This window comes from Aminobacter aganoensis (assembly GCF_014206975.1).
Taxonomy (GTDB): Bacteria; Pseudomonadota; Alphaproteobacteria; order Rhizobiales; family Rhizobiaceae; genus Aminobacter; species Aminobacter aganoensis.
Genome location: NZ_JACHOU010000016.1, coordinates 1 through 111,855 on the forward strand (window position 1 = coordinate 1; position 111,855 = coordinate 111,855).

A 111,855-nucleotide genomic window follows, 5' to 3' on the forward strand; every position below is an offset into this window, starting at 1 on the left:
GACGTGCCGAAGATCGTCGACTGGTACATGGAGGGCAAGATCCAGATCGACCCGATGATCACGCATACGCTCAAGCTCGAAGACATCAACAAGGGCTTCGACCTGATGCATGCCGGCGAGAGCATCAGAAGCGTCGTCGTCTACTAGAAACGGAACCACGCCTGGGCCTTGTTGCGGGACTCCAAAGCCTCCCAGCTTGCCCGCATGTTCCCCAAGCCAGGCGTCGACCGGCGGTGCGTTCGAGGGCTCCAAGACCTCTCGGCCGCGCCGCCGGTATCTTTTTGAGCGTTGCAGGCCCCGTCCGCCGAGGGTATGCGGGGCGGGATTGTTGATGAGAAGGCAGAGCAGATGAAGACCGTTTCCACGTCGAAGTCGCATGGCGGCATCCAGGGTGTCTATTCGCACGCATCGGAAGCGTGTGCCTGCGACATGACCTTTGCGGTGTTCGTGCCGCCGCAGGCCAAGGACGGTCCGGTGCCGGTGCTGTGGTATCTCTCGGGCCTGACCTGCACTCACGCCAACGTCATGGACAAGGGCGAATACCGTCGCCTCGCGGCCGAGCTCGGGCTGATGATCGTCTGCCCCGACACCAGCCCGCGCGGCGAGGGCATTCCCGACGAGAAGGACAACTGGCAGTTCGGTTCGGGCGCCGGCTTCTATGTCGACGCGACGCAGGCGCCGTTCGCGAAGAACTACCGCATGTACTCCTACGTCATCGAAGAGCTGCCGGCACTGATCGCGGCGAACTTCCCGGCCGACATGTCACGCCAGTCGATAACAGGTCATTCGATGGGCGGCCACGGCGCGCTGACCATCGCGCTGAAGAACCCGGAACGCTTCAAGAGCTGCTCGGCCTTCGCGCCGATCGCCCAGCCTTCGACGGCGGGCTGGTCGAAGCCGGCACTGGAAAAATATCTCGGCACCGATGAGGCTGCTTGGCGCGCCTATGACACGACGCTGCTGATCGAGGATGGCAAGCGTTTTCCGGAGTTTCTGGCCGACCAGGGGACCTCGGACGGCTTCCTCCAGGAAGGCCTGCGGCCGTGGCTGCTCGAAGATGCCTGCAAGAAGGCCGGCATCGGGCTGACCCTGCGCATGCAGGACGGCTATGACCATTCCTACAACTTCATCTCCACCTTCATGGACGACCATCTGCGCTGGCACGCCGCCCGGCTGGGCTAGGCGCTCAGGAGATCGAGGCGAGAAGCTTGGCGAAGACATGGCGCTTCGCCTTGCCGACGCTGTTCTCCAGCGTTTCATTTTGCGCCAGATGCGCCGCTATCGCGCTCGCCAGCATGCAGCCGGTGCCACGCATGGCCACCGGAATGCGCGACGCGTCGAACCGGATTGGATCGCGTCCCGGCAGGAGCAGCAGGTCCGTCGACGATTCTCCCGATGCGTGACCGCCCTTGACGAGAATGGCGGGGGCGGTTGCGTCGAACAGCCTGCCGGCCTGCCGGAGGATGTCGCGTTCGCCAATGGCGAGCGGCAGGCCGGACAGCAGCGCCAGTTCGGGCAGGTTGGGGGTGACCAGCGTGCACAGCGGAAACAGCTTGCGCTTGAGCGATGCCATGGCATTTGCGTCGAGCAATGGTCGTCCCGAGGTCGAGGCCAGCACCGGGTCGAGCACCACGGGGATCGGCAGGCTGCTTGCCAGTACCGAAGAGACCGTCTCTATGGTCGGGGCGCTGCCGAGCATGCCGATCTTGGCCGCCTTGACCGGATTGGCTGCCAATGCCGTGCGCATCTGGGCGGCGACGAGGTCGGGCAGCATCTGCTCGATGCGTGCGACCGCCTGATGCGACTGGACCGTTACCGCTGTGACCGCAACGCAGCTGCGCAGGCCGAAGGCCGACACCGTTTCGACATCGCGGATGATGCCGGCGCCGCCGCTCGAATCCGAGCCGGCGACGATGAGCACATGCGGGGTCATCGCCATTGAGCCGTCGCCGCCAGCCATTGGCGGGTGCGGCCCTCCGGGTCGGTATTCAAGGTGATGTCGGTGACGACGGCAGCGCTGTCGGCGCCTTGTGCGAAGACGCCAGGGATGCGCTCGACGTTGAGCCCGCCGATGGCGACCAGCGGCACCGTGCCGACGCGCTGTTTCCAGGTGGCGATGCGGTCGAGCCCCTGCGGTGTCCATTTCATCGCCTTGAGGATGGTCGGATAGACGGGGCCGAGCGCGACATAGTCTGGTGTTGCTGCAAGCGCCGTGTCGAGTTCGGCATCGTCATGGGTGCTGAGGCCGAGTTTCAGGCCGGCGCGGCGGATGGCACTTACATCGGCTTCGGCGAGGTCTTCCTGGCCGAGATGGACGAAGTTGCAGCCCTCGTCGATGGCGAGGCGCCAGTGGTCGTTGACGATGAGCTGGCAGCCATGGCGTTCGCAGACAACCTTCGCGGCTCGGATCTCGGAACGCAGGCCGGCCTCGTCCATGTCCTTGATGCGCAGCTGCACCAGCTTCACGCCCAACGGCACCAGGCGCTCGATCCAGGCGGCGGAATCGACGATGAAGTAGAACGGGTCGAGCTTCATGAGAACGCTGCCATGCCGATGACGGGGGTGGAGGGGACGGCCATGTCGCGCGGTTCGAGCAGGCCGGCACCGAATGCCTGGCGTCCGGCCCTGACGGCCTTGCCGAAGGCAGCCGCCATGGCAACGGGGTCGCCGGCCTTGGCGACGGCGGTGTTGAGCAGCACGGCGTCGTAGCCGAGTTCCATGACGGTGGCCGCATGCGACGGGCGGCCGATGCCGGCGTCGACGATCAAGGGCACATCAGGGAAATGGCCGCGCAGGCTGCGCAGGGCATCAGGGTTTTGCGGACCTCGCGCCGACCCGATCGGCGCGCACCAGGGCATCAGCACCTTGCAGCCGGCATCGACCAGCCGGCCGGCGACAACGAGATCGTCGGTCGTGTAGGGAAAAACCTCGAAGCCTTCTGCGGCTAGGATTTTCGCCGCATCGACCAGCCCGAACACGTCGGGCTGCAGCGTGTCGTGATTGCCGATGACTTCGAGCTTGATCCAGTTGGTGCCGAACACCTCACGCGCCATGCGCGCCGTCGTCACCGCTTCCTTGATCGAATGGCAGCCGGCGGTGTTGGGCAACACACGCACGCCGAGCGACTGGATCAGCGACCAGAACTGCCCGCCGGTCTTGCCGCCGGATGTTTCGCGGCGCAGCGAGACGGTGACGATGTCGGCGCCAGACGCCTTGATCGCCTCGGCCATGATCGCAGGCGAGGGGTAGAGGGCGGTGCCGAGGAGAAGCCTGGAGGAGACCTGTTGTCCGTAGAGTTCGAGCATGAACTCACCCTCCCTTCATCGGTGCGAGGATTTCGATACGGTCGCCCTCGGCCAGCACGCAGCCGTCGCGTTCCCTTGCCGGCACAACCTCGCCGTTCAGCGCCGTGGCGAGCCAGCCGCCCTCGTAGTCGAGTTCTGCAAGCAATGCCGCCAGCGTGCCGGCCGCAACCTCGTGGCTTTCGCCGTTAACGGTGAGCTTCATCGGCGAGCTCCTTCTTCGTCTCGTGGCCTAGGATCAGGCCGGCGGCCTGCCGCGCGATGGCGGGCGCGAGCAGGAAGCCGTGGCGATAGAGGCCGTTGATGCGGATGGTGTTCCCGTCGCGCTCGACGCGCGGCAGGTTGTCGGCGAAGGCGGGGCGGACGCCAACACCCGTCTCGACCAGTTTGGCCTCGCCGAAGGCCGGATGCAGCGCGTAGGCGGCGTTGAGCAGTTCCATCACCGAGCGCGTGGTGATCGGCCGGGTAGCGTCATTCTCGATCATCGTCGCGCCGACCATGAACAGGTTGCCCGACCGCGGGATGACATAAACCGGGATGCGCGGATGCAGCAGCCGCACCGGTCGCGCGAGGGAAACCTCCGTAGTGCGCAGGATCAGCATCTCGCCACGCACGCCGCGCAAGCCTGGCCGCGTGTCGGCCATGCCGGTGCAGTCGACCTCGATACCAGGCGACCCAGGCGCCTGCACGGCGCCAAAGCCGAACTCGAAACGCACGCCCATCTGCACCAGCTTTTCCTTTAGCCCTAGCAGCACCTTCCGCGGATCGAGGTGCGCCTCCTGGGCGAAGAACAATGCACGTCCGAAACGTCCTTCGAGGTCTGGCTCGAGTGCAGTGACGGCCTCGGCATCGATCTGCCGAAAAGCCGATGTGCGCCGGCCGAAGCGGTCGAGTTCGGCCGCATCACGCGCCGGTGCCACGACCAGCGTGCCGTTGCGCATGACATGGCCGGGCAAGGCGGCATTCCACCAGTCGGCGGCGTCTCGCCCGAGCGAGAGCACTGCCTCTTCGGCGCTTTCGCGCTCGCACCACGGCGCCAGCATGCCGCCGGCATGCCACGAGGCATTGCCGGCGATCTGCCTGCGCTTCTCGACCACGGTCACCTCGGCGCCGCGTGTCGCCAGCTCATGTGCGAGCGTCAGCCCGGCGACGCCTGCGCCGCGGATCAGCACCTTCATGGCTGGCTCGCTGTCTCCGCCGGCTCGGCGTTGTCGACCGGCATGTAGAGGTCGCCGCCGTCGCGGTACTTTGCCGCCATCGCTGCCAGCCCTTCCTTCTGCGCCTCGGCGCGGATGTCGTGGGAGATCCGCATCGAGCAGAATTTCGGGCCGCACATGGAGCAGAAATGCGCCACCTTGTGCGCCTCCTTGGGCAAGGTCTGGTCGTGGTAGGCGCGCGCCGTTTCGGGGTCGAGCGACAGGTTGAACTGGTCCTCCCAGCGGAACTCGAATCGCGCCCGCGACAGTGCATCGTCTCTGACCTTGGCCGCCGGGTGGCCCTTGGCGAGGTCGGCGGCGTGTGCTGCGATCTTGTAGGTGATGACGCCGACCTTGACGTCGTCGCGGTCGGGCAGGCCGAGATGTTCCTTGGGCGTGACGTAGCAGAGCATCGCCGTGCCGAACCAGCCGATCATCGCCGCGCCGATGCCCGAGGTGATGTGGTCGTAGCCGGGCGCAATGTCGGTGGTGAGCGGCCCGAGCGTGTAGAAAGGCGCTTCGCCGCAGACCTCCAGTTGCTTGTCCATGTTCTCCTTGATCTTGTGCATCGGCACGTGGCCAGGGCCTTCAATCATCACCTGGCAATCCTTGGCCCAGGCGATCCTGGTCAGCTCGCCCAGGGTCTCCAGTTCGGCGAACTGGGCGGCGTCGTTGGCGTCCGCAATCGAGCCGGGACGCAGGCCGTCGCCGAGCGAAAACGCCACGTCATAGGTGCGGCAGATGTCGCAGATTTCCTCGAAGTGCTCGTAGAGGAAGCTCTCCTTGTGATGGTGCAGGCACCACTTGGCCATGATCGAGCCGCCGCGCGAGACGATGCCGGTGACGCGGTCGACGGTCAGGTGGATGTAGGCCAGGCGCACGCCGGCATGGATGGTGAAATAGTCGACGCCCTGCTCGGCCTGCTCGATGAGCGTGTCGCGGAACACCTCCCAGGTCAGGTCCTCGGCGATACCGCCAACTTTTTCGAGCGCCTGGTAGAGCGGCACCGTGCCGATGGGCACCGGCGAATTGCGGACGATCCAGTCGCGGATGTTGTGGATGTTGCGGCCGGTGGACAGGTCCATCACCGTGTCGGCGCCCCATCGCGTGGCCCACACCATCTTCTCGACCTCCTCGGCCATCGACGAGGTGACGGCGGAATTGCCGATGTTGGCGTTGATCTTGACCAGGAAATTGCGGCCGATGATCATCGGCTCGCTCTCGGGATGGTTGATGTTGGAGGGGATGATGGCGCGGCCGCGCGCCACCTCGTCGCGGACGAATTCGGGCGTGACGAAATCGGGAACGGCTGCGCCGAAGCTTTCGCCGTCGCGCTGGAGCTTTGCCTTGAGCTGCTCGCGGCCAAGGTTTTCGCGGATGGCGACAAATTCCATCTCGGGCGTGACGATGCCGGCGCGGGCATAGGCGAGCTGGGTGACGGCGCGGCCGCCGGTGGCGCGCAGCGGGGCGCTGCGCACCGGGAACGCCGGCGTCAGCCGTTCGGGCGAGACGAAGCCGTTGTCCGCGTCCTTGACCGCGCGGCCGTCATAGCGCTCGACGTCGCCGCGGGCGATGATCCAGTCCTCACGCAGCCGCGGCAGGCCGCGCTCGATGTCGGTCTGCACCGTCGTGTCGGTATAGGGGCCGGACGAATCGTAGACGGAGACGGGCGGCTCGCCGGATGTCGGGTGAACCGATATTTCGCGCATCGGCACCCGGATTTCGGGATGCAGCTTTCCTGCCTTGTGAACCTTCCTCGAAGCGGGAAGTTCGCCGGTCGTGACTGTCGGGGTGTGGGCATTCATGAGTGAGTCTCCGGTGCTATGGAGACCCAGTTCGTGCGATGAGGAGGAGGTGAGGTTTTGCCCGGGGACCTCGGGCGTGAACCCGATTGCCAAAGCCGGATAGCCGGCCTGCAGCGCCTCGCACCGTCCCTACGCCAGTGTGAACTGGATCAGGTTCAACGGGTCACTGCGCTGCGCGAGCCAGCAGTATCTCAGCCCCTTGTCGGGACCCCCCTGGTGAGGCCGGCAACATGGGCGAGGAATGCCGGTGCTGTCAACGGCCTTTCGTTGAAGCCGAGACAATGCCAAAGTCCCTGATGTCGGGACCCCATTGAAGTTTCGATGACGATCGGATAATAGGTCAGTATCACTGACATAAATTGTCTGGCGCTTGCGGTGTTCCGGGGAAGGACGTTCGGCCCGCAGGCAAGACAGGAGGAGCATCCGTGACGGACAATCCCTCGCCACTCAAGTTTCACGTGCCCGAGCCCGAAGTGCGGCCAGGCGGAACGCCAGACTTCTCCAACGTGCCGATCCCCAAGGCCGGTTCGGTCGACCGGCCGCCGGTCGATGTCGACCCCAGGACGATCCGCGATCTCGCCTATTCGATCATCCGCGTGCTCAACCGCGAGGGCGATGCGGTCGGGCCGTGGGCCGGCACACTGACCGACGAGGAACAGCTCGAAGGCCTGCGCCACATGATGACGCTGCGCACCTTCGACGCGCGCATGCAGATGGCCCAGCGCCAGGGCAAGACCTCGTTCTACATGCAGCATATGGGCGAGGAGGCGGTGAGCTGCGCATTCCGCAAGGCGCTCAACAAGGGCGACATGAATTTCCCGACCTATCGCCAGGCCGGCCTGCTGATCGCCGGCGGCTATCCGATGGTCGACATGATGAACCAGATCTATTCCAACGAGAAGGATCCGCTGAAGGGCCGCCAGCTGCCGATCATGTATTCGGCCAAGGAGCACGGTTTCTTCTCCATCTCCGGCAATCTGACGACGCAGTACATCCAGGCGGTGGGCTGGGCGATGGCGTCTGCCATCAAGGGCGATACCAAGATCGCGGTCGGCTGGGTCGGCGACGGTGCCACCGCCGAGAGCGACTTCCACGCGGCCCTGGTCTTCGCCTCGACCTACAGGGCGCCCGTCGTGCTCAACGTCGTCAACAACCAGTGGGCGATCTCGACCTTCCAGGGCATTGCCCGTGGCGGCTCCGGCACCTTTGCGGCGCGCGGCCTCGGCTTCGGCATCCCGGCCCTGCGCGTCGACGGCAACGACTATCTCGCCGTCCACGCGGTGGCGAAATGGGCGGCCGAGCGCGCCCGCAGCAACCTCGGGCCGACACTGGTCGAATACGTCACCTATCGCGTCGGGGCGCACTCGACCTCGGACGATCCCTCTGCCTACCGGCCCAAGACCGAGTCGGACGCCTGGCCGCTCGGGGACCCTGTGATCCGGCTGAAGAACCATCTCATCAGGCGTGGCCTGTGGTCCGACGACCGCCACAAGCAGACCGAGGCCGAGATCCTCGAAACAGTCATCGCAGCGCAGAAGGAAGCCGAGAGCCATGGCACGCTGCATGCCGGCGGCAAGCCGTCAACGCGCGACATGTTCGAGGGTGTCTATGCCGAGATGCCGGCGCATCTCCGTCGCCAGCGCCAGAAGGCGGGAGTGTAGCCCATGCCGCGCATGACAATGATCGAGGCCATCCGCAGCGCCATGGACGTTGCCATGGGCCGCGACGACAACGTCGTCGTGTTCGGCGAGGACGTCGGCTATTTCGGCGGCGTCTTCCGCTGCACGCAAGGGCTTCAACAGAAATACGGCCGGTCGCGCTGTTTCGACGCGCCGATCAGCGAACTGGGCATCGTCGGCGCTGCCGTCGGCATGGCTTCCTATGGCCTCAAGCCCTGCATTGAAATCCAGTTCGCCGACTATGTCTATCCAGCATACGACCAGATCGTTTCGGAAGCGGCACGATTGCGCTACCGCTCCAATGGCGAATTCACCTGCCCGATCGTCATCCGCATGCCGACAGGCGGCGGCATCTTCGGCGGCCAGACCCACAGCCAGAGCCCCGAGGCATTGTTCACCCATGTTTCAGGCCTCAAGGTGGTGGTTCCGTCCAATCCGCTCGACGCCAAGGGACTGCTGATCGCTTCGATCGAGGACCCCGATCCGGTGATCTTTCTGGAGCCGAAACGATTGTACAACGGTCCCTTCGACGGCCATCACGACCGACCCGTCACGGCCTGGTCCAAGCATGATTTGGGCGAGGTGCCGGAAGGCCATTACACGGTGCCGCTCGGCAAGGCCGAGATTCGCCGGCCCGGTTCCGCCGTCACCGTGCTCGCCTATGGCACCATGGTCTATGTCGCCCAGGCGGCAGCCGAGGAGACCGGCATCGACGCCGAGGTGATCGACCTCAGGACGCTGCTGCCGCTCGATCTCGAGACCATCGTCGCCTCGGTCAAGAAGACCCGCCGCTGCGTGGTGGTGCATGAGGCGACGCTGACGTCGGGTTTCGGCGCCGAACTGGTGTCGCTGGTGCAGGAAAACTGCTTCTACCACCTCGAAGCACCCGTCGCCCGCGTCGCCGGCTGGGACACGCCCTATCCGCATGCCCAGGAATGGGACTACTTCCCCGGACCCAAACGGGTCGGCGAAGCTTTGATCGAAACAATGGAGGCCTGAGCATGGGCGAACATGTCATCAAGCTTCCCGACGTCGGTGAGGGCGTGGCCGAGGCCGAACTGGTCGAATGGCACGTCAAGATCGGCGACCTCGTGCGCGAGGACGCCGTACTTGCCGCCGTCATGACCGACAAGGCGACGGTCGAGATCCCGTCGCCCGTCGATGGCGAAATCCTCTGGCTTGGCGCCGAGATCGGCGACACGGTCCCGGTGGGCTCGCCAATCGTCAGGATCAAGGTTGCCGGCGAGGGTGGTGTGGCTGCGACAGAGGCTGAGAAGCCTTCGGGTGTGCAGGGTACCCCTACCCCTGACCCCTCCCCACAAGGGGGAGGGGAACAACCGTCCATTGCCGTCTCGAAATCCGACACTTCGAAGGCCGGCAAAGAAACTGCAAAAGCGCCAACCGGATCCCCCTCCCCCTTGGGGGGAGGGGCTAGGGGTGCCGCCGCGACCATCGGTCTGCCGCGCCCAGAGGGCGAGCGGCCGCTGGCATCGCCCGCGGTCAGGCTGCGGGCCAAGGAAGCTGGCATCGACCTGCGCCAGGTCTCCGGTACCGGTCCGGCCGGCCGCATCACCCATGACGATCTCGACGGCTTTGCGGCGCGGGGTTCGGCGGTTCCCACGGCCGGGCTGCTGGCAAGGACCGAGGTCGAGGAGATCAAGGTCATCGGGCTGCGCCGGCGGATTGCCGAGAAGATGGCGCTGGCCAAGTCACGCATCCCCCACATCACCTATGTCGAGGAGATCGACGTCACTGCGCTGGAGGAACTGCGCGCCAAGCTCAATGCCTCGAAGAAGCCTGACAGGCCGAAGCTGACCTTGCTGCCGTTCCTGATGCGGGCGCTGGTCAAGGCGGTGGCCGAGCAGCCCCAGCTCAACGCGATCTATGACGACGATGCCGGCGTCATCCAGCGCCATGCCGGCGTGCATATCGGCATGGCGGCGCAGACCCCGGGCGGGCTGATGGTGCCTGTCGTCAGGCACGCCGAGGCGCGTGACATCTGGGATTGCGCTGGCGAGGTCAACCGCCTGGCCGAAGCCGCCAAGGCCGGCACCGCGACGCGCGAAGAGCTGACCGGCTCGACCATCACCATCACCTCGCTCGGCGCGATGGGTGGCGTCGCCACGACGCCCGTCATCAACTATCCGGAAGTGGCGATCGTCGGGGTCAACAAGATCATGATCCGGCCGATGTGGGACGGCACCCAGTTCGTGCCGCGCAAGATGATGAACCTGTCGTCCAGCTTCGACCATCGCGTCATCGACGGCTGGGATGCGGCAGTCTTCGTCCAGCGCCTGAAGGCGCTGCTCGAGGCGCCGGCAATGATCTTCGTGGAGGGCTGAGGCTGTGAAGGAAATCTCCTGCAAGCTTCTCGTCATCGGTGCCGGTCCCGGCGGCTATATCTGCGCCATCCGCGCCGGTCAGCTCGGCGTCGACACGGTCATCGTCGAGGCGGTCAAACCTGGCGGTACCTGCCTCAATGTCGGCTGCATCCCGTCCAAGGCGATGATCCACGCGGCCGACGAGTATCTCAAGGTGAGCGAAATGGCCGGGGGCACCAGCCCGCTCGGTATCAGCCTGTCCGCACCTGCGCTCGATCTTGCCAAGACCGTCGCCTGGAAGGACCGCATCGTCGGCCGCCTGACCACCGGCGTCGCAGGCCTGCTCAAGAAGGCCAAGGTCAAGTCGGTGCAGGGCTGGGCGCGTTTCCGCGACGGCAAGACCGTCGAGGTCGAGACCGAAACCGGTCTGCAGGTGATCCGTGCCGAGACCATCGTCATCGCGACGGGATCGGCTCCCGTCGAACTGCCGTTCCTGCCCTTTGGCGGGGCGGTGATTTCTTCGACCGAAGCGCTGGCGCTCAAGCAGGTGCCGCAGGCGCTGGCGGTTGTCGGCGGCGGCTACATCGGGCTCGAGCTCGGAACGGCCTTCGCCAAGCTCGGCGCCAAGGTGACCGTGGTCGAGGCGTTGCCGCGCATCCTGCCGCAATACGATGCGGAGCTTACCCGGCCGGTCGCCAAGCGGCTGGAAGCACTCGGTGTCAAGGTGCTCACGGGCGCCAAGGCCAAGGGCTTGTCCGCCAAGGGCGACGCACTTCTGGTCGAAGCGGCCGACGGCGGCGAGCAGAAGATTGTCGCCGACAAAGTGCTCGTCACCGTCGGCCGCAAGCCGCTGGTCGACGGCTGGGGCCTGGAAGAGATCGACCTCGACCGCGACGGCCGCTTCATCCGCATCGACGAGCAGTGCCGCACCTCGATGCGTGGTATCTATGCCATCGGCGACGTCACCGGCGAGCCGATGCTGGCACACCGCGCGATGGCGCAGGGCGAGATGGTCGCCGAGATCGTCGCCGGCCACAAGCGCAGCTGGGACAAGCGCTCGATCCCCGCCGTCTGCTTCACCGATCCCGAGGTCGTCACTGCGGGTCTGTCGCCAGATGAGGCCAAGGCCCTCGGCATCGAGATCAAGTCGTCGCAGTTCCCGTTCTCGGCCAATGGCCGGGCGATGACCTTGCTCGGGGAGGACGGGTTCGTCCGCATCGTTGCCCGCGCCGACAACCATCTGGTGCTCGGCATCCAGGCGGTGGGCACCGGCGTTTCGGAGCTTTCGGCCGCCTTCGGCCTGGCAATCGAGATGGGCGCACGTCTCGAAGACATAGCCGGTACGATCCACGCCCACCCGACGCAAGGCGAAGCCTTCCTCGAGGCTGCGCTGCGCACGCTCGGCCACGCGCTCCACATCTGACGTGGAGCGCTTTGCGCCGCGTCACCTTGTGTCTTGTCTGCGCTCGCCGGTTAGGCTAACAAGCCCACGCACTGGACGACCAGTGCCTTGCTCATTCGGGGACGGCCCCATCCAAAAGATGGCGCCGATCAATTGTCACCCCGACCGAAATTCATCCTGAAAAATAGCGAAGACGTTGCGGACCGGCGATTGACGGCCCGTGGGCGCACTCGGCCGCCCCGGGCTTCCGGGCCTCGCTCCTTGATGCGCGCTTTTTCATCACCAATCGAACAGACCGGAGAGGCGCTGTGGCGGGACCGATAGAACAGTTTGAAATCAAGCCGATTTTCACCCTCTTCGAGCTTGGGGGCCAGGAAATCGCCTTCACCAATTCGGCTGCCTACATGGTGGGCGTTGCGGTGTTCAGCGGGTTGTTCCTGATGCTTTCCACCAATGCGCGCGCGCTGGTGCCCACCCGCCTGCAGTCGATCACCGAGCTGATCTACGAGTTCGTTTCGAAGACATTGCGCGACAATGCGGGCGAGGGGGGGATGCGCTTCTTCCCGCTGGTGTTCTCGCTGTTCGTCTTCATCCTGATCGCCAACCTGGCCGGCATGTTCCCCTATGCGTTCACGGTCACCAGCCACATCATCGTGACGTTCTCGTTCGCCATGCTGGTGTTCGCGACCGTCACGCTCTACGGCATCTGGAAGAACGGTCTCGGCTTCTTCCGCCTGTTCCTGCCATCCGGCGTGCCACTGGTGCTTTCGCCGATCATCGTGCCGATCGAGATCGTGTCCTACATCTCGCGGCCGATCAGCCATTCGGTGCGACTGTTCGCCGTCATGCTCGCCGGCCACATCACGCTCAAGGTGTTTGCCGGCTTCATCGTCAGCCTCGGCGGCATGGGCACGCTTGGTGTCTTCGCAGCCGTCCTGCCGCTGGCGATGACGGTGGCGCTGACCGCACTGGAACTGCTGATGGCGGTGATCCAGGCCTACATCTTCACCATGCTGACCTGCATGTACCTGAACGACGCCCTGCATCCCGGGCACTGAAGACAGGGCAGCATCCAAACGCGAGGCCCGCCCGTTGCTGCGGGCCTTTTCGTTTCAGGCTCCGGCACAGAAGCGGCAGGCGACCGCCTCAGCTTCAGCCGAATGGAATACGCTGCTTCGTGAAGTCGTCGAGCTTCATGGCCCGCCTAACAAGAGCCCAGGCCTGGCGGAAGGGGCGGACGAATTCATGCCGCAGTTTCCGGATGCTGCGCTTCTGCCTGGGACGCGGCTCCGAAAAGCGGAACAGGTCGATGGTGCTGTGGAATTCGCCGACGGCTTCGGTCTCGACGGTGCTCTTCTGCCTGACTGGCGCAGGGATCATCTGGTAGACGTTCATGTCGTCGATGACGGGTTGCCCGAACACGAACATGTCCAACGGAAGGACAAAGTGCTCGGAGACCTCGATGAGCCTTGCGGCGGCTGCCCGTGAGACGACGTAGCAGGCGCCACCTTCGTGCAGCGAATGCAGCCTGCGGAGCGACCTGGCCGGCCCCAGGAAAATGGGGTCGTTGGCGACCGCCGCCTTGGTTCCCGTCGTTTCGAGCTTGATGATGTCTGCGCCCGCGGGAATCCAGCTTTCAACAGCGAGGAAATGACCTGCAGCGGGAGCCAGCCAGGCGTCATCCTCCACGATCGCCGCGAACGCTTCGCCCGAGTGGAGAAATGCCTGCCAGGCCGACCGATGGCTCAGGAAGCACGCCGTTATGGCCGCTTGCATCTTGTGCACGGTCAAAACATCGTCGCCGAGTATCAGGCCGTCGATCGCCGGGATGCGGATGTAGGACAGGTTCAGGCGCTCGAATTGTTCGGCCATGAACGCCAGCCGGCCGGGCGAGCGGTCAAGATTGATCAGGTAGCACTTCATGGCAGCACGACCTCACGCCAGGCGTGGGGAATTCTAGCAGTTGCCGAGGCAAACGAAATCCCTCGCACATGCAGCAAGGGCTACTGGGCGCGGAAGCGGATTCCGCTCGTTTTCGTTAACCAACGATTAACCAAGCCCTTGCCTGTGGAGCTAATTTAGTGCTCACTAATCTTGCTGAGGGGTCACGTGGTGGCGGGAGAGTAAAATGACGTTCCGCGAGGTTCGGGAGCAGTTGAGAATTGTCGGAATCCTGATGAGCAAGAGGGGCAGCAGCATTCGGGTCAACCATTTCGGTGGCATGCCCGAGACTGCATGTTTCACTTCAAGCTTGGACGAAGCGCTAACGGCCGGCCTATCCATGGCGAGGCCAAAACACCTGCCAAAAAACTGGTGCGCGCATCGTTAACCGTCATGAACGCATGCCCGAAGGAGCCTCGGCGGCCGTGCGGCTGTTGAGAGCGGATGGTCGTGGGTTGGCCAGCCGGGCACGCATTGACGGAAGCATGTTTCGCTGAATTTCCATTGCTGGCCCCGCCGATTCCGGCTGGCGGGGCTGTCTCGTGTCGACTGTACGCATAGGCAGGGTCAGCGGCCCCGCAGCAGTTCGGGCATCCGCACCAGCAGGATTTCCGCGGCGAAGACGGTGACTGCACCCACGACGATCGAATGGGTGAGCATTTCGGCAAGGACCTGCGGCAGGCCTCCCGACAGCGCTCCAGCAAGTGCCGGGATGCCCAGACCCGCCATGAGGCCGAGCGGTGCGACCAGGTTCTTGACCGCCGAGCCGCGATCCTGGCTGGCCATCTGGATGCCGGTCATGACCACAGTCGCTGCTGCCGGCAGGAACAGGCCGCCGACCACGGCGGCCGGCGTCGCGACCAGCACTGCTGCGACCTTGGGCAGGAAGGCCAGCGCGATGAAGATGAAACCGGCGACGCGCACGACATGCCGGCTGGCGACGCCGGTCAGCCGGATCACGCCCAGGTTCTGGGCATAGGCGGTGGTGCCGAAGCCGCCGATGAGTGCCGCAAGCATCGACCCGCCCGCCTCGCCGGCGATACCGGCGTTGACGCGCTTGTCGCTGAGTTCGACGCCGGTCAGCCGGGCGGTGGCCTCATACATGCCCATGGCCTCGACCACCGCCACCACGAAGACGATGCACATGGTGATGGTGATTGCAGGATCGAAGGTGAGGGAGCCATAGGGCAGGAGCCTGGGGAAGGCGACCCAGGGTGCCTGGCCCACGCCCGAGAAGTCGAGTTGGCCCAGGCCGAAGGCCAGGGCGTCGCCGACGACCAGGGCGATCAGGAATCCGAACATGCGAAACGTGCCGCCGAGTGCCGCGCTGATCAGGACGACGGCGGTCGTCACGCAGGCGAGGAAGACGCTTTGGCCGGTGGCAAAATTGGACGTGCCGATGCCGCCAAAGAACTCCATGAATGTGAAGCCGGCAAGGGCTATGCCCACCAAGGTAATGATGGTGCCGGACACTGCCGGAGAAAGCAGCCGCCGCAGCCGGGCGAACTGGCCCAGCACCGACAGGATGAAGACGAACGCCGCCCCGATGATCAGCCCGAGGCTGGCGGCCGAAATGGTGCCGGCCTTGTAGTAGCCGATGGCCAGCGGAGAGAATGCCGAGGACGGGCCCTGCACCACCGGCAAACGCACGAGCTTGGTGCTCTGGATGACCGTGACCACGCCGGCGGCGAGGAATGTAGCCGTCACGAGATTGGTCGCCAGGGCGGCGGAAAAGCCCGCCACCGAGGCTATGAAGATCGGATCGAGCCAGGCATTGGACACAAGCGCCTGCTGCAGCCCCAATGCGATCCGGCGCTGGGCGGGGATGTTCTCCTCCACATCCCCGACCGCGCTTTCGACGACGTCATGCTCGCCCGCATGGGCTTGAACATATTCAGCCATGATACCTCCTCCCAGAAGTATGTGCCGCCTTGGCGGCGTTGAGTGATGCTGTTGGTCAGGCTTCGAGGCACTGCATGCGGCGTGAATGCCGGGCATGCTCGGCAAGCACGTCGCCGAGCCCGGGCATCACCGGGCGACCGTCCTCGACGAGGATCCGGCCGTTGACGACCGTCGTGCCGGCGGTCGCCGGGCCGCAGCGCAGCCAGGCCTCGACCGGGTCGCTGTGGGCGCCGGCGAGGGCCACCTCCGACATGCTCCAGAGGACGAAATCGGCGCAGGCGCCGGGCCTGAGGTGGCCGATCTCGTCTTCCCAGCCAAGGCAGGCCGCGCCGCCGCGGGTCGCGATGTCGAGCGCGTCGCGCGCCGACATCGAGTGCGGCCCGTTGCGGTAGCGTCCAAGCAGCAGCGCGGTGCGCGCCTCCAGCCACATCGAGGCATGGTCGGTGGAGGCCGAGCCGTCGCAGCCGAGCCCGACGCGCATGCCGCGCGCGCGCAGGCCCATGGCGTCGGCCGAGCCGCCGCCGATCAGCATGTTGGAGCACGGACACTGTGTGGCGCAGACGCCGGCATGGGCAAGCCGGCCGATCTCCGCGTCAGTGGGGTAGATGAAATGCGCGACCCAGGAGCGCTTGCTGGCCCAGCCGACGCGCTCGAAATATTCGGTCGGCGTGCAGCCATAGACCTCGGCGCAATACTTGTCCTCCTCGGGGTCCTCGGCGAGGTGGGTGTGCAGCCTGAGGTCGTATTTGTCGGCGAGGCGCGCCGATTCCGACATGATGCGTTCGGTGACGGAAAACAGCGAGCACGGCGCCAGCGCCACGCGCGTCATCGCGCCCGGCCTGGCGTCGTGGTACGCCTCGACCAGACGGATGCTGTCGTCGAGGATGTCGTCCTCGCGCTGGACCACCGAGGCCGGCGGCAGGCCGCCATCCTCGACCGAACGCGTCATAGACCCGCGCGTCGCGTAGAAGCGGAAGCCGATGTCGGTGCTGGCGCGGATCTGGGCGTCGATCAGTTTGGGCTTGGGATGGACATACATGTGGTCCATCGAGGTGGTGCAGCCGCCCATCAGCAGTTCAGTCATCGCGACATAGGTCGAGGCGTAGACGGATTCTTCCGTCAGGCCCGCCCACATCGGGTAGAGCCCGGTCAGCCACTCGAACAATGTGCCGTTGGTCACCGGCGCGTAGGAGCGTGTCAGGTTCTGATACATGTGGTGGTGGGCGTTGATCAGGCCGGGCGTGACCAATCGGCCGCGCGCGGAGATAACCTTCGCAGCGACCGGTTCGTCGCCGGCCTTGCCCACCGAATGGATTCTCTTGTCTTTGACGGCGATCCAGCCGTCGGCGATTTCCCAACCGCGATCGACATACACGTATGCGTCACGGACGAGCAGGTCTACGGACATGCAACTTCTCCAGGTCGGTTCTCATTCACTCCGACGAAGCTGCGTGTCAGCCTCGTCGCGCTATGAGCCCTGTCCCTGGAATTGCGAGTTCCGGATCGTCATCGACTGGTAGGTTGAGCGGGCTTGCTCTGATCATGCTGTCCAGACACCGACTGACGCTGCAGTCGCCATCCTCGCCTGAGCGAAAGCTCGCGCGTTCGCATCATCAGGCAACGGCGATGCAATCGCAGATTTGCCCTTGTGTCAATTTATTTTCATTTGAGGGATTGCGGTGCCACGCAACGCTGCAACGGGGTCAGGCCGCAGCGGGGCCTCCGCCTGTTGCTTCTTGCGTTCGAAAATCAAACGAACGGCCCGCCTGGATGCTCGATCCAAGCGGGCCATTGGCATTGCGTAGGTGGCGGGGGCGGGTGGCCGACGCAACGCTTGAACGATACATTTAAGGCGTCACGTCGGCGTTACCCCACCTGCCCATGATACATCTTACTCCGCCACGGCTGGCAGGCAATTAGCTCAATGGATGGATGTCGGCAGAGGCCATTTACGACCTCAAAAGTATACGATATTGTCAATACATTGTGCATAATGTGACTTGAATTCACCTCTCTGAGGTGATTGCGGGCCGCATGGTGCCGCCGTCAATCTAACATGCCATGGGAGGCTGAAAGGCCCGAGAAGGCAGCCTAAGCAGGCTTCTGCCGGCTGCTGAACACCCCAGGCGCCGTACATCTTATTCTTCGTGAGTACGATGTTGACAATAAATTGTATACATGAAACGAATTGGTGATCGCGCTTTCCAACTCGATCTCGGGAGGAAACTGAGTGCTGCAGGACGCCGATGTCGTTCTTTCGGTCCGTAATCTGAGGACCGCTTTTGTCACCCCTGCCGGCGTCGCCCGGGCGGTTGACGATGTAAGCTTCTCGCTCAGCCAGAATGAAATTCTGGCCATCATCGGCGAGTCCGGCTCCGGCAAGACAGTGACCGCGCTGTCGCTGATGAAACTGGTGCCGACGCCGCCGGGCAAATATCTTGGCGGCGAGATCGAGATCGACGGCAAGAACATCCTCGCCCTCAGCGAGCGCGAACTCGAAGACGTGCGCGGCAAGACCATCGGCATGATCTTCCAGAACCCGCGCGCCTCGCTCGATCCTTCGTTCACCGCCGAGTTCCAACTCGTCGAGACCCTGCTGCGGCACAATCCGCAGCTCGACCGCACCGCCGCCCAGGCCGCCGCCCGTGAGGCCCTGATCGAGGTTGGCTTCGCTGACCCGGACAGGGTACTCGCAAGCTACCCGCACCAGCTCAGCGGCGGCATGTGTCAGCGCGTCGGGCTGGCGATGGCGCTCGCCTGCCAACCCAAATTGCTGATCGCCGACGAGCCGACGACCGCGCTCGACGTCGGGGTGCAGGCGAAGATCCTGCTGCTGCTCAAGAACCGCAGCCGCGACACCGGGCTGCCGATCGTCTTCATTACCCACGACATCGGCGTGGTACGCGCCATCGCGACGCGTGTGCTGGTGATGTATGGCGGGCACGTGCAGGAGGAAGGCGCGGTCGAAGACCTGCTTGCCACGCCGCACCATCCCTACACCCAGGCGCTGATCCGCTCGATTCCCGACCCGGACGAGGATCACGGCAGCATGACCTACATTCGCGGCGAGCCGCCAAATCTGCTGGCGCCGCCGAAGGGCTGCCGCTTCGCTCCGCGCTGCGAACATGCCACCGGCCGCTGCCGCGACGAGGTTCCGGCGTGGCACAATCCCGAGCCGGGACGCTACGTCCGCTGCCACCTGTTCGACCTGGAGGCACGCCAGTGAGCGCCCAGAACCTGATCGAAGTCCGCAACCTCAACAAGGCCTTCACGGTCAGGCGCGGCGCCTTGTTCAGCCGCACGACGGCAAGTACCAAGGCCGTCAACAACGTCAGCCTGGATATCAGGAAGGGCGAGATTCTCGGCTGCGTAGGCGGATCCGGTTCGGGAAAATCGACGCTTGGCCGGATGATCCTGCGGCTGATCGAGCCCGACAGCGGCGAGGTCCGCTACGACGGGCAGAACCTCGGTGCGCTTTCCCAGGAAGAGATGCGGGGCTTCCGCCGACGCATGCAGATCGTCTTCCAGGACCCGCTGCAATCGCTCAATCCACGCCGGACCGTGGCCGAGAATGTCGAGCGGCCGCTGCTCAATTTCGGCACTCCTAAGGCGGTCGCCCGCCGGCGCGTCGAGGACTTGCTGGAGCTTGTCGGCCTCGATCCGACACAGTCCTATCGCTATCCGCACGAGTACAGCGGGGGCCAATGCCAGCGCATCGCCATCGCCCGCGCCCTGGCCCTGGAGCCGGAGTTCCTGTTCCTCGACGAGCCCGTCTCGGCGCTCGACGTCTCGATCCAGGCGCAGATCCTCAACCTGCTCGGAGACCTTCAGAAAAAGCTCAATCTCACTTTCCTGTTCGTCTCGCACGATTTGAAGATCGTCAAGCAGTTCTGCGACCGCACGATCGTCATGTACCGCGGCAATATCCTCGAGACGGGATCGAGCGAAGCCGTCTACCGCGAGCCGAAACATCCGTTCACCCGCGATTTCCTGGGAACCGTCCTGCACGTGCGCGGCGACATGCGCTGGGAGCAGGCGGCCGAACGCGCCGAAGACCTCGAGGGAACGGCCAAGCTCGGGGGTTCGTGCTGCCCCTATGTCGGCAATTGCGCGGACTGCTTCGAGGCATGCCGTCGATCCGCACCGCCGCTGATCGAAATAGAAAACCAGCGCAACGTCGCCTGCTTTCTCTACGACCACCGCTGAGGGGCGGTGGCGCGGAGGAAGAAACATCTGTCCAACTGGGAGGAAAAGCATGATGTTTCGGAAGTCCAACGCCCCAAGACGAATAATGCGCCGAATGCGCAACCACCTCGCTGGTAGCGCGCTTGTGCTGCTGGCCGCGAGCTTCGGCAGCACTGCGGTCGTCGACCTGGCGCACGCCGAGGGCAATACCATCGTGTTCGCCGTCGAGTCCGATTTCAGTCGCCTCGACCCACACGCCTCGCGGACATGGAACACCTTCAAGGTGGTCCGCCATATCTTCGAAACCTTCGTCGAGGAGGACCTCACCAAGGGCGGCTCCGAGACGCCGGCGATCGTGCCTGCGCTCGCCGAAAGCTGGGATGTGTCGGAGGACGGCAAGTCCTACACGTTCCACCTCCGCAAGGGCGTGCAGTTCCATGATGGCACGCCATGGAACGCGGAAGCTGCGAAATTCAACATGGACCGGATGACGGACAAGAATTTCGAGTTCCATCAGCCGGTGTCGCCCGGCCTGATGGGCTGGATGTGGCAGGACCTGGCCAGCTACGAGGTGGTCGACGAAAACACCTTCAAGATCAACCTCAAGCAGCCCAATGCCGAGTTCCTGCGCCGCATGGCGGCCGGCGGCTCCGGCGCGCCGCGGATGATCAGCCCGACCGCGGTCAAGACCTTTGGCAACGACAATGTCGAGCAACATCCCGTCGGGACCGGGCCGTTCAAGTTCGTCGAACGGGTCGTCGGCGAGAAGCTGGTCATCGCCCGCAACGAGGCCTACTGGAACGAGGCGCGCAAGCCGAAAGCGGACCAGATCGTGCTGCGCGGCATTCCTGAGGTTGCCACCCGCGAACTCGCGCTGGTCGGCGGCGAGGTCGACGTGATCGGCACGCCGTCGCCAGATTCGCTCGAGTTCCTCAAGCAGCAGGGCATGCAGATCATCTCTGGCGACAGCCCGATGCTGTATGTCATGTGGATCAATACCAAGGATCCGCATTTCAAGGATCCGAAGGTGCGCAAGGCCATGTGCATGGCCATCAACCGCGAGGACATGGCCAAGTATCAGCGCAAGGGCCTGGCGCGGCCGTCCTACGGCGTCCTCAATTTCGGCGGCCCCGGCTACGACCCGGGCTACAAGGATTGCGAATACGATCCCGAGGGCGCCAAGAAGCTGCTTGCCGAAGCCGGTTATCCCGATGGCTTCACCACCCGCATGGACTGGACCTTCGGGGCCGGCGCCGACGTCAACACCAAGGGCGATGCGGAGTGGCTTCAGCGCGACTTCGAGAAGGTCGGCATCAAGGCGTCGATCGAGATGTTCGACAACAACACCTTCTGGGAAATGATGTCGAAGGGCATGCGCGATGGCACCGGGCTGACCTCGGCGTCGTGGGGAGAGAGCACGTTCGCCTGGCTCGACCAGGTCGTTGCCACCGGTGCGCTGCCGCCGAACTGCTGCAACTCGGGCTACTACAGCAACGCCAAGATCGACGAGTTGCTGTCTGCTGCCCGCGGTGCGGCGTCGAGCGAGGAGATGGACAAGAAGCTGCATGAGGTTCGCGACATCATCGCCGGCGACATGGCCTTCACCTCTTACTACACCGCCATGTCGACGTATGCCGCGCGGCCCGAAGTCAAAGGCTTCGTGCTGGCGCCGCAGCACTGGTTCGACCTGACCGGCATCACCAAGCAGTAGACGTCACACGTCCGACCGGCCCGTAGCGCGGGCCGGTCGGCGATGCAGTTGGGAGGCTGTCCGTGTCGATCATCGCTTTCATCGGAACCAGGATGCTCTATGCCGTGCCAGTGCTGCTCGGCGTGACCGTCATCGTATTCCTGTCGTTGCAGCTCATTCCCGGAGACATCGCGCTCACCTTGCTCGGCCGCATGGCCACCCAGGCACAGCTCGAAGCCCTGCGCCTCGACCTCGGGCTCGACCGGCCGCTGCTCGTCCAGTACGCCGGCTGGCTGCTCGACCTGTTCAGGGGAGACATCGGCAACTCGATCTCGCAACAATTGCCGGTCACCCAGATCCTCGGTCCCAAGATCGTCAATTCGCTGATCCTGATGGCGGGCAGCCTGACGCTCGTGCTGGCCGCCGGCTTCGTGCTCAGCGTGGCGTCGGCACCGCGGTTCCGCACCTTTGCCGATCGCGCGGTCGTCGCGCTCACCCTCGTGCTGGCAAGCCTGCCGGTGTTCTGGCTGGGCATCGTCCTGCTCTATTTCTTCGGCTTCAAATGGAAGCTGTTCCCGATATCGGGCATGTACAACATGGTCGACCCGGGAGGCCTCGGCCAATTGCTGCATCACATGGTGCTGCCGGCCATCACCACCGCGGCCTCGTCCATCGCGGTCGTCACCCGGGTCACCCGCTCGCGCATGATCGACGTGCTGGGCCAGCCCTATGTCCTTGCGGCGCGGGCGAGGGGGCTGAGCCGCAGGCAGATCGTGCTGCGCCACGCGGTGCGCAACACCTTGCCGACCTTCGCCAATATCGGCGGCCTGCAGATCGGCTATCTCTTCGGCAGCGTCATCTTCACCGAGATCATCTTCAACTGGCCGGGGGTCGGGCTGCTGCTGTTCGATGCCATCATGCAGCGCGATGTGCCGGTCATCCAGGGTTGCGTGCTTGTCGTGGCGATCGTCTTCGTGCTCGGCAACATGGTCTCGGACGTCATCGTCCATGCCCTCGATCCCAGAAAGCGGTGAGACAACCATGAGCGTGACCTCCATGGCAACGACCAGTCCTGCTTCCAGCCAGCGCTTCAGCCCGGCGCGTCGCTCCAACCTCTATTTCGTCTGGCGCGGCGTCCTCGGCGATCCGGTGGCCCGCATTGCGGCGGTCATCATCTTCTTGCTGGTGCTCTGCGCGATCTTCGCTCCCTATCTGGCGCCGTTCCCGCCCAATGAGGCCGATCCCGCCCTGCGCCTGCAACCGCCGGGCACGCCGGGTCATCTTCTCGGGCTCGACCACCAGGGCAGGGACATCCTCTCGCGCCTGATCTATGGCGCGCGCCTGACCCTGCTTTCGGGCGTCGTTCCGGTCATCCTGGGCGCGGCCATCTCGATCCCGCTCGGGCTGATCGGCGCTTGGTACCCGCGCCTCGGCGAGGTGGTGATGCGGGTGATGGACGTCTTTTTCGCCTTCCCCATGGCGCTGCTGGCGATCATGCTCGCGGCACTGATGGGGCCGGGCCTCGGCAACATGATGATCGCGCTGGTGGTCACCCTGATCCCCTACAACACGCGCGTGGTCTATGCCGCCGCGAGCCAGGAGCGCGAGCTCGCCTATATCGAGGCGGCCAAGGCGATGGCGACGTCGGATCTCAAGATCCTGTTCGTCGAGATGCTGCCCAACGTGGTGGCCGCTTCAGTGGTCTACAGCTGCACCATCGTCGGTGCCGTCGTCATCACCGCAGCCGGTTTGAGCTTCCTGGGTCTCGGGGTCCAGCCGCCGATCGCGGAATGGGGCATCATGACCAGCGAGGGCAGGAGCTATGTCTTCGTCGCGCCGCATATCGCAGCGCTGCCCGGCCTTGCGATCACCGTGCTGGTGATGGCTTTCAACCTGCTCGGCGACTCGCTGCGGGATTCGCTCGATCCCAAGACCAGGCTGCAACTCGTCAAGCATCGCGCCGCGCCTTCGGATAGCGATGAAGGCAAGGCGTGATGGCGATGCAGACGGTCATTCGAAACGCGCGCATCCTGACGCTCGACGAGCGGGACACCGAATATGCCGAAGCCGACATCGTCATCTCGGGCGGCAAGATAGAAGCCCTGGGGCCGGGTGCCGCGAAGGAAGCGCGTGAAGGCGCCCATGTCATCGACGGCAAGGGGCTTCTGGCGATGCCCGGTCTCGTCAACGGGCACTTTCATTCGCCCGGCAATTTCATGAAGGGTGCGCTCGGCAACTCGCCGCTCGAGCTGTTCATGCTCTACGAGGTGCCGCCGCTGATGGATCAGGTGGCCTCGCCGCGCTTCGCCTATGTGCGGACGATGCTCGGCTGCATCGAAATGCTGAAGCAGGGCGTCACCTCCGTCCACGACGATTGCTTCTTCGTGCCGGTGGTCACCGACGACGAGGTCGATGCCGTCATGCGTGCCTATGCCGATGCCGGCATTCGCGCCACCGTCACGCTCGACCAGCCCAATGTTCCCGAGCACCAGAAATATCCTTTCCTGAAGGACCTTCTTCCCCCGCAGCTGCTCAAGCGCATGAGCGAGGTGCGCCTGATGACGGATGCCGAACTGCTGGGCTGCTACGACCGGTTCATGGCGAACTGGCATGGCGCGGCATCCGGCCGGCTGCGCTGCGCGGTGTCATGCTCGGCGCCGCAGCGCGTGACGCCGGCCTATCTGCAGGCGCTTGGCCGGATCGCCCGCGAACGCGACATTCCCTACAACATGCACATTCTGGAAACCCGCCTGCAGCGGGTGCTTGGCCAGGAGAATTTCGGCAAGTCGCTGATCCGTTATGTCCACGACCTGGGCGTGCTCAACGAACAGGCGATGGTCATCCACTCGATCTGGGTCGATGAGAACGACATCGCGCTGCTTGCCGGCTCGGGGTGCTCGGTTGCGCACAATCCTGTGTCGAACCTCAAGATCGGCAGCGGCGTCATGCCGTTCCGGCGGTTGCAGAAGGCCGGGATCAATGTCTGCATCGGCAATGATGAGGCTTCCACCGACGACGGCATCAATCTCTGGACCGTGGCCAAGGTTGCCGGCCTGGTGCACAATATCGGCGACCCCCAGTATGACGACTGGCCCCGGCCGGTCGAGATACTGACCGCGCTGACGTCGGGTGGCGCACAGGCAATGCGGCTGCCGCAACCGTCTGGGCGTCTCGCGCCCGGTTTCCAGGCCGACATCATCCTGCTCGACCTCAATTCTCTGGCGTTCACGCCGCTGAACGACCTGAGGCGGCAACTCGTCTATTGCGAGAACGGCTCCTCGGTCGTCACCACCATGGTTGGCGGCGAGATCGTCATGGACAACCGCAAGCTCCTGACGGTCGACGAGGAAGCTATCAAGGCCGAGGCACGGTCGCTTGCCGGCGAGTTCTCCGACTACATGGTGCGCTGCAAGTCGGCCGCCGATGAACTCGAGCCGTATTATCGGCAGATGTATCTCAAGGCGCTCGATACGCCGGTCGGCCTGGACAGGTGGGCCGGTCCGATGGTTCCGTAGCCAGCGCGCCGTTCACCACGACAATTTTCAATCATCACAACCGGATAGCTTCCAGCATGACCACGACACGAGTGAAAGCGCGCTACGTCATCGGTTTTGACGGTCAAGGCCACCGGACGATGAAGGACGCGGAGGTCGTCTATCGCGGCGACTCCATCGTCTTTGTCGGGCGGGTCTATGAAGGGCCGGTCGACCGCGAGATCGATGGCGGCAATGCCATCCTCGGGCCTGGCTTCATCGACCTCAATGCATTGGCCGATCTCGACACCACCGTGCTTGCGTTCGACAACCAGCCCGACTGGGCCAAGGGCAGGGTCTGGCCGGAGGACTATATTTCCTCGGGTCCGGTCGAAATGTATTCGGCCGAAGAGCAGACCTTCAAGATGAAGTACGCCTTCGTTCAACTGATCCGCAATGGCATAACCACCGCGCTGCCGATCACCTCGATGTTCTATCGCGAATGGGCCGAGACCTACGACGAGTTCGCCCGCTCCGCCGACAGCGCCGCCGAAGTCGGCATCAGGGCCTATCTGGGACCATGCTACATGACCGGGGTCTCGCTGATCCGTGAGGATGGCAGCTTCGGCGTTCATTGGGACGAGGAGCGCGGGCTCAAGGGACTGGAAACTGCCCGTGACTATGTCCGCAAGTTCGATGGCGGCCATGACGGCCTGGTCCGCGGCATGCTGGCGCCCGACCGGATCGAAAACTGCACGCCCGAACTCATTCGGCGCTCGGCCGCGGTGGCTGAGGAACTCGACTGCCCGATCCGACTGCATTGCTGCCAGGGGCTCGACGAATTCGACAGCATAGTCGCACGCTACGACAAGACCCCGGTCGAATGGCTGTCATCGATGGGTTTCCTGTCGAAACGCTCCCTGCTGCCGCATGGCGTCTACGTCACCGGCCACAGCGCCATCCAACGCAAGGGCAACGATGTCGACATTCTTGCCGCTTCCGGTGCCGCGCTGATCCACTGTCCGCTGGTGCTGTCGCGGTATGGCGGGATGATGGAATCGTTTGCCCGGCTCAAGAAGGCGGGCATCGCGATCGGTCTGGGCACCGACACCTTCCCGCCCGACATGGTCGAAAACATGCGGCTCGGCATCAGCCTGTGCCGTGTCGCCGAGGGCGATGTGACGGCGTGCAGTTCGGCCGATTTCTACAATGCCGCCACGATCGTCGCCGCCGATGCGCTCGGCCGTCCGGATCTTGGGCGGCTCGCCGTGGGCGCCAAGGCCGACATGACACTGTTCGATCTCTCGGCCTTCGAACTGGGTCAGGTCATCGACCCGATCCAGACGATGATGCTGAGCGGTACCGGACGCGATTTCAAGATGTCGATCGTCAACGGTCGGGTGGTCATGAAAGATCGCCAACTGCCAGGCATCGATCTCGAAGCCTATCGTCATCGAGCCCAGGCTCAGTTCGAGGGACTGATCGCCAAGTATCCGGCCCGTACCTGGCGCCATCCTCCCGTCGAGGAGATCTTCTCGCCATCGTTTCCGTCGGCGTAGCTGGCGCATGGCACGCCGGCCAGTCTGACGGCTATCGATTTCCGGACAGGGCTGACGAAAAGGCGGTCGATAGGGGCCGATTGCGGCGGCGACTTACGCCCCGCATCCCGCGCCCGCTCGCGCCCGGCCGGGCGTCAGGAGATAGCGGCCGGCGTTCAGCGGCACTGTCTGCGCGGACCGCCATCGTAAGGCTGGTAGGTGTTGTCTTCGGGTCGATAGGATCGATACCTGCTGAAACAGTAGTCCACATGATCCGCGCCGACATAGGCAGCGTCCTCGCTTGCGTAGGCCAGTTCGGGCTGGGCTTGCGATGGCCGGTATGTGGTTTCCTCGTAGGTGTACTCGTCCGCAGATCCGTCGCCCGCGCCGAGATATGGCGAAAGGCATTCGCGCCGCTCGCCACTGTAGCTGGTGTAGCTGTTGTCGTCGGGTCGATAAGAACGATACCGATCCGAGCACCATTGCAAATGCGCTGTAGTCGTCTCGGCCTGTAGGCCTTGCTGGGGCTGGGTGCTGGCCTCGGGTAAGGGGGGCTCGGTCTTGGCGGTATCGGCAACGACGCTTGTCACTGTGCGTTGGGTTGGGGCCCTGGCGGGCACTTGCTGCGGAACAGGTCTGGCTGCCAGACGGTCGAATTCCTGGGTTGCCGGGTTCACCTTCAGCGGTCGGTCAGTCCAGACGTCGTCTGTGCTCAAGGCAAGCTGCCGTTCCGGCTCGGCCGTGAAGAACGCGGTGGCAGCAATCAACCCGCTCACGAACATGACCAACGCCAAACCAAGGCCGCTCACGGCTATCAGCAAGGGTCTCATACCGCGCTCCTGTCGCTGTCCTCCTGGCACAAATGCGCGACGTCCCTGGTGGTTCCGCCAAAGGTAGGCTCTCGAAACGATGGGGGCGGCCTGAAATGGATGCGGATGGAGGGGTGCGACCAAGAATTTCCCAGATGGGCCGGCGGCGGAGGTCGATCTTTCCGCATCTGGTGTTAAGACCGCTATGCGCAACGATGCGCTAGACGAAATGACCGGTCGTTCTGCTCAGCTTGATGATCTCGGGACCTTCGGGAGTGCTGGCAAGCTTCTCAAACAACAGCGGCTCTCCGGTGCACTTCGCGACATCCAGGACACAGCTCAAGATGTCTTCGAAGGCCACGTTTTCATGCCGGTTCCGGTTCTGGATCTCCTCGGCGATCTCAATGACATTGATGGGGCTGGTCAACCTTGCGGCGGCGACGGCCGCCGATATCTTGTTCCACAGCTCCTGCGACAGCGTGCGCATAAGAAATCTCCTCATTGCGCGATCATCCTCCCTTGCCTGCGACATGGCAAGTGATTTTTTTAATTTTATTAATAAAATCATATAGTTAGTCTAATTACAGAAGTGTGTGGAAAGGTCGAAATGGGGCTTGTCCGCCGAATGAAACTGCTGTGCCTATGATGCTCTTGACTAAATTGCAGCAAAGCACCAAGTCTTAGTCACTTACTCATTCAGCAGTTCATGCCAACGGTGGTGGTATCGATGCCTGAGCTTGAGCGAGGCGAACGCCTCCAGATAATGCTCAATGCGGATGAATTGGCGGCTGTCGAGGACTTCCGCTTCCAACGGAGAATGCCGAGCCGGGCTTCCGCCGTTCGCGAGTTGTTGCGTCGAGGATTGGCCGCAGAGGGCTTTCTGGAAGCGACTGTCGGGACGAAGTCACAGGATTATGGCGTTCTCGATCCCGAGGGACGTGGCGATCCAGAGTCCGCCTGAAAGCGCCCAGTCTTAGCGAACGGGCAGCGTTAGCCGGAACGCGCAGGTCCGACGGGCGCCGCAGACGTCGTTCGCGATCTGAGCCATAACCGCCCTGCGTCGTCCCGCAGGGCATCAGCGTGCTGCGACGCATCGGTTCCATCCGCTTGTCAAACGTCGCGCCGCCAGATTGGCGTCGGCGTGCATTCTGCGGAGGAGGCCGCTTGCGTTGCGGCGCCGCTTGAGCCAAGATCAGGATGAGGATCGCGTCCTCACAATCGAGCAAAGGCGCTCTGCTGCGGTTTCTTCGCAGGGGGCGCTTTTTTTGTTTCGAGGTTCAGGGCGCGCCAGACCGGACAGCTCCCTGACATGCCTGAGGGAGTTGGGATTTTGACGGCACATCTGTCCAAAGAACCGATCCGGGTCGGTGTCCTGTTTTCCCAAACCGGCGTAACCGCGGTCATGGAGCGTAGCATGCTGAATGCCACGCTGTTTTCGATCGACGAAGTGAACAAGGCCGGCGGCATAAACGGACGCGAACTCGTCGCGGTCCATTTCGACCCCGGCGGCGATCCGTTTCTCTACAACAGGCTGGCCAACCGGCTGCTGATCGAGAGCGGGGTCAGGGTCATCTTCGGCTGCTACATGTCGAGTTCACGCAAGGCGGTGCTGCGAGCCGTCGAACGGCGCAACGGATTGCTGTGCTACCCCGCTCAATATGAGGGGTTCGAATACTCCCGCAACGCCATCTACTGCGGTGCTGCACCCAACCAGAACAGCACGCAGCTGGCGGAGTATTTGCTGACCAATGTCGGCCAGCGCTTCCACATGGTCGGTTCCGACTACATCTGGCCGCGCGAGTCGGACCGCATCATGACGGAGATGGTCGTGACGCACGGTGGCGAAGTTGCTGGTCGCGGCTACCTCAAGCTGGATGCGCCGCGCTCCGCCTACAAGAAGCTGGTTGCCGACATCAAGCGCAGCCGGCCCGACGTGATCTTCTGCAACTTCGTCGGCGAAGGCATCGTTCATTTCTACCAGGAGTTCGCCGAGGCGGGGCTCGACCCCAAGATCATGCCCATCGCAAGCCTGACCACGAGCGAATCCGACATCCAGGCCATGGGCAACGACGCCGGGGCAGGGCACATTACCTCGGCGACCTATTTCCAGGCCCAGCCCGGCCTGCAAAACGAGGCCTGCATGAAACGTTACGCCGCAAGGTTCGGCGACGACGTGGTGACGAACATGTGCTGGGAGGCGGCCTATTTCCAGGTGAAGATCGTGGCCGAGGCGATGCGCAAGACCAACACCGACGAGATCGACATCCTGCGGCCGGCGGTTCTGGGCATCGAGTTCGACGCGCCGCAGGGGCGGGTGCGGATAGATCCGGACAACGCCCACACCCATGTGTGGCCCAAGATCGGCCGCGCGCGGACAGACGGCCAGTTCGAAATCCTGTCGGCATCAGAAGCCGCCGTACGGCCCGACCCCTATCTTGCCAACTATGATCCGAACGAATGGGGAGGAGCGACCGACAATACGTTCGAACTAGCCCGGTAGCCAAAGAAACGGGTCCCGCAAACTGCTTGTCGATGTGACGAGCCTGCCCCGGCGCGGAAAGCCCGACGTTGCCACCAAGAGGAACGATGGTATCACGTAGCCCACATTCGCCGAACGAACGATCGGCTCCCATCCTGATCAAGGATCTCAGGCACCTTCGGGTGCTCCTGCTGCAGCCTAAGAGCAGCGAAGGCGAGGAGTTGTGGCAGCACCTGAACAGAATTGGCTGCCAAGTTCAGACCAACTGGCCGCCCCCGGCCGAAATTCCGGCGAACACCGACGTGGTCTTCGTCTTCGTTCGCCCGATCGTCGAGGGCGATATCGTGCTGAACTGGAATGCCGACGATCCGCCCGCCGTCCTGATCGCCATCGTCGACTACGAGAACCCGATCATCGTTGAGAAGGTGCTGCGCCTGCGTGCCCAGGCGGTCATCGGCCTGCCGCTGCGCACTTTCGGCATATTGGCGAATTTGCTGCTCAGCGTGAACAACCACAGGCGCGAACAACGATTGCGGCTGCGCGTCGAGCGCATGGATGCAAAGCTGAAGGCGCATCGTGACATCGACAAGGCAAAAGCCATCCTTATGGCCGCCAACAACGTGTCGGAACAGGTCGCCTACGAGACGCTGCGCGAGCAGGCCATGAACAAGCGCACGACCATCGAGGCGATCGCCATGGCGGTGATCACCGCACGGGACCTGCTGTAGGCGTTGCCGACGGAGTAAATTTAGTTTCTCCTGAATCAATCTATTGACAGTGCCGATATGTCGCAGTACCAATAGATCGTCGCAACGTTGCGAAAGAAATTGAGCAAAGAAGCTCTCGCGGGAAACATGCCTGCGAGAGCTTTTTTGTTTTGCTGTTATAAATGGCATCCGATTTCATCGGTTGCTTGAGCGTGAATTAATAAACGCTAGCAACGAAGCTATCACAAAATCAAACATCAGGACGATGCAGTACGAAACTGCATTTCGTTGATGTTTTCCAAAAATCGAAGAATCCGGCTCTCGGAACTAAAACTCCGTGCCTGAAAAGGTGCGAAGCCTGCCCGATCGTAACTTTATCGTCTGTTGAATGGAGGAAGAGTCTATGACTGCAGAACTAACCGATAGGTCAATGGTGCGTGTTGCCTGCGACGTTGGCGGAACGTTTACGGACGTGTGCGTCCTGAACGAGGCTTCCGGAAAGATACACGTAGCCAAGACGCCGACGACGCCGGACCCCATCGACGGCGTGCTCAGAGGGATCGAAGCAGGCGGCGTCGCGCTGCGCGACATCATCTTGTTCTCGCACGGCACGACGTTGGCGACCAACGCCCTGATCACCCGTCGCTTCCCTCCCGCCATCATGGTGACGACCAAGGGCTTTCGCGACGTCATCGAGATTCGGCGCGGCACCCGCGACGACCTTTGGGACACCTACAAGGAGATGGCTCCTCCCTATCTGCCCCGCCGCGACCGCCTGGTGGTCACGGAGCGCGTCGACTACTCCGGCAAGGTCATTGCGGAGGTCGATGAGGCCGAGGCGCGCGAACTTGCCCGCGTGATCAGGAAGCGCAAGGTCAACAACGTTGCCATCTGCTTCGTGAATTCCTTCGTCAATCCCGAGAACGAACAGCGGATGCGCGACATCCTGCTGGAGGAGCTGCCGGGGGTTTCGATTTCGCTGTCGAGCGACATCATGCCGGAAATCTTCGAGCACGAGCGCTTCAACACGACCGTCGCAAACACGGTGCTTGGCCCGGTCGCGGGACAATACGGCGCCGAGCTCGAGAGCCGCATGCAGGACGGCGGCTATAGCGGCGAGGTGCTGCTCCTCCACTCCGGTGGCGGCGTGATGACCGCCAAGGGCGCTACCAAGTTTGCCGCGCGTCTCGCAGCGTCCGGCATTGCCGCCGGTGCGATCGCAAGCCGCTTCATCTCGGAACTGGCTGGCTACAAGAACTCCATCAGCCTCGACATGGGCGGCACGAGCACCGACATCAGCCTGTGCTCCGATGGCCACCTCCACGTCACCAACGACTGGCACGTGGAATATGGCTATCCGATCCGCTTCCCGAGCATCGAAGTTCTGACCATCGGTGCCGGCGGCGGGTCACTGGCTTGGCGCGACGCGGCCGGCGCCCTGCGCAACGGTCCGCAGTCCGCGGGCTCGACGCCTGGGCCCGTCTGCTACAACCAGGGTGGAACGGAGCCGACCAACTGCGACGCCAACGTGTTCCTCGGGCGCCTCGGCACCAAGCTTGCCGGGGGTAAGGTCGAGCTCGACGTCAAGCTTGCCGAAGGTGCCATCAACCGGGTCATTGCCGAGCCTTTCGGGATGGATTCCGAGCAGGCGGCGCTTTCCATCCTGAAGGTTGCGAACGCCAACATGGCGGACGCCGTGCGCCTCGTCTCGCTGAGGAAGGGTTACGATCCGCGCGATTTCGCACTGGTCGCATTCGGAGGTGCGGGCGCGCTGCATGGCGTGGCACTCGCCAGGGACCTGTACATCCCGGTCGTGCTCATCCCGCCGAACCCTGGCGTCACGTCCGCGCTGGGCTGCCTGCTCGTCGACATCACCCACGACATCACGCAGATGTACACCGACACGGTCAGCGAAATCGACATGACCGACCTCAACAACGCGTTCCGCGTCCTGGAGGAAGATGGTCGCGACCGGCTGTTGAGCGAAGACATCTCGCCCGACCGGATGCTGTTCCAGCGCTACATCGACATGCGCTACCTCGGCCAGTGGCGGTCGATGTCCATTCCGGTGAATGCCGACATCACGAACCTAGATGAGGCGGTCAAGCAGTTCCATGAAGAGCATGGCCGCGAGCACAACTACTCCCGGCCGGACGCCCCGGTCGAGGTGTGCCGGATCCAGGTGAAGGCGACGGGCCTGAACCGCAAGGCGGAACTGGCGAAACACGAGCTGCGCAAGGCCCCGCTGCCGGCACCGATCGGCGAACGGATGGTGCGGTTCGACGAGGCGCCCCAGCGTATCAAGACGCCGGTCTACGACCGCTCGACCCTGCATGCCGGCGCGGTGGTGGAAGGACCTGCCATCATCGACCAGCTCGACTCGACCATTGTCGTCCCGCCCGGGATCAAGGCGGAGGTGGATGAGTATCTGATCATCAAGATGCACGTTCCCCAGCTTTCCTGAACCGCGCCCATCGTTACGCACAATTGTATTGGAGAACAGAAATGGCACTGAAAAAAGATCGCCGTACGCTCGATCCGGTCACGTTCGAAGTTCTGAAGAACGCCTATGTCAACATCGTCGACCAGATGGCCGAGCAAATCCTGCGGACATGCTACTCGTTCGTCATCTACTCCCGGGACTTTTCCTCCGCCCTTTGCGACCCCAAGGGTGACACCATCATGCAGGGCAGCGGCGACATCGCCGCTCACGTCGGCACGCTTCACCTGACCGCCAAGGCGGTGATCAAGAAGTTCGGGAACGACGTCCATCCCGGCGACGTCTTCGTCATCAACGATGTCTACCAGGGTGGCACTCACTTCAACGACACCCGCCTGTTTGCGCCGATGTTCTACAAGGGCGAGCTGCTCGGCTTTGCCCAGGCCAACGGCCACTGGGCGGATGTCGGCGGCGCCGTTCCGGGCTCGTTCAACGTCAATGCCCTGGATCACATGGCCGAAGGCCTGCGCATCACGCCGGTGCGCGTCTACAGCAAGGGCGTCTATCTCTCGGATGTCGCCGAGCTGATCGCCCACAACACGCGTGCGCCGAACGACATCATCGGCGATCTTCAGGCCCAGTCGGAAGCTTGCCGGCTTGCAGAGCGCGAAGTCCAGCGCCTGTGCGACAAGTATGGCGTCGAAACGATCAAGAAGTCGTTCAACGAGGTCCAGGACTACGTCGAGGACATGACGCGTCAGCGCATCTCGGAGCTTCCGGACGGCACCTGGGAAACCATCGACTACATCGACGTGGACCCGGACGAGGGCGAAGGGCTCGTCCCGATCAAGGTCAAGATGACCATCGACGGCGACCGCGTCCACTACGACCTGACCGGGTCGCATCCCAAGTCCGTCGGTTCGTTCCTCAACTGCTGCTACGGCGGCGCATTCGCTGCCGTGGTCGCCGGAACCAAGATGCAGTCGCCCGACATTCCGATGAACTCCGGCTTCTACCGCGTGGTGACGGTCGATGCCGGTCCCTTGGGGTCGGTCGTCAACGCCGAATGGCCGACGCCGGTTGCCGGCTTCGCATCGGGTCCGTTCGAGAAGATCATGAATGCGGTCTTCGAGCTGTGGGCAGAAGTCCTGCCCGAGCGTGCCATGGCCTGCACCTTCAATCTCGACTACCTGCTGATCGGTGGCCGCGACACTCGCCACGAAGGCAAGCCCTACTTCATGTGGTACGACTGGATGGTCGGCGGCTGGGGCGCGCGCAACGGCCGTGACGGCTGGGCTGCAACAGGTCCGGTGTTCGGCGTCCAGCTCGGCACGCAGCCGTTCGAAGGGCAGGAGCGCCTTTCACCCGTCTTGACCACCTGCCACGAACTGATGGTCGATTCCGGCGGTCCAGGCGAGTTCCGTGGTGGTCTCGGCGTCCAGAAAGGTGGCACGCTCTACGCCTGCGAACGCACCGTGGTATCGTATTGCTGCGACCGCGAGCGTTCGATCACCTGGGGCCTGTGGGGCGGCTTGCCGTCCATTCCTCACGGCGTGTGGATCAACCAGGGCCAGGAAGGCGAGCGTTATCTCGGCTCGCTCTTCTCAGGCGTGCCGCTGCAGCAGGGCGACACCGTCCAACGCCCGTCGGCAGGCGGCGGTGGCCTTGGCGATCCTCTCAAGCGCGATATCGAAAGCGTGCTGAACGATGTGATCGAAGGCTACGTCTCCATCGGGCGCGCCAAGAAGGACTACGGCGTCGTCGTCCACGAGGTCGATGCCGATCTCAACGAGTACAAGCTGGACGAACAGGCAACGCTTGCCGAACGCGCCAGGATCGCATCGCACCGCAGGGACTGGCTGAACGAGGACGCAGAGAAGATCGCGGCACGCTATCGGGCAAGTGAACTCGATATGTTCGATCTGATCCGGCAATACGGGGTCATCGTCGACTGGGGCTCGGGTGAGCTTCTTCCCGAGACGACTGCCGAGTTCCGCAACATGCTGAAGCGCCGGACGGTACCTTACTGGAGCGCCGGACAGACCACCAAGGCGACACTCAAGGTCGCATGACTGCAGAAGGCAGCAAGCTCGGTCCCGAGCTTGCTGCCTTCTTAGCTAATGGAGTTGCAATCAAAAGATAATCTGGAGGAGGAACCATGTCTGGAAGTCTCGACGTCGCCGGCGAATTGGACTATTCGCAAAGGCCTGTTCCGCCAAGTGGCCGTATGCCGAAGCTCAATCTTACGATGGCTTTTTGGGCCATCTGCAGCGCAATGTTCTTTCTGATCATCTCGGCAACACTTGCCGAGATATATGGTACGGCCAATACGATCATTGGCCTTGTGCTGACGGTTATCTCGTATTCGGCGATCAATGCCGTGATAACCCGCTACGCGATCCGCTCGGGATTGTCGGTCTCGCTGTTCTCCAGGTTGCTGTTTGGGCGCTACGGATCCGCGATCGCCACGTTCATCTACGCCGTCAGCAGTATCTACTACGCCGTGTTTGAAGGCTCGGTGATCGCCACTGCGGCGACCTATTATTTTGAAGGCCTGACCTTCGCGGTCGCGGCGCTGATCGTCTGCATATATAGCGTGCCGCTGATCCTCGGAAGCGTCCAGCACTGGCTCGACAAATTCAACGGCTACCTTCTGCCGCTGTATCTGCTCGGCCTGATGGGTACGGTGATCTACGCAGTCTCGCATTATGGCTACAGCAATGCCTGGCTCACCATGACGCCGGAAGGCGGCGCCCCGCCCTATGGCTGGATTAACGTCTTCGTCGCCTTCATGGGGGTCTGGTGGATGATGATGTGTACCTTCGACTTTGCCCGCTTCGGCAAGAAGGAGGACGAAAACTACCACGCCATCTTCAATTTCGGGCTGCCGTTCTACACCCTTACCTATTTCGTCAACGGTCTCGTCGGCATCTTCCTCGTGCAGACGATCCCGCTCGAGGGTGCGACGACGGAAGTCTCGGTCGTCAAGGCTCTCATCGTGATGATGGGCGCGCTCGGGCTGCTGTTCGTGTGGATCAGCCAGACCCGGATCAACACGACAAATTTCTATCTGTCGACGGTCAACATGCAGGCCTTCTTCCGGTTGGTATTCAAGCTGGAAATGCCGAAATACGTCTGGGCGGTCATCGTCGGCGTCATCGTCTATTTCGTGATGCTCGCGAACATCTTCCAGTACCTGCTCGTCGCGCTCGCCTATCAGGGAATATTCGTGGTCGCATGGGTCGGCGTCGCGCTTGCCTACATCCTGTGCGGGCATCATGACGGCACGGGCGAAGAGGCCGCGCGGCCGGACGACGATTTCCCCGCCTATTATGCTCCGGGGATGGTCGCCTGGTTCGGGGCGGTTGGCATCGGCATCGTGCTGCTTGCCATTCCGCACATGGAACTGCTCTCGGCGCCGGCGACCGTCACCAGCAGCTTCCTGCTGTTCTGGGCCCTGTCGACGCGAACGATGGTCGCCAAGGCCGCCTATCAGCGCTGACGATCCTTGCCCTCGGATGCCGGGTCTTGCCGGCATCCGATGCAATTGCCGGTGCCGACAGACACGTCATCTGCCTGCAGCACCGCACCACCCCCCGCCCTGACTGCCCATGATCCGGAGAAGCGCGATGAACCTGCACGCCAAGCTCCGCGCCCTCGAAACGCAAGGGCGCAGCATTCGCATCGGCCTGGTCGGCGCCGGCAAGTTCGGTTCGATGTTCGTCTCGCAATGCCTGCGCACCCCCGGTCTTCAGCTCGTCGCGATTGCCGACATCTCGCTGGCGAATGCCGAGGCTGCGATCACCGTCACCGGCCATCCCAAGGAGATGATCTGCCGGCGCGGGATTGAGGACGCCGTTCGCGAAGAACGCGTTGGGGTGACCGAAGATCCCCTTGACCTGATCAGCAGCCCCTTCGTGGACATCGTCGTCGAAGCAACAGGCGACCCGGTCGCCGGCGCGATGCACGCGCTGGAGTGCTTTCGGTTCCGGAAACATGTCCTGATGGTCAATGTCGAGGCCGACGCCCTGGTGGGGCCCGCCTTGGCCAGGGAGGCCGAACGGGCGGGCGTCATCTATTCGCTGGCCTATGGCGATCAGCCCGCCCTGATCTGCGAGATGGTCGACTGGGCGCGCACTGCCGGGCTCAATGTGGTCGCTGCAGGCAAGGGCACCAAGCATCGGCTGCACTATCATGCCTCGACGCCGGAGACGGTTTGGGACCACTACAATCTGACGCCGGAACAAGCCCGGCTCGGCCGCCTCAATCCGAAGATGTTCAACTCGTTCCTGGATGGGACGAAGTCGGCTTTGGAAATGGCGGCCGTGGCGAATGCGACCGGACTGGATGCTCCGGTCGACGGGCTGCGGTTTCCCGCCTGTGGAGTCGAAGATCTGGCGGAACTGCTCAAGCCGATCGCTGGCGAGGGTGGCGGAGCAGGGCGTGTGGAGGTGGTCTCCTCGATGTTTGACGACGGAAGCGAGGTGCCGCGCCATCTGAGATGGGGCGTGTTCACCGTGTTCGAAGCGCCGTCTGCCTACGTCGCGCGCTGCTTCAGCGAGTACGGGCTCACCACCGATGCCAGCGGGCGCTTTGCCTGCATGTACAAGCCCTTCCACCTCATTGGCCTGGAACTCGGCATATCGGTTGCAAGCATGGCGATCCGCCATGAGCCCACGGGTGCACCGACAAGATTCCGCGCGGACGTGGTCGCCGTCGCAAAACGCGACCTGCCCGTTGGAGAAGTCCTCGACGGGGAAGGCGGGTTCTGTGTCTGGGGCAAGCTGACGACATCCGCACACAGCATCGAAATGGGATATCTGCCCGTCGCCCTGGCCAGCAATGTGCGCCTCAAGTCGCCTGTGGCGCAGGGAAGCAAGCTGCGTTGGTCGGATATAGAGGTCCCGATGCGTTCGCCGGTGATCGAACTCCGCCAAAAGATGGAGCGCGCAAGCCGCGCAAATGAAGCGTGCGGCGAACTTCCCGGTGCCGACGTCAAAGCGGTGTCGATCGGAGGCATCAGGTGAAAGGGACAGCCTCCGACCTGTGCGTTCACCTGAGGGAGCGCCGCCGTGTGCCGCCGGCCTTGTGGAGCGACGTGCAAGCTAGGCAAGACTCGGCGGGAAATTATCTCGAGGCGTCGATCGGACGAGAGGTCAGGGCCTACCGCACGAAACTCGGCATGACGCTGGTGGAACTCGCGCGCGCCGCGGGACTGTCGCTCGGCATGATGTCCAAGATCGAGAACGGGATCATATCCGCGTCGCTGTCGACGTTGCAGGCGCTGTCTCAAGCGCTGGGCATTCCACTCACCTCATTGTTGAGGCCCTTCGAGGACTTTCAGCAGAAAGCGCTGTTCGTAAGATCGGGAACGGGTGTGCACATGGAGCATGGCGATACCCGTGTCGGGCATCATCACGACCTGCTCGGCTACATCGAAGACGGTTCCAACGACGTCGTCATGGAGCCTTACCTCGTCACCCTGGCCAGGGCCACTGACAAGGTTCCCCTTTTGCGCCATGCAGGGATGGAATTTCTCTATCTTCTGGACGGAGAAATGACCTTTCGGCACGGCTCGGACCTCTACCACCTGGTTCCGGGGGACAGCCTGTCTTTCGATGCCGAGAATGTTCATGGACCTGATCGCCTGACCAAGCTGCCGATCCGCTTTCTGTCCATCGTCTCCTGCCGGCGAAACGGTCGGTAGGCATTGATGCCGGAGCTGGCAGACGCCTGGCGGGATTCTGGCCTTTGCCGAGATCTCTCTGATCGCTGCTGCCGATGCTCGGCTTCAAGCGCAGTTTGACCAGCCATTTCAATGGATTGAGTGGTGATCCCGACAGGAATCGAACCTGTGACCTACAGATTAGGAATCTGCCGCTCTATCCTACTGAGCTACGGGACCACTCGGCTGCACACATAGCGGCTTCCGGCGGATTCGCCAACGGTTTTTGCCGAACATCGGCGCCAGCAGCAAAATGGCCAATGTGCTTGCCGCTGGCTTGTGACTTTCCTTAGGCGGCGAGCGCCGTTTCGGCCAGCCGCACCCAGTAGCTGACGCCGTGCGGGATGACCTCGTCGTTGAAGTCGTAGGCGGGGTGATGCAGGTTGGCGCTGTCGCCGTTGCCGATGAAGATGAAGGCGCCGGGGCGGGCTTCGAGCATGTAGGAGAAGTCCTCGCCGCCCATCAGCGGCTGGATCGCCCGGTGCACCTGCGGCTCGCCGGCGACCTTTGCGGCGACGTCGCCGGCAAACACCGTCTCCTCGGGATGGTTGACGGTGACGGGGTAGTTGGCGTCGTAGTCGAGCTTGATCTCGGTGCCGGTCGCTTCGGCCACGCCGCGGCAGATCGCGTTCATGCGCTCCTCGGCGAGCTTGGCCACTTCCTTCTTCAGCGTGCGCACGGTGCCGGCGAGCGTGGCGTGCTCGGGAATGACGTTGTAGGCCGAGCCGGCAATGAACTTGGTCACCGAAACGACGATCGCCTCGGCCGGGTCGGTCGCGCGCGAGGCGATCGTCTGCAGCGCCGCGACCAGCTGGCTGCCGGCGACGATGGGGTCGATGGCGCGGTGCGGGATGGCGGCATGGCCGCCCTTGCCGGTGACGGTGATGGTGAATTCGGCGGTGGCCGCCATGATCGCGCCCGGGCGGATGGCGAACTGGCCGACCGGCAGGCTCGGCATGTTGTGCATGCCGAACACCTTCTCGATCGCGAAGCGCTCCATCATGCCGTCCTTGACCATCTCGTTGCCGCCGCCGCCGCCCTCTTCTGCGGGCTGGAAGATGACGGCGACCGAGCCGGCGAAATTGCGCGTCTCGGCGAGGTATTTGGCGGCGCCCAAAAGCATGGCAGTGTGGCCGTCATGGCCGCAGGCATGCATCTTGCCGGGCACGGTCGACGCATAGGGCTTGCCGGTGATCTCCTCGATCGGCAGCGCGTCCATGTCGGCGCGCAGGCCGATCGTGGTGCCATTGCCGAGGCCGCCCTTGATGATGCCGACGACGCCGGTCTTGCCGAGCCCGGTGACGATGTCGTCGCAGCCGAACTCCCTGAGCTTGCCGACGACGAAGTCGGCGGTCTCGAAGACGTCGAAATTCAGCTCCGGCTTCTGGTGCAGGTGGCGGCGCCAGCCGGCGATCTCTTCCTGCATTTCGGCGGCTCGGTTCAGGATCGGCATGTTGGTCTCGACTTCCTGTTTGTCTGTTTGTTGGACCAGAGGTCCGGATTCGCAATTGTGATCGCGCAAGCTCTGCCATCTTGGCGTCACATACGTTATTTAGCAGCTGCGGCGACGCCGTGGCCATGGTCTTTGGTACCGGCCAGCGCGTTGTCATCCCGGTTTACGGAAATCTTATGGACGGCCGGCTATGGTCGGCAAGAGGCGATTTCGGATTTGATGATGAAGATGCAGTTCGTCAAAAGCATGCTCCTCGGTCTTGCGGCCGCAACCGCGCTCCGCGCAGCCCCGGCCGCTGCCAATCCAGCGATGCTCTTCGACGTCAATTCGGGCGCCGTGATCGAGCACCAGGATGCGTTTCTGCGCTGGCATCCGGCGTCGCTGACCAAGCTGATGACCGCCTACACGACGTTCCGCGCCGTGCAGGCGGGCGAGCTGGCGCTTAATTCGCCGATCCGGATCAGCAAGAAGGCGGCGGCCTTCCCGCCGGCCAAGATGGGATACAAGCCCGGCTCGGTGCTGACCCTCGACAACGCGCTGAAGATCATCATGGTCAAGTCGGCCAATGATGTCGCCGCCGCCATCGGCGAGAATGTCGGCGGCACGACCGAGGCCTTTGCCGCGCGCATGAACGCCGAGGCGCAGCGCCTGGGCATGTCGGGCAGCCACTGGGTCAATGCCAACGGCCTGCACGACCCTGACCAGTACACGACGGCGCGCGACCTCGCGATCCTGGTCAGGGCGATCCGCCTCGAATATCCGCAATACGCCTCCTATTTCGACATCGAAGGCATCGTCGCCGGCAAGGCGAAGCTCAAGAATTTCAATCCGCTGGTCGGGCGCTTTCCCGGCACCGACGGCATGAAGACCGGCTTCGTCTGCGAATCCGGGTTCAACCTGATCGCCTCGGCCAACCGCGACGGCAGGACGCTCGCCGCGATCGTCCTGGGCGCGACGTCGCCCGACGACCGCGCCGAGGAAGCCGCCAAGATGCTGCAGGGCGGTTTTGGCCGCACCGGCGTCAGCTCGGTGACAGTCGGCACTCTGGCGCCTTATGGCGACAACCGCGACCTTGCGACCAACATGCGCGAAGAGGTCTGCTCCAAGAAGTCCAAGCACGTCGCTTCCGACGGCCCGGTGCCGACCGAAGCGGGTGCTGCGCCCGAAAAAGTCTCGATCATCCCGGAAATGACGCGCCAACGGAACTGGGTGACCGTCAGCCTGGGCGGCGCCACCGGGCCGAAGCCCAAGGCGCTCGGTGATCGTGACCTTGTCGACTATGCCGACGTGCCGCTGCCGACATGGCGCCCCGACCTGCCTGCGCCGGTGGGTGCCGCACCGCTCGTCTCTGGCGCCGCCCAGGTCCGCTCGTGAACCCGCAGGCCGCGTTTCCGATCCCCGTATCGGTGCTGACCGGCTTTCTCGGCGCCGGCAAGACGACGCTACTCAACCGGCTGCTGAAGGATCCCGAACTTACCGACACCGCCGTCATCATCAACGAGTTCGGCGATGTCGCGATCGATCATCTGCTGGTCGAAAAGGCTTCGGACGGCGTCATCGAGTTATCCGACGGGTGCCTGTGCTGTACCGTGCGCGGCGAACTGGTCGACACGCTTGCCGATCTGGTCGACCGCCTGCAGACCGGACGCATCCAGCGCCTGGCGCGGGTGGTGATCGAGACCACCGGCCTTGCCGATCCGGTGCCGGTGCTGCAGTCGATCATGGGTCATCCGGCGCTGATCCATGCCTTCCGGCTCGACGGCGTCATTTCGGTCGTCGACGCTGTCAACGGCTCGGCGAGCCTCGACGCCCATGTCGAGGCGGTCAAGCAGGTGGCGGTCGCCGACCGCATCGTGCTCACCAAGTCCGACCTCGTCGACGACGCCGACTGGCTCGAAAGCCTCAAGGCCAGGCTCACCCGACTCAATCCGGGGGCTGAATTGCGCGAAGTGGAAGGGGCCGCGGTTGCCCGGCTGCTGCAATGCGGCCTCTACGATCCCGCGACCAAGACCGCCGACGTACGCCGCTGGCTGGGCGAGGCGGCAGCGCACGACCACCACCATCACCACGGTCCCGGCGACCATCACGGCCACGACCATGCCACGCATCATCATGATGCCCGCGTCGGTTCGCTGTCGCTGGTCCATGCCGGCGCCTTGCCGTTCTCGACCGTCGAGATGTTCCTCGATCTGCTGCTCTCGACCCAGGGCGACAAGCTGCTGCGCATCAAGGGCATCGTCGAGCTTGCCGAAGACCCGTCGCGGCCGCTGGTCATCCATGGTGTGCAGAAGATGTTGCATCCGCCGGCTCGCCTGCCGGCATGGCCCGACGCGGTTCGAGGTACCCGCCTGGTGCTGATCGGCATCGACCTGCCGCAGGACTACGTCCAGCGGCTGTTCGCCGCCTTCGTCAACAAGCCGACGATCGACACGCCCGATCGCGAGGCGATGGAGAACAACCCATTGGCCATCGCCGGGCGGTAGCTGCGCCCTGTCGGAGCCTCGAAGGACGCGTAGAATCCAGGCTTCAGCCGGCCCGTTCGATCAGGAAGCGGTGGCCGCCTTCGACGGCTTTGGTCTCGACCAGCCGGTGGCCGGCGTCCTGGCAGAAGGCGGGAATGTCGATGACGGCGAGCGGGTCGGTGGTTTCGACCCACAGTCGGCCGCCGGTCGGCATGTCGGCGAGGCGGCGCTTGGCCTTCAGCACGGGCAGGGGGCAATTCAACCCCCTGAGATCGTAGATATCGGCTGTTTCGCTCACGCCCGCTCAGCTGCCGAACATGCCGAGCAGCCGCTTCTTGAGCTTGGCAGCGCCGCCCTCTTCTGCGGGCGCTGCCTGGGCTGCCTGCGCTGGGGCTTCGGCCACAGGGGCAGGTGCCGGAGCGGCCGCCGCTGCAATGGCCTGCTGCTGCGCGGCAGCCTTGGCGGCCTTTGCGGCAGCAGCGGCGGCAGCCTTTTCCTCGGCGGCCTTCTGTTTGGCAGCCCGCTCGGCGTCGAGCGCCGCCATCCGGCGTCCTTCGGCCGAATCGATGCGGCCCATGCGCGAGGTCGTCTGCACGACGGTGCCGTCCTGCGCCATGGCCGGCGGTTCCATGGTCACGCGCTCGCCGCGGGCGCGGCGCTTGGTCCAATCGGAAACCAGATTGGCTTCCTTGATGCCGGCGATGGTCGGCTTGGGGGCCTCGCCACCGGCAGCGCCGGCAAAGGCGCTGTCGTATTTGGTCTTGTAGGACTGGTAGGCCGTCTGCAGCGCCTGCGGCTGGGTATAGGCAGGGCAGGCTCCCGTCGGATTGAAGGTGGCGGCACCTTCGGGAATGCGGTTGAAGACGTAGCGCTTTTCGCAGACGTCGACCTTCGGCGGCACCTTGGTGATCTCGAAGTGGTCGTAGCCTTCCTTGAGCATCGCCCAGAACTGGTAGTTCGGATCGTTGCGGTATCGCGCCATGTTGGCTGCGGTCATCCGGAACGGGAAGGACTGGACCTGGAACTCGGTCTGGCCGCCCTTGAACGCGTCGCGTGCGAAGGCGTAGATCTCCTCGATCTGAGCATCGGTCATCGAGAAGCAGCCTGACGACGAACAGGCGCCGTGAACCATCAGGTTTGAGCCGGTGCGCCCGTTGGCGCGGTCATAGCTGTTGGGATAGCCGATGTTGAACGCCAGATGGTAGCTGGAGTTCGGGTTCATCTGGCCCGGGCGCACGGTGTAGAAGCCCTCCGGCGACTGGCGATCGCCCTCGGTGAATTTCGGGCCGAGCTTGCCGGACATCTTGCAGATGTCGTAGCTGGCAATCAGGTCGTAGCGGCCGCTGGTCTTCTGCTTCCAGACTTCGAGCTTGCCCTCTTCCTTGAATACGCGCGCCAGCACAGGCGAACTGCGGCTCATGCCCTTGGCCTTCATCTCGGCAAGGATCTTGGGCGACAGCTGGCGGTTGGCGTGCTGGGGAACGAAGTCGGTCACGGAGGATTCCGAACAGCCGGCCACTGCGAGAGCGGCGACAAGCAATCCGGCACGTGCGATATTGGCGATCATCGTTGCTAATGTCGTCTCATTTGCGGCCACGGCGCATTCACGCCTCCGGCCGGCCCGTCCTGATACTGCTTCGACCTTAGGGTCGTTAACCTTGAAAATTCCTTACCGCAAGTTCCTGGCCCGTCCCACGCGCGCAAAATCACGGCAAGTTCATTGAACTCGGCGAGGCGGCAATTTTGTGGCGAAACGGAGATGTGGCCCGCTCCGGGCCACATTGTGCGCAATCAGAGGCTGCGGCCGATGGCCAGGTATTTCTCGCGGCGGTGTTCGCGGAAATCGATGTTCGAGCCGGCAAATTCGCTGAGCGTCTTGGCGATCAGGTCGCCGGTGGCCGCAATCACCGCCTCGGCATTGCGGTGTGCGCCGCCGAGCGGTTCGTCGACGATCTGGTCGATGATCTTGAGGCCGAGCAGGTCCTGAGCCGTGATCTTCATGTTGGTGGCCGCGTCCTTGGAACGCGTCGTGTCGCGCCACAGGATGGAGGCAGCGCCTTCCGGCGAGATCACCGAATAGATCGCGTGTTCGAGCATGAAGACGCGGTTGGCGGTGGCGATGGCAATCGCCCCGCCCGAGCCGCCTTCACCGATGACGACCGCGATCGACGGGACCTTGAGGCCGAGGCAGGCGGAGGTAGAGCGTGCGATGGCTTCGGCCTGGCCGCGCTCTTCGGCGCCGACGCCGGGATAGGCACCCGCGGTGTCGACAAGCATGACGACCGGAATCTTGAAGCGGTCGGCCATTTCCATCAGGCGCACGGCCTTGCGGTAACCCTCGGGGCGGACCGAGCCGAAATTATGCTTGAGGCGGCTCTTGGTGTCGGAACCCTTCTCCTGGCCCAGAACCAGCACCGGTTCGCCGCGGAAGCGGGCGAAGCCGCCGACCATGGCGGCATCCTCGCCGAAATTGCGGTCGCCGGCCAGCGTGGTGAAGTCGGTGAACAGTGCCCTGACGTAGTCGAGGCAATGCGGGCGGTCGGGATGGCGTGCGACCTGGACCTTCTGCCACGGGGTCAGCGCCTTGTAGGCGTCGCGCAGCGCGTCGCGCGAACGCTTCTCCAGCCGCTTGATCTCGTCGCCGACATCGACGGCCTCTCCATTCTCGGCGAGCTTCTTGAGCTCGAGAATCTTGCCTTCGAGATCCTGGACCGGTTTTTCGAAATCGAGGTAATTGTACATTGGCGAGCGGACTACCACGCTGAAAAAAATAGGCACCGGGGCACGAAAACTGCGGCGCCGCGCCAGTGGAACGTGGCACTCACATAGCGATATGGACCTTAATCGGCAAGCGGGTGATGTTCGTTGACCAGTTTCAACAGCCTTTCCTCGAGCACATGCGTGTAGATTTGCGTGGTCGAAATGTCGGAATGGCCGAGCAATTGCTGCACGGCGCGCAGGTCGGCGCCGTTCTGCAGCAGGTGGCTGGCGAAGGCGTGGCGCAGCACATGCGGCGATATTTTTGCCGAGGCGATGCCGGCGCGTGCGGCCAGTCCCTTGAGATCGCGAGCAAAAACCTGGCGGGGGAGGTGGCCGCTGTCGGACGCAGCAGGGAACAGGAACAGGCTTTCGGCCAGTTTGGGATCGCTGTTGCGCTTCACCAGCCAGCGCCGCATCGCCTCGCGTGCCTTGGGCGATAGCGGCACCATGCGGTCCTTGTCGCCCTTGCCGCGGACGACAAAGAAACGTTCGTCGCGCAGCGCCACGGTCAGCGGAAGGCTGACGAGCTCGGACACACGCAGGCCGGTGGCATAGAGCACTTCGACCAGCGCATGCATCCGCGTCGCGCCTGGTATCTCATCGCCGGAGGGAGCTTGCGCTTCTGCTGCCGCGCGGTCGAGCAATCGTCCGGTTTCGCCCTCGCTCATCGTCTTGGGCAGCGGCCGTTCCTTCTTCGGGCTGTCGAGGATGCCGGTGGGGTCGTCGCTGCGCAGCCCCTCGGCATAGAGGAAGCGGAAGAATTGCCTGAGTGCCGACAGCTTGCGTGCCTGCGAGGTGGTGGCGAAGCCGCGGCTGGCGATGTCGTCGAGATAGCCGCGAATGCCGGCGGCATCCGCATCGGCGAGGCGGCCGCCGAGATGTTCGGAGGCGTCTTCGAGGTCGCGGCGATAGCTGGCCAGCGTGTTGTCGGCGGCACCGCGCTCGGCGCTCATCATTTCGAGGAAGGCCTCGATGCGCGCGCCGCTTTTCATTGCTTCGGCGCGAGCTTTTCCGGCGGGATGCGGATGGTGATCTCGGCCTTCTTGGGCTCGACGAACATCACCAGCGCGAACATCGCGCCGTAGCCGATGCCCGCCAGAACGGCGAGCGTGACAAGGAACCGGAAAAGTGTCGGCATCGATGTGTTTGCCCGTCTGTCCTATCCTGTGCCCTTATGGGACGCCGTTCCTTGCAATTCAAGGGTGCGTTTGGTGCCCTGCGCTTGACGCAACGGGGCTTTTCATGTCGATACGCCGGCGAAAGGGACGCCATGACACCCGACGTGCAGACTCCATTTCCCGACGCTTCGACAGCGGCCCTGCTTGAACGGCTCGGCGCGCGCTCGATCGTCTTTGTCGGCCTGATGGGTGCGGGCAAGACCGCCATCGGCCGCAAGGTCTCCCAGGTGCTCGGCCTCCGCTTCATCGACAGCGACCACGAGATCGAAAGCGTGTCGCGGATGACCATCCCCGAGCTGTTCGAACGCTATGGCGAGGCCGAGTTTCGCGCGCTCGAACAGCGCGTCATCGGCCGGGTCCTGGAAAGCGGCCCGCAGGTGCTGTCGACTGGCGGCGGCGCCTTCATGAATGCGCAGACGCGGTCGGCCATTGCGGCGCAGGGCGTCTCGGTCTGGCTCAGGGCCGATCTCGACCTGCTGATGGAGCGCGTCTCCAAGAAGCAGAACCGGCCGCTGCTGCAGAATGCCGATCCGCGCGCCGTGCTCGCCAAGCTGATGGACGAGCGCTACCCCGTCTATGGGCTTGCCGACCTGACGGTTGCGACGCGCGACGACCGCAAGGAAGCGATCGCCAGCGAGGTGATCGAGGCGCTGTGCAGCCATCTCGGCGTGCCCGGCCGCATACACGTATCGGAAGGTTCGGAGGATCACGAATGACAGGCATCGTCACAGTCGAAGTCGGGCTTGGCGACCGCGCCTATGACATCCTGATCGGCCCGGGCCTGATCGCGCGCGGGGCGGAGCTGATCCAGAAACGCCTGCCCAAGGCGCGCGCGGCCATCGTCACCGACGAGAACGTCGCCGCCGCCCATCTCGAAGCGCTGGTCGAAAGCCTTGCCGGTGCTGGCAATCCGCCTGCCGTGATCAAGCTGCCCGCGGGCGAAAAGACCAAAAGCTTCGATTCGCTGGAAACCGTTGTCGATCAAATCATCGCCGCCCGTCTCGAACGCGGCGATGCCGTGATTGCGCTCGGCGGCGGCGTCATCGGCGACCTCACCGGCTTCGCTGCGGGCATCGTCCGCCGTGGCATGAATTTCGTGCAAGTGCCGACTTCGCTGCTGGCACAGGTCGATTCGTCGGTCGGCGGCAAGACCGGCATCAACAGCCCGCGCGGCAAAAACCTGATCGGCGTCTTCCACCAACCGAAGCTGGTGCTGGCAGACACCGCGGCTCTCGACACGCTGCCGCTGCGCGAATTTCGCGCCGGTTATGCCGAAGTTGCCAAGTATGGCCTCATCGACCGGCCGGACTTCTTCGCCTGGCTGGAAAATAATTGGCAGGAGGTCTTTTCCGGCGGTCCGGCTCGCATCGAGGCGATCGCCCAGTCCTGCCGGGCCAAGGCCGATGTCGTCGCCCGCGACGAGTTCGAGACCGGCGACCGGGCGCTGCTCAATCTGGGCCACACCTTCGGTCACGCGCTCGAAGCCGCTACCGCCTATGACGGTGCGCGGCTGGTGCATGGCGAGGGCGTTGCCATCGGCATGGCGCTGGCGCATCGCTTCTCGGCTCGCCTCAACCTGGCAAGCCCCGACGATGCGGCACGTGTCGAGGCGCATTTGCGCGACGTGGGCCTGCCGTGGCGCATGGCCGACATTCCGGGCAGCCTGCCGGATGCGGACGCGCTATTCAACTACATCACCCAGGACAAGAAGGTGTCGCGCGGCGCTCTGACCTTCATCCTGACCCGCGGCATCGGCCAGTCCTTCATTGCCAAGGACGTGCCGGCATCCGAGGTCGTGTCCTTTCTCAAGGAGAATCACCCGGGATGAGCGCTGGCTGGATCGTCGCGGCAATTCTCGGGGGGCTGATGCTTGCCGTCCTGGCATTCCGCGATCGCCTGCTCGCTTCCCTGGGTTATGAGTTGATTGCACTGTCGCCGCAGCGTTCCGCCCATGACGAACTGCGCGGCGCCGTCGATGAATTCCACCGTGAAGGCCATGTGGTGAAGCAGGACCGCGACCAGGTCGGTGGCCTGCTCGACCTGCACGAACTCGAAGTCTCCGACGTCATGGTCCACCGCACGGCCATGCGCTCGGTCAATGCCGACATCGCGTCCGAGGCGCTGGTGCGCGAGATATTGCAGAGCCCGTATACGCGCATGCCGCTGTGGCGCGGGTCGCTCGACAACATCGTCGGTGTCGTCCACGCCAAGGACCTGCTGCGGGCGCTCAACGACGTCGAGGGCGACTACTCCAGGGTCGACGTCCCGAAGGTCGCCTCGAAGCCGTGGTTCGTGCCCGACACGACGACGCTTCAGGAACAGCTCAACGCCTTCCTGCGCCGCAAGGCGCATTTCGCCATCGTCGTCGATGAATACGGCGAGGTCGAAGGGCTTGTGACGCTCGAAGACATCATCGAGGAGATCGTCGGCGAGATCGCCGACGAGCACGACATCGACGTCCAGGGCGTCAAGCAGGAGGCCGACGGTTCGGTGGTGGTCGACGGCACCGTACCGATTCGCGACCTCAACCGTGCGCTTGACTGGCATCTTCCCGACGACGAAGCGACGACGATCGCCGGGCTCGTCATTCACGAGACCCAGTCGATTCCCGAGGAGAAGCAGGCGTTCACCTTCCACGGCAAGCGCTTCATCGTCATGAAGCGCGACAAGAACCGGCTGGCGCGGATCCGGATCAGGCCGGCGGTGGTGGAGCCGCAGACGGCTGCAGCGCGTCCGTCGAAATAGCGCCCGGCCACAAAATCCTTCCTGCGATCAGACCGAGCATGGCCCCTGCCATTTGGGCCGCGATGAAGGCGGAGGTATCGGCGGGCGCGATGCCGGCGAAAGTGTTGGTCAGTGCTCGCGCGACCGTTACGACAGGATTGGCGAAGGACGTCGACGAGGTGAACCAGTAGGCGGCGAAGATGTAGAGGCCGACGGCGGCGGGCGTCGTCTTAGGCGCCTGGGCAGCGCAGGCGAGAATGACCAGCACCAGGCCGAATGTCGCTACGGCTTCGCCGAGCCATTGGCCCGGGCCTGTGCGGATGGTGGTCGAAACCTGCAGCAGCGGCAGGTCGAACATCGCGTGTGCCAGCCAAATACCAAGGATGGCGCCGCCCATTTGCGCAGCGAGGTAGGGCAGGAGCAGCGACCACGCCAGCCGTCGGTCAAGCGCCATCACGAAACTGACCGCCGGGTTGAAATGCGCACCGGAAACTGCGCCAAACATGGTGATCAGCACAACCAGCATCGCACCGGTCGGCAAGGCGTTGCAGAGCAGGGCGAGCGCGATATTTCCTTGCGCAAGCTGTGCCGCCATGATGCCCGAGCCGACGACAGTTGCCAGCAGCAATGCCGTACCCAATGCTTCGGCGAGGAGTCGGCCCGGGAGCGAAGTGCTCATTCGCCCGAATCGCCAGCCTTTGTGCTCGCGCCTTCCATCTTGCCGATGTCATGGAGATGCGCGGTCAGCGCCATGCGGTCGAGGCTGGCGATGGGCAGGGCGATGAACGCCCTGATGCGGTTGCGCATGTATTTGAAGGCGGTGACGAAGGCCGCTTCCTTGTCGAGGTCGGTGCCTTCGACATGGCTCGGATCCTCGATGCCCCAATGCGCATTGGCGGGATGGCCGAGCCAGACCGGGCAGGCTTCGCCCGCAGCGTCGTCGCAGACGGTGAAGATGAAATCCATCTCCGGTGCATCCACAACCGCGAATTCGTCCCAGGTTTTCGAGCGGAAGCCGTCGGTCGGATAACCGTAGCTTTCGAGCACTTTCAGGGCGAAGGGATTGACGCTGCCCTTGGGCTGGCTGCCGGCGGAGAAGGCGTTGAAATGAGGTGCCCCATCCTTGCGCAGGATACCCTCAGCGAGGATCGAGCGGGCGCTATTGCCGGTGCAGAGGAAAAGCACGTTGAAGGGCCGGTGGGTCATGGCATCACTCCGATGGTGCGCAGCAGGGGGACAATTCGGCAATCAATGGCGCGCAGATCTCCGGCCTGCCGTCACAGCAGTCCTGGAGGAGGAACAGCAGCACCTGGCGCAGGGCAGGGAGGTCGGCGCGGTAGATGATCGAGCGGCCTCGACGGTCACTTGTGGCGAGGCCGGCGCGGGCCAGGATGGCGAGGTGCGCCGACATGGTGTTCTGGGGAACCTCGAGCCGGCGCGCGAGGTCGCCGGCGGCGATGCCGTCGGGTTCTGCGGCGGCAAGCTGGCGGAAGGCTTCCAGCCTTGTCGGTTGGGCCAGCGCGGCCAGCGCGTCTATCGTGTCGCTTGCATCCATATATCCAGACTAGTGGATATATGTGACGGCCGGATGACATGGCGTGGGCCGTGCTTCACCCGAGGGGCAGTTTCTACCAGCGCGTCGCTTCGCCAGGTGCCGCCGGCTCGATCGCCAGCGCGTGCAGGCCGGCCTTGAGTTCGGCGGAGAGGGCGTCGTTGACTGCGCGGTGGCGGTCGATGCGGCTCATGCCGGCGAAGCCGGGAGCGACGATGCGGATGCGGAAATGCGTCTCGCCGGAGCCGTCGAACACCGCTTCGTGCCCGCCGTCGACATGGTGGTGGCCGGCGTGCAGGTGGCTTTCATTGAGGACGACGAGCCGTTCAGGAGAAAATGCCTTGTTCAGCTTGTCTTCGATCATCGCCTGTATGGACATCGGTTTCGCCTTTCACCACATGTGTCGCTGCGGCCATCCGCGCCATCGGGCGTAATTGGGCCGCAAATCAGGCGTTAGGGCCAACATCCTCGAAATGTCAATTCTTGTTTCGCCGCGCCAAGAGGCGGTAAATACGATCAGATGAAGCCGTACCCAAAATATTTCGACAAGATCCGCGTCCGGCCCGATCCGGAAGCGGAGGTGAAGTCGCGCGCTGCTGCCTGCCAGTGGGACGGCTGCAAGCAGCCCGGCACGCACAAGGCGCCGGTCGGCCGCATGCGCGAAGGCGAGTATTTCCAGTTCTGCTTCGACCACGTGCGCGAGTACAACAAGGGCTTCAATTATTTCTCCGGCCTTGCCGATGGCGAGATCGCGCGCTTCCAGAAGGAGGCGATGACGGGCCACCGGCCGACCTGGACCATGGGTTCCAACGGGTCGGCGCGTTCGGCGCCCGATTTCGCCCAGCAGCGCTCGGGCCGAGCCGGCTACTACAACCGCATGCGCGATCCGCACAACATGTTCGGCGGTACCGGCGCGCCGCGGCAGCGCAAGGCCAAGCCCCTCGAGGCCAAGGCGCTGGAGACGCTCGGGCTGGATTCGAAGGCCACTGGCGCCGACATCAAGGCGCGCTACAAGGAACTGGTCAAACGCCACCATCCCGACGCCAATGGCGGCGATCGCGGTTCGGAGGACCGCTTCAGGGATGTGCTCCAGGCATATCGCGTGCTCAAGCAAGCGGGATTGTGTTGAGCCAGCCGCGGCCGCGGCCTTTTTCCAACTTTCATCTGGTCGGAAAAGGCTTTAAGACCGCCCCCGAAGAAAATTTCGATTGCCGGCGTAGCTGAGGCTTCGCGCGTGGAGACGCTATGAACAAGGTCGATCGCGACATCACCAACCTGCCGGACACGACAGTGTCGGTGAAAGACACCTTCGGCTTCGATTCTAAGATGGTCGTGCCGGCCTATTCGGCCTCGTCGGAGCATGTCCCCGACATCGATCCGGACTATCTGTTCGACAAGGCCACGACGATGGCGATCCTGGCCGGCTTCGCCTACAACCGCCGCGTCATGGTGTCGGGCTATCACGGCACCGGCAAGTCGACCCACATCGAGCAGGTCGCAGCCCGCCTCAACTGGCCGATGGTCCGTGTCAACCTGGACAGCCACGTCAGCCGTATCGACCTCGTCGGCAAGGACGCGATCGTGGTCAAGGAAGGCATGCAGGTCACCGAATTCAAGGACGGCATCCTGCCCTGGGCCTACCAGCACAATGTCGCGCTGTGCTTCGACGAATACGATGCCGGCCGCCCGGACGTGATGTTCGTCATCCAGCGCGTGCTCGAATCGTCGGGCCGCCTGACCCTGCTCGACCAGAGCCGCGTCATCCGCCCGCACCCGGCCTTCCGCCTGTTCGCCACCGCCAACACGGTCGGCCTCGGCGATACCACCGGCCTCTATCACGGCACCCAGCAGATCAACCAGGCGCAGATGGACCGCTGGTCGATCGTGACCACGCTGAACTACCTGCCGCACGACAACGAAGTGAACATCGTCATTGCCAAGGCCAAGCACTATCGCGACGCCAAGGGCAAGGAGATCGTCAACAAGATGGTCCGCGTCGCCGATATGACGCGTTCGGCCTTCGTCAATGGCGACCTGTCGACGGTGATGAGCCCGCGTACCGTCATCACCTGGGCCGAGAACGCCGAGATTTTCGGTGATGTCGGCATGGCGTTCCGGCTGACCTTCCTCAACAAGTGCGACGAGCTTGAGCGCTCCGTCGTGGCCGAGTTCTACCAGCGCGCCTTTGGCGAGGACCTTCCCGAATCAGCCGCCAACGTCGTGCTGGGATAAGAACAGGCTCAGATGGCGGGGCCGGGCGACAACACGCGCAACAAATCGAAGGCGGGCTCGGAAGTCGACAGCTTCAAGCGCGCCGTGACCGTTTCCATGCGCGCTATTTCGGGCGACAACGAGCTCGAAGTGGCCTTTGCCAAGGAGCGGCCAGCGCTTGCCGGCAATCGCGCACGCCTGCCTGAGCTGCCCAAGAAGGCGTCGGCCAACGACATTGCCGTCACCCGCGGTCTTGGCGATTCCATGGCGCTCAAGCGCGCCTGCCACGACACCCGCATCCACGCCCGCCTTGCGCCTGAGGGCAAGCAGGCTCGTGCCGTCTTCGACGCCGTCGAGCAGGCCCGCGTCGAGGCGATCGGCAGCCGCGCCATGGCCGGCGTCGCCCAGAACATTTCCTCGATGCTCGAGGACAAATACGCCAAGGCCAATCTCGCCGACGTCACCGAACAGTCGGAAGCGCCGCTCGAAGAAGCCCTGGCGCTGATGGTGCGCGAAAAGCTGACCGGCCAACCCGTTCCGAGGAGCGGCGAGCGCATGGTCGAGCTCTGGCGCAACTGGGTCGAGGACAAGGCCGGCGGCGATTTCGAAGGGCTGCTCGGCAGCCTGGAAGACCAGCAGGCCTTCGCCCGCATGGTTCGCCACATGCTCGCTTCGCTGGAGATGGCCGAGGAATACGGCGACGACCAGGAAACAGAGGACAACGAGGACCAAGACGACGAGCAGCCGCAAGGCGAGGAGCAGAGCGAGGAAGGCGGCGAGGACGATTCGGGCGCCGACCAGTCGCAGTCCGACGAAGCCGAATCCTCGGCCGACGAGGAGCCGTCGGGCGAGATGGAAGCATCCGACTCCACGTCCGACGACATGTCCGACGACGACGACACGGATTCGGAGACGCCGGGAGAGGCACGCCGCCAGGACAATCCCTTCGCCAACCTGCCGAGGGAGATCGACTACAAGGTCTTCACCAACAGTTTCGACGAGACGGTGGGCGCCGAAGAGCTGTGCGACGAGGACGAACTCGATCGCCTGCGTGCCTTCCTCGACAAGCAGCTCGCCAATCTGTCGGGTGTCGTCGGCCGACTGGCCAACCGCTTGCAGCGCCGCCTGATGGCGCAGCAGAACCGGTCCTGGGACTTCGACCTCGAAGAGGGCTATCTCGATCCGGCCCGCCTCGTGCGCGTCGTCATCGACCCGATGCAGCCGCTGTCGTTCAAGCAGGAGCGCGACACCAAGTTCCGCGACACGGTGGTGACGCTGGTGCTCGACAATTCCGGCTCGATGCGCGGCCGTCCGATCACCGTTGCCGCTACCTGCGCCGACATCCTGGCGCGCACGCTGGAACGCTGCGGCGTTTCGGTCGAAATCCTCGGCTTCACCACGCGTGCGTGGAAGGGCGGGCAGGCGCGCGAGAAGTGGCTGAAGGACGGCAAGCCGCCAAATCCCGGCCGCCTCAACGACCTCAGGCACATCATCTACAAGAGCGCTGATGCGCCATGGCGGCGTTCGCGCCGCAACCTCGGCCTGATGATGCGCGAGGGCCTGCTCAAGGAAAACATCGACGGCGAGGCGCTGCTGTGGGCGCACCAGCGCCTGATCGCGCGCCCTGAGCAGCGCAAGATTTTGATGATGATCTCGGATGGTGCGCCGGTCGACGATTCGACGCTGTCGGTGAACCCCGGCAACTATCTCGAGCGCCACCTGCGCGCCGTCATCGACCTGATCGAGACGCGCTCGCCGGTCGAGTTGCTGGCCATCGGCATCGGCCACGACGTGACGCGCTACTATCGCCGCGCCGTCACCATCGTCGACGCCGAGGAACTGGCCGGCGCCATGACCGAGCAGCTGGCCTCGCTGTTCGGCGAGGAGAGCGCCCGCGAGAACCGCCGCGGCGGCTTCCGGCGCGCCGGATGATCCTGTCGGCGGCCCGTTTGCGGCACATTGCTTGCGCGGCCCTGGCCGCGCTTGCGCTGTCGACGACGCTCACCGCCTCGTCGCGGGCCGAGCAGCCGGCCATAGAACGCATCGAGATTTCCGCGCGCCCGATCGCGCGGTTCCAGATCGGCCTGGACGAGAAGATGTTCGGCCCGCTGGAATTCGTCGGCGGGCTGGAACTGACATCGTCGTCACGCAATCTCGGCGCGCTGTCGGCGTTCCGCTTCCTCAAGCCGGGGAGCGATTTCATCGGCGTCGCCGACACCGGTTTCTGGTTCTTCGGCCGGATTACCCGCGATGGCACCTCGCGGCCGGCGGGTGTCGAGAATTTCAGCATGGTCCAGATGGTCGACGCCTCGGGCAGCGCCATCGAGAAGAAGTGGATGGCTGATGCCGAAGGGCTCGCTGTCCGGGATGGCATTGCCACCGTCGGCTTCGAGCGCACGCACCGCGTCGCCCAGTTCCGCATCGATCCCGCCAATATGGGGCCGTCGTTTGGCGAACTCGACTTCCTGGTGCCGCGCAACGAGTTGCGTCAGAACAGGGGGTTCGAGACCATCGCCTATTCCGCCGAGAAGGGCGGGCTGGTGGTGGTGTCGGAAAAGAGCCTCGATCCGGCCGGCAACATCTTTGCCGCCATCATCGAAGGGCCGCAGAAGGGTGTCTTCACCGTCAAGCGCGACGGCGAGTTCGACATCACCGACGGTGCTTTCCTGCCCGGCGGGGACCTGTTGCTGCTGGAGCGCAGCTTCTCGATGGCCTCGGGGGTCAAGATGCGGCTCAGGCGCATCGCCTCGGACAGCATCGCCAGGGGTAAGGTTGCCGATGGCCAGGTGCTGCTGGAAGCCAACATGGGCTACCAGATCGACAACATGGAAGGGCTGGATGTCTGGCAGCGTGGTGACGGCGCGCTGATGGTGTCGCTGATCTCCGACGACAACCACTCGATCCTTCAGCGCAATCTGTACCTGGAATTCATTCTGCACGGCGATTGACCGGCGGTTTTCCGCTATGGTCGACACCTGCGATGCGGGAGCCGGCCATGTTGTCCGATGTCACCAGCCTCATCGACCGCTATTGCGCGGTCTGGAACGAGCCCGAGCCGGGACGGCGCAAGGCCCTGCTGAAATCCGTCTGGGCTGACAAGGCAGCCTACACCGACCCGCGTGCCAACACCAACGGCGTCGATGAATTGCTGGCCCACATTGCGACCGTTCGAACCGGCCGTCCCGGCGCGACGATCGTTCGCAGCAGTGCCGTGGACATCCACCACGGCATTGCCCGTTTCGGCTGGCGCGTCGTCGAGGCTGATGGCACGCCGCTGCCCGATGGGGTCGACATCGCCTTCCTGACGCCCGACGGGGCGCGCATCGAGCGCATCATCGGTTTCTTCGGGCCGATGGCTCCGATCTGACAGGCAGGCATGCGCAAAGGCAAAAAAAAGCGAGGGGTCCCCCAACCTCTCGCTGCCCATAATTGGTGGCCTCAGGGGTATGCTCCCCGTGAGGCGCCTGGCGTTCAGGCCGCCAGGTGCGCGGTGCCGGCCTGGGCGTAGTTGTGGCCGAAGCGGTTGGCGAGGAAGGCGTCGAGCGCGATGTCTTCCTGGCGGATGAAGCCCTGCTGCGGCAACGCGCCGGATGCCAGCATGTCGAGCACCGAGCAGATTCCTGACGCAGTGGTGATCTGGATGGCGCTGCGCACCATCTTGCCCATCTGGCGGCTGTAGATCTTGTTGGCATAGCTCTCCTGCAACAGGCGCCCGCCCTTGCGGCCGCTGACTGTGACGAAGATCACCACCACGTCCTGCATGGTCGCCGGAAGCGAGTTCTCCAGGATGTCCTTCAGCACCTCGCGGCGGTGGCGCAGGCCGAGGTCGTTGAGCAGCGCCTTCATGATCGCGGCATGGCCGGGATAGCGGATGGTGCGGTAGTTGAGCGTGCGCACCTTGCCCTTGTAGGTCTCGCACAGCGTGCCGAGGCCGCCCGAGGTGTTGAACGCCTCGTAGGTGATGCCGTCGAGCGAGAACTCCTCGCGCTCCTCGAGCGGCGGCACCTCGACGAGCGAGCCTTCGACGATCGCCTCGCAAGGCTCGCAATACTCGTTGATGACGCCGTCGGTGCTCCAGGTGAGGTTGTAGTTGAGGGCGTTGGACGGATACTGCGGTAGGGCGCCGACGCGCATGCGAACGCTTTCCAGCGTGTCGAAGCGCTTGGCGAGGTCGTTGGCGACAATCGAGATGAAGCCGGGTGCCAGGCCGCACTGCGGGATGAACGCGCTCTTGGCAGTGGCGGCCAGGTCCTTGACGATGCGGGTCGAGGCAACGTCCTCGGTCAGGTCGAGATAATGCACGCCGGCCTTGGCGGCCGCTTCGGCGATGCGCGTGGTGAGGTGGAAGGGGGCCGCGGAAAGCACGGCGAACTTGCCGGCGAGCACGGCGTCGAGCGCGCCGGCCTCCGAGATCTCGACCTTCAGCGTTTCGACAGCGTTGCCGGTTTCGAGCGCATCGAGCTGGGCTTGCGAGCGGTCGACCACGGTCACCTTGTAGTCGCCGGTTTCGGCCAGCATGTCGGCGATGGTCGAGCCGATCTTGCCTGCGCCTACGACAACGATCTGTTTCATGGTCTTGTCCCCTTCGAATGGATTTCGCGCGGATTCTATGCCTGCGCGCTGTCGAAAGGCAGTATCGATATTGCCGAAAAGCCGATATGATTTAAGCAATTCGCCGAAGAGATTTGCTGAAATGACGAACGACGCCGACCGGGCTTTGCTTGCCTTGCTGCGCGAGAATGCACGCGCTTCGACCGCCGAGCTGGCCCGCAAGCTCGGCGTGTCGCGAACGACGGTGCAAAGCCGCATCGAGCGGCTGGAACAGCGAGGGGTGATTGCGGGCTACAGCGTCAAGCTGTCGCCCGACTATGAGAAAAACCTCGTGCGGGCGCACATATTGGTGACTGCGCTGCCCAAGGTGTCCGCTGCGGTCGAGGCCGTGCTGCGGCGCATCCCCGAGGTGCGCACGCTGCATTCGGTCAGCGGCAATTTCGACATGATCGTGGTGGTGGAGGCCCCGTCGGTACAGGACCTCGATACGCTGATCGACCGCATCGGTGCGCTCGAAGGCGTCGAGCGCACGCTGTCGTCGATCATCCTGTCGACGCGAATCGACAGGTAGGGCCGTCTAGTTGGCGGCCAGCGCCGGCTGGCTCCAGCGCGCGGCGATCAGCCGGTAGGGGATCAGCGCGAAAAGCGCGATCAGCAGCTTCACGATCAGGTCGCCCAAGGCCCAGGAAACCCAGCGCGGCGCTTCGGTGGCCATGACGCCGAACAGCGGTGCTGGTTCGATCGCAAACGCGTCCTCGGGGCCGAGGAAGGCGAAAGCTGCGGCGAAGGCGACGCCGAAGAAGATCGCCGTGTCGAACACCGAGCCGACCAGCGTGCCGAAGATCGGCGCGCGCCACCAGCTCTGCCGGCGCAGCCAGTTGAACACGGTGACGTCGAGCAACTGCGCGGTCAGGAAGGCGGCGCCGGAGGCCACCGCGATGCGGGCCAGGCGATCGGCCGCGGTGTCGAACGGAATCAGGCCGTAGCGGAACAGGACCGGCGGAATGACGATCGAGCAGACCACCGCGGTCATGAAACCGATGAAAACGATCCGCCGCGCCAGCTTCGGCCCGTAGCGGCGATTGGCAAGGTCGGTGACCAGGAAGGAGAAGGGATAAGTGAAGGCGCCCCAGGTCAGGATGTCGGCAAGTGCGAGCGATCCGACCTGTCCCTGCATCGGGAACTGGACGAGAATGTTGGAAGCGACGACGACAAGCGCCATGGCCGCCACGAAGGGCAGGTATTTTGAACCGGAGTTCATTTTTTTATCCTGGGTAATGGAACCAGCGTTGCGGGCAAATGCCCGGGCGTATTTGGTCGGAGCCTCTATCGTCCTTGCGGCGCGCAGAGGCTCCAGGCGGTCGTCCCCCGCCTTGATTCGTCGATTAGGCCGCGGCCTGCTCGGCAGTCTTCTTGGCGATCTGCTTCTTGAGCAGACGAGCGCGCTGCGACAGCTCGGCAACGTCGGCCTTGGCCAGGAACGCGTCGAGGCCACCGCGATGCTCGACCGAACGCAGGGCGTTGGCCGAAATGCGCAGGCGCACGTTCTGGTTCAGGGCTTCCGAGATCAGCGTGACGCTGACCAGGTTCGGCAGGAACCGGCGACGGGTCCTGTTGTTGGCGTGGCTCACATTGTTGCCGGTCATGACGGCTTTGCCGGTGAGTTCGCAAGCGCGGGACATGTTACTTACCTTCAGTTCTGGCGGACCAAGCGACGATGACGCACCGATAGTGGCGCGCGGTCTCAGTCAGGCGGCCTCATGGAAAAAGTTGGCGTTCCATAGTTGCATTTCGCCGACGCGTCAAGCGCCCCGGGAGGTTTGCTGCGGTTTGCAGCCGTTGTCCCCAGCTCCACAGAATGGCCGGAATTGCTTTTATAACCAATCGCAAGGGACGCCAACGGCCGAAAGCACATTTCGGCCGACCTAAGGTTTTGGCATGCGCCCCGTACCCATCCTGCTTGCTTTCGCCCTCGCCATGGTTCCCTCGCTCTCGATCGCGGCGGCAAAAACCTTCAGCGGCGATTATTCGCTGTCGTTCCTCGGTATTCCCGTCGCCAAGGCGACATTCGACAGCAGCTACGAAGGCGATTCCTACGAGGTCAAGGGCAAGGTCTCCAGCGCCGGACTTGCCGCATTCTTCGACGATACCCGCGGCACGATCTCGTCGCGCGGCAGTTTCGGGGGCGGCCGCACCCGGCCGCGCGCCTTCCGCGCCGACTATGTCTCGGGCAAGGTCAGTTCGCTCGTCGACGTCCGGTTCTCCGGCGACAATGTCAGCAGCACAGAGGTCGTGCCGCCGCCGAAGAAGCGCGGCAAGACCTGGATTCCACTCGGCGCGGGCGACCTGCGCGCCGTCGCCGACCCGATCGCGGCCACCGTCATCAAGGCATCCAGCCTGGACAAGGTCTGCGGCCGCACCGTGAAGATGTATGACGGCGAACTGCGCGCCGATCTCAGGTTGACCGAGGTGTCGCGCAAGAAGATGGCGATCAAGGGCTTCTCCGGCGAGACGGTGACCTGCCGCATGGGTTTCCAGCCCGTCTCGGGCTACCGCACCGACAAGAAGGCACTGACCTTCCTGCGCGACCGCAGCCGCATCATGGTGACGTTTGCGCCGCTCGGCGAAACCGGGGTATATGCGCCCATCTACGCCACGGTCAGCACGGAGATCGGCACGATCACGGTCAGGGCACGGCGGTTCGAAGCGACCAATTAGGCGCGCCCTGCGCGCCGGGAGGGGTAAGTGGGGCGCGCGACTTTGATCGGATTTACGGCGGTCGCCATGTGGGCGCTGCTGGCGTTGCTGACCGATGCCTCCGGCTCGGTGCCGCCCTTCCTGCTTTCGGCCATCACCTTCGCCATCGGCACCTGTGTCGGCCTCGTCGCCCGGCTGTTCATGGCCATGCCCGCGAAGGCCGAGAGAATCCCGCCGCAGGTATGGGTGATCGGCATCGCCGGCCTGTTCGGCTACCACTTCTTCTATTTCACCGCCCTGCGCAACGCGCCGGCGGTCGAGGCCAGCCTGATCGCCTATCTGTGGCCGCTTTTCATCGTCCTGGGCTCGGCCCTGATGCCGGGCGAACGCCTGCGCTGGAATCACATTGCCGGCGCGCTGCTCGGCCTTGCCGGCACCTTCCTGATCGTCACCAAGGGCGGTGGGCTGGCCTTTGATGCGCAATACAGCTTCGGCTATGCCATGGCCTTCGCCTGCGCCTTCCTGTGGTCGGGTTATTCGCTGCTGTCGCGCCGTTTTCCGTCGGTGCCGACGACAATCGTCACCTGGTTCTGCCTGGCGACATCGGTGCTGTCGCTGGCCTGCCACTTTGCGCTGGAGGAGACTGTGCTGCCGGCCAATGCCGGCCAGTGGCTCGCCGTGCTCGGTCTCGGCCTGATGCCGGTGGGTGCGGCCTTCTACGCCTGGGACATCGGCGTCAAACGCGGCAACATTCAGGTGCTGGGGGCGGCGAGCTATGCCGCGCCGCTGCTGTCGACGTTGGTGCTGATCGCAGCCGGTTTCGCCGAGCCAGGCTTGCGCATCCTCGCTGCCTGCGTGCTCATTACCTCAGGTGCGGTGCTGGCGGCCAAATCGCTGATCTTCGGCGGGCGGAAGGCGGCTGTGGACGGGGCAGGAGCCTAGCCCGGCTCCCAGCCCAGTTCGGCCAGCTCGAACTGGGCGAACTCGAAGCCGGGCGATACCGTGCAGCCGACCAGCGTCCAGTCGCCAAGGCTGCGCGCGGTCTGCCACCAGCCCGGCGGCACCACGCATTGCGGACGTTCGCCGACGGCAAGGTTGATGCCGAGCACGGCTGCGCTGACCTCGCCGCCGGGTGGGTAGATCTTCAGTTCTATCGGTGCGCCGGCATGAAAATGCCAGATCTCGGCGGCGTCCCTGACCCGGTGCCAGTGCGAGACGTCGCCGTGCTCGAGCAGGAAATAGATCGCCGTCTGGTTGCCGCGTGGGCTATGCGGTCCGCCTTCCGGGTTGTCGCGAAAGGTCTCGACATACCAGCCGCCCTCGGGATGCCGGCGCATGCCGAGCATGGCAATGATCTCGGCTGCCAGCATGCTCAGAAACTGTCCTTGCGCTTGCGAATCTCGGCAAACACGTCGGCGTCGGAGGCTTTCTCCATGCCGAGATGCTTGCGGATGCCGGCATCGGCCCAGCGCAGGAACGGGTTGGTGGCCAGTTCCTCGCCGATGGTGGTCGGCAGCGTCGGCTTGCCGTCGGCGCGCAGCGCCTCGATCTTTTCGGCGCGTGCCAGCAACGCGGCATTGTCCGGATCGATGGTCAGCGCGAAACGGGCATTGGACAGCGTGTATTCGTGACCGCAATAGACCACCGTGTCGGTGGGCAGGGCGGCGAGCTTCTTCAGCGATTCGAACATCACCGGTGCCGGGCGCTCGAACAGCCGGCCGCAGCCCAGCGCAAACAGCGTGTCGGCGGTGAAGGCGACCTTCGACTTCGGCAGGTGATAGCAGACATGGCCGGCGGTATGGCCGGGCGTCGCGATGACCTCGATGGTCTCGCTGCCGAAGGGGATCACCGAGCCTTCCTCGACCGTGTCGTCGATGCCGGGGATCTTCTCGCGCTCGGCCTCGGGGCCGATGATGCGCAGCTTGTAGCGCTGCTTGAGCGCCAAATTGGCCTCGACATGGTCGGCGTGATGGTGGGTCGTCAGGATCATCGTCGGCGTCCAGCCGCTATGCTCGATCGCCGCCAGGATCGGCGCCTCCTCGGGCGCGTCGACGATGGCCGTCTCGCCGCTTTCGCGATCGTGCAGCAGCGCACCGAAATTGTCGGTGCGGCACATGAAAAGCTTGATCTCGGCTGGCATCGCAAAACTCCACTTCTGGCAGGACGATAGGGCGCGCGCCCGGCGCTGTCACCCCAATTGGGGCGGGGTCGTTGAAGTCGGCGTTGCGCGCGTCTACGTTCCGCTCATGAATTCCGACATCGTCGACCTTCGTTCGTTCTACTCGACACCGCTCGGCCGCCTGGCCGAGCAGTCGATCACCATGGGGTTGTCGGCCGTGTGGGCAGGCCTGCCCAACGAACGGCTGGTCGGGCTTGGCTACACGCTGCCCTGGCTCGATCGCTTCGGCAGCGATGCGGAGCGGGTGTTTGCCTTCATGCCGGCAACGCAGGGTGCCGTCGTGTGGCCGGCGAACGGGCCGTCGTCGACGGCGCTCGTCTTCGACGAGGAACTGCCGTTGGTCGATTCTTCCATCGACCGGGTTCTGCTCGTCCATTCGCTCGAACACGCCGAAAGCCCGCGCGAGACGCTGAAGGAGATCTGGCGCGTGCTGTCGCCGGCGGGGCGCATCGTCATCGTCGTGCCCAACCGGCGCGGTGTCTGGGCACGCTTCGAGCACACGCCTTTCGGCACCGGCCGGCCATTTTCCTCCGGCCAGCTCAACGAGCTGCTGCGCGAGGCCAATTTCACCGTCTCGGCGTGGTCGGACGCGCTGCATTTCCCGCCGTCTCGGCGCAAATGGATGATGCGCTTCGACCATCTGTTCGAACGCGCCGGCCGCCGCCTGTGGCCGATCTTCTCCGGCGTCATCGTCGTCGAGGCACAGAAGCGCGTCTACCAGGGCATCCCGGTGGCGCAGCGCGCCTCGCGCCGCGTGTTCGTGCCAGTGCTGTCGCCGACGGGCGCGACGCGCGGCTTTCCTGCCCTGCGGCGCGGCGACGAGCGCGGTGGCTGAGCCTCACCTCACGAAGGGGTGAAGCCGGGGTACTTCCATTCCGGCGCCATTGCCGCGACACTCCTCGGCCTGTTGGGGTGTCCGTCGATGCTGGGTGCGCTGGCGATCGTCTTGTGCCTGGGCTGCGAATTGCCCAAGCCCGCGGCTGCGCCCGCGCCAGCCGTCGCGGTCGATGTCGAGCTGGTGCTGGCCGTCGACGTGTCGCGCTCGATGGATCTCGAGGAGTTCACGCTCCAGCGCGCCGGCTATGTCGAGGCGCTGCGTCACCCCGATTTCATCGACGCGGTGATGTCGGGCCAGCATGGCCGCGTCGCCATCACCTATTTCGAATGGGCCGGCACCGTGCGGGAAGAATCGGTCGTGCCCTGGGAGATCGTCAACAGCGCTACGAGCGCCGCCGCTTTCGCGGCCAAGCTTGAGGCGCGGCCGTTCAGCGGCTTTCGCGGGACCTCGATCTCCGGCGCGGTCACCTATGGCGCGGCGCTGTTCGACCGCAACGACGCCGAGGGCTGGCGCCGGGTCATCGACATTTCGGGCGATGGGCCGAACAATTTCGGCTCGCCGGTGGTTCGGGCGCGCGATGCGGCGGTCGCGCAAGGCATCGTCATCAACGGCCTGCCGATCCTGATCCGACCGTCGCGCACCGCCGCCGAACTCGATCGCTATTATGCCGAATGCGTCACCGGCGGGCCGGGCTCGTTCGTCTTGCCGATCCGTGCGGCGTCGGAGTTTGCAATGGCCATCCGGCGCAAGCTGGTGCTCGAGGTCAGCGGCGACACCGATTTGCTACCCGTCGTCAGGATCGATGCGGCCGCTCCGGTCGATTGCATGGCCGGGGAACGCGACCGGCGGATCTACTCCGATCCCTATTTTCCGCAGCTCGACAGATAACAAGCCATGATTGTGGGAAGGGCCCAGGATGTATATCTTGGATAGCTAATGTATTCTGCGGCATTCTGCGCATGAGACCTCTTTTCAAGGAAGGCGATTGTCATGCAGGGGGATTCAACCGGGCGCCTGCTGCGCCATGCCGCCGAGCACGCCATCCGGTACAGGTCGGAACTCGCCTCCAGGCCGCAGCGCCCGCTGCATGGCTACCCGGACGCGCTGGCTGCCTTCGACGGTCCATTGCCGGAAACGGGAGAGTTCTCCGAAACGGTCATTGACGACCTCGCCGTGCGTGCTGAGCCCGGGCTCAATGCCACAACCGGTGCGCGTTTCTTCGGCTGGGTCATTGGCGGTTCGCATGAGGTTGGCGTGGCGGCCGACTGGCTGACGAGCGCGTGGGGGCAGAACGCCGGCAACCACCATGCCATGCCGTCGGCCGCGGCGGCCGAAACGGTCGCTGCGCGATGGCTGCTCGAACTGCTCGATCTGCCACGCGAAAGCTCGGTCGGTTTCGTCACCGGCGCCACCGTCGCGAATTTCGTCTGCCTGGCCGCCGCGCGCGGCGAGGTGTTGCGGCGCGCGGACTGGGATGTCGAAGCGAACGGGCTGTTCGGGGCGCCGCCGATTTCCGTGCTGATCGGCGACGACGCCCACACCACCGTCTTTTCGGCGCTGCAGTTTCTCGGTCTGGGGCATGATCGGCTGATCCGCGTCGCCACAGACGGCCAGGGCCGGATATTGCCCGACGATTTCGCGCGACGCGCGGCGCAGGTGCGCGGACCGGCCATCGCCATCCTTCAGGCCGGGCAGATCAACACTGGCGGTTTCGATCCCTTCACTGACCTCGTGCCGATCGCGCGCCGGATCGGTGCGTGGATCCACGTCGACGGCGCCTTCGGCTGCTGGGCGCGGGCTGCTGCTTCCCTCAGCCATTTTGCCGAAGGGCTCGATACCTGCGATTCCTGGGCCACCGACGGCCACAAGTGGCTGCAGACGCCCTATGACAGCGGTTACGCGATCGTGCGCGACAGCGAGGCGCATCGCCGTGCCATGACGATCGCGGCGAGTTACCTTCCCACCGCAGGCGAAGGCGAGCGCGACCCCAGCCATTTCGTCCCCGAACTGTCGCGGCGGGCGCGGGGCTTCGCCACCTGGGCGATCATCCGCCATCTCGGACGCGAGGGGATCGCCGCGATGGTCGAACGGCATTGCCGCGTGGCGCGCCTGATCGCCGACCAGTTGCGAAGCGAAAATGCGATCGTGGTGCTCAATGACGTCATGTTCAACCAGGTGCTCGTGCGGTTTGGTGCCGACGAGACCGACGAGCGTGGCGACGACCTGACCAGGGCGACCATTGCCCGCATCCAGCGCGACGGCGCCGTCTTTGCCGGCGGCGCAAAGTGGCGTGGCCGCGAGGTGATGCGCATCTCCGTCATTTCCTGGCTGATCGACGAGGCAGCCGGAATGGCTTCCGCCGAAGCCATCATCGCGGGATGGCGGGCCGTTCAGCGAGGCACCTAATCCGGCCGTCAGGGCCGCGTCAGGACTGCTCTCCATCACTTTCGGTTGTCTTGAAGCTTATTGCGGCCTCTGCCTTCAAATCTGCCCGAATGCACCCTAAATGGCGTCGGCAGGGCTCGATCTGTCCGTTCGACAACCACAGGGATTACTCTCCTGACCGACGTCATTCACAAGAAACGCGCCGTGCAGCACTCCAAAGGCAAGCGTGCGATGCTGATCGTCAATCCGCGCGCCCGCCGCGGCGGCGGTTCGATCGATGCCGCCAGGCAGGTGCTTGTCGATGCCGGTCTCGACATCGAAGAGATGGCAACCAGCAAGGATGAGAACGCTTCCGAGTTGATCTCGCGCAACGCCGACCATTTCGACATGGCGATTGTCGGCGGCGGCGACGGCACGTTGAACAATGCGGCGGCGGGCCTCGCCTATTGCGGCCTGACGCTCGGCGTCCTGCCGCTGGGCACGGCCAACGATTTCGCCCGCACCATGGGTATTCCCACAGATCCGGTAAAGGCGGCCGAAGTGATCGCCGCCGGCCACGAGACGACGGTCGACCTCGGCGAGGTCAACGGCCATTTGTTCTTCAACGTCGCCAGCATAGGCTTCAGCGCCGAACTGGCAGGCGAACTCACCGAACATGCCAAGAAGCGCTGGGGCACGCTCGGCTACGGCATCGTCGCGGCGCGGCTGTTGATGCGCTCGCGGCTGTTCACCGCCTATGTCGACCATGACGACACGACCGAAGAGATCCACACCATGCAGGTCTCGGTCGGCAACGGCCGCCATTATGGCGGCGGCATGACGGTCGAGGAGACGGCTACCGCCGACGATGGCTGGCTCGATCTCTACAGCCTCGAGGTCGACCACTGGTGGCGGCTGCTGCGCCTGCTGCCCAGCCTGCGCAAGGGCACGCAAGGGCAGTGGGACGACGTGCGCGCCTTCAAGACCACCGAGGTGACCGTCCGCACCAAGCGGCCGCGGCCGGTCAATACCGATGGCGAGCTCGTCACCTGGACACCGGCGCATTTCCGCATTCGGCCGAAGTCGGTGCGGGTGTTCACGCCGAAGGGTTAAGGCCGGGCGCCATTGCCCGGCCCTCGGGCGTCAGGTTGCCGACGTTTCGGCTTTCGTGACATCAGCCGATTTGCCGGCCCCGAACAGCGCGAAGCTGGTCGCCGCCAGGATCCACACGCCGATGCCGCCATAGAGCATCACCCAGGCGAAGCCGTTGACCAGTGCTGCGTGGACGATTTCGGCCGGAACGTCGAGCGCGCCTTGCGCTCCGTCGATCGCGCCGCCGGCAGCGATACGCTCTGCAAGCGACCTGAGCTGGCCGGCGTCGATGCCTGCGGGCAGGGCGCTTTTCAGCCCGGAAAGAATGCCCTCGACCAGCACGAAGCCCATCACGGCAATGTTGATGGCGAGCGCGATCAGCCTTGCGCTGGTGTCGATGCCCGAGGCCATGCCGGCACGGCTGGCCGGCACCGAGCCTGTGGTCATGTTGGTGGCGGGCGTGGTCGTCAGGCCGAGGCCGATGCCGGCGATCAGCGCGCCGGGCAGCACGGCCAGGCCGCTTGCGGGCTCGATGCCGGTGGCAAGCCACATGGCGATGAAACCAAGGCCGATGGTGAACAGGCCGAGTGGAATGACGATGCGGGCGCTGGTGCGCAAGAGCAGATACTGGGCGACTGGCGGCATGACCAGGAACGGCACCGTATAGGCGAGCACGGCGAGCCCGGTCTCCGTGCTGTCGAAGCCGAGACCGACGGTGAAATAGATCGGCAGGTAGACCATGAACGGCCAGTAGCTGAAGTTCATGCCGATGCATCCGACGATGGCGCCGGAGAAGTCGCGGATCCTGAACACCGAGAAATCGAACATCGGATGCGGATGCAGTCGCTCGACCGTCACGAAAGCGACAAGGCCGACCAGCGTTGCTGCCGCGACGGCGATGGCCGTCGGGCTCAGGAAGCCGATGTCTGCGCCCTGGGTGATGTAGTAGGTCAGGCCGAAGACCGTCGCGCTCAGGATGACGATGCCGGGCAGGTCGAGCTTCTTGGCCTGCGGGTCGCGCGACTCCTGCACGCCGCCGAAGGTCAGACCCAGGCACAGCACCGCCAGAGGCGCATGCACCAGGAAAACCCACTGCCAGGTCGACAGGGCGACGATCACGCCGCCGATGATCGGCCCGAAGCCTAGGCCGATACCGGCGATCACGCCCCAGATGGCAAAGGCATTGCCGCGTGCCCGGGCATCGTCGAACTGGTTGGAAAGGATGGCGATCGAGCAGATGAACATCGCGCCGCCGGCCATGCCCTGCAGGAAGCGGCCGACGATCAGCACTTCGGTGGTGGGGGCAATGCCGCACAAGAGCGAGGTGACGCCGAATGCAACGACGGTAGCGGCGAAAACCAGCCGGCGCCCGTAGCGGTCGGCCAGCGTACCCGTCGCCATCAGCACCGTGGTGCAGGCGATGGTATAGGCGTTCATGATCCACTGCATGTCCTTGAAGTCGGCCTGCAGCACATGTTCGAGCGTCGGCAGGATCACCGGCACGCTGGAGATCTCCAGGCCGAACATCAGCGCGGCCAGACAAACCGCCGCCAGCGCCAGATTGTCTCTGCTTGTCACTTTCATCCCGTGTCTCCGCTGGCGGCGAAGGGGGAAGTCCGTCGCCGCTGGTTGCTTGAAAGCACCTCAGATAGGCGAAGCTTGAACATACATAAATGCTATGTAATCCTATTTCAGAGATAACAATTATGGATGAATGAGATGTTGTGGCTCGATGCCGAGGCCGTGCGTAACTTTGTCATGGTGGCCGACCTGCAGAGTTTCACCCGCGCTGCCGATGCCCTCGGCTCGACGCAGGCTGCGGTCAGCGTCAAGTTGAAGCGGTTGGAGGAGCGCGTCGGCCGCAAGCTGATCGAACGCACGCCGCGCCGTGTCCGGCTGTCGGCCGAAGGAGCGATGTTCATCGATTCGGCCCGGGCATTCCTCGCTGCGCATGACAATGCGGTTGCCGGCTTGTCCTGCGGCACGCGCCGCTTCGCGCTCGGCATTGCCGGTCACGTTGCTGGTCCTGAAGTGACGACGTTGCTGGCGCGCCTCAACCAGCATGACCCGGCGCTGACGATCGAGGTCCAGGTCGACAATTCGAGCAACCTGCTCGACGCCTTCGATCGAGGCAAGCTCGACGCGGCCATCGTCCGGCGCGAGGACGACCGCCGCGACGGCGAGGTCCTGGGCCCTGAGCATTTCGGCTGGTTCGCTACACCGGACTTCCATCATCGCCAGGGCGAGCCGATCCGGCTGGCGACCCTGTCGCGGGCCTGTGGCGTGCGGGACGTGGCCACGCGCACGCTCGACGATGCCGGCATTCCCTGGGTCGAGGTCTTCGTCGGCGGCGGTTCGTCCCTGGTGACCGCAGGCGTTGCGGCCGGGCTCGCGACATCCGTGTTTCCCAGCAGGTTGGCCCCGCCCGGCACCATCGAGATCAGCCGCAAGTTCAGCCTGCCCGGAGTGCCGTCGTCGGAGATCGTGTTGCATTCGACGCTGACCGACCGCCGCTCGCGCGAGGCGCTGCGCATCCTTGCCTGCGCCTTCCGCGAGCACCGGGCTTCGGCGGACTAGGTTCCGCGCACCTGCCGGAAACCGCGCCCGGATGCCGGGCGCGGTTTCCGAGGCTACTTGCCGATGTTTTCCAGATCGTAGGCCGTGGTCTGGTAGACCCGGTTGATCCAGTTGCCGAACAGCAGGTGGGCGTGCGAGCGCCAGCGGTTGAGCGGCCGGCGCTGCGGGTCGTCGTCGGGGTAATATTCGTGCGGCACCGCGATCTCGACGCCGGCGGCCACGTCGCGGTCGTACTCTTCCTTCAGCGAGGTCGAGTCGTATTCAATGTGGTTGAACATGTAGAGCCGGTTGCCGGTTTCTTCGGACAGTAGGCTCGGGCCGGTCTCTTCCGATTCCATCAGCAGTTCCAGGCCGGAGCCCGCGGGAATGTCGGTGGCACGAACCTCGGTCCAGCGCGACACCGGAATGGCGAAGTCGTCCGAGAATCCGGCGAGATAAGGCGACGCCGGCGCGTTGTTGTTGTGCCGGAAGACGCCGAAGGCCTTCTGCTCCAGCGTGTGCTTGGGGACCTTGTGGAAATGCCATGCCGCCGCCATCGCGCCCCAGCAGATGAAGAACGGCGAATGCACGTTGGTCGTCGTCCAGTCCATGATCTGCTTGAGTTCGTCCCAGTAGGTGACGTCCTCGAAGGGCAGCAGCTCGATCGGCGCGCCGGTGATGATGAAGCCGTCGAACTTGCGGTCCTTCACCTCGTCCCAGGTCTGGTAGAAGCTGATCAGGTGGTCTTCGGAGGTGTTCTTGGCCTTGTGGGTGCCGATACGAACCAGGGTCAGCTCCACCTGCAGCGGGCTGGCGCCGATCAGGCGGGCGATCTGGGTTTCCGTCCGCACCTTGTTGGGCATCAGGTTGAGCAGACCGATCTGCAGTGGGCGGATGTCCTGGCGGAGCGCGGTCTGCTCGTCCATGACGGAGACGCCCTCTTTCACCAGCACTTCACGGGCGGGGAGCTGATCCGGGATCTTGATCGGCACTGTGCGAACTCCAAACAACAAAAAACCGGCCTGCAGTCGCACAGCCGGTTTACGGATCGCAAACGGCCCTTTAGCGACTTGTTTAACGTGGCTGCAAGCCGACCGGCCAAATCACCACGGGTTCATGGCCTGCTATTACGCCTGGGCGGGGATTGCGTCAACCGTGACCCAATGGTCCAGCCAGAACCGCCGGTTTTGCCGGTTTTCCTCGACATTGGCGGCCCCTAGGGGTATTCCCGCTGCGGCCTCCATCCGGAGGCGCCAATCCAGGATTTTTCGACATGACCAAGGCACCTGAGCAGATTCGCCCCGAACCCCGCGCCGGCATCATGGACATCGCAGCCTATGTACCCGGCAAGAGCGCAGCTCCCGCAGGCGTGACCAAGGTTCATAAGCTCTCGTCGAACGAAAATCCGCTGGGCGCCTCGCCCCATGCCATCGAGGCGGTGAAGAAGCTCGCCGAAAAGATGGAGTATTATCCCGACGGGTCGGCCTCACGCCTGAAGCAGGCGATCGCGGCGACCCATGGGCTCAACCAGGCCAACATCCTGTGCTCGAACGGTTCCGACGAAGTTCTGGGCCTGCTGGCGCAGAGTTACCTGTCGCCGGGTGACGAGGCCGTCTACACCGAGCACGGCTTCATGGTCTACAAGATCTACATTCAGGCTGCGGGCGCCACGCCCGTCGTTGCCAGGGAAGAGGCCGAGAAGGCCAGCGTCGACCACATCATCGCCGCGCTGTCGCCGAAGACCAGGATCGTCTTCCTCGCCAACCCCAACAACCCGACCGGCACTTACTTGCCGTTCGAGGAGGTGCGTCGCCTGCACGCGGCGCTGCCGAAGAACGTACTCCTGGTGCTCGACGCCGCCTATGCCGAATATGTCCGTCGTAACGACTACGAGGCGGGCGTCGAACTGGTCGCGGCCAACGAGAACGTCGTCATGACGCGCACCTTCTCGAAGATCCACGGCCTTGGCGGCATGCGCGTCGGCTGGGTCTATGCGCCGTCGCACATCATCGAGGTGCTGGAGCGCATGCGCGGCCCGTTCAACGTCAACGCGGCGGCCATCGAGGCCGGCGTGGCGGCGATGGAGGACCGTGCCCATGTCGAGCGCACCATCGCCCACAACGCCCAGTGGGCCGAATGGCTCGTCAACCAGTTCGAGGCACTGGGCTTGCGCGTCACGCCTTCGGTAGGCAACTTCTTGCTGGTCCACTTTCCGGAAGATGCCAAGCATTCGGCTGCGGTCGCCGATGAGTATCTCAGCGCGCGGGGGTATATCCTGCGCAGGGTCGCCGGCTACGGCTTCCCCAATGCGCTGCGCATGACCATCGGCACTGAAGAGGCCAATCGCGGCGTCATTGCCGCACTCACCGAATTCCTGAAAAGTTGAAAAATGTCCGAACCCCTGTTTGACAAGATCGCCCTCGTCGGCATCGGCCTGATCGGCTCGTCGCTGGCCCGCGTCATCCGCCGCGAAGGGATTGCCCGCCACATCGCCATCTCCACCCGCAGTGCGGCGACGCTCGCCCGCGCCGAGGAACTCGGCCTCGGCGACAGCTATTCGACGGACGCCAAGGTGGCGGTGAAGGATGCCGACCTGGTCATCGTCTCGGTGCCTGTCGGCTCGTCCGGTGCCGTGGCCATCGACATGGCGCCGGCGCTGAAGCCGGGCGCCATCCTCACCGACGTCGGCTCGACCAAGGCCTCCGTCATCGCGCAGATGGCCCCGCATGTGCCCGAAGGCGTGCACTTCATCCCCGGCCACCCGCTGGCTGGCACCGAGAAGTCGGGCCCCGACGCCGGCTTCGCCGAACTGTTCGAGAACCGCTGGTGCATCTTCACGCCGCTGCCCGATACCGATCCGGTGGCGCTGGAGAAGCTGTCGGAGTTCTGGCGCCGCTGCGGCTCCAACATCGACACGATGGACCCCGAGCATCACGACATGACGCTCGCCATCGTCTCGCACCTGCCGCACATCATCGCCTACAACATCGTCGGCACGGCAGACGATCTGGAGTCGGTGACCAAGTCGGAAGTCATCAAGTATTCGGCTTCGGGCTTCCGCGATTTCACCCGTCTCGCCGCCTCCGATCCGACGATGTGGCGCGACGTCTGCCTGCACAACAAGGACGCGATCCTGGAAATGCTGGCGCGCTTCTCGGAAGACCTGGCGTCGCTGCAGCGGGCGATCCGTTGGGGCGATGGCGACAAGCTGTTCGAGATGTTCACCCGCACCCGCGCCATCCGGCGCTCGATCATCGACGCCGGCCAGGAAGTCGACGTGCCGAACTTCGGCCGCGAGGCCATCGAGCATCCGGTGAAGAATTAGCGAGTAGGGAATAGGGAATAGGGAATAGGGAATAGGGAATAGGGAATAGGGAATAGGGAATAGTAGTTGCCTCGGCCGCTCGGCTGGCATCGACACTACTCACTACTCACTACTCACTACTCACTACTCACTACTCACTACTCACTACTCACTACTCACTACTCACTACTCACTACTCACTACTCACTACTCAATCACCTCACTCCACCGCCGGCACCATCCCCAGCGGGATGAAGCCCAGCGTCGCCTTGCCCTTGACGATCTTGAGCGGCAGGGTCGGTGCGTTGCCGAGAATTGCGAGGCCGGAGAAAGCCGTCTCGAACTGCTGGCGCTGTTCCGGCACGACTTCTGAAAGTATGCGCGACAGTTCGCGCGGGTTCCGGATCGTCACCTTCAGGTCGGCGTCGACCAGACCGTCTTCGGCGATCGTCCACGGCCCGCTGATCGCAGCACCTGCGGTGCCGCCGGTCGACAGCGTCATCGAACGGATCGTGCCCGTCTGGCCGCGCAGGCTTCTCACCTTGTCCGCAAGCAGCGTTACGCCGTTTTTGAGCGAGGTGTCGGCGCTGCCGTCGAGCGACGGCAGCTTGCGGCCGTGCAGGGCCTGGGGGTCGATCGCCAACCCGGTGAAGGTGCCGGCAATGTCGATATCGGGTCCGTTTGGGCGCATATGCAGCTGCGTGTCCTCGGCGGTGAACAGCGGCATCGGCGCGCCGTCGCTGAAGGATGCCTGGCCGACGAGCTTGCGGGTCTCGACCGACAGCCGTTCGGGCAGCGGCTGGGCGATGCGGGCGCTGGCATGCAGCAGCTCCCAATCGAATTGGAGTTGCGGCAGGTCGGGCGCGGTCAGCCGCAGCGGCCCGTCGATTTCGAGCACCGTGCGCATCGGCTGGTAGACCTGGGCCACGGTGCGCAGGTTGCCGGCGCTGACCGAAATCCGCCGCGTCGCGTCCTCGAATTCCAGCCTGTCGCAGAACAGGCCGATCCGGAAGGGAAAGCCCTTGATCTCGGGCTTGGCGCAGGTGGCGGATACGCCGTCGCGGTTGACCTCTGCAATACGCTGGACGACTTCCTGCTGCGCCCGTCCGGCAAACCAGAACCAGCCGGCGCTGTAACCGCCGAACAGCACGATGATGAACAGCGTCAGCCACAGGAAGCGGCGGCTGGAGTTCGGTTTCCGGTCTTGGCTTGACGTCATGCTAAGGCTCTCGTTACTGCATCGTGCCGGAAGGCGCTCGCACGCATTCAAAGTGTTACCGCGGCCATTCCACATCCGGTAGGCGGCGCGCCGCCGCACGCAGCAAGACCCGCGAACCACCAACAGGCTTGGCGATATGGGCGATTTTTGGGTTTTTGGCTATGGCTCGCTGATGTGGCGTCCAGGTTTCGCCCATGTCGAGACGCGCCGCGCCCGGCTGATGGGCTTTCGACGCGCGCTGTGCATCCGCTCCTGGGTCCATCGTGGCACCGAGCAGCGACCCGGTCTCGTGCTCGGTCTCGATCGTGGCGGCTCCTGCGTCGGCCTCGCCTTCCGCGTCCCTGGAGATCTTCGCGACGAGGTGCTTGCCTATCTGCGCGAACGCGAACTGGTCACCAGCGTCTATCTCGAGCGCCAGCTGGCGATCCGGCTCGACAAGGGCGAAAGGGTGGAGGCGGTCTGCTACATCGCCGACCGCAACCACCACCAGTATGCCGGCAATCTCGATGCGGTGCACGCCGCCGAGATCGTCACCGGCGCGGTCGGCCAGTCCGGCCGCAACGAGGATTATGTCGCGAGCACGGTCGAGCACCTCAAGGCGCTCGGCATCCGCGACCACTGGCTGGAAGAGGTGGCGCGGCTGGTCGGCACATGACTTGTCAGCAGTGAGAATACGCGCCCGATTTTCGGCGGCGTTGGCTGCGGACTCGCGCTAAACATCGGGCATGCTTTTCCAGCGCCCCAGTGACGACACACTCTACGATGCCCTGATCGCACGCGATCCGGGCTATGACGGTTTTGCCTATGTCGGCGTCACCTCTACCGGTATCTTCTGCCGGCTGACTTGCGCCGCGCGAAAACCCAAGCGCGAGAACGTGCGCTTCTTCGACACAACGGCCGAATGCGTGCATGCCGGCTTCCGGCCTTGCCTGCGCTGCCGGCCGATGATGGGGTCTGGCGCGCCTGAACCGCACGTGTCGGCGCTGCTGGAGGCGCTTGAGCGTGAGCCGGAGCGCCGCTGGCTTGAGACCGACATCGTCGCCTTGGGCTTCGATGCCTCCACCGTACGGCGCGCCTTCAAGCGCCGCTTCGGAATGAGCTTCCTCGAAATGGCGCGTTTGCGGCGGCTCGGGCAGGCGGCGGAGCGGCTGGCCTCGGGCGACAGCGTCATCGATGCGCAGGTCGATGCCGGCTTCGATTCGGGCAGCGGCTTTCGAGCGGCGGTGACCCGGCTCTTGGGCGAGGCGCCGGCAAACTGCGCGGCAAGACCATGCTCAAGGCCGACTGGATCGAGACGCCGATCGGCCCGATGATCGCCATTGCCGACCTGCATGCCCTGCACATCCTCGAATTCCTCGAACGCAAGGCGCTGGCAACGGAGGTGCGCAAGTCGCAGGCCGTTACCGGCTCGGCCATCGCCTTCGGCCGGTCGGCACCGATCGACCAGATCGAAGTCGAACTCGGTGCCTATTTCGTCGGGAAATGCGCTGAATTCGCCACCCGGCTCGCGCCCCAGGGCACAGCCTTCGAGCGCCAGGTCTGGGACGGGCTGCGGCGTATTCCTGCGGGGACCTCGACGAGCTATTCCGGCCTCGCCGCCGAGATCGGAAAGCCGGCGGCGGTGCGCGCCGTCGGCCGCGCCAACGGCGCCAATCCGATCGCGATCGTCATCCCTTGCCATCGCGTGGTCGGCGCCAGCGGCGACCTCACCGGCTATGGCGGCGGCCTTTGGCGCAAGCGCTGGCTGCTCGAACACGAGCGGCGGATGGCCGCTGGTTAGTCTCGTGTCACATCCCAAGGATCAGTGATATCAAGGGAGCATCGTGTTCGGGGGACATCGATGCTGCTGCCTGCCGGTACTGACAAGATCACGATTCAGCGCATCCTCAAGGTCAATCACGCCGGGGAGCGTGCCGCAATCAACATCTACGGCGCCCAGATCGCGATCGCGCGGCGGTTCTTTCCAACGATTTCGCCCGAGCTGGAGAGAATGCGCGCCGACGAGATCGTTCACGCCACGATATTCCGCGATGCCATGCCGGCTCGCGACACACGGCCATGCCGCGTCATGAAGTTCTGGAGTCTCGGCGGCTATGTCCTTGGCCTGATAACGTCGGCTCTCGGGCCCCAGATGGTCTGGCTCTGCACCGAGGCGGTCGAAGCCACCGTCCATCGTCATCTCGAAGAGCAGCTCCGTTTCCTGAAGGGGCGCGACGAGGGGCTGCATGCAGCGATCCTTGGCATTCAGGAAGAGGAACTGGCGCATCTGGAGGTCGCGCGAGCACGCCGATCGTCAAAGGGGCTGCTATACGGCCTGGCCTATGGCGTCATTGCTGCCGCGACCAGTTCGATGATCTGGCTGTCGACCTGGGGCGATACAAGCTGGATGAAGCGCGAGCTCGAGGGCAGCCGCTAGCTCCTAACCTCGACGCCGAGTTCCCTGAGCCGCTTCACCGCCGTGGGCGGCATCGGCGGCGGGTTGTTGGATCTCGCAGCCTCGATCAGGAATTCGTCGCAGGCGGCCTCGGTTTCAGCGACCAGCCGCGACATGAATTCTTCGCGGCTCAGCCCGGCAGGGATCGGCTTGAGGAATCGGGCCTTGATGGTGCCGGGGAAGCGCAGGAATTTGCGGCGCGGCCAGTACAGCCCGGCGACGTGGGCGACCGGCACCACAGGCATGTTGAGCGCCGCATAGAGCTCGGCGATGCCCCACTTGTAGGCCGGTTCGTCTCCCGGCGCTCGGCGCGTGCCCTCGGGGTAGATGATCAGCTGCCGGTCGTGCTGCATTTCCTTGCGGGTCGCCACAACGACTGCCTTCAGGGCCGCTGAGCGCTTGCCGCGGTTGACCGGGATCATCTTCATCTTGGCGATGTACCAGCCGAAGAACGGGATCCACATCAGCTCGCGCTTGAGGATGTAGAGCGGGTCGCGCAGGTAGGGGAAGAAGGCGATGGCGTCCCAGAACGACTGGTGCTTGGGCGCCAGGATGAACGAGCCTTCGGGCAGGTTCTCCACGCCCGAAATCTCGCTCTTCGTACCGGCGATCTTTTCCTGCAACCACAGGCTCGTGCGCGCCCAGAACTTAGGCACGAACCAGGCGCGATGGCGCGGCGACAGGAAGTAGTAGGGCGTCCACAGGATCATCTGGACGACCAGGCTGACATAGAAGACGAAGTTGAATGCCAGCGAGCGGATTTGGAGCATTGTCGAGGAGCGCCTGAGGACGGAATTTGCCGTTGGTTACACCAAGCCGTCGAAAAAGGAAAACGGCGCTTGGCGCCGTTCACATATCGAGCTGAGTGGAAAGCTAGTCGGCAGCTTCGGCCTGGACGACGAGCACGCCATCGGCCGTCGGCTTGACCGGCACGATGCCGCGGGCCAGCGCCAGCAGGTACTTGTTGTATTCGGTGAACAGCACGCGGAACGCTTCGGGCTTGGTCAGCCAGCGCCCTTCGTCGAGCTTGGAGTTGACGACCGGATAGGGCTCGAGGCTGGCGTTACGCAGCAGCCGTCCCATTTCCAGCAGGCTGCGCGGCATATGGTAGTTGTTGGTGACGAGGATGACGCGCTCGTAGTCGTGGCTGACGACCCACTTTGCGCTTTCTTCGGCATTGCCGATGGTGTCGAGCGCGGCGCGGTCGATGTCGACGCGGTTGAACAGCGACTTGTCGCTGCCGGTCGCGACCTGCAACTGGCGGCGCGTCGCAGAAGGATGCACGCCGCTGATCAGAAGGCGTTCGCCCTTGCCCGCCTTGAGCAGGCCCAGTGCCGCATCGAGCCGCGATTGGCCGCCGGTCAGGACGATGATGGCGTCGGCCTTCTCTGGGTTCGCAGGCGTGCTCATGCCGCTGACATGGACGGCAAAGAAACCGAACCCGCCGGTGAAGATGACGGCGAATGCCACGAGGATGAACAGAATGCGGCGCAAAAAGATCGTTCTCCGGCGCAGCTTGCGCCCGGCCGGGTAGATCCTCGTTCCTGAAACCGACCCCGAAGCAGCGAGCGCGTTCTGTCCCATTACGAAGCCATCGTTATGCAGGGAATGCGGCATTTACAGCGCCGTATTATGCACATTGGGTGACATTTTGACATCATTCGTGATGACGGCATGGTCTACATCCCGTCCGGCTGGTGCAGGTCCATGTCGCCGAGGTGGCGGACGACGGTAAAATGCGAGGTGGCGGCGGTCAGCCCGCCGATGACGGCGACGATGACGGCGACGCCGAGATAGCCGTTGGCACCGATGGCGAAGTCGCCGAACAGCGCCGTCGCCTGGTCGGCTTCCGGCGTCGCCAGGTTGCGCGACGACCACCAGGAAAAGATGATGAACACGATGACAGCGGCCGCGCCGCCGGCGGCCGCGCCCTTCATGCCGGTCAGCAGGAAGTGGCGGCGGAATTCGCTGGCGATGAAGCGCGCCTCGGCACCAACGAAATGCAGCACCTCGATGATGTGGCCGTTGCCGGCCATGGCGCCGCGAGTGGCAAACACCACCGAAAGCACAGTTGCCGCCAGCATCAGGATCAGGACGCCCGTGCCGATGGTGACGGTGGTCCGCGCCATCGCCACCAGCCGGTCGACCCAGGTCCGGTGGTCGTCGAGCGAAGCTGTCGGGACCTTCGGCGTGATCGCCTCGCGCATGGCCTGGAAATCGGGCGGGTTGTTCTCGTCGATGGTCACGATCACCAGCCGCGGAACCGGCAGTTCGTCGATGTTCAGCCCAGAGCCGAGCCAGGGTTCGAGCAGGCGGGCCGTCGCGTCGCGGTCGACGATCCGGGTCGAACGTACCCCGGGGAACTCGCCGGCGATGCGGGCGGCGGTCTCGAGTGCCGCGTCCATGTCGAGCCCGTCGGCGGGCTTGATCTGGATGGTCGCCTCGCGCGAGATCTGGTTCTCCCATACCGAGGCGGTGTCGCGCACCAGCGTGACTGCCCCCAGTGTCAGGCACGACAAGAACGTCATGATGGCGATGACCAGCACCAGCGCCCGGCCGGCGATGTTCTGGGACGGCACGATGGGCGCCGTCTTGCGCTGCAGGCGAGGGGCCGGCTGCTGCATCGGCGCATCTTCGAATTCCTCGTCGTGGTCCCGGGTGTCGGCGGGGGCTTCAGTCATAGATGTCGAGCTTTCCGCCGGCCAGAATCATGCGCCGGGCGTCGACCTGGTCCATCAGGCCGAGGTCGTGGGTGGCGATGACCACTGCGGTGCCGAGCCGGTTGAGTTCGATGAACAGCCTGAGCAGGCGCCGGGCCAGCGGCGGATCGACATTGCCGGTAGGCTCGTCGGCCAGTAGGATTTCCGGTTGCTCGATCAGGGCGCGGGCAATCGCGGCACGCTGCTTTTCGCCGCCGGAAAGCACCGGCGGCAGCACATGCATGCGTTCGCCCAGGCCGACCCATTTCAGCAGTTCGATGACGTCGGTGCGGTAGCTCGCTTCCTCGCGCCCGCGCACGCGCAAAGGCAGCGCCACGTTCTCGTAGGTGGTCATGTGGTCGAGCAGGCGGAAATCCTGGAACACGACGCCGATGCGGCGGCGCATCAGCGGCAGCTCGGCGCGCGAAATGCGGGTGCGGTCCTTGCCGAAGACGCTGATCAGCCCGCGCGTCGGCTTGAGCGACAGAAACAGCAGGCGGAGCAGGGTGGTCTTGCCTGCACCGGAAGGCCCGCTCAAAAACTGGAACGAGCGCTCGGGAATGTGGAAGGAGACATCGCGCAGGATCTCCGGTCCCATTCCGTATCTGAGGCCGACATTCTCGAATCGGATCACGTGCTGCAGACCTTGGGTTCTCGATCCCGATGATTTTTCTCGGGACCCCGGCCGCCCGTTTCTATGAAACGACCTTGGGTCCGCATGGTTAACGGACGGTTAAGTTTCCGTCCCGGGTGGGGCTCGAAAGCACCTCGGTGGCGAAGCATTAACCATTTCCGTTTACCCCCTCTCGGCAAAATGTCTAAGGGGTCTGATGGCTGAGCAGCGGAAAGCACGCCCGGTTTCCGGCGAAATCATGGCCGCCGACGCCCGCGACACATTCGCCCAGCCGATAGCTGTGGATTCGACAGACATCGTCGATGCGGATTTCGAGGTCGTCGAGCGTTCCCATGCACGCAACGAATCAATCGACGACCAGCCGGCCTTCCCTGGCTCGGCGGCTTCGGCCGGCGGAATGGAAATGCTGCGGGCAACGCGGGCAGCCCGGGATTCGAGCTCCGCTCGTGGTGGCCCGGTGTTCTGGATCGCCGGCATCTCATTGGCGGCAATGGCCTTCTGGGTATCCGGCGGCCATGCGGTCGTGCGTGGAGCGGCACTTCCGCTCGCCTGGCAGGGGTCTTCCCTGCGTATCGCCGAGGTCATGTCGCGGGTCGACAGCTCGGGCCGCAGGCCGGTGCTGCTCGTCGACGGGGCGGCGTTCAACGATGGCAAGGCGGCTGCGCCATTGCCGCCGATCGACATCGCCGTTGCGGCAAACGACGGCAAGATCCTGCGCTACAGGCTGGGGACAGGCGCCGATCCAGTGGCGCCCGGCGCAAGATGGGACTTTTCGAGCCGGCTCGAGGTGCCTATGAACGGGATAAGGACCGTCACGGTCGCTTTCTCGGAATAGGATGATGTCATGCCCGTTGTGCGCGACAAGGAAATCGAAGTGCTGTTCTCCGCCTCGGCGATCGCACGGCGCAATCTCGAACTCGCCAAGGACATCGCGGCGCACGACTACACCGACCTGCTGGTCATCTCGGTGCTCAAGGGCTCGTTCATTTTTGCCGCCGACCTGATCCGTGCCATGCACGATGTCGGCCTGTCGCCGGAAGTCGAGTTCATCTTCATCTCCAGCTACGGCGCCGGCACGACCAGCGGCGAGGTCCGAGTGCTGCGCGACATCGACAACGAGGTCAAAGGACGCGACGTGCTGTTGATCGACGACATCCTCGAATCGGGCAAGACGCTGAAGTTCACCCGCGAGCTGATGATGTCGCGCGGCGCCAAGAGCTGTTCGATCGCCGTGCTGCTCGACAAGCGCATGCGCCGCAAGACCGACCTCGATGCCGACTATGTCGGCTTCGACTGCCCGGACTACTTCGTCGTCGGCTACGGCATGGATGTGGCGCACGCTTTCCGCGAGCTGCCCTTCGTCGGCGTCGTCAAGGGCGAAGACTGATCCGCGACGGAATACAAATCTCGTCGGCCTTCAGAAATCGTCAACCTGTCGCGGCAAATATCGCCGCCATGGCAAAGCTTCTGATCGTTGAGGACGACGAGTCCGTCCGCACTCTCGCTGCCCGCGCGCTCGAACGCGCCGGCCACATTGTCGATGTCGCCTGCGACGGTGCGCAGGGACTCGACTGCATCCATGCCGAAAAGGGCGCCTTCGACCTGATCGTCTCCGACATCCGCATGCCGGAGATGGACGGCATCGAGATGGCGCAGGCAGCCGCCGCCGCCTTTCCGGGGCTGCCGATCCTTTTGATGACGGGCTATGCCGACCAGCGCGAACGCGCCGAGGAACTCGACGCGATCATCGTTGACGTCGTGCAGAAGCCGTTCACGCTTGCCGACATCCGCGACCGCGTCTCGCTGGCACTGGCCAGGACGGGTCAGTCGGCCGCAGCATTCGCCGGCGCCGCCTGAGGCGAGCGGCCACCGACATTCAGTGCGAAGATGCCGGCGCCGACGATCAGCAGGGCGCCGATGATCGTGCCGCTGTCCGGGATCTCGGTGAAGAACAGGAAGCCCCACAGCGGTGCCCACAGCAGGCCGGTATACTCGAACGTTGCCGCCTTGTTGGCGGGGGTGAGCCGGTAGGCCTGGCCCAGCAGGATCATGCCGACCGCGGCAATGACGCCGCAGGCACCCATCATCAGGAAATCGCGCAGGCTCGGCCAGACCCAGGGCCGCATCAGGAAGTCGAGGCTGGGGTGCCCGGTCTGGCTGAAGCCCGTTGCCGAGAATGTGGCGCCGATGGCGACTGCGCCGACGAGATAGGCGGCGTTCTGGTAGAAGGCCATGGTGGTGGCGCTTTCGGTCACCCCGATCTTGCGCGCCATCAATTGCGAAAAGCCATAGAGGAAGGCCGAGACCAGCGACAGCAACGCGGCCCACTCGAAAATCCCGGCACCCGGATTGACCATCACGACGACGCCGATCAGGCCGACCGCGCCGGCAACGAGGCTCTGCCACGGCACCCGTTCGCCGAGATAGGGGCCGGCCATCGTCATGATCAGCAGCGGCGCCAGGAAAAACAGCGCCGCCGCATCGGCGATCGGCAGGGCCGGGATCGCCAGATAGTAGGCGCAGTAGGAAATGAACAGGATCGACGAGCGCGACGCCAGGAAGCGCCAGTTCGGCGAGGCCAGCGCGCCCAGGCCAACGTCGCGATGAACGATCAAAAGCAGGATCGGCAGGGCCACGACGGCGCGGATCAGCAGCGCTTCGCTGACCGGATAGGTTCCGGCCACGGCCTTGATCAGTGCATCCTGGATCGAAAACACCAGCACGCCCAGGCACAGGCACAGGATGCCGAGAAGCGTTCTGTTCTGCATGGTCTCCGTCAGTCCGTCGCATGAAATGATCGGACAGTTCTATAGCGAGACGCGGCGCCGGAAGAGCGCTTGTCTCGGCCGGCTGTTGGTCCAGCGTTGCAGCATCCTGAGCTACCAGCGGCCATGCGCCGGCCAAAAAAATACCCGCCGTGAAATCCGCGGCGGGTGAAAGTGAGGACGGTACTTACCAGTCCGTAGCCGCATCTAACGGCCACCTTCCAATGGGTGGCCGGACTATCCATTGACGTTTGACACAATGCAAACGAATTGGAATGATGGCAGTCATTAGAATTCCTTATGTCTGATGGTGCCAAGCCATGACCCTTCGCCTCGACAGCGATCTCTTGCGTACGTTCCTGGCGGTAGCGGAAAGCGGCAATTTCACCCGCGCGGCGGAGACTGTCGGGCGCACCCAGTCCGCGATCAGCATGCAGATCAAGCGGCTCGAGGAGGTTGTCGGCGAAGTCCTCTTCGAACGCGGCGCGCGCGGCGTGACGCTGACGCAGCGTGGCGGCGACCTCGTCGAGAACGCCCGCCGCATCGTCATGCTGCTCGATGAAACAGCGTCGTCGATGCGGTCGGCACCGCTCGGCGGCCCGGTCAGGATCGGCCTGCCGGAAGAATACGGGCAACCCGTCCTGTCGCGGGCGCTGGGGGCATTCGCCAAGCGCCACGCCCAGGTGGAAGTGACGGTACGGTTTGGTTATTCGGTCTCCCAACTGGCCGCGCTTGCGGCCGGAGAGCTTGACCTGGCTGTCGTTTTCGAATGGCAGGCGCCTTCCGGCGTCGAGGTGCTGATGCACGACCCGACCGTCTGGGTGACCTCGAATCACCATGACCTGCATCAGGAGCGGCCGCTGCCGGTCGCCATCTACACCCGCGAGGGCTGGTGTCGCGAACTGGCGCTCCGCTCGCTCGACCAGCGCGGCATCGACTACCGGTTCGCCTATACCAGCGACACCACGAACGGGCTGACCCTTGCGGTCACCGCGGGCCTCGCCGTGGCGCCGATCGCGCGCAGCAACATACCGGCCGACTGCCGGGAACTGACGGCAGCCGAAGGCTTCGGTCCGATCGACACGACAAGGGTCGTGCTGCATCGCAATCCGCGCGCCGTCAGCGAAGCCGTCGACGCCATGGCGGACGCTATCCGCGACGCTTTCCATCAGCGGCGCTGATCCCGGGCCTGGTGGATGGATCCTGTCATGGCTCCTGACAAAATGCTGTCAGGAGGTCAGGGCTATGGTGACGACGTAGCAAACGAGGAGGAAGGCATGATCACTTTCTACCATGCGCCATGGTCGCGCGCGTCCAACATGCTGTGGCTGCTCGAGGAGCTCGGCGCGCCCTACCAGATCGAGAAGGTCGATATCCGCGCACCTGGCGGGGTGCCCGAGGAATACCGGGCGATCCAGCCGAACAAGAAAGTCCCGGCGATCGTCCATGACGGCGTCCTTGTCACCGAGCGGGCGGCGATCTGCACCTATCTCTGCGACGCCTTCCCCGAAGCGGGCCTCGCGCCTGCCATCGGCGACAAGATGCGCGCACCCTATTTGACCTGGCTGGTCTATGCTGACTCGGTATTCGACCCGGTCCTGGCGGCCAAGGCGCATGGCCACGAGTTCATGGGCAGCGGTTATTCCTACGGCTCGTTCAGCGAAATGATCGCCAATCTGGAACGCACGCTGTCGTCGCGGCCCTACATCGCCGGCGACCGCTTCACCGCGGCCGATACCCAGATCGGCGGCGGCATCAATTTTGGTACGCAGGTGCTGAAGGTGCTGCCCGAGAAGCCGGTGTTCAAGGACTATGTCGACAGGCTGATTGCCCGGCCGGCCTTCCAGCGCGCCAGCCAGAAGGACCTCGCCATGGCGCGCGAGGCCGGGATGGTGCCGGGCTGAGACGCGCGGCCCTGACACAGCCTGCGCCGCTGCCTGAGGCGAGCTACTTCAGCTCAAGCAGCCTTTCGAGATAGCTGCGCTCCAGCTCGGGGCTCAGCGCATTGCCAAGCCGCTTGCGGATGGCATCGAGAATCTGGCGCGCGCGCTGGACGTCGATCTCGTCGGGCACCTTCACCGAATCGCCGAAATCGGGGCCGGTGGTGGCGCGAGGACGGCCGAGCGGGTCACGGTCGGCGTTCTGCTGGCGGCCGCCTTCCTCGCTGCCGCCCTGGTCGCCCTGCATGGCCTGCATCTGCTGCATCATGTCCTGCGCGCCCTTGCGCAGGGCCTCCAGCGCACGACCCTGGTGGCCGACGGCGCGGTCGCCTTCGCCCTTGCCGAGCGCACCCTCGGCCTGGTTCATCGATTCGCCGGCATCGCCGAAACCTTCGCCCGGCTTGATGCCCATGCCCTCAAGCCCCTTCATCAGCGCTTCGAGGTCTTTCTCCAACTGCCCCTGGCCCTGCTGAAGCTGCTTGAGCGCATCGGCAAATTCCTGCGGCGTCATCGGCTTGCCCTGCTGGCCTTTGCCTTGCTGGCCCTGTTGCTGCTGGCCGGGTTCGCCGTTGTCGCCAAACGGATCTTCCTGCTGCTGCTGGCCGCGCTGCATCTGGTCCATGCGGAACGTCTCGTTCATCATCTCCTGCTGGCGCCGCATGATTTCGCCGAGCTTATCCATCTGCTGGCGCATCTCGGAGTTCTGCTGGCCCTGCTGGCCTTGCTGGCGCCGCCCTGCCTGCAGGTTGTTCATCATGTCCTGCAACTGCGACAGCAACTCGCGGGCCTGGTCGCGGTTGCCCGATTTGGCCAGGTTTTCGATCTGGTCGAGCATGCGCTGGAGGTCGCTCTGGCGCAGCTCCTGGCCCGGCGCCTGGTTCTGGGCAGTCTGGTTCTGCTGGTTGCGTTCGGCAAATTCGCGCAGAAAATCGTTCATGGCGTCGCGCAGCTCGGCCATCAGCTTGTCGATTTCCTCGTCGCTGGCGCCGCGTTCGAGCGCATCCTGCAACGCCTGCTGGGCCTGGCGCAGGCGCTTCTCCGCCGCCGACAGGTCGCCTTCCTCGATGCCGAGCGCGACCTGCCAGAGATAGGTCACGACCTCGCGCAGCTGGTCGTCGGAGCCGGCCATCTTCAGCCGCGCCCGCGCGCTCATCAGGGCGAGATAGTGCGAAAGGTTGTCGATCGTGTCTTCGGGCCTGAGCGTGATCGCGTCCATCAGGTCGAGCACGCGCGGCTTGGCGTTGGCGTCGAGCGCCAGCAGCCGCCGCTGTTCGATCACCGCCCGGGCAAGCGGGTTGGTGAAGGGCTTTTCGGGCAGGATGATCGTCTTGGTTTCGCTTTTCGCCTCCTGGCCGGCGTCGTCCACGGCGTGCAGCGTGAGCTTCACCGACGTGCCTGCCCAGACATGCTCGGTCAGGTCGCGCGTCGCCTTCACCGGCTTTTTCGCAGCGCCCCGGCGCGGCAGCGAAAGCGGCATTTCGGGCGCACCGTAGAGCGGGCGGGCATCTGGCGACTGCTCTTCGGCAAGCGCGAAGCCGGCCTTGGCCGAAGCGGCGCCGTAGTCATCCTCAATGTTGTAGGTCAGCTCCAGCGTGCCATTGACGGCGCGCTTGGGCTCGCCGACGAAGCTGATCTTCGGCGGATTGTCAGCGACTACGGTGAAGGCCCAGCTGTCCAGCTCGTCGTTGCCGGATTTCAGCGTCAGCGTGCCTTCGGCGGTCAGCTTGTCGGCAAACTGCCGCACGGTGGCGACCGGGCCTGCCGTTGCCGGCTTGGCCGGATCGGCCTTTGGGCCGCTCGGCGCGATATCGCGGACCTCGCCCTTGGCATTGGTGTAGGCGAGGGTTTCCTCGCCGCTGCCACCGGTCACCCGCAGCGACAGCTCGCTGCCTTCCGGCACGCTGATGACGGCTGCGTCCTTGCTGGCGTCGGCGGTCAGGAAGATCGGTGCCTTGCCGGTGTAGGTCGGCGGCGTCACCCAGGCGTCGATGCGCGGCGGAACAGCGTCGCGCGCCGCATGCGCCCGGAAGGCGTCGCCGATGCGGCCGCCGGTCGGCCCGAACGAGAAGGCGAAGGCGCAGACCAGCAGCAAGGCGGCCGCTGCCCGCAGCGCCCATGGGTCGCGCTCCGGCACGTTGGTGCGCGGCATGTCACCGCCCAGGGCGCCCAGCCGCTCGGCCATGCGCTTTTGGTGCTCGCGCCACAGGGCGTCGGCAAAACCGTCCGTCTTGCCCGAGGGCCGGTCGGTCTGGACCTGCACCGGCGTGTGCAGCAACCGGTTGGCGTGTTCGAGGCGGCTGTCGATCTCGGCCCAGGAGGGCAGGCGGAAAAACCGCAGCGGATAGAGCGAGGCGAGGCCGGCAATCCCAAAGGCCGCGATCAGCGCCAGCCGCGCCATGTCGGGCAACAGGCGGAACAGTCCAAGCCATGACAGGCTGAGGAAAAGACTGGCGACGACAAGCACCGGCAGCATCAACGGCCAGCCGCGCTCGACGATCATGGTCGCGCCAATGGCCAGGCGCGTCTTGCCCAGTCTGGCGGCGATGTCGCGATGCAAAGCTGATCTGGTCGGTTCCGTCATCGGCCCTTCCGCTTGGGCGGCGCGGGATGCGGCCACCTGCCTATGGCAGAATACCATCAATCACGGCGAAGGCGAGGCGACCAACGCAATCGTGAAAGATCAATTGAGTGCGGTTGGTCGGTCATGCGTCCTTCGACAAGCTCAGGATGAGGACCGTTTGGGCTATCGCCGTCTCGACGCACCGTTCAGGTCGTACTGCTCAAATCGAACTCTTCAACGTGAACGCTGTCAGTACCAACGGTCCTCATCCTGAGCTTGTCGAAGGACGCACGACCGAGCAACCGTTCTCAGTCAAAGACTTAAGCCAACCAGTCCGGCACAGAATCGAGGCCGATCAGTTCTTCATAGGTCTGGCGCTTGCGGATGACGTGGAAGCGGTCGCCGTCGACCAGCACTTCCGGCACCAATGGCCGTGTGTTGTAGGTGCCTGCCTGGACCGCGCCATAAGCGCCGGCGGTGCTGACCGCGATCAGGTCGCCCGACTCGAGCCTGGGCAGGTCGCGGTCGAGGCCGAGGAAATCGCCGGTCTCGCAGACTGGCCCGACGATGTCGACCGTCATGCGCGGCGCATCGGCCTTGGCCTGCAGCACCGGGCGGATGTCGTGATAGGCGTCGTAGAGCGTCGGCCGGATCAGGTCGTTCATCGCGGCGTCGACGATCAGGAAGTTCTTGGCGTCGCCTTCCTTCACGAAGATCACTTCGGACACCAGGATGCCGGCATTGCCGACGATCAGGCGACCCGGCTCGAACATCACCTTGAGGCCGAGCTTGCCGACATGCTTGTGCACGATCTGGGCATAGGCGTCGGGCAGCGGCGGCGGCGAGTTGTCGGTCTTGTAGGGAATGCCCAACCCGCCTCCGAGATCGACATGGTCGATGGCGTGGCCGTCGGCGCGCAGTGTCGCGACCAACTCGACCAGCAGCGCAAAGGCGTCGTCGAAGGGCTGCAACTCGGTGATCTGGCTGCCGATATGCATGTCGATGCCGGTCACCTTGAGACCGGGCAGGCTTGCTGCGCGGGCATAAACCTCGCGCGCATGCTGGCGCGGGATGCCGAACTTGTTTTCGGCCAGGCCGGTCGAGATCTTCTTGTGCGTCTTGGCATCGACGTCGGGGTTGATGCGCAGCGACACGGGGGCCGTCTTGCCGTTGGCCACAGCACGGGCCGAAAGCAATTCGAGCTCCGGCTCGGATTCGACATTGAAGCACAGGATGCCGGCCTGCAGCGCGAAGTCCATTTCTCGCGCGGTCTTGCCGACGCCGGAAAACAGGATCTTGTTGGCTGGAATGCCCGCGGCCAGCGCGCGCCGCATCTCGCCTTCGGACACCACGTCGGCGCCGGCGCCGAGCCTGGCCAGGGTCTTCAGCACGGCCTGGTTGGAGTTTGCCTTCATGGCATAGCAGACCAGCGAGTCGAGATCGGCGAAGGCTTTGGAGAAGACGTTGAAGTGACGCGTCAGCGTTGCCGTCGAATAGCAATAGAATGGGGTGCCGACTGTCCGGGCAATGTCGGTCAGCGCCACGTCTTCGGCGTGCAGGACGCCGTCACGATAGTCGAAATGGTTCACGGCACGGGCTTTCGAAAGGTGGAATGCGGCTCAGAGCAGCGGGTCGAGGATGAAAGGCTTGTCCTCGACCGGTTTCTGCGGTGCGGCCGTCGCTGGCTGGCCGGCCTTCTGCGCGTCTTTCTGCGCCTGCACCGCGGCTTCGTAGGGCGTGTCGAGACCGCTCTTGCGGCCGCAGGCCGAAACCATGCCGACCGCCGCGATCAGCCCAAGCGTCACCAAAATCCTGCCAGCGGTCATGACCCATCCATCCGAGAAAATTTCCCCGCCGCTTGTAGCGGAGATTTTTGCTCATTGCACCCCGGCTCGATCAAGCTTTCGTCAGGCGCTTCTTCCAGTAGCGGATCTGCTTCTTCACCTCCGCAGGCGCCGTGCCGCCGAAGGACGTGCGGCTCTTCACCGAGTTCTGCACCGACAGCACCGAGAAGATGTCGTCGGTGATGCCGTCGTGGATCGACTTGAGGTCGTCGAGGCTGAGCTTTTCCAGGCCCATCTTCTTGCTTTCGGCCAACGCCACGGCACGACCGGTGACGTGATGGGCCTCGCGGAACGGCATGCCGAGCGTGCGCACCAGCCAGTCGGCGAGGTCGGTCGCCGTCGAATAGCCGGAGCCGGCGGCGCGCTTCATCGCCTGGTCGTTGATGGTCATGTCGCCGACCATGCCGGTCATGGCGGCGACCATCAGGTCGAGCGTCTCGGCAGCGTCGAACACCGCTTCCTTGTCTTCCTGCATGTCCTTGGAATAGGTCAGCGGCAGGCCCTTCATCACCGTCAGGAGGCCGATCAGGTGGCCGTTGACGCGGCCGGTCTTGGCGCGCACCAGTTCGGCGGCGTCGGGGTTCTTCTTCTGCGGCATGATCGACGAGCCGGTCGAATAGCTGTCGGACAGGCGCACGAAGCCGAATTGCGGCGTCGACCAGATGACGATCTCCTCGGCGAGGCGCGACAAATGCGTGGCGCAGATCGCCGCGATCGACAGGAATTCGAGCGCGTAGTCGCGGTCGGAGACGCTGTCGAGCGAGTTGCGGGTCGGCTCGCGGAAGCCGAGCGCCCTGGCCGTCCTGAAGCGGTCGATCGGGAAGCCGGTGCCGGCGAGCGCCGCAGCCCCCAGCGGGCTCTCGTCCATGCGCTCGATGGCATCGCGGACGCGGCCGAGGTCGCGCGAGAACATCTCGACATAGGCCATGCAGTGGTGGCCAAAGGTCACCGGCTGCGCCGTCTGCAGATGGGTAAAGCCGGGCATGACCGTCGAGGCGTGCTGTTCGGCGCGCTCAAGGAAAGCCGCGATCAGGCCCTTCAGCGCCTCGGCGACGCGGTGGAACTCGTCCTTGACCCAGAGCCGGAAATCGACCGCCACCTGGTCGTTGCGCGAGCGCGCGGTGTGCAGGCGGCCGGCCGCCGGGCCGATCAACTCGGCGAGGCGCGCCTCGACATTCATGTGGATGTCTTCGAGCCGGGTCGAAAACTCGAACTTGCCGTCCTCGATTTCTCGCAGGATCGTGTTCAGGCCGTGAGCGATTTTCCGTTGATCGTCGGTCGAAATAATGCCCGTTTCCGCCAGCATCTCGGAGTGGGCGACGGAACCTCGGATGTCCTGGGCGTAGAGCTTCTTGTCGAAGCTGATCGAGGCGTTGATGGCCTCCATGATCGCGGCCGGGCCCGAGGCAAAACGTCCGCCCCACATCTGGTTGCTGGCCTTCTTGTCGCTCATCGTGATACCGGGCTCCGGAGAAAAATTGAACAGATGTCGGACCGCAGAAAAATGATCCCCGCGCCACGCCATATCATCCTCGCCGCCGTTGCAGGCGTGATCGCCGGCGCGGTCGCGGTATATGTCAGCAGCACCCTTCCTGGCAACAACGCCCCTTCGCCGCAGGTCGCCGCCGACACGAACGCGGAAGCCAGCGCCGAGGACAAGGTTTGTGCCGCCAAGGCAGACATCGCCAAGGCTATCGGCGCCGCAGCCACAGGCCAGGTCGCGGCGATGATGCCGGCCGATCCGCCCCAGTCGCTGAAGAAGCTCGCCTTCAACGATTCTGAGGGCAAGCCGATGACGGTGGCCGATCATGCCGGCCGCACGCTGCTGATCAATCTCTGGGCCACATGGTGCGCGCCGTGCCGCGCCGAGATGCCGGCGCTCGATGCGCTGGAGCGCGAGATGGGCGGCGAGAACTTCGAGGTCGTGGCGGTCAATGTCGACACCGGCGACGACACCAAGCCGAAGAAGTTCCTCGACGAGATCAGCATCACCTCGCTCGGCTACTACAGGGACAACACGCTCGCCGTCTTCAACGACCTCAAGAAGCGCGGGCTGGCGCTCGGCCTGCCGGTGACGCTGCTGGTTGACGGCGAAGGCTGCCTGCTCGCCAATATGAACGGCCCGGCCGAATGGGCGAGCCCCGACGCCAAGAAGCTGATCGAGGCCGCGCTGGCCAAATAGACTGGCGTATCCACACACGTTTATCTTCTTGCTCCTGCAATTCTAGATTGCATGATTTGGCGGCGTATCTTTCGTGGTTTTCATCCGCGAAGGGTGCCTCGTGGCATATCCATTCCATTTCAACCCTTTCATTAGCCGGCGTTGCCGGCAGTTGAGTTGGGTCTAATTCTCGGCAAATTTCTTTCGTTTTCCGGAAAACCGAAATCTTGTCATATGGTTGTAGGGAAAGCGAAATCGAAGCGAGCCAAATGTGATCGTCATACGATCTCTACAAAACTGTTGTAGCGCTGTCATAATCCGACAATACTGCTCCCCGCGGAACTAAACATTTCGCCAACCAGAACGGGAGCGAGACATGAAGACCCTAGGCTTCGCGGCCGGTGTTGCCGCCACCATGACGCTGTTGTCCAGCACCTCCGCCTTCGCCGTCACCGAGATTTCATGGTGGCACGCCATGACCGGCGCGAACAACGAGGTCGTCGACCAGCTTTCCAAGGAATTCAACGAGAGCCAGAGCGAATACAAGGTCGTTCCGGTCTTCAAGGGCACCTATCCCGAGACGCTGAACGCCGGCATCGCCGCGTTCCGCGCCAAGCAGCCGCCGACGATCATGCAGGTCTTCGATGCGGGCACCGGCACGATGATGGGCGCCGAAGGCGCCATCAAGCCGGTGGCCGAAATCCTGTCGATGGGCGGCCAGGCCTTCGACAAGAGCCAGTACCTGCCGGGCATCGTCGCCTATTATTCCAAGCCCGACGGCACTATGCTGTCGTTCCCGTACAATTCGTCCTCGCCGATCCTCTACTACAACAAGGACATCTTCCAGAAAGCCGGCCTCGACGTCGACAACCCGCCCAAGACCTGGGGCGAGGTATGGGACGCCGCCAAGAAGATCAAGTCGAGCAGCGCAGCCCCCTGCGGCTTCACCTCGACGTGGCTGACCTGGATCCACACCGAGAATTTTGCCGCGTGGAACAACCTGTCCTACGGCACCAATGAGAACGGCATCGGTGGCACCGACGTCGAGCTCAAGATCAACGCTCCGGCCTTCGTCAAGCACTTCCAGGAACTGGCTGACCTCGCCAAGGATGGCACCTTCAAGTACGGCGGCCGCACCTCCGAGGCCAAGCAGATCTTCCTCGCCGGCGAATGCGGCATCTTCACCGAATCCTCGGGCGGCCTGGGCGACATCGTCAAGTCGGGCATGAACTACGGCACCGGCCAATTGCCCTACGAGGCGGATGCCGCGGGTGCGCCGCAAAACACCATCCCGGGCGGTGCTTCGCTGTGGGTCTTCGCCGGCTTGCCGGACGAGCAGTACAAGGGCGTCGCCGCCTTCTTCAACTTCCTGTCGCAGACGCCGATCCAGGCACGCCTGCACCAGGTCTCGGGCTACCTGCCGGTCACGCTTGCGGCCTATGAAGAGACCAAGAAGTCGGGCTTCTACGACAAGAACCCGGCCCGCGAGATCCCGATCAAGCAGATGATGGGCAAGGAGCCGACCGAGAACTCGAAGGGCGTCCGCCTCGTCAACCTGCCGCAGGTCCGCGACATCGAGAACGAAGAGCTCGAGAAGATGCTCGCCGGCCAGCAGACCGCCCAGCAGGCGCTCGACAACACGGTTGCGCGCGGCAACAAGGCGATCCAGGAAGCGATCGGGAACTGATCCCGCTCGTCTGCTCGGAATTGCCCCCCACCCTTACCCTCTCCCCGTGAAAAACGGGGAGAGGGGGCATCCACGTTCCCGCTTGTCCCTTCTCCCCGTCCTTTACGGGGAGAAGGTGCCGGCAGGCGGATGAGGGGCGGCATCAACGCCTGACGTCTGTCACGAGGCCCTCATTGTCCCCACGCGTCGTCTTCCCCAACAAGATCCTGCCTTACCTGCTGGTTGCGCCGCAGCTGGCGATTACGCTGATCTTCTTCTATTGGCCGGCCAGCCAGGCGCTGCGCCAGTCGATGCTACGGGAAGACCCGTTCGGCCTGTCGTCGAAATTCGTCTGGTTCGCCAATTTCAAGAAGGTCCTGTCGGACCCCAACTACCTGAATTCGATCCAGGTCACGGCGGTGTTTTCGATCGCCACCGCGGCCGTGGCCATGGGCACGGCTCTGCTGCTTGCGGTCATGGCGGAAAAGGTCATCCGCGGCCGCGGCGTCTACCGCACGCTGATGATCTGGCCCTATGCGGTCGCGCCGGCCATCGCCGGCATGCTGTGGCTGTTCCTGTTCAACCCGTCTATCGGCTCGCTCGCCTACGGCCTGCGCTGGCTCGGCATCAACTGGGACCCGCTGCTCGACGGCGAGCAGGCGATGGCCCTGGTCGTCGCCGCCGCCTCATGGAAGCAGATCAGCTACAATTTCCTGTTCTTCGTCGCCGGCCTGCAGGCGATCCCGAAGACCTTGATCGAGGCGGCAGCCATCGATGGCGCCAAGCCGACCAAGCGGTTCTGGACGATCGTCTTTCCGCTGCTCGCGCCGACCACCTTCTTCCTGCTGGTGGTCAACACCGTCTACGCCTTCTTCGACACCTTCGGCATCATCCATGCCGTCACGGGCGGCGGACCGGGCAAGGCGACCGAGACACTGGTCTACAAGGTCTACAATGACGGCTTCGTCAATCTCATCCTCGGCGACTCGGCTGCCCAGTCGGTGATCCTGATGGTCATCGTCATCGCGCTCACCGCCATCCAGTTCCGCTATGTCGAGAAGAAGGTGCATTATGGGTGAGACGATCTTTTCTTCTCGCCTTGCGGGAGAAGGTGGCCGAGTGCAGCGAGGTCGGATGAGGGGTGTTCAACAGAACACAGGCCTTCGTCCTTCAGACTTTTTGGCCGGCACATTCCTGGAGTACCCCTCAGCCGTCGCCTGCGGCGACACCTTCTCCCGCAAGGGGAGAAGGGAAGGCGGCATCCGCCCATGATCGACAATTCCCCCATCCGCACCTTCATCGCCCACCTCGTGCTGGTGCTTGGCATCCTGATCGTGGCGTTTCCGATCTACTACACCTTCGTCGCCTCGACGCATTCGCTGCAGACGATCCTGAGGCCGCCGCTGCCGTTGCTGCCGGGCGATCGCTTCGTCGAGAATTATTCCGAGGCGCTGTTCGGCGGCGTTGGCCGCATCGGCGGGGTCAGCGTGGCGACTTTGCTGTTCAACACGACGGTCGTCGCGCTCGGCATCGCCATCGGCAAGATCATCATCTCGCTGCTGTCGGCCTATGCCATCGTCTTTTTCCGCTTCCCGCTCCGCATGACGTTCTTCTGGCTGATCTTCATCACGCTGATGCTGCCGGTCGAGGTGCGCATCCTGCCGACCTACAAGGTCATGGTCGATTTCGGCCTGATCGACACCTATGCCGGCCTGATCGTGCCGCTGATCGCGTCGGCAACGGCGACGTTGCTGTTCCGCCAGTTCTTCCTCACCATCCCGGGCGAACTGGTCGAGGCCGCGCGCGTCGACGGAGCCGGGCCGTGGCGCTTCTTCTGGGATATCCTGCTGCCGCTGTCGCGCACCAACATCGCGGCACTGTTCGTCATCCTGTTCATCTACGGCTGGACGCAATATCTCTGGCCGCTGCTCGTCACAAACCGCAACGACATGAACACCATCGTCATCGCGCTGAGGAAGATGATCTCCTTCGCCGATGCCGACACCGAGTGGCATCTGGTGATGGTCACCTCCATGCTGGCCATCGTGCCGCCCATCCTGGTCGTGGTGCTGATGCAGCGCTGGTTCGTCCGCGGCCTCGTCGATACGGAGAAATAATGGCAACCGTCGATCTCAAGGACGTCAAGAAGGTCTATCCCGGCGGGGTCGAGGCGGTGAAGGGCGTTTCCATCGCCATACCCGACAAGCAGCTGTGCGTGCTCGTCGGGCCGTCCGGCTGCGGCAAGTCCACGCTGTTGCGCATGATCGCCGGGCTGGAAACGATCTCGGCCGGCACCTGCTCGATCGATGGCAAGGTGGTCAACGCCATCGGCCCGACCGAACGCGACATCGCCATGGTGTTCCAGAACTATGCGCTCTACCCGCATATGAAGGTCTACGACAACATGGCCTATGGCCTGCGCAACCGCGGTATGCCGAAGGACGAGATCGACAAGCGCGTGCGCGCCACCGCGCAGACGCTGGAACTTGCCCATCTGCTCGAGCGGCGTCCGCGCGAATTGTCAGGCGGCCAGCGCCAGCGCGTCGCCATGGGCCGGGCCATCGTGCGCAGCCCCAAGGTCTTCCTGTTCGACGAACCCCTCTCCAACCTCGACGCCAAGCTGCGCGGCCAGATGCGCGTCGAGATCAAGAACCTGCAGCGCCAGCTCGGCGTCACCTCGGTCTACGTCACCCACGACCAGCTCGAGGCGATGACGCTGGCCGACGTGCTGGTGGTGATGAATGCCGGCCTCGTCGAACAGCTGGGCGCGCCGCTCGACATCTACGAGAAGCCGGCGTCGACCTTCGTTGCCTCGTTCATTGGCGCGCCGCCGATGAACCTCCTGCCGCTGCGCAGCGGCCAGCTCGAGGGTGCTGTCTCATTGCCGGCAATACCCACCAATGCCGCCACCATCGGCTTCAGGCCGGAGGATTGCGAAGTCGGGGCCGACGGCGCCGCGGCGGAGGGTGGGCTCCGCCTGATGGCCCGGGTGCAGGGTGTCGAGCCGGTCGGTGCAGAGAGTTTTCTCTACTGCGAGGCCGCCGGCGGACGCATCGTCGTTCGCGTGCCCGGCCGCACCGCCGTGGCGGTGGGCGATCAGTTGCCGGTGCTCACGCGACGCGAGAAGCTGCATTTTTTCGGCGGCGACGGCAAGCGGGTCTGATTTGCAAAGGCTGCCAGGTGGTGCGTCCTTCGACAGGCTCAGGATGAGGGGCGTCGGCGCGGACACTCCCTTTCACCCCAGCTAGCTTCGCGGTTGCGCACACGGTCCTCATCCTGAGCCTGTCGAAGGACGCACCACCCGGCAATCGCAACCGACAAGCTGACGATTGCCGGATCGCTCGCATTTGAGTGCCGGCGCTAACCCCTTGTTCATGTCGCTCGACCCAATATCGATGCAAGATCAAGGAGGTGGCAGCATTGCGGGCATCTTTGAAGAAGCTGTCGTGGAATGCGTGGCTGCAACTGGCCGGCTGGACGGTGTTCGGGACGCTCGGCTGCGTCGCGTTCTCGCTCGCCGTCACCTTCGTGCTTTTCAAGAATGCCGGCGCCGAGGTCTTCGATCTTGTTCTGATCGAGGCGACCGTGGTGCCGATCCTTCTGGCGGCGCCGCTGTTCTTCTATCTGACGCTGAAATTGCGCGAACTGGCGATCGTCAATCACAAGCTCGTCGTTGCGGCATCGACCGATGCCCTGACCGCCTGTCTCAACCGGGGCGCATTCTCCAGTCGCGTCAACGACGTGCTGGCGCGCGAGATCGAGCGCCGCAACCAGCGCACCATGGGCGCGCTGCTGGTCATCGATGCCGACCACTTCAAGTCGGTCAACGACAGTTTCGGCCATGCCGAAGGAGATCAGGCGTTGCGTGTCATCGTTGCCGCGATCCAGCCCTGCCTGCGCTCGGACGACATGCTCGGCCGCCTCGGCGGTGAGGAATTCGCCGTCTTCCTGCCGGGCGCGTCACCCGTCAATGCCGCCGACATCGCCGAACGCATTCGTCGTTCGGTGGCGGAGGCGTCGTTCCAGCCTGCCGGCCGGATTCATCGGCTGACGGTCAGTGTCGGCGGGGCGGTGTTCAACAGGCCGGTCGGCTTCGAGGAGCTGTTCCGGGTCGCCGACCTGCATCTCTACGAAGCCAAGGGTGCGGGGCGCAATCGCGTCGAGCTTGCGCCGATGCCGCCGGACCAAACGCCCGGCTGGTATGCACCCAACCTCCTGAACTGACGGTCGTCAGCGCGTCGGGACCGGATGCTCGCCGCGATAGTCGTAGAAGCCGCGTCCGGTCTTGCGGCCGAGCCAGCCGGCCTCGACATATTTCACCAAGAGCGGGCAGGGGCGGTACTTCGAGTCCGACAGCCCGTCATGCAGCACCTGCATGATCGACAGGCAGGTGTCGAGGCCGATGAAGTCTGCGAGCTGCAGCGGGCCCATCGGATGGTTGGCGCCGAGCTTCATCGCCGTGTCGATGGCCTCGACGGTGCCGACCCCCTCATAGAGCGTGTAGATCGCTTCGTTGATCATCGGCAGAAGGATGCGGTTGACGATGAAGGCCGGGAAGTCTTCCGACACCGTCACCGTCTTGTCGAGGTGGCGGACATAGGCCTTGGCCGTCTCGAAGGTCTTGTCCTCGGTGGCGATGCCGCGCACCAGTTCGACCAGCTTCATCACCGGAACCGGGTTCATGAAGTGGATGCCGATGAAGCGTTCCGGACGGTCGGTCTGGGCCGCCAGCCGGGTGATCGAGATGGAGGAGGTGTTGGTGGCGAGGATCGCCTCGGGGTTCAACTGCGGGCAGAGCTGCGCATAGATCTTGCGCTTGATCGTCTCGTCCTCGGTCGCTGCCTCGATGACCAGGTCGGCGCTGGCGAGGTCGGCCATGGCAGGCGCCGAGCCGATGCGCGCCATGGCGTCCTTGCGGGCCTGGTCCTCGAGCTTGCCGGACGCGACCTGGCGCGCCAGATTGCCGTTGATGGTGGCGATGCCCTTTTCGATGCGCTCCGGCGAAACGTCGTAGAGAAGCACGCTGTAGCCGGCCAGTGCGGACACGTGTGCGATGCCGCCGCCCATCTGGCCAGCGCCGACAATGCCGATCGTCTCGATCTTACCCGTCATCACACCTATCCCGTCGCATGCTTTTTTAGTTTTGTGCAATGCAAACTAAATGGCCGGGGTAGCATTCGTCTACCCCGGCCATCACATTTTAATCCCTGACGCGAGTGGGCGTCAAAGTGCCTTTTCGAGTTCCGGCAGGACGGTAAACAGGTCGCCGACGATGCCGTAGTCTGCGACCTGGAAGATCGGCGCTTCCTCGTCCTTGTTGATGGCGACGATGACCTTCGAGTCCTTCATGCCGGCGAGGTGCTGGATCGCACCCGAGATGCCGCAGGCGATGTAGAGGTCGGGCGCCACGACCTTGCCGGTCTGGCCGACCTGCCAGTCGTTGGGGGCGTAGCCGGCGTCGACGGCAGCGCGCGAGGCGCCGACGGCAGCACCGAGCTTGTCGGCGACGGGCAGGATGACTTCCTGGAACTTCTCGGCCGAACCCAGCGCACGGCCGCCCGAGATGATGATCTTGGCCGAGGTCAGCTCCGGACGGTCGCTCTCCGACAGCTTGTTCTCGACGAAGGTCGAGAGGCCGGGATTGGCCGCGGCCGCAACAGTCTCGACCGAAGCCGAACCGCCTTCACCGGCTGCCTGGAACGAGGCGGTGCGCACGGTGATGACCTTCTTGGCGCCGATTGCCTGCACCGTCTGGATGGCGTTGCCGGCATAGATCGGGCGCTTGAAGGTATCGGCCGAGACGACCTCGATGATCTCCGAGACCTGGGCGACGTCGAGCAGGGCTGCGACGCGCGGGGCGACGTTCTTGCCGGTCGAGGTCGCGGCGGCAACGATGGTGTCGTAGTTGCCGGCGAGGCCGACGACCAGTGCTGCGGTTGGCTCGGCCAGGCGCTCGGCCAGTTCTTCGCTTTCAGCGAGCAGAACCTTGCGCACGCCTTTCAGCTTGGCGGCTGCGTCAGCGGCTGCCTTGGCGCCCTTGCCGGCGACCAGGACGTCGATGTCGGAACCGATCTTCTGGGCTGCCGACAGCGCCTTGGCGGTCTGGTCGGAGAGCGAAGCATTGTCGTGTTCGGCGATGAGGAGAATTGCCATGTGTGTGATCCCTTTCCGCTTCGCTTAGAGCACGCCGGCTTCGTTCTTGAGCTTGTCGACCAGCTCGGCCACCGTCTTGACCTTGACGCCTGCCTTGCGGCCGCCCGGCTCTTCGGTCTTCAGCACCTTGAGGCGCGGGGCGATGTCGGCGCCGAAGTCGGCTGCCGACTTCTCGTCGAGCGGCTTCTTCTTGGCTTTCATGATGTTGGGCAGCGAGGCATAGCGCGGCTGGTTGAGGCGCAGGTCGACCGTCACGATCGCCGGCATCTTGAGCGACACGGTCTGCAGGCCGCCGTCGACTTCGCGCGTCACATTGGCCTTGTCGCCAGCGAGTTCGATCTTCGAGGCAAAAGTGCCCTGGGCCCAGCCGAGCAGGGCCGCCAGCATCTGTCCGGTCTGGTTCGAATCGTCGTCGATCGCCTGCTTGCCGAGCAGCACCAGGCCCGGCGTCTCCGCCTCGACCACGCCCTTCAGCACCTTGGCGACGCCGAGCGGCTCGACGGCTTCATCGGTCTTGACCAGGATGGCGCGGTCGGCGCCCATGGCGAGTGCGGTGCGCAGCGTTTCCTGGGCCTGGGCAGGTCCGATCGAAACCACCACGATTTCCTCGACCTTGCCGGCCTCCTTGAGGCGGATCGCCTCTTCGACCGCGATCTCGTCGAACGGGTTCATCGCCATCTTCACATTGGCGAGTTCGACGCCCGAACCGTCGCCCTTAACCCGAACCTTGACGTTCGCATCGACAACCCGCTTCACCGGGACGAGAACTTTCATGGGCTGGTACCTCTCTGAACAGCGATGTGAGCCGCGCTATAGCAGCGCTCGGGCCGACGCAATTGTCGATTGCCGACATATTGGGCGGAAAAACAGACTTGATCTCGCGCTTTTGGTGGCGGGAGGGCTGCCGCAAGCGGCGGGAACGTAGTTGTGGCTAACGTTAACGTCAATATCTGCTTCAAGCTCAAATCGTTTGAAACAAACCGAGCTTTCGCGGGCTTATTGCCGGCCCCAGCGCGGTGCCGGTTGCGCCGTCGGCGGCTCCGGCGTCGCCGGCTCGGGCATGGCGGGCGCTTCGGTCTTTTCGGGGCTTGGCACGGCCTCTTCCGCATCTGCAAAGAGCGGCACGTCGCGCCTGCGCAGCACCAGCACCAGCACGGCGCCGGCAATAATGCCGCCGACATGGGCAGCCCAGCTGACCTCGTCGTCACCACCGATGGCGATCATCGTGAACTGGAACAACACCCACAGTACCAGCGGGATCCAGGCCGGAATGCGCAGCGGGATACGGGCAAAGGCGAGGACCCACACCTTCACGCGCGGATAGAGAATCAGATAGGCGACGACGATGCCGGCGATGGCGCCCGAGGCGCCGATCAACGGCGTCTGGGAATCGGGCAGGATCAGGCCATGCAGGAAAGCGCCGGCGACTGCGCAGAGCAAATAGAAGACCAGGAAGCGGAAATGGCCGAGCGCGTCCTCGACATTGTCGCCGAACACCCACAAAAACAGCATGTTGCCGCCGAGATGCAGGATGTCGCCATGCAGGAAGGAATAGGTGACGTAACTCAGCTTTTCCGGGATGATGATCAGGTCGGGAGACAGCTCGGCAAGGTCATGCACCACCGAGGGGATGTAGCCGAGGCCGAGGACCGCGGCGGTCGCGAACTCCTCGCTGCCGAGCGACGTCGCGAAATAGACGATGACGTTGATGGCGATCAGGCCGAACGTCACATATTGCAGGCGGATGTGGCGCAGCCGGTTCGAATCGTAGAGCGGAATGAACATGCGTTTCGCTTCCGCCCTCCCGGCGACAGCATCGACCCGAAATCGATTTCGGAAAGTACGATGCGCAGATTCAAGCTTTCAGGCCAATCAGCGGTTCTTGCCGGGAACCCATAGCACATCGGCTTTTCCGTTGTCATTGACCACGCGCGCGGCGACGAACAGCAGGTCCGAGACGCGGTTGATGTAGCGGATGCCTTCGCGGTTGACGTGCTCGTCCGGGTCCTGGGTGAGCGCCACCATCACGCGCTCGGCGCGCCGGGCGACCGTGCGGGCGAGGTGAAGGGCCGCCGCCGCCGGCGAGCCGCCGTTCAGAACGAAGGACCGGAGCGGGGCGAGGTCGGCGTTGAGCCGGTCGATGTCGGCTTCGATGCGCGCGGTCTGACTGGCGATGATGCGTAGCGGCTCGTAGCCGAGGTCCTTGCCGGTATCGGGCGTCGACAGGTCGGCGCCGAGGTCGAACATGTCGTTCTGGATGCGGCCGAGCATGGCGTCGATGTCGGGATTTTCGGTTGCCGTGTGCACCCGGGCCATGCCGATGCAGGCATTGGCTTCGTCGACCGCGCCATAGGCTTCGACGCGCAGGTCGGATTTCAGCCGCCGCTCGCCGCTGCCAAGGCCGGTCGTGCCGTCGTCGCCGGTACGGGTGTAGATCTTGTTGAGCTTGACCATCCCAGTTCAGCCGCCGCGTGTGAAATAGAGGGTCAGCAGGATGAACACCAGCGCCACCGCCTGCAACAGCACGCGCGCCTGCATCAGCTTGTTGGAGGCGTTGCCCGAGCCGCCGCGCAGCATGTTGATGAGGCCGCGGATCAGGACGACCACGACTGCGAACATGAAGACGACGGCGAGGATGTTGAATACGGTAGCCATTTGGGTTCCAGTTCGGTTGGCCGGTCAGGCTTGGCGGGCCAGAATTCGGTAGAGCAGCGAGGCGGGCAGGAGGCGCTTCAGCACGACGCCGATTCTCGCCGGGGTCGTGACAACATAATGCGGACGCGGGCGCGGCGACAGCAGGGCGTGTCGCAATACCGCATGAACCGCTTCCGGCCCCAGCTTCATCCGCGATTTGGAGCCGCCGCCGGAAAGTCTCGCGAGTTGTGCGCGATAGGCTTCGTGGTGGACCGAGCGCTCGTGATCGATGTAGCGCAGGAACCAGGCCAGCCCGTTGGTGGCGATCTTCGACGTCACAGGGCCTGGCTCGATCATCGCGACATGGACGCCCGTTCCGGCGAGCTCCTGGCGCATGCACAGCATCAGGCCTTCCAGCGCATGCTTGGAGGCGGCATAGGCGCCGCGAAACGGCACCGGCGTCAGGCCCAGGATCGACGAGCAGTTGACGATGCGGCCATGTCCCTGCGCGCGCATGACCGGCACGATGCGCCGGGTCAGGTCGTGCCAGCCGAAGAAATTGGCCTCGAACTGGTCGCGCAGCGCCGCCATGGGCAGGTCCTCGACCGCGCCGGGCTGGGCATGCGCACCGTTGTTGAACAACGCGTCGAGCCTGCCGCCGGTGCGCTCCAGTACGGTCGCCACCAGCGCCTCGATCGATTGCGGCTCGGCATAGTCGAGATAGAGCGCCTCGATGCTGTCGGCTTCCAAGGCTGCGATGTCCTCCGGCTTGCGTGCCGTGGCGAATACGCGCCAGCCTTCCGCGTGCAGCGCACGGGCGCAATGGGCGCCGATGCCAGACGACGCGCCAGTCACGATTATCGTGCGTAACTCCTTGATCGGGTTCACTTCGCTGCCGCCAACACTTGCCAACCGGGGCAAACCCTTCCCATATTCGCGCCCTGGAAACAATCGGACGGAGCGGTAAACTGGAGTTGATGCGCAAGATCGTCGCCACGAGGCGCGTGCTCTTCGACGCAGCCGGCCACTTCCATGACGACGACGGCTGGGCGATGGCCAGTCATCTCGCCATCTCGACGCTGATGGCGCTGTTTCCGTTCCTCATCTTCGCCACCACGCTTGCCAGCTTCCTCGGCGCCGATGCCTTTGCCGAAACCGCCGTGCACCTGGTGTTCGACACCTGGCCCGAGCAGATCGCGGCACCCATCGCACGCGAAGTGGTCAACGTGCTGACCGTGCCGCGCACCGACCTCTTGACCTACGGCGTCGTGCTTGCAGCCTACTTCGCCTCCAACGGCGTCGAGGCGCTGCGCACCTCGCTCAATCGCGCCTACCGCGTCGCGGAAACCCGCACCTTCTGGTTCCGCCGCATCCAGAGCCTGATTTTCGTGTTGATCGCCACGATCAGCTTCGTTGCCATCTCGGTGCTGCTGGTGTTCGCGCCGATCATCGCGCGCCTCCTCGAGGCTAAGTTCGAGTGGATCCAGCCCTATATGGGCACCATCACCGTGTGGCGCTTCACCATCGCCTCGGCGGTCATCGTGTTCGGGCTGTTTGCCGTGCACATCTGGCTGCCCGCCGGCCGCCGGCGCTTCATGAGCATCCTCCCCGGCATCGTCTTCACGCTGCTCGCCTGGCTCGCCGGGTCGACGATCTTCGCCGCCTATCTCGACACATTCTCGTCCTACGTCACCACCTATGCCGGCCTCGCCTCGATCATGATCGCGGTGGTGTTCCTCTACATCGTCTCGGCGATCTTCATCCTCGGCGGCGAGCTCAACGCCGCGATCAGCCGCTATCTCGAGGCCCGCGCCCGCGTGCCCGGCTGAGCCATGGCAAGGCCGACGCCCAGCGTGGCGATCGCCATGCCGACGAGCTGGATCGCCGACAATTGCTCGCCGAACAGCAGCCAGGCGATGACCGCAGTCACGGCCGGCACGAGGTAGAACAGCGAGGCGACCTTCGACATGGCGCCGTCGCGGATCATCACCATCAGCAGGAATATCGCGCCGATCGACAGCACGAACACCAGCCAGGCCATGGCGAAAATCAGCTCGCCATTGACCGTCATCTGCCGCGTCTCGAATGCCAGCGAGGCGATGGTCGTCAGGAGCGCCGCGCCGACATATTGCCAGAAGGTGCCGGTCACGAGGTCGCCCGATGCGCCGACGCGCTTCTGCCAGATGGTGCCGGCACTGATGCCGGCCATGGCGATGATGGATGCCGTCAGCGTTTGCCAGGTCACGCCGCCGCCGAGCGCGCCGAGCTTGGGCGACAGCACGATGACCACGCCGGCGAAGCCCGTGGCGAGCCCGACCCAATGGCGCGGGCGGATCTCTTCGCCCAGAAGCTTGCCTGCCAGCACCGCCGTCACCAGCGGCTGAAGGCCGGCGATGAGCGCCGACAGCCCGGCCGGCAGGCCCTGGTGGATCGCCCAGAACACGCCGCCGAGGTAGACGCCGTGGAGCAGCATGCCGATGAGCACGGCATGGAGCGCCGCGCGCCGCGAGAGCCGGGCCGAGCCGAGCGCCAGCATCACGCCGCCGAGGATCAGGAAGGCGAGCACGAAGCGGATGGCAAGGAAGGTGAATGGCTCCGCCCACGGCATGGCGTAGCGCGCGCCGATGAAGCCGGTTGCCCACAGCAGCACGAAGGTGGCCGGGATCAGCCGCTTTGGAGAGGATGTCATGGGCCACCGTGCGTCGCCGGACACCGCGCCCGGTAGGGAGTTCATGCGATCGCTCTAATGCCGAATATTCGCGCAAGCAAAATGAAACGATTGATCCATAGATTCACCGAACCTGATCTGACGACCCGATCTGGGTGATGCACACCCCGGGAGGCGGCCCGGTAGAAACTGCACAGTCGGCCTCTGAAAGGACCGAAGATGTTGTGGAATCTCGATCCGGGCTGGTTGATGATGGCAATCGCCTTCGTCGCCGTCATGGCGTTCTTCTTCGGCGCAGCACTCGACGCCATCATGAAGGACGACGGCTTCGGCCCAACGGGCAACATGCTGCTGTTCACTGTCGGCTTCTTTGGCGCCGTTCTGGTCGCCAACAGCTATGGCATTACGCTGCGCGACCTGAACCTCGCCGTCGCCTGGGGGCTTGGCGGCGCCTTCGTCTTCATCAGCGTGCTGGCGCTGGTCAAGGCGGGATTTGCCAGGTTCTGACGGCGGTTGTCTGGTCGTGCGTCCTTCGACAAGCTCAGGATGAGGAGCGTAACTGTTGCCAGCACCACCGTCGAGAAGTTCGACGACATTGCGACGGCACCAACGGTCCTCACCCCGAGCTTGTCGAAGGACGCACGACCGCCTAACTGCACCGCCCGTCGGTTGGACGGTGCGACCTAATATCCCAGCATCCGCCTGACGCCTTCCGACGTCTCGCCGGCCTCGCGCAATGCCGCGAGGCCGGTGTCGCGTTGGCTTTTCGACAGCTTGCGACCGTCCGGACCGAGCACCAGTCGGTGGTGGAAATAGCTCGGCTGCGGCAAGCCGAGCATCTCCTGCAGCAGCCTCTGCACCGACGTCGCGAAATAGAGGTCGCGGCCTCGCACGACATGGCTCACCCCCTGCAGCGCGTCGTCCATGACCACCGACAGGTGGTAGCTGGTCGGTATCTCGCGCCGGGCGATGACGACGTCGCCCCATTGCAGCGGGTCCGCCGCCACGTCGGTGGTCGAGGGCATGGTTTCATCCGCCCATTCCCGCCAACTCAACCGGCCCTTCAGCCTGGCCAGTGCCCCCGCCGTGTCGAGCCGCCAGGCGAAGGGCGCGCCGGCATCGATACGCTGCATGCGCTCGTTGCGCGACATGGTCTTGTCCGTGCCGGGATAGAGCGGGGCGCCGTCGGGATCGCGCGGCCAGGTCTTTCCCGTTGCCTCGAACGCCATGATCGCGGCGCGGATGTCGCCACGGCTCATGAAGGCGGGATAGACCAGTCCTTCGCGCCTGAGGCGTTCGAGTGCTGCTTCATACTCGCCGAAGTGTTCCGACTGTCGGCGCACCGGCTCTTCCCAGTCGATGCCCAACCACGCCAGATCGCGGAAAATGCCGGCGTCGAACTCCGGCGTGCAGCGGGTGACGTCGATGTCCTCGATGCGCAGCAGCAGCCGGCCGCCGGCGGCGTTGGCCATGCGCTGGTTGGTCAGGGCCGAAAGCGCGTGGCCGAGATGCAGTTCGCCATTCGGGCTCGGGGCGAAGCGGAAGACAGGAGCAGTCATGAGCGTTGCGGTTTCGCATTGAACGGTTGCCTTGCCGATTGCTACGGTGCCCGACGCAACCTAACAAGTGACGCCATGCGCCGGATCTCCAGTCTCGACGACGTCCACCGCGGTCTCGACGCGCTTTGCGCGGTCGACCGGCGGCTCGAGGCCGTGCGCGGGATGGCCGGCGAGGTGCCGCTCAGGCTGACCGAGCCCGGCTTTGCCAGCCTCGCCTCGATCATCGTTTCGCAGCAGGTGTCGACGGCGAGCGCCAAGGCGATTTTCGGCCGTCTTGCCACGCTTGTCGACCCGCTGACGCCGGCAGCATTGCTCGCCGCCGGCGAGGACTTGTTCCGCGAAGCGGGTCTGTCGCGGCCCAAGCAGCGCACGCTGCTGGCCGTCGCCCAGGCTGTCGCCGACGGCCTCGACCTCGACAGACTCTGCCGGCTGGAGGCGCAGGAGGCGATGGCGACCATGGTCGCCATATCGGGCATCGGGCCATGGACGGCGGAGGTCTATCTGTTGTTTGCCGCCGGTCATCCCGACATCTTCCCGGCCCGCGACGTCGCCCTGCAGTCGGCCGTCGGGCATGCGCTCGGCATCGATCCGCGGCCCGGCGAGAAGGCGCTGATTCGGCTTGCCGAATCATGGGCGCCGTGGCGGGGGGTCGCGTCGCGACTGTTCTGGGCGTATTATCGCGAGACCCGGGGCCGCGATGGCGCGCCGCCGGCCGGAAATCCCGCCTGAATGCGCAAAATCGCGTATTTTTGACGGGCTTTGTGACCGACTAGGCGCTTCACATTCCTGTCACCTCGGGCTTACAGTATCCGCACCGTTGGGTTCGGGAGCCAAGGAGGTACGCGAAGTGACGGTTGCCGTGTCTCCGGATGGGCTCCCAGCACTAGTGCTGAATGCGGATTATCGTCCGCTCAGCTACTACCCCTTGTCGCTCTGGTCCTGGCAGGACGCGATCAAGGCTGTGTTCCTCGAACGCGTCAACATCGTTGCCGAATACGAGCACGCCGTTTCCTCGCCGACCTTCTCGATGAAGCTGCCCAGCGTCGTCAGCCTCAAGACCTATGTGAAGCCGTCGCGCTATCCGGCCTTCACCCGTTTCAATGTATTCCTGCGCGACCGCTTCCAGTGCCAGTATTGCGGCACGCCGGAGGACCTGACCTTCGACCACGTCATCCCGCGCCACAGCGGCGGGGCCACGACCTGGGAAAACGTCGTCGCCGCCTGCTCGCCCTGCAATCTCAGGAAGGGCGGCATGATGCCGGCGCAAGCCAAGATGTGGCCGCTGCAGAGGCCGTTCCAGCCGACCGTGCACGACCTGCACAACAACGGCCGGCTGTTCCCGCCCAACCACCTGCACGAAAGCTGGATGGATTATCTATACTGGGATGTCGAACTGGAGCCGTAGAGCCGCTTCGTTCTTCTCCCCGTTTACGGGGAGAAGATGCCGGCAGGCAGATGAGGGGCCGAGCCGGTCTTTCAGGAGTAATCGCTGCCCCTCATCCGGCCCTTCGGGCCACCTTCTCCCCGCAGGCGGGGAGAAGGAAAGGCTTTACTTCCTGAACGCACCACGCAGGGCCACGACCGCCAGGAAGGCGCTGGCGAGCACGTTCCAGCCGGCGAAGGACAGGCCGAGCACGCGCAGTGCCGCATCCTCGCAGCGCGGCGGCACGACCTCGTTGAGCACGTCGAGCAGGCCCTTGCCGCCGGTGTCGACGGTGCCGCTGACTGCTGCGCAGTCGGTCGGGCCGGACCACCAGCGCCATTCGACGCCGGCATGATAGGCGCCGAGATAAAGTCCATAGAGCATCAGCAGGCCGCCGAGGGCGAGCAATGCGCGGGTCAGCCAGGCCGGCCAATGCATGGCCGAGGACAGGGCGGCCAACGCCATCAGCGGCACGCCGACATAGTAGGGCGTGCGCTGCTCGAGGCAGAGCTTGCAGGGCATGTAGCCGCCGATGTGCTGGAAGCCGAGCGCGGTGCCGACGACGACGGCCATGGCAACGGCGAGGAAGAGCGCCGTCAGCATCTGGCTGCGTCCGCTCGGGGAGGCTAGGGTGGTCATTGCGTGTTGCCCAGTCTGGTTACCGGCACTTGCCGTTCAGTGGAGGTATTTGACGAGAAGATAGAGCAAAATAAGGGCAGCGGCGGCGACGCCGGCCAGCAGGCCGAGGCGCTTTTCGATGAAGTGCCTGATCGGCTCGCCATAGGTCCTGAGCAGCCAGGCCAGGAACAGGAAGCGGGCGCCGCGGGCGATGATCGCCGAGACGATGAACCAGCCGAGCGGAAAGCCGACGACGCCGGCAAGGATCGTCACCACCTTGATCGGCGGCAGGTGGGACAGCCCCGAGGTGACCAGCATCAACAGGATGATCCCGGTGCCGGATGCGACCTTGAGCGCTTCGAACTCGTCATACTTGCCGTAGAATTCGAGCACCGGCTTGGCCACCGCCTCGAAGGCGTAGTGGCCGAGGAACCAGCCGGCGATGCCGCCGAGCACCGAGGCCACCGTCGCCACGATGGCGTAGCGGTAGGCGCGGTCGGGCCGCGACAGCGCCATCGGCAAATAGAGCACGTCGGCTGGAACCAGGAAGATCGAGCTTTCGATGAAGGCGATGAAAGCCAGCCACCATTCGGCGGATTTCCTTGCCGCGAGCGACAAGGTCCAGTCGTAGAGTCGGCGAAGCATCTGGCCCCCTGGGATAACGCGCTGCCTGTTTAGGAAGAATTGCCGTGCCGCACAATGCGTGAGGACTTCACGAATGCGAAACGAGCTTTACTTGCACAATCTGTCGCACAATCGCACGCCTGGGCAGTTGACGGACGGGTGGCTGACCGTATAGTCCGCGACCGTTCTGTCCGTTTAGGGCAGGCCCCTATGGCGGAATTGGTAGACGCGCTCGACTCAAAATCGAGTTCCGCAAGGAGTGCTGGTTCGATCCCGGCTAGGGGCACCACCAACTTGGTGGAAGCCAATAAATCAGCAGTTCAAGGGCTTGGGCGGCGCGCCGTGAATGGCGTCAGAACTTGATGGCGTCAGAACTTGTAGGCGATGCCGAAGCGGAAGTCGTGCGACGACAGCGTGATATGGGCATCATCGATTCTGAAGAAGTCCGGCTGCGCGAAGCTTTTTGAACCATAATCAGAATAGCGGTACTCGGCGCGCAGGACGAGACCGTCGGTGGCGGCATATTCGGCGCCCAGGCCGACATTCCAGCCGACCATGGTCTCGCTTTCCGCATAGTGCACAAAGCCGGTATCCCTGATGAAATCGAAGTCGTATTTCGCCACGGAAAGCCCGCCCGCCACATATGGCAGGACCCGACCCATTGCATAGCCGAGGCGTGCACGAAGCGCGGCTGTGTACTTGATCTCGGCGCTTGCTGTCGGAACCGGGATGCCGCCTACCCACCAGTAGTCATTGCTTCCCTTGATGCCCGTGAAGTTCAGGTCGCCGTCAATGCCCAGAACGACATTGTTGGACATCTGAAAATTGTAGCCGGCGTAGACGCCACCAAAGAAGCCGTCAGGATCGTAGTTGACGTATTCGGTCGGGAAGTCCGTGTTTGTGTAGAGGGATTGACCCAAAGCATACCCAGCCTGCACACCGACATACGCTCCCGACCAGTCGTAAACCTGATCCTGTGCGGCAGCGGTTCCGGCGCCAAGCGCCAGTGCGCTCGCGGCAATCAATAGCTGTCTCATAGGTCCTCCCAGTACAATCGTCCGTGGGGGATAACACGCTTCCTGACACCTGAAAAGGAATCGCCATTGCCGAAACAACGTGGCCCAAGGTGCATCGTATTTTATTAGAGATTGCGGATATAAAGGCTTTTCATCGTACCGCATTTTGATCCACGAAAGCTTGGTTGCTTGACGATGACGCCGGTTTCTCGGTCAGGCGCCGCCGATCTGCCGCCTTTCCCTGGCGTAGCGCACCAGGGCCAGGAACCGGTAGATACCGTGGACGAACTTGCCGTAGGGCATGGTGACGAAGAGGCTGAAGACGACGCCGAGGTGAAGGGCGAGCATCAGGCCCATGGCGGGCGTGGCCCGCAGAACGAGCAGCAGCAGGCCCGTCAGGCTGGTCAGGAACAGCATGGCGAGGAAGGCGACGTCCATGCCGGTGCGCGAGCCGTCCATGAGGACCGGGTTGCGCAGCCATTTCGCGTGAAGCAGGCCGGCAGGCCCGACGAGGAGGCCGATGCCGCCGACCGTGCCGAGCACGACCGGGAGATCGTAGACCGGGTAGGGCGCCTCCATGCCGAGCACGTAGTGGTAGAGCGTCGCCGTCGACGTCGCCGCAAAGCAGAGCATGAAGCCGTAGAAGGTCATGTGATGGTAGAGGCGCCGGCGGTCGGTCGGGGCCTCATCCTCGTTCATGCAGCCGACGCCGCCGCCGTCGAGATGGCGCAGGCTGCACGCATCCTTGATCGCCTGCCAGAGCGAGGCAGGTTCGGCGAGCGTCGTGGCGGGCTCGCCGATGTCCTTCCAGAAATTGCGGACGCCCATGGCGAGAGCGACGAGGGCATAGGCAAAGGCGGCGCCGAAGAGCAGGGCCATCGCATCGTGCGGCATCAGCTTGTAGAACGCGCCGGGGCCGGTATGCACGCCGAAGACCACGGACGGGTCATGCCAGGCAGCAAAGCCGGCGACGAAGACCGCGACGCTCACAGCGGCGATGAGGCTGATCGCCAGCCCGTTGCGGTCGAAAAGACCGGCACAGGCGCGCGGCCAGGCATAGGCGCGGTAGGAATCGTTGCGCACGATCGCCAGCGTCTTCGGCACGTTCACGTCGAACTCGTGCGGCGGCGAGAACTGGCAATCGTGGAAGCAGGCGCCGCAGCTGTGGCAGAGATTGGCGAGGTAGTTGAGGTCGCCGTCGGAGAAGGCGCGCCGCATCTCCATTGCCGGAAAGACGGCGCACAGACCCTCGCAGTAGCGGCAGGAATTGCAGACCGTCATCAGGCGGTCGGCCTCGGCGAGGCTTGCCGTCGCGTGCGCCGGCTGGGCGTGGATGTTCATGCGGCCTCCGACGACGGGCAGGTGGACGAAACGAGGGCAGCGGCTTCGCGGCCGGCGATGCGTCCGAAGACGCTGCCGATCGTCATGCCTATGCCTGCGGCATAACCCTGGCCGAGCACGTTGCCGGCCATGATCTCGCCGGCGGCGAACATGTTGGCTGCGGGTCGCCCGTCATCCATCAGCATGCGCGCCCGCCGGTCCACCTTGACGCCGAGATAGGTGAAGGTGATGCCCGGCCGGACCGGATAGGCATAAAAGGGCGCCTGCTCGATGCGGCGCGCCCAATGGCTCTTGGCGGGCTCGATGCCTTCGGTGCGGCAGTCGTCGAGGCTCGTCTGGTCGAAGTGTCCGGGCTGGACGGCATCGTTGAAGCCGGCGACCGTACGTTCGAGCGCCGCCGGCTCGAGGCCGAGCTTGCCGGCCAACTCGCCCAGCGTCGAGGCCTTCACCGGGGGAAAGAGCGACGGCATGAAGAGGTCGAGCGACGGAGCGTCGAAGACGATATAGGCGATCTGGTCGGGCTGGGCGGCGACAAGGCGCCCCCAGATGGCGTAGCGCTTCGGCCAGACGTCCTCGCCCTCGTCGTAGAACCGCTCGGCGTGCTTGTTGACGACGATGCCGAAGACGACGCAGTCGAGGCGGGTGATGATGCCGCCGTCGAACTTCGGCGCGCGCGCGTCAATCGCCACGGCATGGCATTGCGTCGGATCGCCGATCTGCCCGACGCCGCTGTCGATCAGCATCTTCAGCACCGTGCCGCGGTTGTAGGGGGTGCCGCGGATCAGGAAGTTCTCGGCGATCTCGCCCCAGCCCTCTTTCAGCCATTCGATGTTCGCCTCGAAGCCGCCGCAGGCGGCGACGAAGGTTTTTGCGCGAACGGTGGTTTCTGTGCCGGCGTGCCGGACCCGGGCGGCGCGGAATTGCGACCCTTCGATGTCGAGGCCCACCACCTCCGCGTCATAGACGACTTCGACGCCGAGGCTTTCGGCGGTGCGGTAGAGGGCATTGAGCATCGCCCGCCCGCCGCCGAGGAAGAACGAGTTGGTGCGCCCGAGGCTGAGCGTGCCGCCGAGGGAGGGCTGGAAGCGCACGCCTTGCTCGGCGATCCAGGTCAGCATCTTCTTGGATTCGGCGATCATCATGCGCGCCAGATCTGCGTCGGTGTTGCCTCCGGTCACGCGGAGCAGGTCGTCAAAGAACTCGTCCTCGAAATAGGGGCCGGACAGGGTTTCGGTCGCCTCATCGTGGGCGCAGCGCATGTTGCGCGTGTGGCGCGTGTTGCCGCCGCGATAGAAGCGCGGCGCCGCTTCCACGACGAGAACGCTGGCGCCGGCGCGCCGGGCGCTGATGGCCGCGCACAGTGCGGCATTGCCGCCGCCGGC

Annotated in this window: 110 protein-coding genes, 2 tRNA genes, 2 pseudogenes and 2 riboswitches (1 of these 116 only partly in view); of the genes and pseudogenes, 61 read left to right on the top strand and 53 right to left on the bottom strand. The window is 64.2% G+C overall.

What is annotated here, in order from left to right; genetic code table 11:
- Both GGR00_RS22065 and fghA read left to right on the top strand, forming a co-directional pair.
- A pseudogene (locus tag GGR00_RS22065) lies at positions 1 to 147 on the top strand (S-(hydroxymethyl)glutathione dehydrogenase); the annotation flags it as partial.
- A gap of 201 nt (positions 148 to 348) precedes the next feature.
- Positions 349 to 1,182, top strand: a complete 834-nt coding sequence (gene fghA / locus GGR00_RS22070; protein ID WP_184701198.1) for an S-formylglutathione hydrolase — start codon at positions 349 to 351, stop codon at positions 1,180 to 1,182.
- 4 nt (positions 1,183 to 1,186) lie between these two features.
- On the opposite strand, the gene GGR00_RS22075 is transcribed toward fghA, so the two are convergent.
- The 6 genes from GGR00_RS22075 to thiC are packed head-to-tail and all read right to left on the bottom strand — an operon-like array spanning position 1,187 to position 6,303.
- Positions 1,187 to 1,939, bottom strand: a complete 753-nt coding sequence (locus GGR00_RS22075; protein WP_184701200.1) for a hydroxymethylpyrimidine/phosphomethylpyrimidine kinase — start codon at positions 1,937 to 1,939, stop codon at positions 1,187 to 1,189.
- A complete protein-coding gene (locus GGR00_RS22080) occupies positions 1,930 to 2,535 on the bottom strand; it encodes a thiamine phosphate synthase (protein ID WP_184701202.1) in 606 nt (201 codons plus the stop codon). Before GGR00_RS22080 ends, GGR00_RS22075 begins: the two co-directional genes overlap by 10 nt.
- Complete coding sequence (locus tag GGR00_RS22085; RefSeq protein ID WP_184701204.1) at positions 2,532 to 3,305, bottom strand: thiazole synthase; 774 nt, start codon at positions 3,303 to 3,305, stop codon at positions 2,532 to 2,534. Before GGR00_RS22085 ends, GGR00_RS22080 begins: the two co-directional genes overlap by 4 nt.
- A gap of 4 nt (positions 3,306 to 3,309) precedes the next feature.
- Complete coding sequence (gene thiS, locus GGR00_RS22090; protein ID WP_184701205.1) at positions 3,310 to 3,507, bottom strand: sulfur carrier protein ThiS; 198 nt, start codon at positions 3,505 to 3,507, stop codon at positions 3,310 to 3,312.
- Positions 3,491 to 4,480, bottom strand: coding sequence for a glycine oxidase ThiO (gene thiO / locus GGR00_RS22095; RefSeq protein WP_184701207.1), 990 nt, complete (start codon positions 4,478 to 4,480; stop codon positions 3,491 to 3,493). Before thiO ends, thiS begins: the two co-directional genes overlap by 17 nt.
- On the bottom strand, positions 4,477 to 6,303 hold the full coding sequence (gene thiC / locus GGR00_RS22100) for a phosphomethylpyrimidine synthase ThiC (protein WP_184701208.1): 1,827 nt from the start codon (positions 6,301 to 6,303) through the stop codon (positions 4,477 to 4,479). The genes thiO and thiC overlap by 4 nt, the downstream gene beginning before the upstream one ends.
- Positions 6,304 to 6,411: 108 nt before the next feature.
- Positions 6,412 to 6,528, bottom strand: a riboswitch (TPP riboswitch).
- A 200-nt stretch (positions 6,529 to 6,728) separates the two neighbouring features.
- Here thiC and GGR00_RS22105 point away from each other — a divergent pair.
- From GGR00_RS22105 to GGR00_RS22125, 5 genes are all read left to right on the top strand, one after another.
- Complete coding sequence (locus tag GGR00_RS22105) at positions 6,729 to 7,964, top strand: thiamine pyrophosphate-dependent enzyme (RefSeq protein ID WP_184701210.1); 1,236 nt, start codon at positions 6,729 to 6,731, stop codon at positions 7,962 to 7,964.
- A 3-nt stretch (positions 7,965 to 7,967) separates the two neighbouring features.
- Complete coding sequence (locus GGR00_RS22110) at positions 7,968 to 8,981, top strand: alpha-ketoacid dehydrogenase subunit beta (protein ID WP_055973366.1); 1,014 nt, start codon at positions 7,968 to 7,970, stop codon at positions 8,979 to 8,981.
- A gap of 2 nt (positions 8,982 to 8,983) precedes the next feature.
- Complete coding sequence (locus GGR00_RS22115; RefSeq protein WP_055973363.1) at positions 8,984 to 10,324, top strand: dihydrolipoamide acetyltransferase family protein; 1,341 nt, start codon at positions 8,984 to 8,986, stop codon at positions 10,322 to 10,324.
- Between the two features lie 4 nt (positions 10,325 to 10,328).
- Positions 10,329 to 11,726, top strand: coding sequence for a dihydrolipoyl dehydrogenase (gene lpdA, locus GGR00_RS22120; protein WP_055973360.1), 1,398 nt, complete (start codon positions 10,329 to 10,331; stop codon positions 11,724 to 11,726).
- Positions 11,727 to 12,013: 287 nt separating this feature from the next.
- A complete protein-coding gene (locus GGR00_RS22125) occupies positions 12,014 to 12,763 on the top strand; it encodes a F0F1 ATP synthase subunit A (RefSeq protein WP_055973357.1) in 750 nt (249 codons plus the stop codon).
- A 94-nt stretch (positions 12,764 to 12,857) separates the two neighbouring features.
- Here the strand turns inward: GGR00_RS22125 and GGR00_RS22130 are convergent, their stop codons facing one another.
- The 3 genes from GGR00_RS22130 to GGR00_RS22140 form a co-directional block, all read right to left on the bottom strand.
- A complete protein-coding gene (locus tag GGR00_RS22130) occupies positions 12,858 to 13,628 on the bottom strand; it encodes a glycosyltransferase family 25 protein (protein WP_055973355.1) in 771 nt (256 codons plus the stop codon).
- A gap of 585 nt (positions 13,629 to 14,213) precedes the next feature.
- Positions 14,214 to 15,548 (bottom strand): uracil-xanthine permease family protein, encoded by a 1,335-nt coding sequence (locus GGR00_RS22135; RefSeq protein WP_055973352.1) that lies wholly within the window; start codon positions 15,546 to 15,548, stop codon positions 14,214 to 14,216.
- Between the two features lie 55 nt (positions 15,549 to 15,603).
- Complete coding sequence (locus tag GGR00_RS22140) at positions 15,604 to 16,956, bottom strand: 8-oxoguanine deaminase (RefSeq protein ID WP_055973349.1); 1,353 nt, start codon at positions 16,954 to 16,956, stop codon at positions 15,604 to 15,606.
- 822 nt (positions 16,957 to 17,778) lie between these two features.
- Here GGR00_RS22140 and GGR00_RS22145 point away from each other — a divergent pair.
- The 7 genes from GGR00_RS22145 to GGR00_RS22175 all read left to right on the top strand — a co-directional run bounded on the left by GGR00_RS22145 (position 17,779) and on the right by GGR00_RS22175 (position 26,455).
- Entirely contained in the window at positions 17,779 to 18,774 is a 996-nt protein-coding gene (locus GGR00_RS22145) for an ABC transporter ATP-binding protein (protein ID WP_200943447.1), read from the top strand.
- Complete coding sequence (locus tag GGR00_RS22150; RefSeq protein WP_055973346.1) at positions 18,771 to 19,754, top strand: ATP-binding cassette domain-containing protein; 984 nt, start codon at positions 18,771 to 18,773, stop codon at positions 19,752 to 19,754. Before GGR00_RS22145 ends, GGR00_RS22150 begins: the two co-directional genes overlap by 4 nt.
- Before the next feature lie 94 nt (positions 19,755 to 19,848).
- A complete protein-coding gene (locus tag GGR00_RS22155) occupies positions 19,849 to 21,444 on the top strand; it encodes an ABC transporter substrate-binding protein (protein WP_210315109.1) in 1,596 nt (531 codons plus the stop codon).
- Between the two features lie 62 nt (positions 21,445 to 21,506).
- On the top strand, positions 21,507 to 22,457 hold the full coding sequence (locus tag GGR00_RS22160) for an ABC transporter permease (RefSeq protein ID WP_244487796.1): 951 nt from the start codon (positions 21,507 to 21,509) through the stop codon (positions 22,455 to 22,457).
- A 7-nt stretch (positions 22,458 to 22,464) separates the two neighbouring features.
- Positions 22,465 to 23,418 (top strand): ABC transporter permease, encoded by a 954-nt coding sequence (locus tag GGR00_RS22165; RefSeq protein WP_244487795.1) that lies wholly within the window; start codon positions 22,465 to 22,467, stop codon positions 23,416 to 23,418.
- Positions 23,418 to 24,938, top strand: a complete 1,521-nt coding sequence (locus GGR00_RS22170) for an amidohydrolase family protein (protein WP_244487794.1) — start codon at positions 23,418 to 23,420, stop codon at positions 24,936 to 24,938. Before GGR00_RS22165 ends, GGR00_RS22170 begins: the two co-directional genes overlap by 1 nt.
- Before the next feature lie 56 nt (positions 24,939 to 24,994).
- Complete coding sequence (locus GGR00_RS22175; RefSeq protein WP_184701212.1) at positions 24,995 to 26,455, top strand: amidohydrolase family protein; 1,461 nt, start codon at positions 24,995 to 24,997, stop codon at positions 26,453 to 26,455.
- Between the two features lie 155 nt (positions 26,456 to 26,610).
- Here GGR00_RS22175 and GGR00_RS22180 read toward each other — a convergent pair whose 3' ends face one another.
- Entirely contained in the window at positions 26,611 to 27,264 is a 654-nt protein-coding gene (locus tag GGR00_RS22180; RefSeq protein ID WP_184701214.1) for a BA14K family protein, read from the bottom strand.
- Positions 27,265 to 27,463: 199 nt separating this feature from the next.
- A complete protein-coding gene (locus tag GGR00_RS22185; RefSeq protein ID WP_184701215.1) occupies positions 27,464 to 27,730 on the bottom strand; it encodes a hypothetical protein in 267 nt (88 codons plus the stop codon).
- Positions 27,731 to 27,970: 240 nt separating this feature from the next.
- Here GGR00_RS22185 and GGR00_RS22190 point away from each other — a divergent pair, with 240 nt between their 5' ends.
- The 8 genes from GGR00_RS22190 to GGR00_RS22225 all read left to right on the top strand — a co-directional run bounded on the left by GGR00_RS22190 (position 27,971) and on the right by GGR00_RS22225 (position 38,576).
- Positions 27,971 to 28,204, top strand: a complete 234-nt coding sequence (locus tag GGR00_RS22190; RefSeq protein ID WP_082496481.1) for a hypothetical protein — start codon at positions 27,971 to 27,973, stop codon at positions 28,202 to 28,204.
- A gap of 348 nt (positions 28,205 to 28,552) precedes the next feature.
- Positions 28,553 to 29,743 carry a transporter substrate-binding domain-containing protein gene (locus GGR00_RS22195; RefSeq protein WP_184701218.1) on the top strand — a complete coding sequence of 397 codons (1,191 nt, stop codon included), beginning with the start codon at positions 28,553 to 28,555 and terminating at the stop codon, positions 29,741 to 29,743.
- A gap of 86 nt (positions 29,744 to 29,829) precedes the next feature.
- A complete protein-coding gene (locus tag GGR00_RS22200) occupies positions 29,830 to 30,450 on the top strand; it encodes an ANTAR domain-containing response regulator (RefSeq protein WP_055973332.1) in 621 nt (206 codons plus the stop codon).
- Between the two features lie 382 nt (positions 30,451 to 30,832).
- Positions 30,833 to 32,893 (top strand): hydantoinase/oxoprolinase family protein, encoded by a 2,061-nt coding sequence (locus tag GGR00_RS22205; RefSeq protein ID WP_184701220.1) that lies wholly within the window; start codon positions 30,833 to 30,835, stop codon positions 32,891 to 32,893.
- A gap of 41 nt (positions 32,894 to 32,934) precedes the next feature.
- Positions 32,935 to 34,941: a hydantoinase B/oxoprolinase family protein gene (locus GGR00_RS22210; protein ID WP_055973326.1), complete on the top strand. Its 2,007-nt coding sequence runs from the start codon at positions 32,935 to 32,937 to the stop codon at positions 34,939 to 34,941.
- Positions 34,942 to 35,144: 203 nt separating this feature from the next.
- Entirely contained in the window at positions 35,145 to 36,371 is a 1,227-nt protein-coding gene (locus GGR00_RS22215; RefSeq protein ID WP_244487791.1) for a purine-cytosine permease family protein, read from the top strand.
- A 127-nt stretch (positions 36,372 to 36,498) separates the two neighbouring features.
- The gene (locus GGR00_RS22220; RefSeq protein WP_184701222.1) at positions 36,499 to 37,896 is read left to right on the top strand and encodes an NAD(P)H-dependent oxidoreductase; all 1,398 of its coding nucleotides are present in this window, start codon (positions 36,499 to 36,501) and stop codon (positions 37,894 to 37,896) included.
- The gene (locus GGR00_RS22225; protein ID WP_184701225.1) at positions 37,893 to 38,576 is read left to right on the top strand and encodes a helix-turn-helix domain-containing protein; all 684 of its coding nucleotides are present in this window, start codon (positions 37,893 to 37,895) and stop codon (positions 38,574 to 38,576) included. Before GGR00_RS22220 ends, GGR00_RS22225 begins: the two co-directional genes overlap by 4 nt.
- Positions 38,577 to 38,697: 121 nt before the next feature.
- On the opposite strand, the gene GGR00_RS22230 is transcribed toward GGR00_RS22225, so the two are convergent.
- Together GGR00_RS22230 and GGR00_RS22235 are read right to left on the bottom strand one after the other, a co-directional pair.
- Positions 38,698 to 38,774, bottom strand: a tRNA-Arg gene (locus GGR00_RS22230).
- A 109-nt stretch (positions 38,775 to 38,883) separates the two neighbouring features.
- On the bottom strand, positions 38,884 to 40,047 hold the full coding sequence (locus GGR00_RS22235) for a M20 aminoacylase family protein (RefSeq protein ID WP_184701227.1): 1,164 nt from the start codon (positions 40,045 to 40,047) through the stop codon (positions 38,884 to 38,886).
- A 219-nt stretch (positions 40,048 to 40,266) separates the two neighbouring features.
- Here GGR00_RS22235 and GGR00_RS22240 point away from each other — a divergent pair, with 219 nt between their 5' ends.
- Entirely contained in the window at positions 40,267 to 41,421 is a 1,155-nt protein-coding gene (locus GGR00_RS22240) for a D-alanyl-D-alanine carboxypeptidase family protein (protein ID WP_184701228.1), read from the top strand.
- Positions 41,418 to 42,530, top strand: coding sequence for a CobW family GTP-binding protein (locus GGR00_RS22245; protein WP_343065613.1), 1,113 nt, complete (start codon positions 41,418 to 41,420; stop codon positions 42,528 to 42,530). The genes GGR00_RS22240 and GGR00_RS22245 overlap by 4 nt, the downstream gene beginning before the upstream one ends.
- 43 nt (positions 42,531 to 42,573) lie before the next feature.
- On the opposite strand, the gene GGR00_RS22250 is transcribed toward GGR00_RS22245, so the two are convergent.
- The 5 genes from GGR00_RS22250 to GGR00_RS22270 all read right to left on the bottom strand — a co-directional run bounded on the left by GGR00_RS22250 (position 42,574) and on the right by GGR00_RS22270 (position 46,407).
- Positions 42,574 to 42,807 carry a sulfurtransferase TusA family protein gene (locus GGR00_RS22250; protein WP_055973312.1) on the bottom strand — a complete coding sequence of 78 codons (234 nt, stop codon included), beginning with the start codon at positions 42,805 to 42,807 and terminating at the stop codon, positions 42,574 to 42,576.
- A 6-nt stretch (positions 42,808 to 42,813) separates the two neighbouring features.
- Positions 42,814 to 44,076 (bottom strand): L,D-transpeptidase family protein, encoded by a 1,263-nt coding sequence (locus tag GGR00_RS22255; RefSeq protein WP_055973310.1) that lies wholly within the window; start codon positions 44,074 to 44,076, stop codon positions 42,814 to 42,816.
- Between the two features lie 224 nt (positions 44,077 to 44,300).
- Positions 44,301 to 45,251 carry an acetyl-CoA carboxylase carboxyltransferase subunit alpha gene (locus GGR00_RS22260; protein ID WP_055973307.1) on the bottom strand — a complete coding sequence of 317 codons (951 nt, stop codon included), beginning with the start codon at positions 45,249 to 45,251 and terminating at the stop codon, positions 44,301 to 44,303.
- A gap of 98 nt (positions 45,252 to 45,349) precedes the next feature.
- Positions 45,350 to 46,261: a site-specific tyrosine recombinase XerD gene (locus GGR00_RS22265; RefSeq protein ID WP_055973304.1), complete on the bottom strand. Its 912-nt coding sequence runs from the start codon at positions 46,259 to 46,261 to the stop codon at positions 45,350 to 45,352.
- Positions 46,258 to 46,407 (bottom strand): hypothetical protein, encoded by a 150-nt coding sequence (locus GGR00_RS22270; RefSeq protein WP_055973301.1) that lies wholly within the window; start codon positions 46,405 to 46,407, stop codon positions 46,258 to 46,260. Before GGR00_RS22270 ends, GGR00_RS22265 begins: the two co-directional genes overlap by 4 nt.
- A gap of 132 nt (positions 46,408 to 46,539) precedes the next feature.
- On the opposite strand from GGR00_RS22270, the gene GGR00_RS22275 reads away from it, so the two are divergent.
- Genes GGR00_RS22275 through GGR00_RS22285 form a run of 3 tightly spaced genes read left to right on the top strand, consistent with a single transcriptional unit; the run spans position 46,540 to position 49,192 of the window.
- A complete protein-coding gene (locus GGR00_RS22275) occupies positions 46,540 to 47,163 on the top strand; it encodes a shikimate kinase (RefSeq protein ID WP_055973293.1) in 624 nt (207 codons plus the stop codon).
- Positions 47,160 to 48,275 (top strand): 3-dehydroquinate synthase, encoded by a 1,116-nt coding sequence (gene aroB, locus GGR00_RS22280; RefSeq protein WP_055973288.1) that lies wholly within the window; start codon positions 47,160 to 47,162, stop codon positions 48,273 to 48,275. The genes GGR00_RS22275 and aroB overlap by 4 nt, the downstream gene beginning before the upstream one ends.
- Entirely contained in the window at positions 48,272 to 49,192 is a 921-nt protein-coding gene (locus GGR00_RS22285; RefSeq protein WP_055973285.1) for an HlyC/CorC family transporter, read from the top strand. The genes aroB and GGR00_RS22285 overlap by 4 nt, the downstream gene beginning before the upstream one ends.
- Here GGR00_RS22285 and GGR00_RS22290 read toward each other — a convergent pair.
- The 4 genes from GGR00_RS22290 to GGR00_RS22305 form a co-directional block, all read right to left on the bottom strand.
- Entirely contained in the window at positions 49,140 to 49,850 is a 711-nt protein-coding gene (locus GGR00_RS22290; protein WP_055973282.1) for an aquaporin, read from the bottom strand. The genes GGR00_RS22285 and GGR00_RS22290 overlap by 53 nt on opposite strands.
- Entirely contained in the window at positions 49,847 to 50,377 is a 531-nt protein-coding gene (locus tag GGR00_RS22295) for an arsenate reductase ArsC (RefSeq protein WP_055973280.1), read from the bottom strand. Before GGR00_RS22295 ends, GGR00_RS22290 begins: the two co-directional genes overlap by 4 nt.
- Positions 50,378 to 50,381: 4 nt before the next feature.
- Positions 50,382 to 50,726, bottom strand: a complete 345-nt coding sequence (locus GGR00_RS22300) for an ArsR/SmtB family transcription factor (RefSeq protein WP_055973277.1) — start codon at positions 50,724 to 50,726, stop codon at positions 50,382 to 50,384.
- A 73-nt stretch (positions 50,727 to 50,799) separates the two neighbouring features.
- Positions 50,800 to 51,102: a BolA family protein gene (locus tag GGR00_RS22305; protein WP_055973274.1), complete on the bottom strand. Its 303-nt coding sequence runs from the start codon at positions 51,100 to 51,102 to the stop codon at positions 50,800 to 50,802.
- Positions 51,103 to 51,243: 141 nt separating this feature from the next.
- Between GGR00_RS22305 and GGR00_RS22310 the strand changes: the two genes are divergently transcribed.
- The 5 genes from GGR00_RS22310 to GGR00_RS22330 all read left to right on the top strand — a co-directional run bounded on the left by GGR00_RS22310 (position 51,244) and on the right by GGR00_RS22330 (position 56,301).
- Positions 51,244 to 51,852, top strand: coding sequence for a J domain-containing protein (locus GGR00_RS22310; RefSeq protein WP_184701232.1), 609 nt, complete (start codon positions 51,244 to 51,246; stop codon positions 51,850 to 51,852).
- A 116-nt stretch (positions 51,853 to 51,968) separates the two neighbouring features.
- Entirely contained in the window at positions 51,969 to 52,955 is a 987-nt protein-coding gene (gene cobS / locus GGR00_RS22315; protein WP_055973268.1) for a cobaltochelatase subunit CobS, read from the top strand.
- A gap of 12 nt (positions 52,956 to 52,967) precedes the next feature.
- A complete protein-coding gene (gene cobT / locus GGR00_RS22320; protein WP_055973263.1) occupies positions 52,968 to 54,866 on the top strand; it encodes a cobaltochelatase subunit CobT in 1,899 nt (632 codons plus the stop codon).
- Positions 54,863 to 55,882 carry an esterase-like activity of phytase family protein gene (locus GGR00_RS22325; RefSeq protein WP_184701234.1) on the top strand — a complete coding sequence of 340 codons (1,020 nt, stop codon included), beginning with the start codon at positions 54,863 to 54,865 and terminating at the stop codon, positions 55,880 to 55,882. The genes cobT and GGR00_RS22325 overlap by 4 nt, the downstream gene beginning before the upstream one ends.
- A 47-nt stretch (positions 55,883 to 55,929) precedes the next feature.
- Positions 55,930 to 56,301 carry a nuclear transport factor 2 family protein gene (locus GGR00_RS22330; RefSeq protein ID WP_184701236.1) on the top strand — a complete coding sequence of 124 codons (372 nt, stop codon included), beginning with the start codon at positions 55,930 to 55,932 and terminating at the stop codon, positions 56,299 to 56,301.
- Between the two features lie 104 nt (positions 56,302 to 56,405).
- Here GGR00_RS22330 and GGR00_RS22335 read toward each other — a convergent pair whose 3' ends face one another.
- On the bottom strand, positions 56,406 to 57,743 hold the full coding sequence (locus GGR00_RS22335; RefSeq protein WP_281389286.1) for a saccharopine dehydrogenase family protein: 1,338 nt from the start codon (positions 57,741 to 57,743) through the stop codon (positions 56,406 to 56,408).
- Between GGR00_RS22335 and GGR00_RS22340 the strand changes: the two genes are divergently transcribed.
- Positions 57,628 to 58,056 carry an Lrp/AsnC family transcriptional regulator gene (locus tag GGR00_RS22340; RefSeq protein ID WP_184701238.1) on the top strand — a complete coding sequence of 143 codons (429 nt, stop codon included), beginning with the start codon at positions 57,628 to 57,630 and terminating at the stop codon, positions 58,054 to 58,056. The two genes, GGR00_RS22335 and GGR00_RS22340, sit on opposite strands and share 116 nt — an antisense overlap.
- A gap of 6 nt (positions 58,057 to 58,062) precedes the next feature.
- Here GGR00_RS22340 and GGR00_RS22345 read toward each other — a convergent pair whose 3' ends face one another.
- Positions 58,063 to 58,746 carry a queuosine precursor transporter gene (locus GGR00_RS22345; RefSeq protein WP_055973248.1) on the bottom strand — a complete coding sequence of 228 codons (684 nt, stop codon included), beginning with the start codon at positions 58,744 to 58,746 and terminating at the stop codon, positions 58,063 to 58,065.
- Between the two features lie 124 nt (positions 58,747 to 58,870).
- Entirely contained in the window at positions 58,871 to 59,167 is a 297-nt protein-coding gene (gene rpmB / locus GGR00_RS22350) for a 50S ribosomal protein L28 (RefSeq protein ID WP_055973245.1), read from the bottom strand.
- 256 nt (positions 59,168 to 59,423) lie between these two features.
- Between rpmB and GGR00_RS22355 the strand changes: the two genes are divergently transcribed.
- Complete coding sequence (locus GGR00_RS22355; protein WP_184701239.1) at positions 59,424 to 60,203, top strand: DUF3108 domain-containing protein; 780 nt, start codon at positions 59,424 to 59,426, stop codon at positions 60,201 to 60,203.
- Between the two features lie 27 nt (positions 60,204 to 60,230).
- On the top strand, positions 60,231 to 61,124 hold the full coding sequence (gene yddG, locus GGR00_RS22360) for an aromatic amino acid exporter YddG (protein ID WP_184701241.1): 894 nt from the start codon (positions 60,231 to 60,233) through the stop codon (positions 61,122 to 61,124).
- Here the strand turns inward: yddG and GGR00_RS22365 are convergent.
- Both GGR00_RS22365 and gloB read right to left on the bottom strand, forming a co-directional pair.
- A complete protein-coding gene (locus GGR00_RS22365) occupies positions 61,121 to 61,552 on the bottom strand; it encodes a cupin domain-containing protein (protein ID WP_184701243.1) in 432 nt (143 codons plus the stop codon). The genes yddG and GGR00_RS22365 overlap by 4 nt on opposite strands.
- A 2-nt stretch (positions 61,553 to 61,554) precedes the next feature.
- Positions 61,555 to 62,322: a hydroxyacylglutathione hydrolase gene (gloB, locus tag GGR00_RS22370; protein WP_184701246.1), complete on the bottom strand. Its 768-nt coding sequence runs from the start codon at positions 62,320 to 62,322 to the stop codon at positions 61,555 to 61,557.
- A 106-nt stretch (positions 62,323 to 62,428) separates the two neighbouring features.
- Between gloB and GGR00_RS22375 the strand changes: the two genes are divergently transcribed.
- The 4 genes from GGR00_RS22375 (at position 62,429) to GGR00_RS22390 (ending at position 66,676) form a co-directional block, all read left to right on the top strand.
- Entirely contained in the window at positions 62,429 to 63,196 is a 768-nt protein-coding gene (locus GGR00_RS22375; RefSeq protein ID WP_055973410.1) for a class I SAM-dependent methyltransferase, read from the top strand.
- A gap of 87 nt (positions 63,197 to 63,283) precedes the next feature.
- Positions 63,284 to 64,087 carry a DUF1194 domain-containing protein gene (locus GGR00_RS22380; RefSeq protein WP_055973227.1) on the top strand — a complete coding sequence of 268 codons (804 nt, stop codon included), beginning with the start codon at positions 63,284 to 63,286 and terminating at the stop codon, positions 64,085 to 64,087.
- Between the two features lie 102 nt (positions 64,088 to 64,189).
- Entirely contained in the window at positions 64,190 to 65,605 is a 1,416-nt protein-coding gene (locus GGR00_RS22385; RefSeq protein ID WP_055973224.1) for a pyridoxal phosphate-dependent decarboxylase family protein, read from the top strand.
- 183 nt (positions 65,606 to 65,788) lie between these two features.
- Positions 65,789 to 66,676, top strand: a complete 888-nt coding sequence (locus GGR00_RS22390; RefSeq protein WP_082496479.1) for a lipid kinase — start codon at positions 65,789 to 65,791, stop codon at positions 66,674 to 66,676.
- Between the two features lie 30 nt (positions 66,677 to 66,706).
- Here GGR00_RS22390 and GGR00_RS22395 read toward each other — a convergent pair whose 3' ends face one another.
- Positions 66,707 to 68,239, bottom strand: a complete 1,533-nt coding sequence (locus tag GGR00_RS22395) for an MFS transporter (RefSeq protein ID WP_055973222.1) — start codon at positions 68,237 to 68,239, stop codon at positions 66,707 to 66,709.
- A gap of 135 nt (positions 68,240 to 68,374) precedes the next feature.
- On the opposite strand from GGR00_RS22395, the gene GGR00_RS22400 reads away from it, so the two are divergent.
- Positions 68,375 to 69,232 carry a LysR family transcriptional regulator gene (locus GGR00_RS22400; RefSeq protein WP_055973404.1) on the top strand — a complete coding sequence of 286 codons (858 nt, stop codon included), beginning with the start codon at positions 68,375 to 68,377 and terminating at the stop codon, positions 69,230 to 69,232.
- A gap of 53 nt (positions 69,233 to 69,285) precedes the next feature.
- Here GGR00_RS22400 and metA read toward each other — a convergent pair whose 3' ends face one another.
- Positions 69,286 to 70,203 carry a homoserine O-acetyltransferase MetA gene (gene metA, locus GGR00_RS22405; RefSeq protein ID WP_055973220.1) on the bottom strand — a complete coding sequence of 306 codons (918 nt, stop codon included), beginning with the start codon at positions 70,201 to 70,203 and terminating at the stop codon, positions 69,286 to 69,288.
- 50 nt (positions 70,204 to 70,253) lie between these two features.
- Positions 70,254 to 70,331, bottom strand: a riboswitch (SAM riboswitch).
- 153 nt (positions 70,332 to 70,484) lie between these two features.
- Between metA and hisC the strand changes: the two genes are divergently transcribed.
- Positions 70,485 to 71,597 (top strand): histidinol-phosphate transaminase, encoded by a 1,113-nt coding sequence (hisC, locus tag GGR00_RS22410; protein ID WP_055973218.1) that lies wholly within the window; start codon positions 70,485 to 70,487, stop codon positions 71,595 to 71,597.
- Between the two features lie 3 nt (positions 71,598 to 71,600).
- Positions 71,601 to 72,536: a prephenate/arogenate dehydrogenase family protein gene (locus GGR00_RS22415; RefSeq protein WP_184117425.1), complete on the top strand. Its 936-nt coding sequence runs from the start codon at positions 71,601 to 71,603 to the stop codon at positions 72,534 to 72,536.
- Positions 72,537 to 72,735: 199 nt separating this feature from the next.
- On the opposite strand, the gene GGR00_RS22420 is transcribed toward GGR00_RS22415, so the two are convergent.
- Entirely contained in the window at positions 72,736 to 73,734 is a 999-nt protein-coding gene (locus GGR00_RS22420) for a DUF2125 domain-containing protein (protein WP_184701248.1), read from the bottom strand.
- Between the two features lie 136 nt (positions 73,735 to 73,870).
- Here GGR00_RS22420 and GGR00_RS22425 point away from each other — a divergent pair, with 136 nt between their 5' ends.
- The 3 genes and pseudogenes from GGR00_RS22425 (at position 73,871) to GGR00_RS22435 (ending at position 76,150) form a co-directional block, all read left to right on the top strand.
- Positions 73,871 to 74,389 (top strand): gamma-glutamylcyclotransferase, encoded by a 519-nt coding sequence (locus GGR00_RS22425; RefSeq protein ID WP_184701250.1) that lies wholly within the window; start codon positions 73,871 to 73,873, stop codon positions 74,387 to 74,389.
- A gap of 70 nt (positions 74,390 to 74,459) precedes the next feature.
- Positions 74,460 to 75,514 (top strand): annotated as a pseudogene (locus tag GGR00_RS22430) (bifunctional transcriptional activator/DNA repair enzyme AdaA).
- 60 nt (positions 75,515 to 75,574) lie between these two features.
- Entirely contained in the window at positions 75,575 to 76,150 is a 576-nt protein-coding gene (locus GGR00_RS22435; RefSeq protein WP_184701252.1) for a demethoxyubiquinone hydroxylase family protein, read from the top strand.
- Here GGR00_RS22435 and GGR00_RS22440 read toward each other — a convergent pair.
- The 4 genes from GGR00_RS22440 to ftsE form a co-directional block, all read right to left on the bottom strand.
- Positions 76,147 to 76,938: a lysophospholipid acyltransferase family protein gene (locus GGR00_RS22440; protein ID WP_184701254.1), complete on the bottom strand. Its 792-nt coding sequence runs from the start codon at positions 76,936 to 76,938 to the stop codon at positions 76,147 to 76,149. The two genes, GGR00_RS22435 and GGR00_RS22440, sit on opposite strands and share 4 nt — an antisense overlap.
- 103 nt (positions 76,939 to 77,041) lie before the next feature.
- Positions 77,042 to 77,785 carry a YdcF family protein gene (locus tag GGR00_RS22445; protein ID WP_377864393.1) on the bottom strand — a complete coding sequence of 248 codons (744 nt, stop codon included), beginning with the start codon at positions 77,783 to 77,785 and terminating at the stop codon, positions 77,042 to 77,044.
- Between the two features lie 62 nt (positions 77,786 to 77,847).
- The gene (locus tag GGR00_RS22450; RefSeq protein WP_184701256.1) at positions 77,848 to 78,849 is read right to left on the bottom strand and encodes a cell division protein FtsX; all 1,002 of its coding nucleotides are present in this window, start codon (positions 78,847 to 78,849) and stop codon (positions 77,848 to 77,850) included.
- On the bottom strand, positions 78,842 to 79,501 hold the full coding sequence (gene ftsE / locus GGR00_RS22455; RefSeq protein ID WP_055973192.1) for a cell division ATP-binding protein FtsE: 660 nt from the start codon (positions 79,499 to 79,501) through the stop codon (positions 78,842 to 78,844). Before ftsE ends, GGR00_RS22450 begins: the two co-directional genes overlap by 8 nt.
- Positions 79,502 to 79,697: 196 nt before the next feature.
- Between ftsE and GGR00_RS22460 the strand changes: the two genes are divergently transcribed.
- The 3 genes from GGR00_RS22460 (at position 79,698) to GGR00_RS22470 (ending at position 81,358) form a co-directional block, all read left to right on the top strand.
- Complete coding sequence (locus tag GGR00_RS22460) at positions 79,698 to 80,336, top strand: hypothetical protein (RefSeq protein WP_343065616.1); 639 nt, start codon at positions 79,698 to 79,700, stop codon at positions 80,334 to 80,336.
- Positions 80,337 to 80,345: 9 nt separating this feature from the next.
- The gene (gene hpt, locus GGR00_RS22465) at positions 80,346 to 80,888 is read left to right on the top strand and encodes a hypoxanthine phosphoribosyltransferase (RefSeq protein WP_055973186.1); all 543 of its coding nucleotides are present in this window, start codon (positions 80,346 to 80,348) and stop codon (positions 80,886 to 80,888) included.
- Positions 80,889 to 80,956: 68 nt separating this feature from the next.
- On the top strand, positions 80,957 to 81,358 hold the full coding sequence (locus tag GGR00_RS22470; RefSeq protein WP_184701258.1) for a response regulator: 402 nt from the start codon (positions 80,957 to 80,959) through the stop codon (positions 81,356 to 81,358).
- Here the strand turns inward: GGR00_RS22470 and GGR00_RS22475 are convergent.
- Positions 81,325 to 82,269 carry a DMT family transporter gene (locus GGR00_RS22475; RefSeq protein WP_055973180.1) on the bottom strand — a complete coding sequence of 315 codons (945 nt, stop codon included), beginning with the start codon at positions 82,267 to 82,269 and terminating at the stop codon, positions 81,325 to 81,327. The genes GGR00_RS22470 and GGR00_RS22475 overlap by 34 nt on opposite strands.
- Positions 82,270 to 82,586: 317 nt before the next feature.
- Here GGR00_RS22475 and GGR00_RS22480 point away from each other — a divergent pair, with 317 nt between their 5' ends.
- Positions 82,587 to 83,447, top strand: a complete 861-nt coding sequence (locus GGR00_RS22480; RefSeq protein WP_184701260.1) for a LysR substrate-binding domain-containing protein — start codon at positions 82,587 to 82,589, stop codon at positions 83,445 to 83,447.
- 27 nt (positions 83,448 to 83,474) lie between these two features.
- Positions 83,475 to 84,170, top strand: a complete 696-nt coding sequence (locus tag GGR00_RS22485; protein WP_343065617.1) for a glutathione S-transferase family protein — start codon at positions 83,475 to 83,477, stop codon at positions 84,168 to 84,170.
- A gap of 43 nt (positions 84,171 to 84,213) precedes the next feature.
- Here GGR00_RS22485 and GGR00_RS22490 read toward each other — a convergent pair whose 3' ends face one another.
- The 4 genes from GGR00_RS22490 to argH all read right to left on the bottom strand — a co-directional run bounded on the left by GGR00_RS22490 (position 84,214) and on the right by argH (position 90,063).
- Positions 84,214 to 86,787, bottom strand: a complete 2,574-nt coding sequence (locus tag GGR00_RS22490; protein WP_184701262.1) for a TIGR02302 family protein — start codon at positions 86,785 to 86,787, stop codon at positions 84,214 to 84,216.
- 299 nt (positions 86,788 to 87,086) lie between these two features.
- A complete protein-coding gene (gene lysA, locus GGR00_RS22495; RefSeq protein WP_184701264.1) occupies positions 87,087 to 88,355 on the bottom strand; it encodes a diaminopimelate decarboxylase in 1,269 nt (422 codons plus the stop codon).
- 30 nt (positions 88,356 to 88,385) lie between these two features.
- Positions 88,386 to 88,592 carry a lipoprotein gene (locus GGR00_RS22500; protein ID WP_055973168.1) on the bottom strand — a complete coding sequence of 69 codons (207 nt, stop codon included), beginning with the start codon at positions 88,590 to 88,592 and terminating at the stop codon, positions 88,386 to 88,388.
- 70 nt (positions 88,593 to 88,662) lie between these two features.
- Positions 88,663 to 90,063 (bottom strand): argininosuccinate lyase, encoded by a 1,401-nt coding sequence (gene argH / locus GGR00_RS22505; protein ID WP_184701266.1) that lies wholly within the window; start codon positions 90,061 to 90,063, stop codon positions 88,663 to 88,665.
- A 33-nt stretch (positions 90,064 to 90,096) separates the two neighbouring features.
- Here argH and tlpA point away from each other — a divergent pair, with 33 nt between their 5' ends.
- The 6 genes from tlpA to GGR00_RS22535 all read left to right on the top strand — a co-directional run bounded on the left by tlpA (position 90,097) and on the right by GGR00_RS22535 (position 96,661).
- Entirely contained in the window at positions 90,097 to 90,792 is a 696-nt protein-coding gene (gene tlpA, locus GGR00_RS22510; protein WP_055973162.1) for a thiol:disulfide interchange protein TlpA, read from the top strand.
- A gap of 355 nt (positions 90,793 to 91,147) precedes the next feature.
- On the top strand, positions 91,148 to 92,458 hold the full coding sequence (ugpB, locus tag GGR00_RS22515) for a sn-glycerol-3-phosphate ABC transporter substrate-binding protein UgpB (protein WP_055973155.1): 1,311 nt from the start codon (positions 91,148 to 91,150) through the stop codon (positions 92,456 to 92,458).
- Positions 92,459 to 92,631: 173 nt separating this feature from the next.
- Complete coding sequence (gene ugpA / locus GGR00_RS22520; protein WP_055973152.1) at positions 92,632 to 93,516, top strand: sn-glycerol-3-phosphate ABC transporter permease UgpA; 885 nt, start codon at positions 92,632 to 92,634, stop codon at positions 93,514 to 93,516.
- A 189-nt stretch (positions 93,517 to 93,705) separates the two neighbouring features.
- Positions 93,706 to 94,554, top strand: a complete 849-nt coding sequence (gene ugpE / locus GGR00_RS22525; protein ID WP_055973148.1) for a sn-glycerol-3-phosphate ABC transporter permease UgpE — start codon at positions 93,706 to 93,708, stop codon at positions 94,552 to 94,554.
- Entirely contained in the window at positions 94,554 to 95,600 is a 1,047-nt protein-coding gene (ugpC, locus tag GGR00_RS22530) for a sn-glycerol-3-phosphate ABC transporter ATP-binding protein UgpC (RefSeq protein WP_055973144.1), read from the top strand. The genes ugpE and ugpC overlap by 1 nt, the downstream gene beginning before the upstream one ends.
- Before the next feature lie 257 nt (positions 95,601 to 95,857).
- The gene (locus GGR00_RS22535; protein ID WP_184701268.1) at positions 95,858 to 96,661 is read left to right on the top strand and encodes a GGDEF domain-containing protein; all 804 of its coding nucleotides are present in this window, start codon (positions 95,858 to 95,860) and stop codon (positions 96,659 to 96,661) included.
- Between the two features lie 6 nt (positions 96,662 to 96,667).
- On the opposite strand, the gene GGR00_RS22540 is transcribed toward GGR00_RS22535, so the two are convergent.
- The 7 genes from GGR00_RS22540 to GGR00_RS22570 form a co-directional block, all read right to left on the bottom strand.
- Positions 96,668 to 97,549 (bottom strand): 3-hydroxybutyryl-CoA dehydrogenase, encoded by an 882-nt coding sequence (locus GGR00_RS22540; RefSeq protein WP_055973141.1) that lies wholly within the window; start codon positions 97,547 to 97,549, stop codon positions 96,668 to 96,670.
- A 111-nt stretch (positions 97,550 to 97,660) separates the two neighbouring features.
- Positions 97,661 to 98,590, bottom strand: coding sequence for an electron transfer flavoprotein subunit alpha/FixB family protein (locus tag GGR00_RS22545; protein ID WP_055973138.1), 930 nt, complete (start codon positions 98,588 to 98,590; stop codon positions 97,661 to 97,663).
- Positions 98,591 to 98,614: 24 nt separating this feature from the next.
- A complete protein-coding gene (locus GGR00_RS22550) occupies positions 98,615 to 99,364 on the bottom strand; it encodes an electron transfer flavoprotein subunit beta/FixA family protein (protein ID WP_055973135.1) in 750 nt (249 codons plus the stop codon).
- A gap of 222 nt (positions 99,365 to 99,586) precedes the next feature.
- Positions 99,587 to 100,375 carry a rhomboid family intramembrane serine protease gene (locus GGR00_RS22555; RefSeq protein ID WP_055973132.1) on the bottom strand — a complete coding sequence of 263 codons (789 nt, stop codon included), beginning with the start codon at positions 100,373 to 100,375 and terminating at the stop codon, positions 99,587 to 99,589.
- A gap of 87 nt (positions 100,376 to 100,462) precedes the next feature.
- Entirely contained in the window at positions 100,463 to 101,044 is a 582-nt protein-coding gene (locus GGR00_RS22560) for a cob(I)yrinic acid a,c-diamide adenosyltransferase (RefSeq protein WP_055973129.1), read from the bottom strand.
- A gap of 6 nt (positions 101,045 to 101,050) precedes the next feature.
- The gene (locus GGR00_RS22565) at positions 101,051 to 101,245 is read right to left on the bottom strand and encodes a twin transmembrane helix small protein (RefSeq protein WP_055973126.1); all 195 of its coding nucleotides are present in this window, start codon (positions 101,243 to 101,245) and stop codon (positions 101,051 to 101,053) included.
- Between the two features lie 24 nt (positions 101,246 to 101,269).
- Positions 101,270 to 102,112 carry an SDR family oxidoreductase gene (locus GGR00_RS22570; protein WP_082496483.1) on the bottom strand — a complete coding sequence of 281 codons (843 nt, stop codon included), beginning with the start codon at positions 102,110 to 102,112 and terminating at the stop codon, positions 101,270 to 101,272.
- 89 nt (positions 102,113 to 102,201) lie between these two features.
- Between GGR00_RS22570 and GGR00_RS22575 the strand changes: the two genes are divergently transcribed.
- Positions 102,202 to 103,053 carry a YihY/virulence factor BrkB family protein gene (locus GGR00_RS22575; RefSeq protein WP_184117426.1) on the top strand — a complete coding sequence of 284 codons (852 nt, stop codon included), beginning with the start codon at positions 102,202 to 102,204 and terminating at the stop codon, positions 103,051 to 103,053.
- On the opposite strand, the gene GGR00_RS22580 is transcribed toward GGR00_RS22575, so the two are convergent.
- Entirely contained in the window at positions 103,020 to 103,913 is an 894-nt protein-coding gene (locus tag GGR00_RS22580; protein WP_055973392.1) for a DMT family transporter, read from the bottom strand. The two genes, GGR00_RS22575 and GGR00_RS22580, sit on opposite strands and share 34 nt — an antisense overlap.
- Before the next feature lie 198 nt (positions 103,914 to 104,111).
- Between GGR00_RS22580 and GGR00_RS22585 the strand changes: the two genes are divergently transcribed.
- Complete coding sequence (locus GGR00_RS22585) at positions 104,112 to 104,399, top strand: hypothetical protein (RefSeq protein WP_055973121.1); 288 nt, start codon at positions 104,112 to 104,114, stop codon at positions 104,397 to 104,399.
- Positions 104,400 to 104,575: 176 nt separating this feature from the next.
- On the opposite strand, the gene gluQRS is transcribed toward GGR00_RS22585, so the two are convergent.
- Entirely contained in the window at positions 104,576 to 105,451 is an 876-nt protein-coding gene (gluQRS, locus tag GGR00_RS22590; protein WP_055973118.1) for a tRNA glutamyl-Q(34) synthetase GluQRS, read from the bottom strand.
- Between the two features lie 75 nt (positions 105,452 to 105,526).
- Between gluQRS and GGR00_RS22595 the strand changes: the two genes are divergently transcribed.
- Together GGR00_RS22595 and GGR00_RS22600 are read left to right on the top strand one after the other, a co-directional pair.
- Positions 105,527 to 106,180, top strand: a complete 654-nt coding sequence (locus tag GGR00_RS22595; RefSeq protein WP_055973115.1) for a DNA-3-methyladenine glycosylase family protein — start codon at positions 105,527 to 105,529, stop codon at positions 106,178 to 106,180.
- 118 nt (positions 106,181 to 106,298) lie between these two features.
- Entirely contained in the window at positions 106,299 to 106,856 is a 558-nt protein-coding gene (locus GGR00_RS22600; RefSeq protein WP_055973389.1) for an HNH endonuclease, read from the top strand.
- Positions 106,857 to 107,000: 144 nt separating this feature from the next.
- Here the strand turns inward: GGR00_RS22600 and GGR00_RS22605 are convergent, their stop codons facing one another.
- Both GGR00_RS22605 and GGR00_RS22610 read right to left on the bottom strand, forming a co-directional pair.
- Entirely contained in the window at positions 107,001 to 107,513 is a 513-nt protein-coding gene (locus GGR00_RS22605) for a disulfide bond formation protein B (protein ID WP_184701270.1), read from the bottom strand.
- 36 nt (positions 107,514 to 107,549) lie between these two features.
- Positions 107,550 to 108,137, bottom strand: coding sequence for a YqaA family protein (locus GGR00_RS22610; protein ID WP_055973109.1), 588 nt, complete (start codon positions 108,135 to 108,137; stop codon positions 107,550 to 107,552).
- A gap of 183 nt (positions 108,138 to 108,320) precedes the next feature.
- Here GGR00_RS22610 and GGR00_RS22615 point away from each other — a divergent pair.
- A tRNA-Leu gene (locus GGR00_RS22615) sits at positions 108,321 to 108,405 on the top strand.
- Positions 108,406 to 108,484: 79 nt separating this feature from the next.
- Here the strand turns inward: GGR00_RS22615 and GGR00_RS22620 are convergent.
- From GGR00_RS22620 to tcuA, 3 genes are all read right to left on the bottom strand, one after another.
- Positions 108,485 to 109,153: an outer membrane protein gene (locus tag GGR00_RS22620; protein ID WP_184701273.1), complete on the bottom strand. Its 669-nt coding sequence runs from the start codon at positions 109,151 to 109,153 to the stop codon at positions 108,485 to 108,487.
- A gap of 192 nt (positions 109,154 to 109,345) precedes the next feature.
- Positions 109,346 to 110,473, bottom strand: a complete 1,128-nt coding sequence (tcuB, locus tag GGR00_RS22625) for a tricarballylate utilization 4Fe-4S protein TcuB (protein WP_055973103.1) — start codon at positions 110,471 to 110,473, stop codon at positions 109,346 to 109,348.
- A protein-coding gene (tcuA, locus tag GGR00_RS22630) for an FAD-dependent tricarballylate dehydrogenase TcuA (RefSeq protein WP_055973100.1) crosses the window boundary here: on the bottom strand, positions 110,470 to 111,855 show its 3' portion. Its footprint extends 36 nt past the window's final position; 1,386 of the gene's 1,422 nt are visible here — the last part of the coding sequence; its start codon lies off the right edge, out of view; it ends in the stop codon at positions 110,470 to 110,472. The genes tcuB and tcuA overlap by 4 nt, the downstream gene beginning before the upstream one ends.

Coding starts and splice junctions, on each gene's coding strand:
- GGR00_RS22480 (WP_184701260.1), top strand. CDS start 82,587: ATGACCCTTCGCCTCGACAGCGATCTCTTGCGTACGTTCCTGGCGGTA.
- gluQRS (WP_055973118.1), bottom strand. CDS start 105,451: ATGACTGCTCCTGTCTTCCGCTTCGCCCCGAGCCCGAATGGCGAACTG.
- GGR00_RS22380 (WP_055973227.1), top strand. CDS start 63,284: ATGCTGGGTGCGCTGGCGATCGTCTTGTGCCTGGGCTGCGAATTGCCC.
- GGR00_RS22310 (WP_184701232.1), top strand. CDS start 51,244: ATGAAGCCGTACCCAAAATATTTCGACAAGATCCGCGTCCGGCCCGAT.
- GGR00_RS22290 (WP_055973282.1), bottom strand. CDS start 49,850: ATGAGCACTTCGCTCCCGGGCCGACTCCTCGCCGAAGCATTGGGTACG.
- GGR00_RS22400 (WP_055973404.1), top strand. CDS start 68,375: ATGTTGTGGCTCGATGCCGAGGCCGTGCGTAACTTTGTCATGGTGGCC.
- GGR00_RS22345 (WP_055973248.1), bottom strand. CDS start 58,746: ATGAACTCCGGTTCAAAATACCTGCCCTTCGTGGCGGCCATGGCGCTT.
- GGR00_RS22220 (WP_184701222.1), top strand. CDS start 36,499: ATGAACCTGCACGCCAAGCTCCGCGCCCTCGAAACGCAAGGGCGCAGC.
- GGR00_RS22215 (WP_244487791.1), top strand. CDS start 35,145: ATGTTCTTTCTGATCATCTCGGCAACACTTGCCGAGATATATGGTACG.
- cobT (WP_055973263.1), top strand. CDS start 52,968: ATGGCGGGGCCGGGCGACAACACGCGCAACAAATCGAAGGCGGGCTCG.
- GGR00_RS22115 (WP_055973363.1), top strand. CDS start 8,984: ATGGGCGAACATGTCATCAAGCTTCCCGACGTCGGTGAGGGCGTGGCC.
- GGR00_RS22080 (WP_184701202.1), bottom strand. CDS start 2,535: ATGAAGCTCGACCCGTTCTACTTCATCGTCGATTCCGCCGCCTGGATC.
- GGR00_RS22595 (WP_055973115.1), top strand. CDS start 105,527: ATGCGCCGGATCTCCAGTCTCGACGACGTCCACCGCGGTCTCGACGCG.
- GGR00_RS22295 (WP_055973280.1), bottom strand. CDS start 50,377: ATGACCCACCGGCCCTTCAACGTGCTTTTCCTCTGCACCGGCAATAGC.
- GGR00_RS22540 (WP_055973141.1), bottom strand. CDS start 97,549: ATGACGGGTAAGATCGAGACGATCGGCATTGTCGGCGCTGGCCAGATG.
- GGR00_RS22130 (WP_055973355.1), bottom strand. CDS start 13,628: ATGAAGTGCTACCTGATCAATCTTGACCGCTCGCCCGGCCGGCTGGCG.
- GGR00_RS22545 (WP_055973138.1), bottom strand. CDS start 98,590: ATGGCAATTCTCCTCATCGCCGAACACGACAATGCTTCGCTCTCCGAC.
- GGR00_RS22275 (WP_055973293.1), top strand. CDS start 46,540: ATGACACCCGACGTGCAGACTCCATTTCCCGACGCTTCGACAGCGGCC.
- GGR00_RS22420 (WP_184701248.1), bottom strand. CDS start 73,734: ATGACGTCAAGCCAAGACCGGAAACCGAACTCCAGCCGCCGCTTCCTG.
- GGR00_RS22300 (WP_055973277.1), bottom strand. CDS start 50,726: ATGGATGCAAGCGACACGATAGACGCGCTGGCCGCGCTGGCCCAACCG.
- GGR00_RS22325 (WP_184701234.1), top strand. CDS start 54,863: ATGATCCTGTCGGCGGCCCGTTTGCGGCACATTGCTTGCGCGGCCCTG.
- gloB (WP_184701246.1), bottom strand. CDS start 62,322: ATGCCAGCCGAGATCAAGCTTTTCATGTGCCGCACCGACAATTTCGGT.
- GGR00_RS22620 (WP_184701273.1), bottom strand. CDS start 109,153: ATGAGACAGCTATTGATTGCCGCGAGCGCACTGGCGCTTGGCGCCGGA.
- GGR00_RS22440 (WP_184701254.1), bottom strand. CDS start 76,938: ATGCTCCAAATCCGCTCGCTGGCATTCAACTTCGTCTTCTATGTCAGC.
- GGR00_RS22305 (WP_055973274.1), bottom strand. CDS start 51,102: ATGTCCATACAGGCGATGATCGAAGACAAGCTGAACAAGGCATTTTCT.
- GGR00_RS22340 (WP_184701238.1), top strand. CDS start 57,628: ATGACGAACGACGCCGACCGGGCTTTGCTTGCCTTGCTGCGCGAGAAT.
- GGR00_RS22460 (WP_343065616.1), top strand. CDS start 79,698: ATGGCTGAGCAGCGGAAAGCACGCCCGGTTTCCGGCGAAATCATGGCC.
- GGR00_RS22195 (WP_184701218.1), top strand. CDS start 28,553: ATGCCTGAGGGAGTTGGGATTTTGACGGCACATCTGTCCAAAGAACCG.
- GGR00_RS22135 (WP_055973352.1), bottom strand. CDS start 15,548: ATGGCTGAATATGTTCAAGCCCATGCGGGCGAGCATGACGTCGTCGAA.
- tlpA (WP_055973162.1), top strand. CDS start 90,097: ATGTCGGACCGCAGAAAAATGATCCCCGCGCCACGCCATATCATCCTC.
- GGR00_RS22330 (WP_184701236.1), top strand. CDS start 55,930: ATGTTGTCCGATGTCACCAGCCTCATCGACCGCTATTGCGCGGTCTGG.
- GGR00_RS22575 (WP_184117426.1), top strand. CDS start 102,202: ATGCGCAAGATCGTCGCCACGAGGCGCGTGCTCTTCGACGCAGCCGGC.
- GGR00_RS22185 (WP_184701215.1), bottom strand. CDS start 27,730: ATGCGCACGCTGTCGCAGGAGCTGTGGAACAAGATATCGGCGGCCGTC.
- GGR00_RS22240 (WP_184701228.1), top strand. CDS start 40,267: ATGATGAAGATGCAGTTCGTCAAAAGCATGCTCCTCGGTCTTGCGGCC.
- rpmB (WP_055973245.1), bottom strand. CDS start 59,167: ATGTCCCGCGCTTGCGAACTCACCGGCAAAGCCGTCATGACCGGCAAC.
- GGR00_RS22180 (WP_184701214.1), bottom strand. CDS start 27,264: ATGAGACCCTTGCTGATAGCCGTGAGCGGCCTTGGTTTGGCGTTGGTC.
- GGR00_RS22260 (WP_055973307.1), bottom strand. CDS start 45,251: ATGTACAATTACCTCGATTTCGAAAAACCGGTCCAGGATCTCGAAGGC.
- GGR00_RS22585 (WP_055973121.1), top strand. CDS start 104,112: ATGTTGTGGAATCTCGATCCGGGCTGGTTGATGATGGCAATCGCCTTC.
- GGR00_RS22580 (WP_055973392.1), bottom strand. CDS start 103,913: ATGACATCCTCTCCAAAGCGGCTGATCCCGGCCACCTTCGTGCTGCTG.
- GGR00_RS22395 (WP_055973222.1), bottom strand. CDS start 68,239: ATGAAAGTGACAAGCAGAGACAATCTGGCGCTGGCGGCGGTTTGTCTG.
- hpt (WP_055973186.1), top strand. CDS start 80,346: ATGCCCGTTGTGCGCGACAAGGAAATCGAAGTGCTGTTCTCCGCCTCG.
- GGR00_RS22165 (WP_244487795.1), top strand. CDS start 22,465: ATGAGCGTGACCTCCATGGCAACGACCAGTCCTGCTTCCAGCCAGCGC.
- GGR00_RS22140 (WP_055973349.1), bottom strand. CDS start 16,956: ATGTCCGTAGACCTGCTCGTCCGTGACGCATACGTGTATGTCGATCGC.
- GGR00_RS22265 (WP_055973304.1), bottom strand. CDS start 46,261: ATGAAAAGCGGCGCGCGCATCGAGGCCTTCCTCGAAATGATGAGCGCC.
- thiC (WP_184701208.1), bottom strand. CDS start 6,303: ATGAATGCCCACACCCCGACAGTCACGACCGGCGAACTTCCCGCTTCG.
- GGR00_RS22450 (WP_184701256.1), bottom strand. CDS start 78,849: ATGACTGAAGCCCCCGCCGACACCCGGGACCACGACGAGGAATTCGAA.
- GGR00_RS22385 (WP_055973224.1), top strand. CDS start 64,190: ATGCAGGGGGATTCAACCGGGCGCCTGCTGCGCCATGCCGCCGAGCAC.
- GGR00_RS22435 (WP_184701252.1), top strand. CDS start 75,575: ATGCTGCTGCCTGCCGGTACTGACAAGATCACGATTCAGCGCATCCTC.
- GGR00_RS22365 (WP_184701243.1), bottom strand. CDS start 61,552: ATGCTGGCAGCCGAGATCATTGCCATGCTCGGCATGCGCCGGCATCCC.
- GGR00_RS22270 (WP_055973301.1), bottom strand. CDS start 46,407: ATGCCGACACTTTTCCGGTTCCTTGTCACGCTCGCCGTTCTGGCGGGC.
- GGR00_RS22200 (WP_055973332.1), top strand. CDS start 29,830: ATGGTATCACGTAGCCCACATTCGCCGAACGAACGATCGGCTCCCATC.
- GGR00_RS22475 (WP_055973180.1), bottom strand. CDS start 82,269: ATGCAGAACAGAACGCTTCTCGGCATCCTGTGCCTGTGCCTGGGCGTG.
- GGR00_RS22355 (WP_184701239.1), top strand. CDS start 59,424: ATGCGCCCCGTACCCATCCTGCTTGCTTTCGCCCTCGCCATGGTTCCC.
- GGR00_RS22555 (WP_055973132.1), bottom strand. CDS start 100,375: ATGTTCATTCCGCTCTACGATTCGAACCGGCTGCGCCACATCCGCCTG.
- GGR00_RS22175 (WP_184701212.1), top strand. CDS start 24,995: ATGACCACGACACGAGTGAAAGCGCGCTACGTCATCGGTTTTGACGGT.
- GGR00_RS22335 (WP_281389286.1), bottom strand. CDS start 57,743: ATGCGGCTTTGCACCGTCGTTCGCGACACGCCGAGCTTGCGGGCCAGC.
- GGR00_RS22550 (WP_055973135.1), bottom strand. CDS start 99,364: ATGAAAGTTCTCGTCCCGGTGAAGCGGGTTGTCGATGCGAACGTCAAG.
- ugpB (WP_055973155.1), top strand. CDS start 91,148: ATGAAGACCCTAGGCTTCGCGGCCGGTGTTGCCGCCACCATGACGCTG.
- argH (WP_184701266.1), bottom strand. CDS start 90,063: ATGAGCGACAAGAAGGCCAGCAACCAGATGTGGGGCGGACGTTTTGCC.
- GGR00_RS22485 (WP_343065617.1), top strand. CDS start 83,475: ATGGCTCCTGACAAAATGCTGTCAGGAGGTCAGGGCTATGGTGACGAC.
- GGR00_RS22610 (WP_055973109.1), bottom strand. CDS start 108,137: ATGCTTCGCCGACTCTACGACTGGACCTTGTCGCTCGCGGCAAGGAAA.
- GGR00_RS22565 (WP_055973126.1), bottom strand. CDS start 101,245: ATGGCTACCGTATTCAACATCCTCGCCGTCGTCTTCATGTTCGCAGTC.
- GGR00_RS22170 (WP_244487794.1), top strand. CDS start 23,418: ATGGCGATGCAGACGGTCATTCGAAACGCGCGCATCCTGACGCTCGAC.
- thiS (WP_184701205.1), bottom strand. CDS start 3,507: ATGAAGCTCACCGTTAACGGCGAAAGCCACGAGGTTGCGGCCGGCACG.
- GGR00_RS22235 (WP_184701227.1), bottom strand. CDS start 40,047: ATGCCGATCCTGAACCGAGCCGCCGAAATGCAGGAAGAGATCGCCGGC.
- tcuB (WP_055973103.1), bottom strand. CDS start 110,473: ATGAACATCCACGCCCAGCCGGCGCACGCGACGGCAAGCCTCGCCGAG.
- GGR00_RS22210 (WP_055973326.1), top strand. CDS start 32,935: ATGGCACTGAAAAAAGATCGCCGTACGCTCGATCCGGTCACGTTCGAA.
- cobS (WP_055973268.1), top strand. CDS start 51,969: ATGAACAAGGTCGATCGCGACATCACCAACCTGCCGGACACGACAGTG.
- GGR00_RS22190 (WP_082496481.1), top strand. CDS start 27,971: ATGCCTGAGCTTGAGCGAGGCGAACGCCTCCAGATAATGCTCAATGCG.
- GGR00_RS22155 (WP_210315109.1), top strand. CDS start 19,849: ATGCGCAACCACCTCGCTGGTAGCGCGCTTGTGCTGCTGGCCGCGAGC.
- aroB (WP_055973288.1), top strand. CDS start 47,160: ATGACAGGCATCGTCACAGTCGAAGTCGGGCTTGGCGACCGCGCCTAT.
- GGR00_RS22285 (WP_055973285.1), top strand. CDS start 48,272: ATGAGCGCTGGCTGGATCGTCGCGGCAATTCTCGGGGGGCTGATGCTT.
- GGR00_RS22560 (WP_055973129.1), bottom strand. CDS start 101,044: ATGGTCAAGCTCAACAAGATCTACACCCGTACCGGCGACGACGGCACG.
- GGR00_RS22415 (WP_184117425.1), top strand. CDS start 71,601: ATGTCCGAACCCCTGTTTGACAAGATCGCCCTCGTCGGCATCGGCCTG.
- fghA (WP_184701198.1), top strand. CDS start 349: ATGAAGACCGTTTCCACGTCGAAGTCGCATGGCGGCATCCAGGGTGTC.
- GGR00_RS22490 (WP_184701262.1), bottom strand. CDS start 86,787: ATGACGGAACCGACCAGATCAGCTTTGCATCGCGACATCGCCGCCAGA.
- ugpC (WP_055973144.1), top strand. CDS start 94,554: ATGGCAACCGTCGATCTCAAGGACGTCAAGAAGGTCTATCCCGGCGGG.
- GGR00_RS22085 (WP_184701204.1), bottom strand. CDS start 3,305: ATGCTCGAACTCTACGGACAACAGGTCTCCTCCAGGCTTCTCCTCGGC.
- GGR00_RS22255 (WP_055973310.1), bottom strand. CDS start 44,076: ATGATCGCCAATATCGCACGTGCCGGATTGCTTGTCGCCGCTCTCGCA.
- GGR00_RS22445 (WP_377864393.1), bottom strand. CDS start 77,785: ATGCCGCATTCCCTGCATAACGATGGCTTCGTAATGGGACAGAACGCG.
- GGR00_RS22470 (WP_184701258.1), top strand. CDS start 80,957: ATGGCAAAGCTTCTGATCGTTGAGGACGACGAGTCCGTCCGCACTCTC.
- GGR00_RS22205 (WP_184701220.1), top strand. CDS start 30,833: ATGACTGCAGAACTAACCGATAGGTCAATGGTGCGTGTTGCCTGCGAC.
- GGR00_RS22425 (WP_184701250.1), top strand. CDS start 73,871: ATGGGCGATTTTTGGGTTTTTGGCTATGGCTCGCTGATGTGGCGTCCA.
- thiO (WP_184701207.1), bottom strand. CDS start 4,480: ATGAAGGTGCTGATCCGCGGCGCAGGCGTCGCCGGGCTGACGCTCGCA.
- GGR00_RS22110 (WP_055973366.1), top strand. CDS start 7,968: ATGCCGCGCATGACAATGATCGAGGCCATCCGCAGCGCCATGGACGTT.
- hisC (WP_055973218.1), top strand. CDS start 70,485: ATGACCAAGGCACCTGAGCAGATTCGCCCCGAACCCCGCGCCGGCATC.
- ugpE (WP_055973148.1), top strand. CDS start 93,706: ATGATCGACAATTCCCCCATCCGCACCTTCATCGCCCACCTCGTGCTG.
- GGR00_RS22075 (WP_184701200.1), bottom strand. CDS start 1,939: ATGGCGATGACCCCGCATGTGCTCATCGTCGCCGGCTCGGATTCGAGC.
- GGR00_RS22500 (WP_055973168.1), bottom strand. CDS start 88,592: ATGACCGCTGGCAGGATTTTGGTGACGCTTGGGCTGATCGCGGCGGTC.
- GGR00_RS22605 (WP_184701270.1), bottom strand. CDS start 107,513: ATGACCACCCTAGCCTCCCCGAGCGGACGCAGCCAGATGCTGACGGCG.
- GGR00_RS22375 (WP_055973410.1), top strand. CDS start 62,429: ATGAATTCCGACATCGTCGACCTTCGTTCGTTCTACTCGACACCGCTC.